A 115,343-nucleotide genomic window follows, 5' to 3' on the forward strand; every position below is an offset into this window, starting at 1 on the left:
TTCTACAAATATTCCATCTCATGTTCACTTAGCTGCTGGTACTGTTACATTGCCGGCTTATTCTGATGAAGGAGATAAAAATACACCAGCCGGTAACACTTTGGCTGCGAAAGCAACTATGTACACAGCTGAAGCAGGTGATAGTAATTTGAAACCAGCAATATTTACCGGAAATCTTGGACCATCGGGAACAAATGTAACACCTCTAAGTCTTAGCCAGCCTACACTTGGTATGAATTATATTATCTGTCTGACTGGAATTTTTCCTGCTCGCAATTAACCAAAACTAACTATTAAATTAATTTTTAACATATCAATATTATGGAAGGAACTATTGGCGAAATCCGCATTTTTGCGGGAAATTTTCCACCAAGAAGCTGGATGTTTTGTAATGGAAGTTCATTGAGTATCGCAAATTATGAAGCTCTTTATGTTTTAATAGGTACTACATACGGAGGAGATGGCGTGCAAACGTTTAATCTTCCGGATACAAGAAGCCGTGTGCCAATTGGTACAGGACAAGGACCAGGACTCTCTAATATAGTTTTAGGACAGATGGGTGGTACAGAACAAGTAACAATGTCTGTAGGTCAAATGCCTGCACACGTCCATCCTGCTACAGCTAATCCACTAGCTATACCAGCTTATTCTGGCACTGTAACTTCAGGATCAGCAAGTAACGGGGTTCTGGCAGGTTTAGCAGGTGCATATTCATCAGAAACACCAGATGGCTTTTTAGCTACTCAATCAGCATCAGTAACTGTTGCTCCAACAGGTGGGAATGTTCCTTTTGACATAATACAGCCTTCTATGGCAATAAATTATATTATCTGTGTAGAAGGTATTTTTCCAAGTAGAAACTAATTAAAAAACAAATCATGGACGGAACAATGTCAGAAATCCGCTTGTTTGCACCAAACTTTGCACCAAAATACTGGGCAATTTGTGCAGGACAGATTTTAGCAATAAGTACAAATCAAGCTCTATTCAGCCTTTTAGGCACAACCTATGGTGGCAATGGTATAACAACTTTTGCATTACCAGACTTTAGAGGACGTGCTCCTATGGGAACAGGACAACCAGCAGATGGTGTTACCCCATATGTGTTAGGCATGGTAACAGGGTCAAATAATATTACCGCATTAAATCAAAATTTACCGCCTCACACGCATACTGCAACAGGAAATTATTCTATTTCTGCTTATTCAGATGCGGGAGATAAAGGGTCTCCGGCAGGTAATATTTTAGCTGCCTTAGCAGGTCTTTATACCGATCAGACAGCAGATGTTGCTTTAAAACCTGTTACCCCTGTACTAACCGATCAGTCGGCAGGAAACAATCTGCCAATACCGGTGCAGCAGCCTTATTTAGGGCTAAATTATATAATATGTCTTCAGGGAATTTACCCATCACGAAATTAATACCATTTACCCATTAGGAGTTTCTTAATGGGTATTTGTTTTGCTAAAAATATCTTTTAACTGCTTATGAAAATAGCTTTACTCTTAACACGCTCTGTAATTTATCCCAGTATGTCTTTTGATATAATGGATGGTTTTAAATCCTGTTTGAAAAATTTAGGGATAGACGGAGAACATGAAATTACTTCTTCTAATATTGGAGTTGCTGGTAAAAATGAAGAAATTTATATCTGCTGCGAACAATTGTTATTGAATGATACTGATATCATTGCAGCGTATATAAATCCTCTTACGGCAGAATTTATTCAGCCTCTTTTTGAAAGTGCCGGTAAATTATTATTGGTATTAGACAGTGGTTATCATTTTCCAAACTTTCAGGAAAAATTGTCAAATGTCTATTTTATTTCATTAGAAGGAAATCTATGTTCGCGTGCTATTGTAAATAAAGCCATACAAGAAGGTCAAAATAACTTTGCTTTTATCTGTTCGTTTTATGACGCAGGATATCGACCGCCTTATACTTTTGCCACAGCAGCCGAAGATAAAGGAGCCGTAATCAGCTATAATTACGTTACACCTTTGCAACGTGCTGATTTTAGTCTGACACCATTGTCTGAATATCTGGAACAAAATAAAGAAGTATCTCTATTAACTTCTTTTTGTGGTGATATGGCTGATGATTTTTTTAGAGGTGCTGCAAAAGAAAACAGCATCGTTTCAACAAAAACATACGGAAGCGGTTTTACTGCCGAAGAATTTTGGATGAGCAAAATACCTTATCCGGGATATGACTGGAGTTGTGCAATTCCGTGGTCATCAACCTCAGCCATAGAAGAGAACCAAGAGTTTATTACTGTAATGCAGAACATTAAAAAAAAGAAAGCCAATGTTTTTTCTCTTTTAGGATGGGAAGCTGCTTTGTTTGTTGATGCTGCAACAAAAGGATCTTTAGACAATATTTCAGTTAATTCTCCTCGAGGAAAAGTATATATGAATGCTGCTACAGGTTTTTCTGAAGCGCCACTTTATTATGCTACAGTTACAAAAGATGAAGAAACAGGAAACTGTATTTTAGAAAATGTCACTGAGGTAGAAAATCTAAACGAAGAACGTAAACGTTTACACGAACATATTCTTGCCGTACAGCAGGAACCAACATATAATTCATGGTTTAACTCTTATGCCTGTTTAGAATCATGAGCAATACAAAAAACATAGTCGTTTTATGTAATAATCGTATGGCTTTTCCGGCTATACAAACACTTCATGGGATTCATAAATTGCATACTATCGGAGTGGTGGCGGGCAATGAAGATGTGTTTTCTTTTTGCTCTCTTTTTGCAGCTCAGACTGGAATTAATTTAATACTAATTGAAAAAGGAAAACTAAATTCTCAATTAGAAGAATTATTCGAAAATAATACAATCAAATATGTTTTCACGATGACTTTTCCTTGGAAATTGTCTGAAAAATTGATTGAAAAGTATCCTAACCGGTTTTATAATTTTCATTATGGCCTTTTACCGGAAATGCGAGGCTGTGATCCCGTTTTTGAATCGGTACGTCGGCAGCAAAAAGAAACTGGAATTACTGTTCATGCTATTGAAAAAGAAATAGACAAAGGTGCCGTAATACTAAAACGTCTTTTACCTCTGGATGCAACAATAACACACGGAATACTCTGCACTAAATTATCTTATTTGGGTCAGCATATTATTCCTGAATTATTGACTTTACTGGAAAGCAATTCTAAAGCAGTTCTTCAAGATGAAGCAACTGCAAATTATTATAAAAAACCAACTGCTTCTGATGTATGCATCAGCTGGCAGCATCAGGATGCAAATGCTATTGAAGCCTTAATCAGAGCTTGCAATCCTTGGAATAAAGGAGCTTATATCCAATGGAAAGGCTGGAACATTCGCGTTCTGGAAGCTTCAAAAACAAATCACAGTTCTGAAATAAAAGAAATTCCGGGAACAATCTTAAAAATAGATGAAGATATCGGATTGGTTGTACAATGCTATAATGATACTCAGCTTCGTATAAATATTGTTTATACCGATGAAGGGTTTATGAGTGGGCACAAATTGCTCGCTTATGGTTTACAAAAGGGCGAGCAATTTGCCAACTTATAATTTAATTAATTTTTATTATGAAACATTTTTACTCACAAATCAAAAATTTTCTAAATATCGCCTTATTTCTGGGGATATTTTTGCAGGGTTATTTAGGGAATGCGCAAACTACTCTAGTGGCTGGAGATATCCTTTTTACAGGATATGATTCTAATTTTGCTCCGGCTGTTGGTGATGAATATTCGTTTGTATTGCTTAAAGCTATTTCTGCCAACACTGTAATTAGTTTTAGCGACAGAGGCTACACCGGAAGCGGCTGGCAGGCCGCTGGAGGAACAGAAGGAACAGTTACCTGGACTTCAGGAAGTGCTCTCGGCATAGGAACTGAAGTATTAATAAAAGGGGTCTCTGCTTCTGTTTACAATGTTACAACATCGTCTTTAACACCAAACGGAACTGTTACCTTAACGGAAGGATCATCTGCAAACGGATTGTCTCTTTCTACGGTTGGAGATCAAATTATTGCTTTTCAGGGCGGGTCTGGTTCTATTAGTGCCGGTGGTGTAACTTTTATTACCGGTCTTCATTATTTTTATTGTAATGCAAGTACTACATCTGCAACATGGGATTCTGGAGCTTGTGTAGCGAGTGTAAATTCTTCTCGTATTCCCGTAGGTCTTACTGGAGGTACAAATGCTTTTTATACCGGGACATTATCAGGAAACGTTTTGGCTACTTCAGCCAGATTTAATGGTACTGGACCATTCGCGGATGCTGCGGCCATTAAAGCTGCAGTTATAAATCAGTCAAACTGGACACTTTCTACAACACCATTAACAATGCCTTCTACTGCTCCTTTTACAGGTGTGCCGGCAACTATTAATACAAGCCCTACAAGTCTTACAAGATGTGTTGGCGGTTCTGCAACATTTACTGTTGCTGCTTCTAATGCTACAGGTTTTCAATGGCAGGTAAATACAGGAAGTGGTTATAATAATGTTCCTAATGCTGCACCTTATTCTGGAGGTACTACAGCTTCATTGACAGTATCACCGACAACTGCTTCAATGAATGGTTATTTGTACCAATGTGTGGTTACTGGAACTGGTGGTAACGCAACAAGTGGTGCTGCGACATTAACAGTACCAACAATTACCGGAACTACATCAGCACAAATTAATGTGTCTTGCAATGGAGGAACTAACGGTTCTGCTACTATAACACCTGCGGGAGGAACTGGTCCATATACCTATTCTTGGTCTCCTTCTGGAGGATCTGCTGCTGCTGCAACAGGGCTTGGAGCTGGAACCTATACTGTAACTATAACTGATGCTAATTCATGTACAGGAACACAAACTGTAAATATAACGCAGCCAACTGTATTAGTTGCATCAGTTGGCGGACAAACTAATGTATCTTGTTTGGGAGGATCTAACGGAACAGCTACAGTAATTGCAACCGGAGGAACTACCGGATATACTTATTCTTGGGCACCATCTGGAGGAACTGCTGCAACAGCTACTGGATTGGCACAGGGTACTTACACAGTAACTGTAACAGATGCTAACTCTTGTACAGCTACACAAAGCTTTACTATTACGCAGCCAGCGACTGCTGTAAGTGCTGCTGCTAACGGACAAACCAATGTTTCTTGTAATGGTGGCAATAATGGTACTGCAACTGTACTTGCAGCAGGTGGAACTGGTGCCTATACCTATTCTTGGGCTCCTTCTGGGGGAACTGCTGCAACAGCTACTGGACTTAGTGTAGGAGTTTATGTTGTAACAGTAAGAGATGCCAACTTATGCCAGGCAACACAAAGTTTTACAATTACACAACCTCCTGCTTTAACAGCTGCACCTGTATCACAAACTAATATTGCCTGCAATGGAGGCACTACAGGAGCTGCTACTGTAAGTGCAAGTGGAGGAACTGGTACATATACTTATTCTTGGTCACCATCCGGTGGAACTGCTGCTTCTGCAACAGGACTTGGTGCTGGAACTTACACGGTAACTGTAACAGATGCTAATTCTTGTACAGCTACGCAAAACTTTACTATTACTGAACCTGCAGCTTTAACAGCTTCAGCAGCTTCACAAACAAATGTTTCATGTAATAGTGGTACTAACGGATCTGCTACAGTAAGTGCAACTGGAGGAACTGGAGCTTATACGTATTCTTGGGCGCCATCTGGAGGAACTGCTGATACAGCAACTGGACTTTCTGCCGGAACTTACACGGTAACAGTAACTGATGCTAACTTATGTACAGCAACACAAAGTTTTACGATTACTGAACCAGCTGTATTAACTGCAACAGCAGGTGCACAAACTAATGTGTCTTGTAATAGCGGCGCTAATGGAACAGCTACTGTAAGCGTAACTGGGGGAACTCCTGGATATACTTATTCTTGGGCTCCATCTGGAGGAACTGCTGTAACTGCAACGGGACTTTCTGCCGGAACTTACACTGTAACGGTAACAGATGCTAATTCTTGTACAGCAACTCAAAGCTTTACTATTACTGAGCCAACTGCTCTAACAGCATCCGCGAGTGCTCAAACTAATACATCATGCAATGGCGGTGCTAATGGTTCTGCAACTGTAAGCGCAACTGGTGGAACTCCTGGATATACTTATTCTTGGGCTCCCTCTGGAGGAACTGCTGCAACTGCAACAGGCCTTACTGCAGGAACTTATACTGTAACAGTAACTGATGCCAATTCATGTTCAGCAACACAAAGTTTCACAATTACTGAACCTGCAGCATTAATAGCTGTACCAGTAGCACAAACTAATATTGCCTGCAATGGAGCTACTACAGGAGCTGCAACTGTAAGTGCAAGTGGAGGAACAGGAAGTTATACTTATTCTTGGGCTCCATCTGGAGGAACTGCTGCAACTGCAACAGGACTTTCTGCCGGAACTTATACTGTAACTGTAACAGATGCTAACTCTTGTACTGCTACTCAAAGTTTTACTATCACAGAACCTTCAGTACTTACTGCTTCAGCAGGAGCACAAACTAATACATCTTGTAATAGTGGCGCTAACGGAACTGCAACAGTAATTGCAGCTGGAGGAACTCCTGGATATACCTATTCTTGGGCTCCTTCTGGAGGAACTGGTGCAACTGCAACAGGACTTTCTGCCGGAACTTACACTGTAACCGTAACAGACGCTAACTCATGTACGGCAACACAAAGTTTTACTATCACAGAACCAACTATATTAACTGCAACTGCAGGTACACAAACTAACGTATCTTGTAATAGCGGTGCTAACGGAACAGCTACTGTAAGCGTAACTGGAGGAACTCCTGGATACACCTATTCTTGGGCTCCTTCTGGAGGAACTGCCGCAACAGCTTCTGGTCTATCTGCCGGAACTTACACAGTAACGGTAACAGATGCGAACTCTTGTTCAGCTACACAAAGTTTTACAATTACAGAACCAACTGTATTAACTGCAACAGCCGCTGCACAAACAAATGTATCATGCAATAGTGGTACCAATGGTTCTGCTACAGTAAGTGTAACTGGAGGAACTGGGTCTTATACCTATTCTTGGTCTCCGTCTGGAGGAACTGCTGCAACTGCAACAGGACTAAGCGCTGGAACTTATACAGTAACAGTAACAGATGCGAACTCTTGTTCAGCTACACAAAGCTTTACTATTACGCAGCCAGCCACATTAGTAGCTGCGCCTGTATCACAAACTAATATTGCCTGCAATGGCGGTACTACAGGAGCTGCTACTGTAACTGCATCTGGAGGAACTGGAAGCTATACCTATTCTTGGGCTCCATCTGGAGGAACTGCTGCATCAGCTACTGGATTGGCAGCTGGAACTTACACTGTAACTGTCACAGATGCTAACTTATGTACAGCAACACAAAGTTTTACAATTACACAGCCTAGCGTATTAACAGCATCAGCAAGTGCTCAAACCAATACATCTTGCAATGGTGGCGCTAACGGAAGTGCAACAGTAATTGCAGCTGGAGGAACTCCTGGATATACGTATTCTTGGGCTCCTTCTGGAGGAACTGGTGCAACCGCAACAGGACTATCTGCAGGAACTTATATTGTAACTGTAACAGATGCTAACGCCTGTACTACAACACAAAGTTTTACGATTACAGAACCTACAGTATTAAATGCAACAGCTGCATCACAAACAAATGTATCTTGTAACTCAGGTTCAAACGGAAGTGCAACTGTAAGCGTAATTGGAGGAACTCCTGGATACACCTATTCTTGGGCTCCTACAGGTGGAACTGCTGCAACAGCTTCTGGACTATCTGCCGGAACTTATACAGTAACTGTAACAGATGCTAACGCTTGTACAGCTACACAAAGTTTTACGATTACAGAACCAGCTGCATTAATTGCAACTGCAGGTCCTAAAACAAATGTACTTTGTAATGGCGGTGCTACAGGTTCGGCTACAGTGAATGTTACTGGAGGAACTGCTGGATATACCTATTCATGGGCACCATCTGGAGGAACTGCCGTAACTGCAACTGGACTTAGTATCGGATCATACACAGTAACGGTAACAGATGCAAACGGATGTACTGCAACACAAAGCTTTACTATTTTACAGCCTCCCGTTCTTGCTGCAACAACTTCTCAAATAGATGCAACTTGTTCTGTTGGAGGTCAAGCTAGTGTAACTCCATCTGGAGGAACTGCACCTTATACTTATTTATGGACTCCAACTGGTGATACAACAGCAGCTGTTACTGATTTAGTAGCAGGAAATCATAGCGTTGTAATTACAGATGCTAATGGATGTTCAATAACTAAAAATTTCACTATCGGAACTACAAATACATTAGTTGCAACTCAATCTAAAATAGATGTTTTATGTAATGGAGGAAATACAGGTAGTGCTACAGTAGTACCATCAGGAGCTCCAGGGCCATTTACTTATGTATGGTCACCTTCTGGAGGAACTGCTGCTACTGCAACAGGTCTTACTGCTGGAAATTATTCAGTAATAATAACATCTGCTAATGGGTGTTCTACAGTGAAAAATTTTACTATAACAGAGCCTACAGCTTTAACAGCATCAGCAGCATCACAAACCAATATTGTATGTAATTCTGCGGCAACTGGTTCTGCTACAGTAAATGCAACTGGAGGAACTGGAGCATATACTTATTCTTGGACTCCTTCTGGAGGAACGGCTACAACTGCAACAGGGCTTACAGCTGGAACTTACACAGTAACTGTAACAGATGCTAATTTATGTACAGCAACACAAAGCTTTACTATTACAGAACCGGCTGCAATTGTTGCAACAGCTTCACAAACAAACGTTTCTTGTAACTCAGGTACAAATGGTTCTGCAACTGTAAATGTAACTGGAGGAACTGGTGCTTATACTTATGCTTGGGCTCCTTCTGGAGGAACTGCTGCAACTGCAACAGGATTAGCAGCCGGGACTTACACCGTAACGATAACAGATGCTAATTTATGTACTGCAACACAAAGTTTTACAATTACACAACCAGCTGCATTAACAGCAACGGCAGGTGCACAAACCAATGTACTTTGTAATGGTGGTGCTACAGGTTCTGCTACAGTAAATGTTACTGGAGGAACTACAGCTTATACGTATTCTTGGGCTCCATCTGGAGGAACTGCTGCAACTGCAACTGGACTTACAGCAGGAACTTATACCGTAACGGTAACAGATGCTAACGCATGTACAGCAACACAAACTTTTACTATTACACAGCCAGCTGCATTAATTGCAACTGCAGGTCCAAAAACAAATGTATCTTGTAATTCAGGATCAAACGGTTCTGCAACTGTAAATGTAACAGGAGGAACTGCTGCTTATACGTATTCTTGGGCTCCATCTGGAGGAACGGCTGCAACTGCAACTGGACTTACCGCTGGAACTTACACAGCAACAGTAACTGATGCGAATGGATGTACAGCAACACAAAGTTTTACTATCACACAGCCAACTGCATTAATTGCGACGGCAGGTACTCAAACTAATGTATCTTGTAATTCAGGTTCAAACGGATCTGCAACTGTAAATGTAACTGGAGGAACTGGTGCTTACACTTATTCTTGGTCACCATCTGGTGGAACTACTGCAACTGCAACAGGATTAACTGCTGGAACTTATACCGTAACAGTAACAGATGCTAACTTATGTACAGCTACACAAACTTTTACAATTACACAACCAGCAGCTCTTACTGCAACAACATCACAAATTGATGTGGTTTGTATTGGACAAACTAACGGATCGGCTACTGTAGTTGTATCTGGTGGAACTGGTGCCTACACTTATGCTTGGTCTCCATCTGGAGGAACGGCTGCAACAGCTACTGGATTAGCAGCAGGAAATTACACGGTATTAATTACAGATGCTAACGCATGTACACTGACTAAATCTTTCAGTATCATCACTATTCCTGATGTAACAAAACCAGTACCTAATGTAACCAACCTGCCAGATATCACTAATTACTGTTCAATTTTAGCAGCAGAAATTGCTATTCCAACTGCAACAGATAATTGTGCTGGAACTATTACAGGTACAACAACTTCTCCTTTAAATTATACTTCAGAAGGAACGTATGTAATTACTTGGAGTTATGATGATGGGCATGGAAATATTTCTACTCAAAATCAAACACTTAAAGTAATCGCTACACCTTTAGCAGCCGTAACTTTTACTAATGCTGCATATACTTATAACGGAAGTCTTCGTACCATTCAGGTTCAAAACCTTCCTGTTGGCGCAAGTGTTGCATATGCTATAACACCAGCATCAAGCACTTTAAATGGTGCAACCAATGCAGGAGTTTATACCATTACAGCAACAGTATCACCAGCTGCAAGTATGCCAAACTGTTCACCAATTGTATTAACAGCAACACTTACCATCAACAAAGCTCCACAAGTAATTACTTTCGGTGCTATTCCGGTAAAAACTATTGGAGGTACAAACACTTTTAATTTAGACGCAACATCAAATTCAGCTTTAGCAGTACGTTATTCTTACACCTATACTTCTGCCCTGCCTGCTGCGACTGTTTCTAATACTGGTGTGGTAAATCTTTTAAGAGCTGGACAAGTTTTAATTACAGCTCATCAAGATGGAGATAGCAACTATCTTCCTGCTGCAGATGTTTCACAAGTATTGATAATCAAAAACAACAATGCTGTGATTCCTAAAATTACTCTAGGAACTATGGTTTATCTAAATCCTCCAAAAGATATTACTTATGTAATGGCATGCGGAGAACCTAATCTAAATGTTACTATTGTAAATGATATGAATGCGACTATTACTCCTTCTACTAATTTTACAATTAATTCTCCTAAACCTGGAATTTACAAACAAATTGTTACAGTAACTTCAGAAGATGGATCGGTTGTAAACACGTACAACATTACGGTAGAAAAACCATTTGGATTCTATGACATTGTTCATCAAAAATTCAACAATGTATTGCTTGTAAACAATAATCCACAGACAAATGGCGGTTATAGTTTTGCTTCTTATCAATGGTTTAAAAATGGTCAATTAATAGGAACAGGTCAATATTATTCTGCTGGAAATGGCGTTGGAGATGCATTAGATCCAACTGCAGATTACAAAGTAGTATTGACAACTACAGATGGAAAAGTACTTCAGACTTGTGCTTCAAAAATCACAGTTCAAAACAATACTTTGCAGGCTAAACTATATCCAAACCCAATTGAGACAGGAAAAGTTGTTACTGTAGAAGCTGATTTCCCTGAAGAAGAATTAAAAAACATGCAGATAAGTCTGTATTCTGTTTCAGGTCAATTGATAAAAACAGTACAATCATCAACGGTAAAAACCGAAATACAATTACCAGAAACATCAGATGGAAACATGTATTTAGTTGTTATTGAAAGTGCCAATATCAAAAAATCACTAAAAGTAATTGTAAAATAAATAAAATCTGCCAGTGCTGTTATTAGTACAGCACTGGCATAAAATAATTTAAGATGAAAAAATATACAATAAACTATATAGCATCAATAACATTGATTACTATACTTTTAGGATCATGTTTGAGCACGTACGCGCAGGATAAAAATTATGAGCTTTCAGTTTCAGTAGGTGGTCCATTTTCTTATATAAAAGCTGGCGGTTCAGCAGAAGTTGTAAACGGAAATGGATTTAACGCCGGTCTAAGATATTCTTATTATTTAAACGAAGGTTTAAGTTTAGGAATTGGCGTAGAATACCAAACTTACAATTCTGATTTAAAATACCAGCAATTCTCAGGAGCATACATGACAACCGATGCCGAAGATGAAAATTTTCAGTTTAGATACAGAGCAACAAATTTAAGAGAAGAGCAAAAATTAGGATATGTAAATGTTCCGATCGGGATTCAATTTGAAACTCCGGGTACAACAAAATTATATCTTGCAGGAGGCGTTAAAATAGGATTTGCAGTAAGCGGTAATTTCGAAACCAAAATGCAAAATCTTACTACAAGCGGTTATTTTCCTCAATACAATGTCGAATTATTTTCTCCTGCATTTGCCGGTTTTGCCAGTACAGACAATGTAACAGTTGGTAAACAAGATTTGGATACAAAAGTTTCTTATTCGGCTACTGTTGAAACTGGTGTAAAACAACAAATTGGAACTAAAAATGCCATTTACATCGGAGTTTATTTAGACTACGGATTGAATAATATCTATGATAAAGACGGAAGTAAAAACGTAGTGCAATACAATCCTGAACTTCCTGTAAAATTCAATTACAACAGTGTATTAGATTCTCCATATACAACTGATAAGGTAAGACTAGTTTCTTACGGACTAAAATTAAGGTTTGCAATTCGTTAATTACAATTATCTAGACCAAGCTAAAAAGGCATACTTAATTGTATGCCTTTTTCATTTATATCAATTTAGAAGCATTATTTAAAATTCTTCAAATCATCAACAGAATAAAACTTAAGTTTGTTTTCTACAGCAAACGCGCAGAGTTGTTTCAATAATCCAATCGGAGTTTCTAGTCTTTCATCGGCATCGTTTACCGTTTTGTGACCGTAAAAAATGACAATTTTATTATGTTTTTTTGCGTAAACCAACAGACTTTTATAATATTCGAGGTTAAACTGTTCGTAGTCATCGTCAATACCAAGGCCGTAAATAACGCGATTGCCTTCATAATAACAATATTGCTTTCTAGGAATTAATTCTCCATAAGTTGTACCTCTAATAATATCAAAATACTTCAGTAACCTTTTATCAAGCGCTGCAGTTCTTGCGCCGTCAGGATAAGCAAAAGAAGTGAGCTTAAATCCATCTTTTGCCATTTCTTCTTTAAGCGGCAAAATCTCATTCTTTATATAATTATCAATTCTATATTTTACAGCATATTTTACCGCGTTTTCATGATTGTAACCATGTCCGGCTATATCATGTCCCATATCCTGCAGATAATGCAATTTATCTTTCTGCTCTTTTGTAAAGTCTTTGTACTTACAGATAAAAAAAGTCGCTTTCCAATTGTATTGACGAAGTTCTTTTTCTGCATTGTACCAAGTATCTACATAATCATCATCAAAAGTTAAAACAATACCAGGCTCGGGTATTATTGGTTCGGCTTTTTTAGGCGCAGTCGGAATGTCATTGCTTACATCAACAGCAACAAAAAGTAGTACAATAAAACTAATAAACAAAAGCAGATAGACAAGTTTTGGTCTTTTCATTTATATCAAATTATTAAACCAAATATAATAATAAATTGAGAAGAACAATCTTATGAAAATAAATTATGTAAGAACTTATCTTCATCACTTTTGCAAAAGCCACAGCCAGCATTAATCCAATTGAAATCTTGTTACCATTTCCTGATAATACACATCTTCTACAATTTTCCTATGCTCTATTAAATTCCCATTATCATCGTATTTATATACCTCCAGAATTGTTTGTCCAACTGTTAAGCAAGAATTGACAAGCTGACCATTTATATTATATCGGTTTTCCCAACCTGCACGACTTCCGTTTTTATATTCAATCTCAATTTCTACATTCCCATTTTTATGTCTATCATAAACAACATATCCTGAGAATAGATTGCCATTAAATAATACTTGACGTGAGCCACCGTAATCCAGATCACCAAACTGAATGTTTTGAAAATCTATTCTATTTTTATTTGACTGTTTTAAACTCATTTTCTTTTTTTAGTTTTAATGCTTTCTAACGCTGGCGTGAGCGTCCCGCTCGTACACACGCAAACTGATTCAATTTTAAACTTAAAAAATCAAACTTATTTACCAGTAATCACTTTTCTGTGATTTGCTCCCCATTTTGCCAAAGAATCTATTACTTCCTTCAAAGTATGTCCATATTCTGTCAGCTTATACTCTACCGTAATGGGCTGCGTATTTAAAACAGTTCGTGTAAGCAATTGATTATCTTCAAGATTTTTTAATTCCCGGCTCAGGACTTTTCCAGAAATTCCTTCTACTTCTTTTAATAAATCGGTAAATCTTAAAGTGTTAAAACACAAAGAAGCAATAATCGAAATTTTCCATTTTCCATTCAACACATACATAGCATCATGCACTGCCATTATTGATTTTGCACAAGATTTATGATCTTGTTTTGGTTCTTTTATCATAGTATATCTTAGGTTACCTTAATGTCACAGTTACTTTTTGTCATCTAATGACAAAAATACACTTTTAGTACTTACTTTTGAACAAAATTTTTAAAGTATTAAAACAATATGAAATTAATAGAAGCACTAAAATGGCGTTACGCTGCCAAAAAAATGAATGGCGAAGTGGTACCGCAGGAAAAAATCGATTATATCCTTGAAGCAGCTAGATTAGCACCGTCTTCATCTGGTTTACAGCCTTATAAAATATTCGTAATTACAAATAAAGAATTAAAGGAAAAGATAAAAACAGTTGGTTTTGAACAAAGCCAGATCGTTGATGCTTCTCACGTATTGGTTTTTGCTGCTTGGGATGGATATTCAATCGAAAAAATTTCTTCTGTTTTTGAAAGAACAACGGAAGAAAGAGGAATTCCTTCTAGTGCGATGGATGAATATAAAGAAAGACTTTGGGGAATGTACAAAGATCTTGGTCAGGAATGGCATGCAAACCATGCGGCAAAACAAGCTTATATTTCTTTTGCAATGGCAATTGCCGCTGCTGCAGAACAACAAGTAGATGCAACTCCTATGGAAGGTTTTATTCCTGCTGAAGTAGATAAATTATTAGGTTTGAATGAACTTGGTCTTAAAAGTGTTTTAGTATTACCTTTAGGTTACAGAGATGCTTCTAATGACTGGTTGGTAAACTTGAAAAAAGTAAGAACACCAGAACAAGAATTTATCACAGAACTTAACTAATTCTTATTTCAATAAAACTAAAATGCTTTTGAAACCGCTGTATCAGCCAATTTCAAAAGCATTTTTATTTTAAATTATTTTCTTAAAAAGAAATAGTATTTCTAAGCTTTTACTTTTTTTGGTTTACTTGATTTTTTGCCTTTCTTCCACCAAATAATAAATCCGGTTATAGGCAGAGATGCACCAATTAAGCTTACAAAACTCCAAATTATTTTTCCGGCAAGACCAAAGAAAGTTCCGGTGTGTAAATCATGATTGCTCGCTTCGTAAACGTCTGCAGCATTATTATCTTTGTACAATTTGGTTCTCAATAATTGTCCTGTTTTTCCATCATAAAAAATCGTATTCTGATTTCTTGCACTTGCCCAATTATTAGGATAAACCATTCTTACCCTAAGTTCTCCTGTTTTTCTAATAGAAAAAGAAAGCGAAGTCGCTCCCGGATATTTTGAATTTACATCTTGATAAATGTTATTGTAACGTACCGGAATTGTAGTCGAATCGACGTGTGCTGCGCTTTTTACTTCCTCGCCTTTACTAAGTTTACTTGCTGTAACCAGACTTACTGTTTTTTTGACTGTATCAAATTTGAAATAAGTTCCGGAAAAAGCAATAAGAAGTAAAAATATCGAAGCATAAAACCCTAAAACCTGATGCAGATCGTAATTTACCCTTTTAAAAGAACCGCTCCATTTTATTTTCAACGATTGTTTTAATAAACGCTTCTGATTCGGAAACCATAATATAAGTCCTGTAATAAGCATTATTAAAAAAATCACTACAGACCAGCCTTGAATAAATTCTCCAACGTCTCCTAATAACAAAGTTCTATGAATTTCCAAAACCGTATTGAGCCAATCTGAACCTTTTTGATTGACCAGACTTGCATCATACGGATTAAAATAATAGGTCTTTTTCTTTTTTGTAGAAAGCTGAACCGTTGCATTGGGTTCATTCGTCGTAATTTTTATTGCCGTTATTTTCTGCTTTGGTTCCAGATGTTCGTAATTCTCAATTATAGTTTTAAGTCCTATAAAAGTTTTTTGTTGTACCGGAACATGCAGGTATTCCTGTTCTGTAAAATCACGAATTTCTTCTTCAAAAACATAAAGAAATCCCGTGATACTTATTATAAAAACAATGAGGCCCGATGCTAAACCGAGCCACAAATGTATTTGACGTATTGCTTTTTTAAATCCTTTGGTCATAATTTATTAGAAAGTCCAAATGTAAATAATATGGCTTGAAATGACTAGCTTAAAATATTAGAATTTCAATGTAATATTACCTGTAACTCTTGTTGGATTTTGTGCTGCTAAACGATAAGACCAATATTGTTCGTTGGTAAGATTATCAACTTTTAAACCTAACCTAAATTTTGGTCTGTCATAAAATAACGAAGCATCCAAGACAGTATAAGAAGGAATACTAAATTTAAAAGTAGTCGTATTAGTTTGGTAATATTCACTTCCGTAAATACCTCCAAAACCAACTCCTAATCCTGATAACGAACCTTCAACCAAACGATAACTCGCCCAAAGATTTGCCGTTCTTGGAGATCCCGCCGTTGTTGGGCGCAATCCGTTAATAGTTGCATTTGCTTTGGTATATTTACTATCATTATACGTATAACCTGCCACGATATTTAAACCACGAATTGGGTTTGCAATAAGTTCCGCTTCAAATCCTTTACTCAACTGCGTTCCGTCCTGAAGCTGAAAATTAACGTGATCCGGATCGTCACGCGTTACATTCGTTACTTTGATATCGTAATAACTTAAAGTAGCACTGATTTTATTAAAGTCAAATTTAAATCCTCCTTCTAATTGATTTGCCTGATTTGGTTTAAAAGTATTTCCGTTAAAATCAGAACCTCCAACATTATTAAAACCATTCATGTAATTTCCAAAAACAGAAACTTTTTGTTTGATAATCTGATAAACCGCTCCAAATCTAGGAGAAAAAGCAGTCTGATTATAGTTTCCAGCAATAGAATCACGACTTGGGTAATATACTCCTTTATTAATATATCGATCTACCCTTACACCCGTCATAACAATCAATTTATCTGTAACATTCAATACATCAGAAACATACGCACTAAATGTTCTTTCGTTATTAGATACAAAATTGGTGTATTTTGCTGTCGCGAACAATGGTTCGATTCTTTCTTTAGTAAAGTTATTGTAAGCGTCTCCCGGTTTTTTAAAGTTAATTGCCGGCATATTTATCGTAGCATCATTACGCGTTGCACGAAGACTGTAATAATCTAAACCTGCAACTACTCTATTACGTAATTTTCCTATTTTAAAATCTCCATTAAAGTTTTGTTGAATATCTGTTCCATAATAAGGATAATCCTGATTAGTAACCGATTGTCTCAAAGTTTCATTGCTCAAAACTGTCATAGCCACAGTATATCCTTCTGAAGATGATCTTGTACGCGAAACGATAGTCTGAGAAGTCCATGCATCTGATATTTTATACTTTAACTGTGCAAAAATATTGTATTGCTGTCCTGTATAATTGATAGTATTATTAGCAAAAGAAAGATTGTATGGAATTCCTAATTCTGTAATACTATGCGCTGTACCGCCTGCCCAAGGTGCCAATCTTGTTGGTGATGTTCCTTTTGATGCACTAAACTCAGCATCAATAAGTAAAGTCAATCTTTCGTTTACAGCATAAGAAAAACTTGGCGCTATAAAAAAGCTTTTGTTAAATCCGGCATCCTGAAAACTTCTTTCGCTGTGCAAAGAAGTATTAATTCTAAAAAGAGCCGTTTTTTCTTCATTAATAGGCGTATTAATATCTGCTGTAAAGCGATTTAAATCCCAATCGCCGGCAGAGTACGAAACCTCACCTTTAAAATAATCAAAAGGTTTTTTGGTAACTCTATTAAATAAACCTCCAAAAGAAGAAATAGTACTTCCAAATAAAGTTGCCGATGGCCCTTTAATAACCTCAATACGCTCTAAGTTGGCCGGATCAATTGAATTGTAAGTAAAACTTCCAACCCCGTTTCTTACCAATTGAGGCGTTGCAAAACCTCTCGAAATATTAGTCGTTCTTCCTTGGTTTCTTACCTCTGCGATACCTGCACCCGGAACGTTTTTAAAAGCACTGTTATAATCTGTTATAACTTGTTCTTTCATAAGTTCCTTACTTACAATAGTATAAACCTGAGGATTTTCCATATTTTGCAGTTTCATTTTAGAAACTTCTTCGCTTTCTTTTCTAGCAAATCGGTTTCCTCCAGAACTAACAATAACTTCTTCTAATTTTTGTGAAGTATAAGTAATTTCAAAATCCAAATTTGGTGTTAGATTGTTTTGATCAATTACTACAGAAGCTGGCGAAGAATCGTAACCGTTCAAAACAGCATCAACAACATACGTTCCAAAAGGAACATTTTTTAATTCATAACTTCCGTCAGAATCTGTTGTTGTCGTTTTATTTAATTCTGCAATTTTTATTTTTACACCTTGTACAGAATTTCCGTCTTTTAAAATTACTTTACCCGAAATTGTACCTAGATTTGACTGAGAAAAAGCGGTTCCTGAGCAAAAAAAGATTGTCAGACACGTTAGAAACACCTTTCTTAAACTATTGTTTTTAAGTGTTTTAATGATTGTTTTCATATGAATTATACTGGTTTATTCTTATTTAGACTGATTACAAATATATAAAATAACGTTAATTTTCATAATTCCTAATCAATTAAATATTTTTTTTAATTCACATTTCTAAATCTGGCAAGTATAGATTGTGTGCGCAAACGGCACATATTAGTACGAACATCCAAGATGCTAGCGCGAGTGTCCCGCTCGTGCCCGTAAAGTAATTTGTAAAGTTATTTTAGGATGCTATATAGTTTGCCACGAATTACACTAATTTCAACGGCTAGCGCGAGCGTCCCGCTCGTGCACGCAAAGTAATTTGTAAACTTATTTTAGGAAGAGACAATCTTTACGGGCACGAGCGGGACACTCGCGCTAGCTGACAATTGTAGGCGCAAACGGCACACGCTGACGCGAGCGTTCCGCTCGTGCACTCAAAGTAATTTGCAAACCTATTTTAGGAAAAGACAAACTTTACGGGCACGAGCGGGACGCTCGCGCTAGCTGACAATTGTAGGCGCAAACAAAGGTAATTTCAAAATCAAAAAAAAGCTCTCAAAATTGAGAGCTTTATAAATTTAAGCTGGAATAAGATTCGTTGAAATTCCAATTCTGTTCCAGGCATTAATTGTTATGATCGCTAAGATTACCTGCGCCAGATATTTTTCGTCTAAGAGTTTTGCCGCTTGTTCGTATGTTTCGTCTTTTACATGATTACTTATTAATGTAACTTCTTCTGTAAGCGCCAAAATTGCTCTTTCTTCTTCTGTAAAAAACGGAGTGTCACGCCAAGCGTTTAGTGCATAAATACGTTGTTCTGTTTCGCCCGCTTTTCTGGCTTCTTTTGTATGCATATCAATGCAAAATGCACAGCCGTTTATTTGTGACGCTCTTATTTTAATCAGGTCTTTATGCGTTTTGGTCAGCGGTGTGCTTTCTATAAATTTTTCTAGGCCAAGAATTGCGTTGTATCCTGCTGGTTCTGATTTGTCAATATGAATTCGTGTTTTCATTTTTTATATAATTATTGTTTCTATTAAAATTTAAAGCGAAAAAGTTCTTAATTAATGTATTTCATTAAAAGAACATTCAAAGTTTCAAGTTCGTTTAACGTCATATTGTTGACAAACTTTTCTTCTATGGTATGAAGTTTTGGTTGTATTTCTTCAATAAGTTTTATTCCTTTTTCTGTAATAAACACTTCTATTTTTCTTCGGTTTTCGCTGCAGACTTCTCTCGTTACCAATCTTTTCAGAAGTAATTTATCAACCAAACGAGTTGTATTACTTGTCTTTGCCGTCATTTTTTCCTGAATCATGCACATATTTGCCGGTTTACCTTTTAGATCATTTAAAATTTCTAAAACATTAAATTGTTCCGAAGACAAATCGTAAGGTTTTAGAACATCATTAAAGCTTTCATGAAGGCTGTTCTGCGTGAAAATAACCTTCTGAAGAATCTTTTTATTTATAGATAATGCTATTGCTGAATGTGTTACTTCTTCTATTTTCATAACTGCATTTTTAAAATATCGATTTTAATAAGGCATGACACAGATTCATCTGCGGAAACACTGATTTACACGATTGAATTTGCATTGAAAAAAGCAGCGTTCATCGATAGAAATCTGCCTAATCTGTGTTCAAAAATTGCGCACGCAAAATAAAAACCGATTTATTTTTAAGCAAAATTAAGGCAGTGATTGGGATGTAAAATATACCAATTATAAAATAAGAGATAGCCCAGTAATTTAGGAGATTACTTGTTTTAAAATAGCAAGTGCCTGAATCAGTTCTTTTTCGTCTAGCGACGCAAAACCTAATCTCATAGCATTTGGAGCCAAAGATTCATTCTTGTAGAAATTCCCATTATCAATATAAAGTCCTTTTTTTGAAGCTTCTTCGGACATTTTAGACAAGTCTATTTTTCCATTAAAGGCAGACCAAACGGCAAGTCCGCCTTCTGGCATTGTAAAAGTGATTGTATCTTTAAAATCAGATTCTAATAGCTCGCAAAAAAGATTCCTGCGTTGTTTGTATATTTTTAATGATTTACGAAAATGCCTTTCCATTTCACCATTATTATACATAACTGCAAATGCATCTTCTAACAAAGTGTCGCCTTGTTTATCAATCAGTTCTCTTAAAGAAGCTGCCGCATTTATAAAAGCCAATGGCCCAGTCATAAAACCAATTCGCAAGGCGGGCGCAAAAGTCTTCGAAATCGAACCTATATATATTACGTTATGATTATGATCTATACTTGCTAAAGGAAGATATGGCTTATTATCATAGTGAAAATCAAAATCATAGTCGTCTTCAATAATGGCAAAACGGTATTCTTTGGCAAGATTTAAAAGTTTTAATCTTCGCTCCATACTCAAAGTTACCGTAGTGGGGAAATGATGGTGCGGAATTACATAAACCGCTTTTATTTTTTGTTGAAGTAAAATATTTTCCAGATAATCAATATCCAAACCGTTGGAATCTACAGGAATTCGCAGGAGTTTTGCGTCGGAATATTTGAAAGTTTCATCCGCGAAAGCGTAATTTGAGATTCCCACCACAACCGTATCACCCGAATTTAAAAGCAATTGCGAAGCCAGGTAAATTCCCATTTGGCTTCCTTTTGTAATCAGTATATTATCCGAAGAAACGGTTAATCCTCTCGTATTAGAAAGATAATTGGAAAGCGAAATACGAAGGTGTTCCGATCCTTTTGAACTGCCGTATTTCAGGAAGTTCTTTCCGTAGAATTTTCTGGAAAGACTTCTGTATTCGCGCATTAACTGATCGACCGGAGCCAGACGCACATCCGGAAAACCGTCGTCTATTGCCAAAACCGTTTTTTGAAGATTTCTATTCGGAATTGCATTTTCAAATTTATTGGTCCAGATAAAAGACTGTTCTTCATTACTACTTTTAGTGGTTTGCAGAACTTTATTTTTTGAAATAACAGGAAGTTTAGACAATACAAAAATTCCTTTACGTTCTACAGATTCTGCCCAGCCCTGACTGATTAATTCTTCATAAGCCAATTTTACGGTATTTCTGTTAATGCCAATTAGTTCTGCTAAAACACGGGAACTTGGCAGCATATCAGAAGGCTGTAATGTACCATTGGTAATCAGGGAAATAAAATTATTACAAACCTGAATATAAATGGTTACAGATGCATTTCGATCAATTTGAATTAAAGATTTATAAGGTAACATCTGGGCTGTAGTTTTAATGAAAATTGGTATACAAATTTAATCCAAAACCACGGTACTTTTGACAAAATCATTTTAAATAATCATAATAAACTTCATTAAACAATAACAATTCAATGAAAAATAACGTACTCAAAGGAAGTCTCTTTATTGCACTGGGGGCTTCTAGTTTTGGCATGCTTGCTACTTTCGTAAAAATGGCTTATCAGGAAGGATTTACAACAGCAGAAGTAACACTATCACAATTTGGCTTAGGTTTTTTAGGCCTTTTAATTTTGAATTTATTCCGAAAAAGAAATCCAGTTCAGGAAACAAAACCATCAGGAATAAAAAGCAATTTAAGATTAATGCTTGCCGGAACATCAATGGGCTTAACCAGCGTTTTTTATTATATGTCGGTTAAATTTATTCCGGTAAGCGTTGCCATTGTATTGTTAATGCAAACGGTTTGGATTGGTGTACTTGTAGAAATGATCGTGCATAAAAAAATGCCGGAAATGCGTAAAATTTTATCTGTTTTAATCATTTTGGTGGGAACAATTCTGGCAACCAATCTGCTAAAAGAAACGATAACTATAAATTGGGAAGGTTTTGGATGGGGAATTTTAGCCGCGATTTCGTATACCGCAACGATGTATTCTTCTAATAATATTGAGATAAATCTGCCACCGCAAAAAAGAAGTCTTTATATGATTTTGGGTGGTTTGATTGTGATTGCTCTAATTTTTAATGCTTCGCTGCGAGAAGGATTTTCGTATTCAATTTTGCTGCGCTGGGGAATTTTAATTTCTTTATTCGGAACGATACTTCCCCCCTTGCTTTTTACCCGCGGAATGCCTCTTACCGGCATTGGACTCGGCGCTATTATTGCTGCAATCGAAATTCCGGTTACGATATTAATGGCGTACATCTGGCTGAAAGAACCCGTTAATTTCCTGCAATGGACAGGAGTTATTCTAATTTTATCTGCGATTATTGTAATGAATCTGGAACAAAAAAAGAATTAATATTAGTTTGCCACGAATTGCACTAATTCCACTAATTTTTTCTTTAAAAATCAATTTAGTTCGTGGAAATTAGTGCATCCCGATAGCTATCGGGAGTGGCAAAAAATAATTCTTATTTTCTGACAGCCTCTAAAGCTAAATTTTTTACTCTATAATTGTTGAAAATCATAAAAACGACTGTAACAATCAAAAGCAAAGAAAGATCTGCCGCGCCAAGTAACATCTGGCTTTTTACCTCGAATAAATTAGCAAATCCGTAGCTGAAAACAGAACTAATCATGTACATAACACCGCCTGTAAGTCCGCTTGCGACACCTGCATTTTTAGAAAAACGAGTTAGACAATAACCGTAAACAATATTAAAAATAAAGCCTCCGGCGATATGAATTCCGATAATAAAACCGATCAAAGTATAAAGGTTACTGGTCCAGGAAGCCGTAAAAATCATCAATAGAACCAATATAATTTGGATTCCAAATGCCGTTCCTACTTTTTGAGCCAAAGGTTTTTTGATTAATAATTTTGCGATAATTCCGCCCGTCATTAAAGAAAAACCAGACAACAAAGAACTGTATCCTGTAGTAATGGCAGAATGTCCTAAAACGCGTTCTATAATAAAAGGACTAGATAAACTATACACAATTACGATTCCAAAACAAATCCCGATAATAACAAGACCCAATGTAAAATCGGCTGTTTTAAGCATTCCAGAATAGGTTTCTACGATTGATTTAAGTTTAAAAGGCTGATAATGTTTTAAAGATTCACCGCTGTAAATCAATTCTAAAATCAGGAAAGCCAATGATAAACCGCCTAGAAAATAAAAGTTAGATCTCCAGCCAAAACTGCTTTGCAGATAACCTCCTAAAAACGGAGCCATAATAGGCGCAGTTGCCCAGATAATAGAAAATAAACTGATATAACCTTTTAGTTTTTCGCCCGAAAAAAGATCAACAAAATAAGCACGTTTTCCGACTACAATAAGCGCAATCGTAATTCCCTGAATAATTCGCATGGCGTAAATCACATAAATATTCGGCACTAGCGCAATTACAAAACTGGTTAAAGAAAAAAGTGCAAGCGACGCAAGACTAATTTTATAACGTCCGAAACTGTCTAAAATACTCCCGATAAAAAATTGGCTCACACCAACGCTAAACATAAATAACACCAGCGAAAGCTGCACCGCTGCCGCCGAAACATGCAGATCGTTTGCCATTGCAGGCAGTGACGGTAAATAAATATCTGTTGCAAATCCCGATAACGGAATCAATGCTAAGGCTAATATGGTACTAAAGCCTTTGTGGTTTTCTTGCAAAGTTCTCATTTTTTTTAATTCTTCTTTTTGTTTATTATTAAAATAGACCGTACGGTCTAAAATTAGGCAAAAAAAATACGTTAGATTACATATTTTTTAAATTCTTCTTTAATACTTTCTGTAATAACAAGCATTTGTTTGTTATCACTCATCATTTTTCTACATAAAATAGCACCTTCAATCATCGCAAAAATCTTAATACCAAATTTTTCTGCATCTAGTTCCGGCGATAGTTCTTTATTATTGATACCATTATTTATAATGGTAAAAAATCTGTTGTGAGCAGAATTAATAGCGCTTTTCACCTGCTCTTTCATCATAGGATTGGTGTCGTCTGCTTCAATTCCAAAATTTAAAATCGGACAGCCGTCTGCCATGTTTTCCTCTTTTTCGTAAATCGCCAGCAAATTAAAAAGTTTTTCCTGAGCCGATTTTCCCTGAGAAACTGCAGTATCTAATTTATTTCTTAATTGTGCTCTTAGATATAGAAAAGATTCCATGCAAATCTCTTCTTTGTTTTCAAAATTGCCGTAGATTCCTCCTTTAGCCAATTTTGTAGCTTCCATGATATCACTAAGTGAAGTTCCGGCCATTCCTTTTTTACTAATAATAGGTGCCGATGTTTCTATAATAAATTGTCGTGTTCTTTCTGCTTTGCTCATGATCTTTTTCTTTTTGACTCTGCAAAGATAAGACCGTTCGGTCTAAAACGCAAAATATTTTAACTTTTAATTTTAAAATCACGATCAAAATTTTCTTTAAAATCAAAATATAAATTCAAAAAAACTCCTATTTAACAAGCTTTAATAAAGCAAATTATGTGTTTCTATAATTTTAGAATGTACCATTAAAAAATTAACAAAATACTGCAATTGTAGCTTTTAAGAAGATTATGAGAACGTTTTCTAATTATCTTTGTAAAACAATTTCAACTATTAATTATGCTTGCCTTATCTAATTTAGCTGCCGAAAAAGAGATAAAAAATTCATTCTCGATTCATTTTTTTGAATATAAAGAATATGAGCAGGCGTCTGCTTACAGGCTTACTTACAATAGAATATTGCTGCTTAATTCTGGAATTGGAGAAGTCACAATTGATGATGAAGTTTTTGAAATTACTGCGAATACACTGTTTTTAATTGCAAAAGGACAATTGGTTCGTTTTAAACCGAAATCAAAATTTACAGGCTACGAGCTTAGTTTTGGGGATTGTTTCTGGGAAAGAACGCCATCGAGTGCCAATAATTGCAAAGCAGTTTTGTTTAATGATGCCTCTGCAAACCAGACTATTCCGCTTAATAAAGAAGATCAGGATGAGCTGAGCGCCCTTTTTAAATCTTTATTGTATGAATTTAAAAAGGAAGAATATATCAACCAACTCGATGCAATGGCGGCGTATCTTAAAATTATCATGATTAAAATTGCCAATGTAAACCATTCGCTGGCAAAAGGTTTTGATAGTTTTGAAAATCAGCTTTATGCGCAGTTTTTGGGTTTAATCAGCAAGAACTATAAAACCTCGCGTGAAGTCGCAGATTATGCACGTCTTTTAGGCATTTCTGCCCGAAAACTGACGGATTTATCAAAACGCTGCAGTGACCGTGGCGCAAAAGAATTAATAAACGGACAAATTATTGCTGAGGCAAAACGCTCTTTACAATTTACTTCTAACCCAATAAAAGAAATCGCTTTTCAGCTCAATTTTGCTAGTCCGGATCAATTCAGTCATTTCTTCAAAAAAAATGCTCAGGTTTCGCCTCTTGATTATCGAGCACTTTTCTTAAACATTGGAATATAATACTTTACAAATACAATTGTAGTTTTTAACATGCGCTTGACGGAATTTGGCATTTCAGGAATTGTTTGATCACAATACCTTTGAAAAAAACAAATATATGTCAGTAAATAAATTAAAAACAGTTGCAGGAATCACTATTCCTGACAGTTCTATCGCACACCAGGCTACAGAACTTTTATTAGAACACGGAACAGAATTTATTTACAATCACTCGCTTCGTGTATTTCTTTTCTCCTCTTTAAACGGAAAAAGAAAACAGCTAAAATACGATGAAGAGTTATTGTACGTAGCTTCCGTATTTCATGACTTAGGTTTAACCAAACATTACAGCAGTGCAGATCTTCGTTTTGAAGTGGACGGCGCCAATGCCGCACGCGATTTCTTAAAAAGCCACGGATTGCCAAAAGAATCTCTTCAATTGGTTTGGGACACGATTGCACTGCACACTACAATTGGTATTGCAGAACATAAGGAACCAGAAGTGGCGCTTATGTATTCTGGTGTAGGTTTGGATGTTATGGGTGAAGGTTATGAACATCTTAGCGACGAAAACCGAATTCAGATTCTGGATGCTTTTCCTCGTAATGATTTCAAGAAAAACATAATTCCAACTTTTTTTAGTGGTTTTGAACACAAAACAGAAACTACTTTTGGAAACATTAAAGCTGATGTTTGTGCTTATATGATTCCGAATTTTCATCGTAAGAATTTCTGTGACTGCATTTTGCATTCTCCTTGGAAAGAATAAGTCTTATATTGATATAATTAATGAAACCGAAGTTTACTCCACTTCGGTTTTTTTGTTTTTAAAATTTACTGGGCTGTATATTTTATAAAAACTGGAATATAATTATAGTCCAGAATGCAATTAATTTTGCCCTGTAAAACTTTAAAAATAAATATCATGAAAAATTCATTTAAAACACCACAACTGCTTTTACGTCTGGCTTTAGGAATCGGATTTCTTTCTACAGTTTCAGACAGATTGGGTCTTCTTGGTCCATTGGGAGGAAATATCGAATGGGGAAATTGGCACAACTTCATCAATTATACAGGTACATTAATGCCTTTTCTGGACAGACCGGCTGTAGAAGTTATGGGAACAATTGCCACGATTGCCGAAGCTGTAATTGGAATCTTGCTTATTATTGGATTTAAAACCAGACAAGCCGCAATTGCAAGTTGTTTATTGACTTTGATTTTTGCGCTGGCAATGACTGCATTTTTAGGAATAAAAGCGCCGCTTAATTTTGCTGTATTCTCAACCTGTTCAGGCAGTCTTTTATTGTTAACAATTCCTTTTTATAACTGGAGTCTGGATCATCTATTTACCAAAGATGCAGCATAAATTACACCTTATTTTACTGCTTATAACTCCGTTTTTTACACAAGCACAATTAGAATCCTACGTTCGATATACTGCAGACGGCAATTTAGAACCTAATTTTAATTACAACGGATCAAGAAAAATTACAGAAAAAATTGCCTTTACTTATTTTGGACTTGTTGAACAAAAATGGAGCGAAGCTTTGGTTGGTCTTAAATATTCTCCATCATCTTCATTCAGCGTGAGCGCAAGCGCCGGAATTGAACAAGGTACAAACAGCCCAAGATACAGCGCCAGTATTTGGACAGTAAAAGGCAGTACTTCGCTTCTTGTTTTGGGAGAATTAGGAAGCGGAAAAGACAATTATTTGTATAAAATCAATTTGTTTCATCAATATTCTGATCTCTTTACTTTGGGTATTACGGCGTGGCGATTTCACGGAATTGGCCCGAACTTTAGATTTACAATTCCAAAAATTCCTTTAACCCTATGGTCAATGCCAGCTTATGATTTTGAAAGTAATACGTTTAAAATCATGATTGGTGTTACTACAAAACTTTAAATTTAAAAGAAAGCTCATCAGGTTTTGATGGGCTTTTGGTAATCGTTTTATTTTTTAATACTTCATAATTGATAATTCATAACTCTAAAATGTATTATTTTTACATCGTATTAAAACTTCAATAATGGATGCCAAAACAATCTTAAAAGAACATGTATCAAAAATTGCTACGCTGACAGACGAACAATTTGATTATTTCTTTTCGCATTTTAAAACCGAAACTTTTAAGAAAGGCCAGGCTATTATTTCTGAAGGTCAGGAAGTTGATAAAGAATACTTTGTCCTATCCGGATGTCTGAAAGCTTTTTATGTAAATGATGAAGTAAAAATGTACATTCTTCAGTTTGCTATGCCAACCTGGTGGGCGTCTGATTATGCGGCACTTTACAACAAAACCAATGCAACTATAAATGTAGATTGTGTTTCTGATGTAGAAATACTATCGTTATCGAACGCTGACCGCGAGAAAATCTGCAGTGAAATACACCAGATCGAGCATTTTTTTAGATGGAGAACCAATAGAGGTTATGTTGCGTCTCAAAAAAGACTGCTTTCTTTTATGAATAATGACACCAAAACGAGATACGAAGAACTGCTTAAACTCTACCCTGCCCTTTATAACATTGTTCCCAAACATTTAATCGCAGCATATCTGGGCGTTTCCAGAGAAACTTTAAGTAGATTATACAACGCTTCAAAATAGCCTTTTTACGAATGTGATCTACATCACGTAACCAATCCCCCATATCGCCATTCCTTTGTACTATAAATTAATAACAATTTAAAAATACAATATTATGGAAACTCAAAATTTTAAAATCGCAAATGCTCAAAGCAGCGTAAACTGGACTGGTAGAAAAGTAACTGGTGCTCACAATGGAACAATTGATATCGAAGAAGGCAACTTCACTTTTACAAACGGTGATCTTACTGGCGGAAAAGTAGTTATTGATACTACTTCTATCAAAATCCTTGACGTTACAGATGCTCCAACAAACCAACAATTTGCCGGACATTTAGCTTCTGATGATTTCTTTTCTACAGAAAAATTTCAAACTGCATTTTTAGACATTACTTCTGCAACAAAACAAGCAGATTCAATTTATTATGTTGAAGGTAAACTAACTATCAAAGCAATCACTCACCCAATTGGTTTTACTTTATCTGTAAATACAACCGAAGACACATTAAAAGCTTCTGGTAAAATCATTATTGACCGTACCAAATATGAAATGAAATTCCGTTCTGGAAATTTCTTTGTAAATCTTGGAGACACACTTATCTACAACGAATTTGAACTTGATGTTGATTTAACAGCAAGACTTTCATAATCTATTTTTTGATAATCTATAATTCAAAAAGTCATGCCATACGTAAAAATAGAAGTAACCCGTGAAGGCGTTACAAGAGAGCAAAAACAACAGCTTATTGCTGGAATTACAGAACTTATTACTACTGTATTAAACAAAGATCCAAATCTTACTCATGTTGTAATTCAGGAAATTGAATTAGACGATTGGGGATTTGCAGGCGAACAAGTTTCGGTTTTACGAGAAAAAGGTATTACCGCTCAAAAAAAATAATTAACATCTTTTAGAAGTACTAAACTTTGTCAAAGTTTGAAACTTTGACAAAGTTACAGCTCTAAAAAACTATCAAATAAAAAATATAAAAATGAAAACAATAATAGTAACCGGTGCTTCTACCGGAATAGGAAAATCAATAACTGAGTTATTTTTAGAAAAAGGGTATAATGTAGTAATCAATTCTGCCAATTTAAGCAACCTTGAAAATACATATAACGAATTGGGACACCATAACCAATTAGCAATGGTACATGGCGATATCAGTTTAATTTCAACAGGAAAAAAATTAATAGAAACTGCTGTAGAACGTTTTGGAAGTGCAGATGTATTGGTAAACAATGCCGGAATTTTTGAACCAAAATCTTTCTTAGATGTAGAAGAAAAAGATTTAGACCTGTTTTTAAACATCAACCTAAAAGGAACTTTTTTTACAAGTCAGGCCGCTATAAAACAAATGCTTAAACAAGGCGAAGGATCAATCATCAATATTGGAACTGTATTAGTAGATCACGCGATTGACGGGTTTCCTGCAACTGCTCCAATTTCTAGTAAAGGTGGTATTCACGCACTTACAAGACAATTGGCAACTGAATTCGGAAAAAATAACATTCGCGTAAATGCAATTGCTCCTGGTATTATCAGAAGTCCGCTTCAAGCAAAAACCGGAGTTGATAACGCCGATAGTTTAGCAGGTTTACATTTGCTAAAACGTATTGGAGAAACCAGCGATGTAGCGCAATTGGCTTTATATCTTGCTGAAAGTAACTTTGTAACCGGAGAAATCATTAATTTAGATGGTGGACACGTTGCTGGTCATAGTATTTAATAAGTTTAAGAGTTAAGCTCATCTATAAAATCTCTCGCAAAGACGCAAAGTCGCAAAGTTCTTTATTATCATATTAATAAACCTATAGTCTATTTACAATATACTTAAAGTATAATTAAACGATATTTATACTTAAAAAACTTTGCGACTTCGCGTCTTTGCGAGATTAAAAACCATCAGCGTATTTAATAAAAACTCAACATCTCTGCAATCTAAAATCTAAAATCAACAATCTAAAATAAAAAAAAGCGTCATGGAAAATTTCACAACAAATGCAGCCCTGATTACCGCCGTTCTTATGAATTACTTCAACGGAATTTATAATGGCGACGTGACGACCCTGAAAACCGTTTTTCATCCGCAGGCGATAGTTGCCGGCGATATCAACGGACAACCTTATTTTAAAACCGTAGATCAATATCTGGATGGTGTAAAAAATCGTAAAAGTCCGCATGAACTTGGTGATGAATTTAGAATGAAAATTATATCTTTAGAAATTATCAATAATACGGCAATTGCAAAAGTGCAGGTTCCGATTTTTGAATATAATTATTACGATCAGTTAAGCCTCGTTATTGTTGATGGCAAATGGGTTGTAGTGAATAAATTACTAACAAACGTAAAACAATAAAGTGATGTGGAATTCAACTAAAATAACACAATTACTTGGCATAGAATATCCAATTTTACAAGGTCCGATGGGCGTTGGATTTTCTACTCCAGAACTATTGGCAACCGTAAGCAACGCCGGCGGATTGGGTAGTTTTGGCGCCTATACGCTGACTCCCGAAGAAATTCTGGAAACAGACAAAGCCATAAAACTGGCCACTTCTAAACCTTATAATATTAATTTATGGGTTAATGATGTTGATAAAAGCCTGATAAACTATTCTCCGGAAAAACTAGAGAAAATCAAGCTGCTTTTTAAACCTTATTTTGATGAATTAGGGATTCCGTTACCAGAACTTTCTACTGATATTCCTTCTAAATTTGAGAAACAAGTTGAAGTTTTATTTGAAGTTAAACCCGCTGTTTTCAGCTTTATTTTCGGAATTCCGTCTAAAGAAATTTTAGCAGAAAGCCGAAGATTAGGTATTAAAACTGTTGGTGCAGCTACAACTTTAGATGAAGCACTTGCACTTGAAGAAGCTCAGGTTGATGCTATTGTTGCTTCTGGATTTGAAGCTGGCGGACACAGAGCGTCGTTTTTAAAACCTGCACAAGATTCTTTTACAGGATTATTTACACTGATACAACAGATAAAAGCCAAAACAAAAACGCCGATTATTGCAGCCGGAGGTATTACCGATGCAAAAGGAATTGGTGCAGCAATGATTTTAGGCGCCGAAGCCGTACAAATAGGAACTGCATTTATGGTTACTAACGAATCTGGAGCAACACCAACACACAAGCAAATGATTTTTTCTGATGCTTCTAACACTACTACAATCTCTAAATCGCTTACAGGAAGAATGGGCAGAATGGTAAGCAACAAAATTTCTGATGCTGTACCTTTTGAGACTGAAGTCCTGCCTTTTCCGTTGCAGACGAGATTAATTGCACCGCTAAAAGTAGCCGCTCTTGCGCAAGGAAGAACGGATATGATAAGCTTTTGGTCTGGTCAAAACAATGCCAACCTAAAACATCACAGTGCAGCTGAGCTGATGCAGGAATTGATTCTAGAAACAGGGAAGTTAATTCGATAAATTAATTTCAAAGTATTTTTTAACCGCAAAGTTCGCAAAGCAATTATTGATATCGCTTTGCGAACTTTGCGTTTAAAAAAAATCCAACGCAGTAACTGTCCAGTTCAAAATTCAATTTGTCCGGTTCAACATTATTCTGATTTGTTATTTAGCGCTTAAAACGCAGATTTGTACCGTTAAATAACTTAAAATCATATAATCATGAACACTAGAACAACAAAAATTATTTATTGGACAGGAATCGTATTAACTTCTTTATGGTTCGGAGCGAGCGGTTTTTTCGAATTGACTACAAATCCATTAGTTTGGGCAATCACACAACAATTGGGTTATCCTGCACATTTTATTTACATTCTTGGCGTATTTAAATTAGCCGGAGTAATTACTTTATTAATTCCGAACAAATTGCTTCGCTTAAAAGAATGGGTATTTGCAGGTGTATTTTTTGATATCACTTTTGCTTTCTTTTCTAAACTTGCCGTGCTCAATTTTGCGGCGACAATAGATGCCATTATTGCATTTATTATGGTAAGCGTTACCTATGCAATGTTTAGAAAATTATATACTGCAACTTACAGCCCGACAACAGCAAACTAATACTTTAATAAAACAAAATTGCCTAAGGTTTTATCTTAGGCAATTTGTTTACTTTAAACTTTAATTAAAATGAAAAAAATAATCTTAATTATCTGCTTTATATTATCAGCTCTTTTCTTTTTGAGTTGTTTTATGTTTCCAGGAGTTGATTTGTGGCTCTAAAACAAAACTTTATTTTACCGCAACTTTGATGCGTTAAGTATTTATCGGTTTTCTAACCAGCTTAAAAAAGCTGTTGTTTTTTCTTTTCCGATTAATAATTTCTCTTCAGTCGGAACGGTTAGTTTAACTAATATTTTACGCGAAAAATAATGCTCGGCTTCTCTTACAGCCGAAAAATTCACTAAATGCTGTCTGTTAATTCTAAAGAACTGAATAGGCGACAAAAGCTTATGAACCTCATCTAATGACTGCGTAATCTGATATTCAATCTTATCAAAAGTCATAATAGTTGGGGTTTCATTTTTAATAAAAAAATAAGCAATATTTTCCGTTAATACCGTTTGATATTTATTGTTTTTAAAAACTAAAAAACTGCTCTTGCCTTTATTTTCGCCAGTTCTGGTCAATAAATAATCAAAATCCGGCATTGGTTTTTTATTTCTTTGAAAGAAGTTTTTTAGTTCTCCAGCCTTCTTAATAGCGTTTGAAATGCTTTCTCTTGAGAATGGTTTTAGCACATAATCAATTCCGTTAGATTTAAAAGCTTCAATAGCATAATCGTCAAAAGCGGTACAAAATATTACGGGAGAAAGAACCTCAACATTTTTAAAAATTTCAAAGCTCTGGCCGTCTGCAAGCTGAATATCCATAAATATAAGATCGGGCTGATCGTTTTCTAAAAGATAACTCACAGCGCCGTCTATACTCTGGATATACGATAAGATTTGAGCATCAGGTCTTATACTTAAAATAAGCTGTCCCAATGCTTTAGCGGTTTTTATTTCGTCCTCAATTATTATGATAGTCATAAATCAGTGGTATTTTTACTTTAAAAATGGTTTCGTCTTTTTCAATTTCTATTTCTTTGTGAATCAAATGCATAAATCGCTGATTGATATTATCCAAACCAACGCCGGTTGATAATACACCTCTTTTAAGCTGGATTTTATTTTCAATTACTAAGAAATCATTTTCGGTATAAAGGTTAATTTTCAACGGTTTGTCTAAAGAAACAACATTGTGTTTAATGCAGTTTTCGATCAACAATTGCAGGGTAAACGGCGGAATTGCAGACTCATACTGTTTGGTATCAATTTCGTTTATCAATACAAAACCATCTTCAAAACGCGCTTTAAGCAGATAAACATACGAATCTAAAATCTGCAGTTCTTCTTTAAGCGAAATTAAATCCATTTTTCTGCTTTCTAATGTAAAACGATAAAAATCAGATAGTTTTAAGATAAAATCAGAACTCTGCGGATCATTAATATCGACCATTGATTTTAGCGTATTCAAACTATTAAACAAAAAATGCGGATTTACCTGTTGCTTTAATAATTCGTACTGCGCGCCAAGGTTTACGGCATGTGTACGCTCTAGTTCTACACTCATTTGCTGTGTCTGGTAATTTTGAAAAAGCAAATGCAGAAACATATAGACAATCAAATTGATTAAAATTCCACGCAATTCGAACATTATTGGCGCATCCATATGCGCGATTTCAAAAACTTCCTGGTGTGCAATTACGAGAATTACCATTATAGCAATTCCCAAAATAACACTCAAAAGAAGCTTTCCGTTAAAGAGACTTCTACCGGTGCGCTGTGATGAAAATTTTGGTAAACTATAGATATTATAATACCAGATAAAAATCGAAAAAAGGAGTGTAATCGACGAGTTTATTATAATGTCAAAAGGTGTAGAATTGGCATCAAATAATTTGGGAATTGAGGCAAGAATTGCGAGTGAAATTGAGCTTCCCCAAATGACTTTTTGAGAAACCTGAAAGCGCTGAAATTTTTCCATAATGTGGTATATTTTTTAATCTTGCTTTGCCAAAGATAGCATATTTTAACACTATTTCAGTTCTAAAAAGCAGATTATTACTTCATTAGAAATAAAAATATCAATATTAAATAAAGACTTTATATATTATTTTTAAAATTACTGGTTATTAATTAATTAAATATTACAACAAACATAAAACTGACATACTGTCACGCCCTAAAATCTGCCTAAAACAAGAAATTTTTCTCAATTTTACCCAATTGACTTTGTAAAATTAAAAGTAAAAATCATGGCATTAAAACTTAAAAATAGGAATTCGAAATGGATTGAAAAATTTCACTTTCCTCCTTCTATTTTTAATAAAATACCAGAAAGATTTTCAGTTCAAATACCAATCGGTTTTAAACACAAAACAGCCTCAATTTTTGAGACTTTTTTTTGTGTTTTATTTTGACTGAAAAATTATTGTAAAATTGCTTTTTCGGCTCCAAGAATTACTCCGTTATTTTGATTTTGAACAAAACCAATAACTTCAAAATCCTGCAAATTAAAATTCTTCGGTAACGAAATTGTATTCGATCCTTTTGCGCTTTTTAAATCGATAGTCAGTAAATTGTGTACGATTTGATAATGTGATAAAATGCGGTGCGCGTTCTCTCCTCTTTTCACATTGCTTTTTGCTGCTTTCTGAACAACGGCAATTAGCAGACGGCTGTTTTTAAAATTTCCGTCGATATTGTAATTTAGCGAAAGCTTATTTCCAACTTGTTTTGCATCCAGACTCAAATCTAAAGCTGCAGGTTTAGCAAGCGCATTTTTAATTCCGTTTCGAACACTTGTTTCCTGCGACGCGATATAATCGATTTTACCGTTGATAATTAGCTGCGGGGTATAAATGGGTTCTTTTCCTAAAAAAGTGGCATAATCGTATTGTCTTTGCGTAAATTCGGGTTTGCTGAATATATCTTTCCAACCTTGTTTGTCCCAATAGTCTACATGGTACGCCAAAACGTATACAGAACCGTTTTTGTATTCACTTTGAATTTTCCCCATCAATTCATCTGCCGGCGGACAACTCGAACAGCCTTCTGAAGTATATAATTCTAAAAGGGCAAAACCTTTCAAGTCTTTTTTATTGGCATTATTTTGTCCGAAAGTATTCATTACGGCTAAAAAAAGCAGTGCAATGAAAATGCGTATTTTTTTATTCTGTTTCATGATTTCTGAATTTAATGAAAAGCCTCCTCTTTCGAAGAGGCTTTCGGTAAAAATTTAGATAATATTAATTTCAACATTAATATTTCCTTTTGTTGCTTTAGAATACGGACAAGTATTGTGTGCTTCTGCAGTAATTGCTTTTGCAGTTTCTACATCCAAACCTGGAAGACTCACGTTTAATCTCGCCTGAAGCGAATATTCTCCGTTAGTTACCGCCAAATCAACTTCTGCATCTACGGCAGTTTCAGCAGGCAATTTAATGTTCATTTTTCCGGCAGCGATTCCCATTGCGCCAATAAAACATGCAGACCACCCAGCTGCAAACAATTGTTCTGGATTTGTTCCCGGTCTTGTAGATCCCGGCATAGTTAGTTTTACATTTAAGTTATCATCAGAACTTACTGAAGCTCCTTCGCGTCCACCTGTTGTGTGTGTTTTTCCTGTGTATAAGATTTTTGTTTCCATGTTTTTAAAATTTTAGATTGTTGTAATTAATTTTAGATTGTTGATTTTAGATTTTAGATTATTTGAAAATTGTGATTGAAATTGATATTGATTTTTGATATTGATTTTTGATATTGATTTTTGATATTGATATTGCTATTGCAATTGGAATTTGGAATTTGGAATTTGGAATTTATTTCAAGTTAGTCACATCAATTATCGCTTGCGCAAATGCTTTCGGATCTTCTTGCGGAACGTTATGTCCGATGTCTTTTAAAATTCTGTGTTCGTATTTTCCTGTAAATTTGTTTGCATATGCTTTTCCATCCGCGAAAGCGCCGTCAAAATCACTTGCAATTGTTATAGTTGGAACAGCAATTGAAGGTCTTGCATCTAATTTTTTCTCCAAAGCATCGTATTTAGTTTCTCCTTTTTCAAGAGACAAACGCCATCTGTAATTGTGAATCACAATCGCTACTTGATCTGGATTTTCAAAAGATTGCGCAGTTTGATCGTAAGTTGCTTTATCGAAATTCCATTTTGGAGAAGCCAGTTTCCAGATTAATTTGTTGAACTCGTATGTATTTTGCGCATATCCAGCTTTTCCACGCTCTGTAGCAAAGTAATATTGGTACCACCATCCGTTTTCTGCAAGTGGAGACAATGGTTTTTGGTTTCCTTCAAGATTTACAACTAGATAACCGCTTACAGAAACCAATCCGTTTAGACGTTCTGGCCAAAGTGCTGCCATAACCACTGCTGTTCTTGCGCCCCAGTCAAAACCACCAATTGTAGCTTTTTTGATTTTAAGTGCATCCATCAAATCGATAATATCACTTGCAATCGCTGCTTGTTGTCCGTTTCTAAAAGTTTTGTCTGATAAGAAACGAGTTGTTCCAAAACCTCTTAAATAAGGCGTAATTACTCTGTAACCTTTTGCTACTAAAATTGGCACTACTTCATTGTAACTGTGAATGTCGTAAGGCCATCCGTGAAGTAAAATCACCGGACTTCCGTTTGCCGGACCTGCTTCTGTATAACCTACGTTTAGCAAACCAGCGTTGATTTGTTTTAATGTTCCAAGCGGACTTTCTGATTGTGCGCTGCTAAAGTTCACGCTTAATAAAAGAACTGCAATTAAAGCGAATTTAGTTAAAATACTGTTTTTAAAATTTTGTATCGTTTTCATAATTTTTGTTTTTATAGTTATTGGATTGGTTAATTTCTTTGTCAAAGGTATTCTGAGAGTCATCGTTTTACAATCAGAAAATAGCTCAAATGGACAAAGTAGAGGTTGAACTGGACAGAAGTTAAAGTGTGTTTTTTTGCTACAGATTAACGGATTTGTTTTCACGCAGATTCAAAAAGATTTCGGCAGATTCAGCAGATAAGTTTTAAAAGTAAAATCTATATAATCTGCTTAATCTTTTTAAATCTGCGTGAAACCAAAACTTATTTTCTCAATCCTTTAAAAGCTGTACGAAGTTCGATAATGCACTGATTAAATGATTTGTTTTTCACGCAGATTTAAAGAGATTTCGGCAGATTTAGCAGATAAGTTTTAAAAGTAAAATATATAATCTGCTTAAATCATTTTAAATCTGCGTGAAACCAAAACTTATTTTCTCAGTCCTTTAAAAGCTGCACGAAGTTCGATTGTAAAAATTTGTGGTTCTTCCCAAGAAGCAAAATGCCCGCCTTTGCTTACTTCATTAAAATAACTGAGGTTTTTGTATGCTCTTTCTGCCCAGCTTTTTGGCGCTTGGTAAATTTCTCCCGGAAATACGGTTACCGCAACCGGAACTTTAATTTCTCTTGTTCTTTGTTCTACCACATTAAAATTGTTGGTGTTGTTTTCCCAATACAATTCAGCAGAAGAATTTGCTGTGTTGGTAAACCAATACAAAGAGATATCATCCAACATTTCGTCTTTGGTAAGTGATTTTTCTGCGTTTCCGCCGCTGTAGGTCCATTCATTGAATTTATCCAAGAAAAAGGAAGCCAAACCAACTGGAGAATCTGTAAGTCCGTAACCTAAAGTCTGAGGGCGTGTAACCATCATTCCGGCATAACCACCGCCTTTTGTGTATAATTTGTTTAGCGAATTAAACGCTGCGTTTTCTTTAACTGATAATCCCGCTGGTGCCGGTTCTCCGTTTTTTAAAGCTGTCGCAACATCTGCCGGAACTGTTGCTGGCATATTTACGTGAATTCCTAACAATCCTTCCGGAGCTTGGCGTCCCATTGCATCTGCAATTACAGAACCCCAATCGCCTCCTTGCGAAACATATTGTTTGTATCCCAGACGTTTCATTAAAACATCCCAGGCTGTACCGATTTTTTCTGGCCCCCAGCCTGTTGTTGTTGGTTTTTCTGAAAATCCATAACCTGGCATTGACGGAATTACAAGATCAAAAGCGTCTTCTGCTTTTCCTCCGTAAGCGGTAGGATCTGTAAGCGGGCCAATAACTTTTAGCAATTCAAAGAAAGATCCCGGCCATCCGTGAGTGATGATTAAAGGTAAAGCGTTTTTATGTTTAGATTTAATGTGAATGAACTGAATATCTAATCCGTCTATTGTAGTTACAAATTGTGGCAGTGCGTTTAGTTTTGCTTCTGTTTTATGCCAGTCGTAATCGGTTCCCCAATATTTTACCAGATTCTGAATTTGTGCCAATTTCACTCCTTGAGATTGATCGGTAACGGTTTCTTTTTCTGGCCATCTTGTAGCGTTTACACGATTGCGAAGTTCCGTAATAGCATCTTCTGAAATACTAATGTGATACGGACGAATTGAGGTATCTGCATTGTCTTTAATTTGATTTTTTTGTGAAAATCCCAAAGCTGAAATCATCATAAAAGCTCCTGCTACAATTGTATTTACAAGGCTTTTTTTGTTTTTGATATTTGTTTCCATTGTTTTTGACTTTTAATTAATTGTTTAATTTCTTGGGTCAAAAGTATCTCGACAATGGTTCTTACGAAATCAGAAAATAGCCGAAGTGGACAGATTTTGGGTTGAAGTGGACTGGGGGTTTTGGGTAGTAAAAAAAAGCTTTCTTTGGTATTTTGAAAAAACAAAAAACTTTTGATCATATAAAATCAAAAGATGTATTTTGCAAAAAACCGTATAAATACTTGTTATTTGTTTTTTTATTATTGCTACACTTGTTTTCAATATAAAATTTATGGATTACGGATTTCCATAAAAACAATGAATATTAAATACTAATATTTGTTCTAAATTAAATTTTAAATCAAATTAAATAAATGAATAATATTTTAAAAATTAAACTATTAAATTTTAAAAGGTTTAATAATTTTGAAGTTTACTTTGATCCAAAATTGAATATAATAGTTGGTGACAATGAATCAGGTAAAAGCTCTTTATTAGAAGCAATAGATATAACCTTAAGTGGAAGCAGGCATAAAGTCGAAACAAAAGGCTTAGAAAATTTATTTAATGCAACAATTATCTCTGACTTTCTTAATTCAGATAGAAAGTATGAAAATTTACCTAAGCTATTTGTTGAATTATATTTAAGCGACCAATTTGAACCTGACTTAAATGGTAAAAACAACTCCGATATTAAAACTTGTGATGGCCTTAAATTTGAATGTTATCCAAATGATAAATTAGGTAAAGAAATAAAGGAAATTCTAAAAGACCCTGAAGCAATATTCCCTTTTGAATTCTACTCAATTAATTTTAATACTTTCTCTGGTGACGCTTATTCGTCATATAAAAAATATTTAAAGCATTTAGTAATTGACAATTCGCAAATGAATAGCGAATATGCAATTAGAGAATATGTTAAAGATATTTACAGTAGTATTTCAAGTCCATTAGAAAAAAACAAGCATCACAATAATTACAGAAAACATAAAGATGACTTTAGAAAAAACACATTAGTCGATATGAATTCAAAATTAGATGGATATGAATTTCTAATACGAAATAATTCAAAATCTAATTTAGAAACTGATTTAGCTTTATCTGAAAACAAAATAAATATTGAAAATAAGGGAAAAGGAATTCAATGCTTTATAAAAACAAAATTCGCGTTAAATAGAGGAAGTAATGCGATTGAATTAGTTTTGCTTGAAGAACCAGAAAATCATCTCAGTCATTTAAACATGAAAAAAATGATTGAACTCATTAGTTCCGCAGATAACAAACAAATTTTTATTTCTACTCATAGTAACTCTATAAGTGCTAGATTAGATTTAAGAAAATCTATACTTTTAAATAGTAATAGCACTTCTCCAATTTTACTAAAGGATATTGATGAATCAACAGCCAAATTTTTTATAAAGGCACCTGATAAAAATCTACTTGATTTTGTACTTTCAAAAAAAGTGATACTTGTGGAAGGTGACGCTGAATTTATATTGATGGAAGCGCTATATAAAAATTGTTGTAAAGATGAGCTACACAACTCTGATATAACTATTTTATCTGTAGATGGTACAAGTTTTAAAAGATATTTAGAAATAGCAAAAAAACTTAATATAAAAACTGCCGTTATAAGAGATAATGATGGAAAATATCAAGAAAATTGTGTTGATAACTATTCAGAATTTACAAAATTTCAGAATATTTCCATTTTCTCAGATTTAAATAACGCTAATTCCACTTTTGAAATTTGTCTATATAATTTAAATAAAAATCTATGCGATAATTTATTTAAAACTCCAAAGCGAAAACTTGAAATATTGGATTATATGCTTAATAACAAGGCAGAAGTTGCCTACGAATTATTAGATAAAAAGGCATCTGATATAGTTGTTCCAACTTACATTAAAGATGCAATAGCATGGATAAGAAAGTAGTATTTGCAGTTGCAGGATCTGGTAAAACAAAATTAATAATTGATGAACTCAATGAAAAAAACAATTCTATTGTAGTTACATATACAACGAGCAATTTTGAAAATTTAAAAGACAGAATAATTAGAAAATTCGGCTATTTTCCAACTAATATTAAACTATATACTTATTTTTCTTTTTTATATACGTTTTGTTACAAACCCTTTTGCCATGATATATTCAAAACAAATGGAATTAATTATAATCAACAACTTAGTCAATATACAAAAAAGGGTACAAGAGATCATTACATAGATAAATCAAATAGATTGTTTTTTTCTAGAATTTCCAAATTATTAATTGATTTCAATGTAATAGATGATATTGTAGAACGAATTAATAAATATATAGATAATATCTTCATTGATGAAATTCAAGATTTTGCAAGTAATGATTTTAATTTTATTCTTTCAATAGCAAAAACAAGAGCTAAATTAATTTATGTTGGTGATTTTTATCAGCATACTTTTGACACTAGTCGTGACGGTTCAACAAAAAAAAATCTATATACTGATTATTTAAAATATCAAACAGAATTTAATTTATCAGGTATAAATGTTGATACTTTAACTCTAATAAAGAGTTGGAGATGTAATGTTACTATTTGCCAATACATTTCCGATAATTTGAAAATCCCAATTGAATCTAATAGAAATGATTCTAGCGTAATAATAAATCTTACTGATAATTCTGAAATAAAATCCATTTTCAATAACAACAAAATAGTAAAACTATTCTATCAAAAACATTATGATTATAATTGTTTTTCAAAAAATTGGGGCGATTGTAAAGGTGAAGATCGTTATTATGATGTTTGTGTTGTTTTAAATAATAACACTTATGAGAAATACATATCAAATGATTTGCAAAATTTGGCTCCGGCTACAAAAAATAAACTTTATGTCGCAATATCAAGAACAAAAAACAATCTTTATTTTGTATCAGAAAAGTTGCTTAAAATAGTCGTTAAACCTTGATTTTCTATAAACAATTATATAGATAATAAAATATTAAAAGCTTAATATGGAAGTAGAACTAAGTCTAGTCGAAAATACAATGATTATTTCCGATTTAAAATTAAATTTCGATAAACTTTTAAAAACTACTGAAGAAATATGGTTCTCAGTAGCTTTGGTTAAAGAAAGTACTTATGATTATATTCAAGAAACGATTAATAAAAATTGCAAACAAAATTATTTAATTGGAATTGATCTTCCTACTCATCCTCAAGTATTGCGTAAAATGCATGAAAAACTTGAAAAAGATTTATTTGAATCGGCAATCTATAAAACAAAGTACAATTTCCATCCAAAAGTTTATCTATTTAAAAAAAATGATAATTACACAGCTTTCATAGGATCTTCAAATCTAACTGATGGAGGGCTTGAGGACAATATTGAACTAAATTATAAAATAACTAATAAAGAAGATTGTCTTTCTATTTTAAATTGGTTCAATACTTTGTATAAAGAATCTTTTCCATTAACAGAAGATAACATTTTAGCATATGAAGAACAATTTTATTCAATTTCAGAACTTGAAAAAGAACTAAAGAAAAAAAAGAAAGGCCTTAAGTTAAAAAGACCCGTCTCTGCAAATAATCCATTAGAGCAAATTAATTTCTCTGACAGATATTTTAAAAAAGAACATCATTGGGCTTTTAGAAGTGAATTATGGTTCAACGATACAAAAGAAGCGATCTTTGAAAGAGAGTTAGCAAAAAATCGATGTATTACCTTGCACAATTCAATTTTTCCCTCTTTTAAAGATTACGGTATTCAAATTTTACAACCTAATCCAATGGCAGATCATTTGATTTCTATGACAAGGCAAATAGATCCAACTAAGCCACGAAAAATCAATGCAATGTGGTTAAGTTATGGTAAGAGCAATAACGAAATCAAAGAATATCAAAAGCTAGTTGGTCAAGATCAAAAAGCAAAACAAACCTTTATACATCATTCAAGAATACAATTAAAAATTGATTTAAATAATATTGGAATTTATTTATTGTTTGCTAAAGAAAATGAAGGCGGTATATTTGATCGTCATTTTTTCAAAACCAGCATGCGAAATAAGGTTTATAGAGATAAATTTCATGAAATGATAAATTCATTACCCGATCAATATTTCATTTCAGTAGGTGGAAATGATGAATTTTGCAATAAATTTAATTCTCCTGAAGAACTTCATGAATTTTGCAAAAACGATGACATCCAAAAATATTTTATAATTGGAAGAGACTTTCAAATAACAGATGATAGAATGTCCGAAAATAATTTACCACAGGAAACACTTAAAATCTTTAAACTACTTTTCCCATTATATGAAATGATGCGCCATAAATTTTAAAATATTTTCTCTTTCTTTATCACATTTAAAAGATTAAAATCAAAAGGGCTTACAAATGTAAGCCCTTTTGATTTTAACCAACAACTATTCTAAAATAATCAAGCCAAAACCATCCCACCATCCATAATAAAATCAGCACCAGTAATAAAACCTGCATTTTCACTAGATAAATAAGAAACCATTTTTGCCACATCTTCTGCCCTTCCCATTTGTTTTAGCGGTACTTTTTCGACTACAACATCCATAATGGTTTTAACGGTTTCGGAGTCAAGACCTACTTTGTTCATTACTTCGGTTTGTGTTGGGCCTGGGCTTACGGAGTTTACTCTGATTTTTCTTGGTGCTAATTCTAAAGCTGCCGATTTCATAACCGAATTCAAAGCGGTTTTACTTGAAGAATAAACCGAAGATCCCGGACCCGGTATACTCGCCGTATTCGAAGATAGAAATACTACAGAAGCATTGTCTTTAAGAATCGGGATAAATTTACTTAAAGTAAAATACGCGCCTTTGAAATTGACATTCATAATATTGTCAAATAATTCTTCTGAGGTTTCTTCGATTGTTCCTAAACCGGCAATTCCTGCATTGATGAAAAGAATATCTACTTTTCCGAAATCGGTTTTTACTTTTAAAGCCAAATCCTGAATGTCAGCTATTTTAGATTGATCCGAAACAATTCCGGTTACGCCCAATTCTAAAGCCGCTTTTTCTATTGCTTCTTTTCTTCTTCCAGTAATAATTACGGTTGCGCCCTGTTCTTTTAATTCTTTTGCTGTTGCGAAACCTATTCCGCTGTTTCCGCCAGTGATTACGGCAACTTTATCTTTTAAATTTTCCATTTTTTAAATATTTTTAAATTATTGGACAAATTTAAAACCAAATTGGTATAACTTTGTAACCAGTATCATGGAGTATACCAAAATTAATAATTGGAAAGATGGAAAGAAATCAAAAAGAAGAAGTTCAGGCGCTTCAGGACACTTTGCATGTTTTGGGCGGTAAATGGAAATTACCCATAATAAATTCTATTTGCAACGGAAATCATCGCTTTAGAGAAATCGAACGCAGTATTCCGGGCATTACAACGCGTATGCTTTCGAGAGAACTCAAAGAAATGGAACTGAATATGATGGTAAAAAGAACGGAAGACCGAGACGCCGAAATTCAGGTAAAATACGAATCTACGCCGTATTGCAAATCATTCGCTCCTGTAATCGAGGAAATGATTAAATGGGGAAAAGCGCACAGACAAGAGATTATTAGAAAGAATTGATATAGTAAAGGTTGTATTCCTGCAAGGTTGACGCAAGAAACTCCGTAATCTTGTCATTTCGACCGGAGGGAGAAATCGCACTAGTTTGTCCTCAAAGATTGTCGAGTTTCTAGTGTGATTTCTCCCTTCGGTCGAAATGACAAACTGTGTGTTTTTACTTTGTGTCAATGCTTTGCGTGGGCTTCGACTCCGCTCAGCCTGACAACGTGAAACCTGAAACTTAAAACCTTAAACAAAAAAACCTTAAATATATCTTAGTCTCTCCTCTTCCAAATCTAAATACTGCAATTGCTTGCGGATGATTTCTTCATTCAGTAAAGTATCTTCTTTATTTCTGTTGATGAGCCAGGTTCTTTGTTCGCTTAAAATTTCGAGATACACTGCTTTACATTCTTCTGCCATATTGGTATCAGTTGCCATTTGCTTATTGTCTTCCCATTTTCGGGCCAATTGTTGCAGAGCGGGCTGTTTTTGAAGCAATTCACTGTAATTATTATGTAAATGATCTAAAGCTGTTTCTGCTAATTCTCTGCGGATCAAGATTTCTAATTCTTCTTGGGGAATCAATTGATCCGGATCTTTCATGTTAATTTTATTGATTAAATACGGAAGTGTTATTCCCTGAATCAATAATGTCAGCAGAATAACGACGAAGGTTATAAAGAGAATTAAATTTCGCTGTGGAAAAGGATTTCCGTTATCCAAATGCAGTGGAATAGATAATGCAGCCGCCAGCGAAACTACGCCTCGCATTCCCGACCAACCTATTAATAAAGGAACTTTGTAACCAGGATGTCTTCTGTCGGCTACTTTTATGAAATTACGGGCAATCAGCGTCACTACAACTGCGCCGTAGGCTGAAATAATTCGCGCAACTATTAAAACTCCTGTAATCAAAACGCCGTAACCTATTGCAGACGAAATACTCACGCCTTCTAAACCTTCTGTAATTTCAGGTAAATCCAATCCGATTAAGAGAAATACGATTCCATTTAAAACAAAACACAGGCTTTCCCAAACGTTTAGGCTTCGTAAACGCGAACGACTATCGAGAAAACTATGTCTTTTATAGGATAAAAATAAACCACCGCTTACAACTGCTAAAACTCCAGAACTGTGTACTTCTTCTGCCCCGATATACATTAAATAAGGCGCTACAAGCGTTAAAACAATATCGATATTAGAATCTGTCGGCAGATATTTATGCGCTTTCATGAAAACTAATCCAATCAATAAACCAATTCCGACACCGCCAATTAACATCCAGCTGAAACTTAGTGCGGCTTTGTACCAAATAAATTGTCCCGTTGCAACGGCGATCATTGCAAAACGGAAAATAATTAAAGATGAAGCATCATTTAGCAAACTCTCGCCTTCTAAAATAGAGGAAAGTCTTTTGGGAACTTTTACAAATTTTAAAATCGCACCGGCACTTACAGCATCTGGAGGCGAAATAATACCGCCCAATAAAAATCCTAATGCCAATGAAAATCCAGGAATAAAATAATTCGCAGCGAAAGCTACTGACATCGCGGTAAGAAACACCACTACAAAGGCAAAACTACCAATAATGCGTCGCCAGCGCCAAAGTTCTTTCCACGAAATCGTCCATGAAGCTTCGTACAATAATGGCGGCAAAAATATAATGAAAAGCATTTCGGGTTCGATATGCAAAATGGGAACTCCGGGAATAAAACTAATCCCTAATCCGGCTAAAACTAATAATACAGGATAGGCTACTTTTATTTTGTTGGCCAGCATTATTAGAAACAAAATGACTACGATGAGTGCTAAATAAAATGGGAAATTTTCAATCATTGGGTTGGGTTGGTTAATTGAAATATAAAGATATTAAGTCTATTTATTTTGACCGCAAAGTTCACAAAGAAAAAATGAAAAGGTTCTCAAAGTGATTTGTTTTCCTGCCACTCCCGATAGTTATCGGGATCACAGATTAAAAGATTTTTTTTTCTTCTGTTTGTTTTTTTTTTGCCACGAATTACACAAATTAACACAAATTAAATTAGTGCAATTCGTGTAATTCGTGGCAAAAAAACATTTTTAATCCTTTAAATCTGTGGCCTTTTAAATTAAAGTATATTAAAACTTACTTACAGCATCTACAAAATAAGGAGAATCATTCCATCTGATTTTTCTGTAACTGAAATTTTCTTTCAAAGAATCAGGAAGACAATCCCAAATAGCCTGATTCATTTTTTCTAACAATAATTTCTTCGAAAAAGTATCAGAAACCACAAAACTAATTTCGCGGACAGGTTTTGGATCTTTAAAAGGTTTAAAAAGTTCAGTTTCTTTTTCATTTAAAATAGAAAGCTGCGGAATAATCGCAAATCCTAATTCGGCACGAACGAGGTTTTTTAAGGTTTCTATAGAACTTATATCGTACGCAAACTGATCTTTTATCGGTCCGGGCGCTTTTAATCCGCAGATGTCTAAAAGCTGTGCATTATAACAATATTCGTTTTGAAGCAATAATAACATTGGCTTGTCTCCGGGCTGAATTTCGTATACATCTTCCTTTGCCATTGGATGTTCTTTATTAAGATAGGCCACAAAAGGTTCTTGAAAAATCGGATGTTCGATCAGATTTTTACTTCCTGTAGGTGTCGACATTATGGCAACATCAATCGCTCCTGACTCTACATCGTGCATTAATTGTCCTGTATTGGCTTCTTTTATTATAAAATGAACATCTGGTGTCATCTTTTTCATTACTTTTATAAACAACGGAATCAGATACGGAGATAAGGTCGAAATTACACCAACTTTCAATTCGCCTTTTAACGCATTTTTTTCATTCACGACAAAATCCCGTATTTCGTTGGTTTCGCGCAGAATCTTTTTTGCCCTGCTGATGATCTCTTTTCCAAGATGAGTTGGCGTTAAAGGCACTTTTGTTCTGTCAAAAATTTTAATTCCGATTTCTTCCTCCAAATTTTTTAGTTGAATAGTCAGTCCCGGCTGTGAAACCATACAAACCTCTGCAGCCTTTGCAAAATGGCGTTCTTCGTCTAATGCAACGATATATTTTAGTTGTTGAATTGTCATGATTATAAATTTATTTTATAAAGGTACAAAATTATTAATTTGATTTATGAAGATGTCCGCCATAAATTTGCCTCATCAAATCAGAACAACGGTTTGAGAAACTTTAAAAAATAATAGTAAGTAACAAATAAAAAATTAAGATCATGAAATTTACAAGAACAGCAAACGCAAATTGGAAAGGTACAGGAATGGAAGGAACTGGAACTATCTCTACTCAAAGTACAACATTAAACAACGCTCAATTATCTTTTAAAACAAGATTTGCAGAAGGTGTTGGAACTAACCCGGAAGAATTAATCGCTGCGGCACATTCAGGATGTTTTACCATGCAGTTAAGCTTTTTATTGTCTGAAGCAGGTTTTGTACCAGAAAATTTAGACACAAAAGCAAAAGTGAGTTTTGAAGACGGAACAATCAATTTAATCCAATTAGAATTGGAAGGAACAGTTCCTGGAATCTCAGAAGAACAATTTCAAGAATTGGCTCAAAAAGCAAAAGCAATTTGTCCTATTTCTAAATTATTGAATACAGAAATTACATTATCAATTGTTTTGCAATAACAATATCAAAAATCAATTGCAATTACAATTTTAAAAATCAATATCAATTACAATATCAAATAATCACATTATCAAATAATCTCAATTAATAAATTAAAAACATTATGAAAACAATCGTTATTAAAGAACAATTGAATAAATATTTCATGTTCGCTGTATTATTTTTCTCTTTATTAGTATCAACAACAATTGCAACTGCGCAAACTGCTCCGGCAGTAAAAAATGTAGTTTTAGTTCATGGCGCTTTCGCGGATGGTTCTGGCTACAAAGGTTTGTATGATATTTTGTCTAAAAAAGGGTATCATGTGACTGTGGTTCAAAATCCGCTTTCTTCTCTTGCAGACGATGTTAGAGCAACTAATTTAGCTCTTGACAAACAAGACGGACCAACAATTTTGGTTGGACATTCTTGGGGTGGAACTGTAATTACAGAAGCCGGAAATCACCCAAAAGTTGTGGCTTTGGTTTATGTAGCGGCTTTACAGCCTGATAACGGAGAAAACTCTGTACAATGGTTACAAACTGCTCCTCCTGCTCCGGAAAATGGTGTTTTAACCCCAGACGATAAAGGAATCGCATATTACGATCAAGCTAAATTCCATGCGGGTTTTGCGGGAGATCTTCCAAAAGATTTATCTGATTTTATGTTTGCCTCTCAAGGTGCATTTTATGCTCAGGGTTTTGGAACTCCAATTACAAAAGCAGCATGGAGAGATAAACCTTCTTACGGAATTGTTGCTACAGAAGATAAAAGCATCAACCCAAGTATAGAACGCGCTATGTACAAACGTTCTAACACAAAAATCACTGAAATAAAAGGAAGTCACGTGGTATTTATTTCTCAGCCAAAAGCAGTTGCTGATGTAATTATTACTGCTTCTAAAGAAGTTGCAGTTAAAAAATAATAAGATACTATATTGACAATATTGTCATTTCGACGAAAAGAGAAATCGCACTAGTTATTCCACAAAGCAGGAGTTTCTAGTGCGATTTCTCGTTTCTAGAAATGATTAACTTTGTGTCATGCTTTGCGGGCTTCGACTCCGCTCAGCCTGACAACCTGAATTGCTTTATTTCTTTATTTCTTATAATGACCCGTCAAATAATAATTCTAAAATCTATATTCTATGCTCTATATTCTATGCTCTATATTCTAAAATCTACATTCTAAAATCTACATTCTAAACTCTAAACTCTAAAATAATCCTCCCCGCATCTTTAGCCAATGTTGCAACTTCTACACTTCTGATTACTTTACTCCTAACGATTGCGCCTTCAAAAAGCATCATAATCTGAAGCGTTAAGTCTTTATAGTTTGGCAAATTACTTTCTTTTAAAGTATCTTCTAAAAGCTGTTGAATTCCTAACGTATAATTATCGCAGCTCGTTTCAATATCTTGTGCTTTGCCTACATATTCCGTTTTGGCATTCATCACAAAACAGCCTTTTGTATTGCCTTTTTCTATGGTTTCTTTTAAGAAATCAAAAATACGAAGCACTTTATCTACTGGTTTGGCGTTTGGATCGCTATTGACAAAACTTGAAATTAAGTCTCCCATAAACGTTTTATAATAATCGATCGTAGCGAGAATTAATCCTTCTTTAGAACCAAAATGTTTGTATAAAGTACGTTTAGAAATTCCTGTCCCTTCCATAACCGTATCTACACCCGTTGCATGAAAGCCGTTTTTGTAAAAAGTATCAAAAGCGTATTTCACCATTTCCTCCCGTTTTAGGGACTTCGCAGAGGTTTCTAAATTATTTTTCATTTTTTTCTTCATTTTATATTGCAAATGTAAACAGTTCTGTATACATTTGCAAGTGTAAACAGATTAGTTTACATTTTGAATTAAAAATAAAGCGTTCAAAATAAATAACTTAAAAACGTATATCATGAAAACAAACAACAAATTAGGTACAGCAGTTGTAACTGGAGCATCATCTGGATTAGGAAAAGTATTTGCTGAAAGATTAGCAAAAAAAGGGTACGATTTGAAATTGGTAGCAAGACGAGAAGAAAAATTAGTAGAACTTGCTGAACAGCTTACCTCAAAATATGGTGTTACCGTTACAAATCTTGTAGCAGATTTAGGTGCTCCGGCAGATTTAGAAAGAGTTGCAACAAATATTCAGAATGATGAAAACATTACCATATTAATTAATAATGCAGGAACTTCTACCCTTGCACCTTCTACACAAACTTCTGTTGCGAAACAAAAAGAAATGATCGATGTAAATATCACTTCTTTAATGTTATTGTCAAACGCGGTTTTACCAGGATTTATCGCTCGTAATGAGGGAACTTTAATCAATATTGGTTCAGTTCTTGGAGCTTTTACTTTGCCAATTAGCAGTGTTTACAGCGGTACAAAAGGTTTTGTTGTTCAATACACAAGAGGATTACAGGAAGAAGTAAAAGGAACTAACATTAAAGTACAATTGGTAAATCCGTCGATTACAGCTACTGAAATCTGGGAAGTTGGCGGTGTTCCGTTATCAGCTTTAGATCAGGCTGCAATTATGACTACCGAAGATTGTGTTGATGCTGCACTTGCTGGATTAGCTGCCGGCGAATTGGCTACTTTCCCTTCTGTACACAATCAGGAATTGATTGATGCTTATGAAGATGCGCGTATTAAATTGTTTACAGGTTCTCAAACCGGAAAACCTGCAGAGCGTTATTTACAAAATTAATTCTTTCCTTTTTCTATTATATCTCAAACCAGAAGTTTATCGCTTCTGGTTTTTTATTTTTGAACTTTCCAGCAAAGCAAAATTGGACTTTACAGCAAAGTATCTAATTGACTTTATATAGAAATTTGCCTTATATAAATAGAGATATGAAAAATCAAAATAATGAAATTCAGGTTCTTGTAACCGGAGGAACTGGATTTGTCGGTATACATTGTATATTACAGCTTTTAGAACAAGGTTATAAAGTAAAAACTACACTGCGTTCTCTGAAGAATCAAAAAGATGTTATTCAGATGCTAAAAAATGGAGGGATTTCTTCTTTCGAAAATTTATCCTTTGTTGAAACCAATCTATCTTCTGATTTAAATTGGGATGAAGCGGTAAAAGATTGTGATTATGTATTGCACGTTGCCTCTCCGATTTCGCTGGCGGTTCCAAAAACGGATGATGAAACTATAAAACCCGCTGTAGAAGGAACTTTGAGAGTTTTAAAAGTAGCAAAAAATGCAGGTGTAAAAAGAGTTGTGCTTACTTCTTCTTTTGCAGCTGTCGGCTACAGTCATAACGATAATGAGCGATTGATTACAGAAGAAGACTGGACAAATCCGGATGATAAACACCTTTCGGCTTATTTAAAGTCTAAAGTTCTGGCAGAAAAAGCAGCCTGGGATTTTATTCAAAATGAAGGAAAGGGTTTAGAACTTTCTGTAATTAATCCGATGGCCATTTTTGGACCTTTATTAAGTGATAAATTATCCAGCGGTCATGATCTTTTAAAACGTTTGTTTGATGGTTCTCTAAAAGCGATTCCGCAAATAGCTTTAGGCATTACAGATGTGAGAGATGTAGCCGATTTACACATTCGTGCTATGCTAAATCCAAAAGCAAATGGACAGCGATTTTTGGCATTGTCAGGCGGAATTCTTACTTTTCCGGAAGTTGCCATGTTGTTAAAACAAAATTTAGGCGCTCAAGGCGAAAAAGTTACCACTAAAATTGCTCCAAACTGGTTAATACGTTTTTTTGCCTTATTTAATGCTGGCGCAAAAAACATTGTACCACAATTGGGCAGAAGAAAAAATGCAAGTAACGAAAAAGCAATATCAGTACTAAACTGGAAACCAAGAACCAACGAAGAAGCAATAATTGCGGCAGGAAAAAGTATGATTCTATATAATATTGTAAAATAAAAAACATGAAAGTAATTATTACAGGTGCAACTGGTATGGTTGGCGAAGGCGTTTTATTAGAATGTCTGGACAATTATGCGGTGAAAAAAGTATTGATGATAAACCGTAAACCTTCGGCAATAAAACATCCAAAACTGGAAGAATTAATTGTTCTGGATTTTATGCAATTAGATCGTTATGCGGATGTTCTTCGCGATTATGATGCTTGCTTTTACTGTGCCGGCGTAAGTTCTGTTGGAATGAATGAGATAAAATATACCTATGTTACTTACGATACGACTTTGGCTTTTGCCAGAACTTTATCTGAAATTAACCCCAATATGGTTTTTAATTTCGTTACCGGAAGCCATACCGATACTTCTGAAAACGGAAAAGTAATGTGGGCGCGCGTAAAAGGTAAAACCGAAAACGATTTGATGAAACTGCCTTTTAGGGGACAATACAATTTTCGTCCCGGATTTATGAAACCCTTTAAAGGACAGCAGAATGTAAAAACCTTTTTTAAGATTATAGTACCGCTTTTTCCTGTTTTATTTCCGAAGAAATCATTGACACTTAAAGATGTCGGACAAGCGATGATTAATACGGTTAAAGAAGGTTATCCAAAACAAATCTTAGAAATAGAAGATATTAAAATTTTAGCTGCGCTTTAATTAAATCTCATGAAAGTATCGCAAATCACCTCTTGTTATATTGGTCCAGAAATTTCTCCGGAACAGTTTATTGCCGAGCATTTCTTCCTGTATTTAATTTCGGGAACAATGATGGTTTATGATGGAAATAAAGAATTTCAAATAAAACCGGGTGATTATGGTCTTGCAAGAAGAAATTATCTGGCTAAATACAATAAACAGAAAATTGGCAATCAATTTGAAAAAGTTATTATTGCTTTTGATCAGGAATTTCTAAAAAACTTTAGCAAAAAATATAATTATACTGCTGTTGAGGAAAAGAAAAGCAACGCTATTCATGTTTTGAAAAAAGATAATCTTATTCAGAATTTTGTAGAATCGCTATCGCCTTATTACGATGAAGACGGGAAAATCAACGAAACTTTCTCTACAGTAAAACGCGAAGAGTTATTATTGATATTACTTAAAACGGAACCGGAATTGGCCAACATTTTTTTTGATTTTGGAATTCCTGAAAAAATAGATCTGGAAGAGTTTATGAATCGAAACTTTAGATTTAATATCAGTTTAGAACGCTTTGCATATTTAACAGGCCGAAGTTTATCTACTTTTAAAAGAGATTTTAATAAAACATTTCATAATACGCCAAGCAATTGGCTCATTCAGAAAAGACTAAATGAAGCTTATTTTCTGATTGAAAAGAAAAACAAAAAACCTTCTGAAATATATTTAGACTTAGGTTTTGAGGATTTATCTCATTTTTCATTCGCCTTCAAAAAACTATTCGGACAGTCACCATCTGCCTTGAGCGAAATTTAAGATTCAGCTTAAATTATATATTTTAAATTCTAAACTACTTTAAATCAATATTTAATTTGATTCAAAGTAGTTTTTTGTTTTATCAAAATCATACTTTCCTCCTATCTATTTGATTCTCAAATTACCGCGATAAAGGAGAAATTAAACACGAATCGTCCATCTTTTTTGTAATTTTATAGTTAAATAAGCGAATCGTCCACCATAAACCGTAATTAGTTAGACAAAACTACTTATTTATGCGCGAAATTTGCACCATACAAATAGAGGTAATCATGAAAGCAGCGGTTCCAATAATAAAATTAAACGAATCTATTTTAGGCGTAAAAATAGAACGTATAAACGATGAGTATATTAATTCGAGAAGAAAAGATGTTGCGAGATCACACCGAAACGAATTTTATATCTGCATTTTATTAGATAAAGGAAAAGTCAATTTTGTAATCGATTTTAAAGAAGTTACCCTTAACGCCAACGGATTGGTAATTTTTGCACCCGGCCAAGTGCTAAGAGTTGTTGAACCTTATAATATTGAAGGCTGGGTTCTTTATTTTGACAGCAAATTGGTTGATGATTTTTCGAGATCAATTTTAGAAGAATCTTTGTATCAGGGACCATTATTAAATCTTTCGCAGGAACAAAAAAAATGGTTTTTTCAATTGATGGAATTATTGTACGATACCTCAGAACTAAACGATATGTCTGCTTTTTACAAACCAACCATGCGCGCTATTGTAATTCCTTTTATTTACAGAATAACTGCTATGTATCAAGCAAGTATAGAACAAAATAAAGAACAGCATTCGCTAAGAAGCAACGCTATTGTAACCTCTTTTAGAAAATTATTACGCCAAAACTACAAAGAGATCAAAAGTCCTCAGGAATACGCCAATATGATGAACCTTTCTTTAGGATATCTTAACGATACGCTAAAACACTTAACCGGAAATACAGTTTCTCATTCTATTCAGGAAGAAGCCATGCGCGAAGCACAGCGTTTATTGTGGTATTCTGAACTGAGCATCAAAGAAATAGCCAGCGCTATTGGCTTTGAAGATCCAAAATATTTCAGCCGGATCTTTAGCAAACTGACTAATAAATCTCCTGCACAATTTAGAAACAGTTATCAAGGCGATCAATAGCAAAATTCGGCTTTAAGTCCTTAAAAATTTACTGATAAAAAAAGACTCCTTTTCTGGGAGCAGGTATTCTCATGCCTTATTTCAACACAATTAAAAACAAAAATAATGAAACCTTTCACTCCTTTTAAATTAATTAGTTTATTGATTTTGTTAGGCTTAAGCATCCCTGCAACAGCACAGCAAGTTGAAAAACAGCAGTATATTTCGCTAAAAGAAGCGATTACAATTGCAAAACAAAATAACAAAACCGTTCAGATTTCGGGCATAGAAGAAAAAGCTTCGCTGGACGATTATAACGATGCCAAAAATTCGATTTTACCCAATATCAATGTTGGCGGTTCTTATCAACGATATTCTAAAATCACTTTGTACGATCACGGTTTAAACGATGCCACACAAATAAGTCGTAAACCAACTCCAGACGCTGCCAATTTAGGACTTGATGTTGCTTTTAATGTTTATTCTGGCGGAAAAAGCAAATCTATTATTGAAGAAAGCGCTTTTAGAAAAGAATTATCTGCCATAAATACCAAAGATCAAACGGGAAATATTGGTTTACAAACTGCGGTGCAATACTTGGATTTGGTTCGTTTACATCATTTTAAAAACCTAATTGAAGACCAGCAAAAAAGAGCCGAAACCAGATTGAAAAACATTACTTCTTTTTACAAAAACCAACGTGTTACCAAAAGTGATTTACTGCGCGCCGAATTGACTTTATCAAATGTTTTGCTAAACAAAACCCAAAACGATAATGATATAGAAATCGTAAACAAAAGACTTTCACTTTTATTAAATACTACAGAACCTGTAACTTTTTTTCCGAGCGATTCTCTGCTTACCAGTAGTTTAAAAGAAATTGTACTTTCTAATAATAAAAACGATGCGGGCAATTCTTATTTGTTTCAAAAAACGGTAATGAATTCTAAAATTCAATCGGCCAGAATCAAAAATATACAATCTAATTATTATCCAACTTTAAGTTTGGTTTCGGGTTATGGCTTCAATTATCCAAACAACTTATTTGTACCGCCTGTCGATCAGATTTATAGCGTTGGTTTTGTGGGTGTTCGATTAAATTATAACATATCGTCTGTCTATCAAAATTCAAATAAAGTAAAAGCGGCAAAAGAAAGATTAAGCGGTATCGAACTTCAAAAAAGCTGGGTAAAAGACAATGTAAACGAAGACATAAACGCTTTGAACATCAAATACGGAGAAGCTTTAAACCGAATTGACGTTACCGATAAATCGATCGAACAAGCAAAAGTCAATTTTGAAATTATCAATACAAAATACCTAAATCAGCTGTCATTATTAACCGATTTATTAGACGCCGATAATTTGTATCAGGAATCAAGATACACTTACGTGAATGCCCAAATCAATGCCTTAATTATTTACTACAGATTGCAATATACTACAGGTAATTTATAACCAATTTAAAACAAAATAAAATGAAAAATTCAACACATAAAAACAGTTTCATCAACAGATTATTATCTGTTATTGCCATAATCATTATCCTTTCCGGAATTATCTATTTCGGGGTTTATTTGGTATCATCGTCAAATAGCGAGGAAACCAATGATGCTCAGGTAGAATCGTACATTAATCCCGTTTCTGCAAGAGCCAGCGGTTACATTACAAAAGTGCTTTTTGAGGAGCATCAGGAAGTAAAAAAAGGCGACACACTCGTTATTCTGGACAACAGAGAATATACGTTTAAAGTGCAGGAAGCCGAGGCAATTCTGGAAGATGCTTATGCGCAGATTCAGGTTTTAGATGCTTCTATAAATGTAGCACAAACCGGAGTTTTAGTAAGCAAAAATCAGATCGCTTCCGCGAAAGCGAGACTTTGGCAGCAAAAACAAGATAATGCAAGATTTCAGAAATTATTAAAAGACGAAGCCGTAACAGGTCAGGAATACGAACAGGTAAAAACCAGATATGACGTTGCCGAAAGTGATTTTAATGCTACAGAAAATGCTTTGCTTGGAAATATTTCTAAAATTAAAGAACTGCAAACCCGTAAAGCTTTATTAAACGCCGACATTAAACGCAAACAAGCCGTTTTGGATTTAGCCAAAGTAAACTTAGGATATACGATAATTACTTCGCCTTATTCTGGAAAAACAGGCCGTAAAAACATCTTAGAAGGACAACAAGTACAATTAGGACAACCTTTGGTTTCTATTGTAAACGAAAACCAAAAATGGATTACAGCTAATTTTAAAGAAACCCAAATGAGCCAGATGCATGTTGGTTCTGCTGTAAAAATCTCGGTTGATGCTTTTTCGGGAAAAACCTACGATGGGAAAATTGAAGCCATTGCAGCTTCAACCGGATCTCGATTTTCACTTTTACCTGCAGATAATTCAACTGGAAATTTTGTAAAAATCATTCAGAGAATCCCTGTGAAAATTGCATTTGTAAACGAAAAAGATATCGAAGAAGTAAAATCTGGAATGAATGTAACGGTAACTGTTCAAAATAAATAATCATGAACTCACATCCTTTTCTTAACGCAAAAGCACTACAATACAAAACGATAACTGTTTTAGTATTAGTCTTAATGTTATTGATTTCCTTATCGCAGTTTGCCCCTTTTGCACTCATCCAAAATCATGTAATGAGTTTTTACGGAGCACAATCTGAAGACATTTCTATGGCGGTTTTGGCCATGTATGCCGGAATTGTAACCATGCTTCCGATTCACTTTCGTTTGTTTCGTTATTTTTCTGCCAGAAACTATTTATTGACTGCTTTTTCTTTAGGAATTGCGCTTAGCATTGCGAGTTATGTAACACAGGATGTGATGGTTTTTATTTTGCTACGATTTTTTCAGGGTACAATTGCGGCGGTTTGTGCCGGAAGTTTGTTGATTATCATTTTCTCTACACAGCCCGAAGCTAAAAAATCGGTTATAGGATCGGCTATTTTCTTTGGTTCAATTTCGGCTATTGCAGTAATTATCGGAGTTTTATCATCTTGGATTACAGTAAATATGAACTGGAATTATATTTATTTTGTTTTGATAGGTTTGCAGATTTTAGCTTTGTTTTTTTCTTTGTTCATTTTTCAATCTAAATTAATACAGCGCCAATATCCGCTCCATCAAATGGATTGGACTGGAACTTTATTTTTTGCCGTTTTTACTACTTCCCTGGCCTACGTTATGATTTACGGCCCAAAACAATATTGGTTTGCCGACGCTAAAATCAGAATCGTTGCTGCAACTAGTTTTATAATGCTTTTATTATTTCTGTACAAACAGTTTACGCTCAAAAGACCATCTATACATTTAAGCGTTTTTAAATACGGAAAATTTCTTTTGGGACTGTTTTTATTGCTTTTGTTTTACGGAATAAAAGATACGATTACTTTAATTTATTCTTACGCGGGCAGTATTTTGGGCTGGAGTGCAACAGATATTGTCGAACTCGGAATTTATAATATCGCAGGAGTTATTCTTGCGATCTGGTTTACAGCCAAAATGATCCTTAAAAACAAACAAAATCTGCCGAAATTACTCATGAGCGGTTTTGTTTTAATGATCCTTTACAATTTATGGATGTATTATTTCCTGACACCAAACTTAGATTTTTCAGATTTGATTCTGCCCGTATTGGTACAGGGAATTGCTTCAGGAAGTATCTTTTTATCGATCATGCTTTTTACACTTTCTGCTGTGCCTCCAACTACCGGAATGACGGGGATTATTGTTTGTGCGTACGCCAGATTTATAGCTTCTTTAAACTCTGTTTCCGGTTTTTATACTTTGCAGCTTAATTATATTCAGCAATATAAAGAAAGTTTTTTGAGTCACTTAACTACGCAGGAATCAACGTTTACAGAACGCAGTACACAATATCAAAGTTTGTTTGTTTCTAAAGGATATACCGCAGAACAAGCCAATCAGTTATCGGTTACTTTAATCAATAAAGCGATGGGAATACAAGGACAGTTATTGACCAACAGAGCAATATTTTTTATTGGCGCGGCTTTAATGCTTTTGGGTTTGGTGGTATTTATTGGTTTTGTTATTTCAAGCAAAGCTATCGCTTACAAAAAACAAAATATTCTCGCTGTTTAATCTTATTTAAAGTAAAATGAACACGCTAAAAAAGCAAAATCAGATTATGGATATTGCAGAAGCTTTATTTTGCAAACACGGATCTAAAGAAACCACCGTAAGACTTATTACTCAGCAAGCCGGAATAAACACGGCAATGCTTAATTATTATTTTAAGTCGAAAGAGAATTTGTTTCTGATGGTTATCGAAAGACGGATTAAACAATTTAAAACCCTCAAAAAAAGTTTACGTCCAAAAGACAAAAGCATTCTGGAAGAGTTTTTAGCTTATACCCAATTCTATATTGATTTAATTGCCAACAATTTACCTTTCTACAGACTAATGATGGCAGAAAAATTACTAAATGAAAACAAAAATGTCGTTAACGCAATCAATCTATTCTTCTACTCCAACATCAAAACGCTAAAAACCATTATCGAAAAAGGCATTCAGGAAAACAAAATCGAAGTCACCGAAATCGAAACTATTCTAATGAATGTTGCCGGAGTTTTGGTTTATGCAATCCTGAAATCTGATGATGTTACTTTTCCTTTGAATGATTTGAATAAATTGAAGTTGCAAGGGCATATTAGGGCGGTTTTGGTGGGGTTTGTTGCGTACAATTTAGAACGCGGATGACAGGGGTTCGCGTTGCGAAGACGCGGATTTACACTGATTTTTTTGTTTCCCGCAGATTTTGCAGATTAAGCGGATTTAATTTTAAATTCATTTCTAATCTGCTTAATCTGCAAAATCTGCGGGAAACAAAATGTACATTTCAAAATAAAAAATCCGCGTAAACCTGCGTTTTTGCGATAGCAAACCCGTGTCATCCGCGTTCTAAATTGTACGCAACAACAAGAATTAAATCTTTTTTATTTGTATATATGTAGTTAACTACGTAGTTTTGTACATATAATTTAATTCCACATAAAAATGCAGATTCAACCCATACAAAACGAATACGAAACAGAAATAGTAGATTTGATTTTAAACATTCAGCAGAAAGAATTTAATGTTCCGATTACGTTAGAAGATCAGCCGGATTTGTTGAACATCAAAAACTTTTATTACCAATCTGGCGGTTGTTTTCTTGGAGCTTTTATCGACGGAAAATTGGTTGGAACTATTGCTTTGGTAAAATTCAGTCCCGAAGCTGGAGCGATCAGAAAAATGTTTGTGAGAAAAGAATTTCGAGGCAAAGAATTCGGAATTGCAAAACAACTTCTGGAACAGTTAATTGCTTTCTGCAACCAAAACGGAATCAAAAACCTATATTTGGGAACGGTTGCCATACTGGAAGCTGCGCTGCGCTTTTACGAAAAGAACGATTTTAACCGAATAGCAAAAGAAGCGCTTCCGGAAAATTTTCCGTTAATGAAACCCGATAATGTATTCTGTCATTTAGCACTAAAATAAAATGAATATAATTGACGAAATTGGCATTCTCGCCATCTCAACAAGATTACAACGCCTGAGCGAACAACTTCGCAAAGACGGCGCGCTGATTTATAAATCTTTTGATATTGATTTTGAACCCAAATGGTTTCCTGTAATTTACACCCTGCATATCAAAGAAATGCTGAGCGTGGTAGAAATTGCCACCGAAATTGGCTACAGTCATCCTTCGACGATTAGTTTACTTAAAGAATTGGAAAAGCAAAAAATCATCAGTTCTAAAAAAGACAAACTCGACGAAAGAAAACGCCTGATTGTCTTAACCGCAAAAGGCAAAGAACTGGTCTCGAAAATGCAACCCGTTTGGAGCATCATGAAAGACACTTTAAACGAAATCACCGATAATCAAAACAATCTTCTAAAAGCGATTGAAGAAACGGAATTGAAATTGGCGAGGCAGGGATTTTTTCAGCGGGTTGAGGGGTTGAAGGGGTAATTTTTTCTCTGTTAGTAATCCTTTTTCTTGTTATCTCCATTAGTCAAATTAATTAAAAAATTCTTTCTTTTTAAAAGATTCTATAAATTCAGACACTTTTGAATCATCTCCAAATATTTTAAGATATGAAATTCCAATAATTACCAGCTGTTTGCGGACAAAAGGAATTTCAACATTTTTAGGGTAGTCTTTTGAATATTTATCAAGTATCAATTTAAGTACGTTTTTATGAGACAAAAACAAATCTTTATTCGATTCCTCACTAATCCATACGGCAATGTAATTCAAAATAGCCTCTAATGCTACTCCATTTTGAAAAAGCAATCTATTTAAGAGCAATTGCAGATTTTCATTTACTTCGGTTGGTGATATTTTATCTTCAATCAAGTTTGATAACTCTGATAAAGCATTAATAATATTCGTTTTATCATCAGATATAAAAGCATTACCAATTGTATTATAGTCTTCTTTTAAATTTAAATAGCTATGTATTTTTTCTTTCGTTTTCTTATAACCTCTAATTTCATTTAATAGATTGCTCTCAACTTCTAAAAATGATAACATTTCTTTAAACATAAACTCGAAATCTGTATCGGTGTCTCTTAGCTTCCATTTATCGATTTTATCAAGTTCTAATAACATTTTTTTATAAATTAATTTCGCTTCGGATTTAGTCCAAATTTTATCATTATTAAAAATCGACAAACTTAAAAAGTTATATCCTAAACTTAACGATTTAGGTGAATTAAACCCTGTGTTAAAAACAAGATCACTATCTAAAAGTCCTTTTTTGAATTGATTAATTAAATCTTCCTTGCAGAAATAGTATAAAATTCTCCATGCTCCTGGATCTTTTATCTCTTTAAATTTAATTTTTTTTAATTGTTCTTTTACTTGTAATTGTTGTAAAGGTGTTAGCTTTGAATTTAAATTTCCAAAAACAAATATCAGATTTTCATTTTTTTCTATTTGAAATATTAGTTCATTAATTCTTTTTGAAATGGCTTTATTCTGAATATTTATATTTTTAAAAGAATCATTATGAACAATATTGTATAAAAAATTGATTGAGTTACTTTTTTCAAAATTATTAAGACAGCTTAATATAATACTGTTAAACGTTATTTTATTTTTAATAATCTTTATAGCCTCTATAACAAAAATATACTCTTCATTACGACGATCATCAAAAGAAAATTTTTGAAATTCAGATTTTTTCCAAATTAAAAGAAATTTAGACTCCCAAATTTTAGGATGCACAGCAACGAATAGCTCAGAACAGAAATAAAGTATGGATTTTTTAAATTTCCACGGAAGTTCATCTTTTAAATAAATAACTAATAAGTCTCTTAAAATTTGTTTTTTGTAGTCGCCTAATTCATCAGAATAAGCATAATCTTGGCCTATCCTTCTTATTACTTTTTCAGTTGAATATTGAAGGCTATAAAATAAACATGGAATCGGAAATTCTTCAAAAATAATTTTACACACCTCATACCATTCTTCAGCAGATTTTAAAGCATAATAGCCCGTTAAAGGAAGACCTAGTTCTAGTAATAATTGAATAAACTGTATTGATTTTGCCCTTTTACTAATATCATTAGACAATATTGTTTCATTAAACAATGAAAACCTTCCTGCTCCATAACGATCAATCTTTTGTGGCTTTATTTTTAAATCATCAACAATACTTTTAAATTGCTTATCAATTCCTTTAAATCCTTTACTTTCTAAAATGGTAATATATGAGTTTATCTTATTTCTTTTAACAGAATTTAAATTCTGATCATAATAAATTATAGCCTGAAAATAAAATAATAGTTCTTCTGCACTACTTTTTTCAAAAACTGTTTTATTTGAACTTAAATACTCTGCAGCACTTTTAAGATCTAGTAAAGCTATTAAACCAGATTTTTTTAATATATATTCTGCTTTACTAGGAGACCATGAATCTAATTCTAATTTCATGCTTTTAAAATCAAATGAAAAAGCATAAAATAAAGCTTTTTCATATTTTAAAATATCATTATTATTCAGTTTTTTTGCTAAAGATAAAAATTGAGTTTTATCATAATAAAGAAGTAATCCTCTTAACTTCAAAAAACTAAATCTGCTCTTCTCATCTTCTGTTAACAGGAAACTTTCTAAAAATAAAACCTCTTCAGAATTCCAGAAACCTTCTATAGGCAACATTAAATCTTCAATAGCAATTAAGATTAAATCAAAAATCTTTTTTTGTTTTATAATATCACTTTTTGAATCATTCAAAAGTTTAACCGAAAATTGGAGTAGACTAACTTTGCTACGTGAAAAGATAAAATTATTTGACTTTATACGTGAACAATTTCTGTTTTCTACAATAACATTATAATGTTGAAGTATCTCATCTATTAATATTTTAATTTCATCTGGAGCCTTTGAAATTATTTTAGATGTACTTATAGAACTCCACTCATTTGCATATCTTGAAGAATTATATTGTTGAATAAATAAATCTGGAGTTTCAAAATTTTCTTCCTTCAAATAAGAAAATAATAAATTGAGAAGTGCTTTTTTTCTATCTATTTTTTTATTTAACTTTAATCCAGTTTCATCTTCCATAAACTGAATTATCAAATCATCATCTAATGCAATTTTACATATTCTGAAATTCTCATAAAAAAGCTCCTTTTCATCTTCACCTTTATTTTTACTTACTTCAATTAAATAAATTTTATAATTTTTTTTGCTTTCTCCATTTCTTTCAAGAACATCGCGAACCCATTTTATCCATTCTAAAAAATTTGGGTCAACACCAGAAAAACCAATTAAACAATAAGATTCCTGCAAAAGTGAGATTCTCATTAATTGAGTAAATGCTTCATGCTTTTGAGGATATAAATCATAATCTTCCTTAGATATAACATAATGACTTCTTATATCATTATCAAAACCATAAGGATCTTTATCCTTCCTTATGGATCCATGCAGTTTAATGATATTTCTATTTCGCTTAATTGCTAAATCTGAAGAGTGAACAACAGTCTTTAGGCATTTTTCTATTTCCTTTTGAATTTTAAGTAATTCAATATTGTTTTGTTTTATAGAGCTTTCAATTCTAATCAATTCATATTCTGCTTGTTTTATTTCATTTTTTTTTGCATTAATTTCAGAATTAGACGATTGTATTGGCGTTGTTAATGTACTTACTGTATTACTAACTACATTATTTAAACTTTCGTTTTCCTCCATCAAATTAAGTATATCTTCTTGTTCTATTTTAAATGTACTAAAATGGATTAAATCATTAAATAATTTTTCATTTTTCTCTTCAATTGTTTTTTTAATAAGAAGGAGCTTCTCTTCATTTGTTTTGTCATTAGACAATTCAAGCATTTCATCATAATTCGTAGTGTAAATATTATTCCAAGGAAGATTGATTAAAGATGAATGAAGATCAAGCATTGAATCTGTTAACTCAACTTCATTATTTTTACCTTGACATCTATTTACAATATATCGTTTACTGTCTTTTTCGATGACTTTCGGAGTTTTATCTTCAATGTATGTTGATATTGCCTCTTGAAATCCTTTACGATTAATATATTGGGTCACCAAATCTAAATAACCTACACTATCTATAAAATCACCTATTGCATCATCGATAAATTTTTTCTTAGGACTACGTTTTTTGACTGGTATATTTAAATAAGCTTTCTCGATCTCTTTACCATTCAAAAAGTAAGCCATGTCAAATAATAATTCCCACCATGATGGAAACATGTTATGAATATTTTTCCCAAAACCAGCCCCCACTAACACAGACATTTGTTTGCTTTCAAGTTTAGATTTTAGATTCTTTAAATTTTCAGTTGCAAAAGAAGGCTTATGATTCATAATGAGTATAATTGTATGAATTTTATAGTAAGTAATTTAATTAATAAAGTTATTTTGTGAATTCAAATTTAAAATCGTCCTTAATGAAACTTTTAAAATCCAATTTTACATTTTTCTGATACTGTTTATCCTTTGGGTCTAAATTTTTCCAGAATATTACATTCTTTTTGATATCTCCATATTTATGGAAAGTGAGAGCAAACTGCCCGCTTTCTTCATCATAACTTTGCAGTTCAACAATGTAAAATCTTTTTACCCTCATATGATTATCTACGAAATTTGGATTAATTGCAAAATTAACTCCTTGCATTAAAGTTTGAACACTTGGGTACATTAAAATATCCGTACACAAATTATGATTTCCATATATTCTTCTATGAGCAAAAGAAGCTGAAAGAGAATATCCTTTATCATTTATAAACTGACTATCAATATATTTTAAAAATTCTGTGATACCTTCTTTCTGTTCTATTGGTAATAAATCATCAAACGGCTCACTAACTTTTTCTATTAACGCTTTTGCTAATAAATCAAAAGTATTTTTTGGATGTAAAGGGGATTGAAGAAAATTTTCAAAAACAAATGTCTGTCGAGAATTTATTTCCCAAGATGAAATACAAAATCTTTTCCCTTTATAATCTGATTCCCTTACAACTTCTGCAAGTGCTGTAACAGGATTATTAGAACCGTAAAAGACAGGATGTTTAGGAAAATTGCATCTTCCAAGTTTTGTAAAAGCTGCTGGTGGATATGAGTGTTCTGTAAACAAATTAAAATTAGCAGACTCCGTAACTTCTCTTACTCTAAATATTCCAAAAGGAAAATCTCTAGGTTTTAGTAACATCAAAAAATTAGGAAACTTTCCTAATTCACTAGTAATTTGCGTTGAAATAGTTTGAATGAATTTTTCAATATCATCATTCTCTTTAAATTCTGGCCACCCAAGTTTTTGAAATTTTTTAATTGCTATTTTTACTGTTTCAATATCAGCAAAATTTTCACTTTCTTTACTATTATTCTCCATGAAATCTACATTTATAGCAAATAAAATTATAAACATTATTATTTTTTTATAACTCTATACTGTCAAAATTTTTATTATTTAATTCTACATTTCTTTGGCAATATAAATTAATTTTATAACATTAAGCAAACGTAATTATACTTGTTTTTTATTTCAATTCTACTATATCTATATAATCTCATTATCTATATAATCTCATTCTGTGGAACATTCATCACTAAAATTTGAAATTACTATACTCGAAAATTGATACAAAATTCAAAGTGGTTATTCGGAATTCCCGAACAACCACTTTTCTTTTTAAAAATACCTAATCCACTAACTCAACCCACGCAACTCATCCAACAACTCCATCTCAGACTCCGGCAAAAGTTGCAAAGCCATCTCTAACAAAATCAAAACATTCGTTCCGCTTTCAGATAAATTAGAAGCATCATATTGAAGTGTAGAAATACACGTTTTAAGCAATGAAAAAACCATTTGATATAATTCATGATAGGATGATATTTTTATTGGGGTTTCAAACGAGTTTTCATTATCTAGTTTAAGTTTTGTAAAATAGTTTCTTTCTTCAATTAATTTCAAAACTGCTTCTCTTTGTTGTATTTTCATAAGTTTAAATCTGATTTCTAAAATGTTTATATCAATTTAAATTACCTTTTTCGGCATTTCAAATTTTGCATTTTATTTATTCAAAACGGTTATCACATATGATAACTGTTCATAAATCCTTCTTAAAACTTCTAAAAACAATATTTTCCTAAAAAAATCTTAAAACCCCAATCTCTTTTCTGTACATTTGCACCCGCAATGGTTCAGCTCCGTTTTTCGGCGTAGTTGATTAAAAGGGAATCAGGTGCAAATCCTGAACAAGCCCGTTACTGTAAGTTCCATGCAACATTTTGACAGACTTTTTGCTTTATGCTCAGGTCTTATCTTTTGCCACTGCATTTTTTTCTAAAATGTGGGAAGGCGGTTCAAAATGGGAATAAGTCAGGAGACCTGCCTATGCATTACATTTTAAGCTTTCGCGGATCAGAGCTTTAAAAACACAATGATCAAATAAGATTTGATTTCGATTTTTATCGTAAAAACTATTTATTAAAATAGAATGTTTTTTTATGCACTTATGTAAACATAGGCGGTTATGCCTTATACATGGTGGATTATGCCTGTTGGTATGGATTTTATTTTCGAATCCCGTACTGGCGCAGGAAAATCCTGTGGCTAAAAAAGAGTCTGACTCTCTAAAAGCCCATCCATTAAAAGAAGTTGTTCTTACAGCAAGCAAACGCGAATTTAAACTAGAATCGCCAATGCCTGTGCAGATCTTGTCTGGAAAACAGCTCGAGAAACTCAACAGTTTATCGGTTGCAGATGCAGTGCGTTATTTTTCGGGTGTTCAGCTGAAAGATTACGGTGGCATCGGCGGACTCAAAACCATCAACGTTAGAAGTTTGGGAAGCGCGCACACAGCGGTTTTCTACGACGGAATGAGTGTACGAAATGCCCAAAACGGACAAGTTGATTTAGGTCGTTTTTCACTGGATAATATAGAAGCAATCGAACTTTACAACGGTCAGAAATCTACCATTTTTCAGCCCGCGCGTGGTTTCTTTGCATCCAATACACTTTATCTAAAAACCAAAGCGCCGGAATTTTCGGCAGGAAAAAATTATAAGATAAAAACCGCCATCAAAACCGGATCGTTTGGACTTTTTAATCCTTCGGTTTTGTATCAGCAGAAATTGTCGAATGCCGTTTCACTTATTGCCAGCACAGAATGGATAAAAGCCGATGGAAAATACAAATACCGTTATCAGAAAACGAATGGTTACGATACAACTGCCGTTCGCCAAAATGGAGATATTGAGGCACTTCACAGCGAATTGACATTTCACGCAAAAGTCGGTCAAAACGGACAAGCATCGCTAAAAGGGTATTATTACGATTCAGAACGCGGACTTCCGGGCGCTATTGTCGCCAACAATTACGATCACGTACAGCGACAATGGGATCGCAATTATTTTGTACACGCTTCGTTTCAAAATTCGTATCAGGATAAGTACGAACTTCTTGCCAATGTAAAATTCAGCAGAGATTACAGCCGTTATATCGATCCCGATTTTAAAACCCTCGAAGGCGCGTTAGACAATAAATACTATCAAAACGAAATTTACGCTTCGGTTGTCAATCAATATAAAATAAAGAAATGGTGGAAGGTTTCGCTGGCGACAGATTTATCGATCAATACGCTCGACGCCAATTTGTACCGTTTCCCCTATCCTACCCGATACACCTATTTGGGCGCACTTTCTACCGAAATGAATTGGGAACGTCTTGACATTCAAGCCAATTTACTGGGCGCTTTTGTAGACGAACAAGTTAAATATTATCAGCAGGGTGATAATCAGAATGTTTTTTGTCCTGTGGTTTCGGCTTCTTATCAGCCTTTTGATATTAAAAGCTTCAGAGTTAGGGCATTTTACAAAGAGTCTTTTAGAATGCCGACTTTCAATGATTTGTATTACACTTTTATCGGAAATAGCAATTTAAAACCCGAATTTACAACGCAATACAATTTCGGAACAACTTATATTATTGAACCAAAAAAAGTCATGCAGTCGGCTTCTTTTCAGGTCGATATTTATTACAATCGTGTAAAAGACAAAATTATAGCCATGCCCTCAGCCAATCTTTTTAGATGGACGATGATGAATCTGGGCGAAGTTGATATTAGAGGTTTAGAACTCAATTCGAATTTTATTTTCAGACTTCCCGAAGAAATTTTCCTGGATTTAGGCATTAGTTATACCTATCAAAAAGCAATCGACATTACGCCAAAAGGCACAACTTACGGAGATCAAATTCCGTACACGCCAGAAAACAGCGGTACACTAACTTCATCTATCAACTGGAAAAACTGGCAGTTCAATTACAGTTTTATATATACGGGTGAAAGATACAGTCAGAAAGCCAATATTCCTGTCAATTATGTAAAGCCTTGGTACACCAGCGATTTAGCTTTAATCTGGGACGGAAAACTGGCTAAACTTCCAGTTAAATTAAGCGGTGAAGTCAATAATGTTTTTAATCAATATTATGATGTGATTCTCAATTTTCCGATGCCGGGACGCAATTATCGTATTAATCTGGCTGTGACTTTTTAAAATATAGAATTATGGATAAACGGCACCTCATTTTTGACGCGGATGACACGGATTTGCTATCGCAAAGACGCGGATAAAAACTGATTTTAAATATATAAAAGTGAAAAAAAATCCGCGATAATCCGCGTCTTCGCAACGCGAATCCGTGTCATCCGCGTTCAAATTAACCGCATCAAAAAAATATTAATAATTAAGTAAATATCTAACTATGAAAACAACATACAAATTTTGGCTGATTTTGTCTTTCGCCATTCTTGGGCTTCAAAGCTGTCAAAAAGACGACGACATTATTCCCGAAGAAGAAGTGGTACTTCCACCGGAAACGGTTACGACTGTCGAAGGCTTTTATCTTCTTAACGAAGGAAATATGAACATGAACAAGGCTTCGCTCGATTATTACGATTATGCAACCGGAACCTACAGACGTAATGTTTACGGACAGGCAAATCCGGAAGCGACTTTGGGCTTGGGTGATGTTGGAAACGACATTGGCGTTTACGGTTCTAAAGTTTATGCCGTAATCAACAACTCGAACAAAGTCGAAGTTATGGACGCCAAAACATCAAAACGTCTTAAAGTAATTGATGTAAAAAACTGCCGAAGCGTAATTTTTGCCAACGGAAAAGCTTTTGTAAGCGCTTATGATGGCGAAGTAGAATTGGGTGATAATTCTCCGAATGGTTTTGTGGCCGAGATTGACACAACGTCACTTGCGATTACAAGAAGCGTAAAAGTCGGTCGTCAGCCGGAGGAAATGGCAGTTGTGGGCAGTAAATTATATGTTGCCAATTCAGGAGGTTATAGTCCGCCGAATTATGAAAAAACGGTTTCTGTTATCGATTTGCAGACTTTCACCAAAACAAAAGATATTGAAGTTGCTATAAATCTTCACCGACTAAAAGCTGATACCGACGGAGATTTGTATGTGAGTTCACGTGGCGATTATTATGACATTCCATCCAAACTATATGTGATCAATACTAAAACCGATGCCGTAAAAAAAGTATTCGATATTGCCTGCGCTAACATTACTATTGCTGGCGATCGTGCGTATGTTATTGGCTCTGAGTTTAGTTATACCACTTTTGAGAACGTCATTACGTATTCGATGATTGATGTTAAAAACGAAATCCTGCTTTCGGATACTTTTCTTCCAAAATCCGTTAGCGACGAAATTAAAACGCCTTACGGTTTGGCTGTTGATCCCGTTTCTAAAAATGTATATGTAACCGATGCCGGAGATTATGTTTCGCCAGGAAAATTGTATTGCATCGATAAAGACAAAAATGTAAAGTTTACAGTAACGACGGGAGATATTCCGGCACATTTTGGCTTTAAAACCAAAACCACTATCAAGAATTAATTAACCTTTTTAAATATTTTACAATGAAGAAAATTTTACTTGCCTTATCTGTTATCCTGCTTCTTTCAGGTTGCTATAAAGATGATATTAACGATCTAAAAAACGACGTTAATGGTCTAAAAGAGAGAATGGCACAATACGAAAATCTATTAGATGTCTTAAATAAACGCCTTTACGTAACAAGTTATGAAACCAAAGACGGCAGCTACGTAATTACCATGAGTGACGGTACTAAACTAGCAGTTCGAAATACTTCTTCTTTCATCAAAATTGGAGAAAACGGCAATTGGTGGATTGATGGGGTTGATACCGGAAATGCTGCCAAAGGAGCAACGGGCGCAACAGGAGAAGCACCAAAAATTGCTATTGGGAAAAATGGAAACTGGATCATCAATGACGTTGATACTGGAGTTTCGGCATCGGGACAAAAAGGAAAAGATGCAGCTGATATTATTTCGGTATCATTAACAGAAGGAATCATGACGTTTACTTTTGCCGATGGAAGAACGATTAGCATTGTGGCAAGTCCACCGGATATTGCTTTAACAGTTCCATCTGGTGGTTTTTCCGTAGATAAAATGCAGTGGTTCAGCTTACAGCCAAAACTTACTAATGCTTCTGGTGCGACTTACAAATGGTTGGTAAACAATGAAGAAGTATCTGCTACAATCGATTTATTTTCTGTTTTTGCAACTGCAGGAACATATAACGTTGAATTTAAAGCTAAAAATGGTGTTGGAGAAAACACGAAAGCTTTTACGGTAACGGTAAATGAAAAAACGTATGTAAACGGGATTAAACAAATTTTTGACTTTTTCCCTGCACCGGGACAATTTACAAACGAATTGCCTGCAGCGACTGCAACAGATACCGATGAAACGATGCTCCAAAAAGCAGAGAAAAACTTAACTACTGGAAGTATGGTAAGTCTTGGAGGCTTTGGAGGTTATGTTGTTATGGGCTTCGATCATACCATTATCAATAAAGAAGGAAACGATTTTGTGGTTTTAGGAAATGCCTTTGCCAATTGGGCAGAACCGGGAATTGTAATGGTTTCTTATGATGCCAATAACAACGGAAAAGCGGATGACGAATGGTACGAAATCGCAGGTTCTGAACACAATAAAGAAACGACTATTAAGAACTACGAAATCACATATTACAAACCAGAAACTGAACCTGCAAATCCGAGTGAGCCGAATTATATCAAATGGACGGACAATCAGGGACAAACCGGATTTGTGTCTAAAAATGCTTTCCACAAACACACTTTTTATCCATTGTGGAAAGGAACTACGGTTACTTTTAAAGGTACTTTCTTAAAATCTAATATTTATGATAAATCGACTAACGGTACCAATTGGGCAAATCCTGCTTACGACTGGGGTTATGTTGACAATTGGGCAAATACTGATGTAAAAGGTCAAATCGATATTAGCTGGGCGGTAAATTCTAAAGGAGAATCTGTAAAACTAAAAGGTATCAACTTTATTAAAGTGTACAACTCAAACCGTGCTGAAGGCGGATGGTTAGGAGAAGTTTCTACAGAAGTTTCTGGATTTAAGGATTTGAATTTGTAATAATTTAAACCTTAAGAATTGTTTATTGGAACAAAAAGCTTCAGAGAAATCTGGGGCTTTTTTGGTTTTCGCCAATCTTGTCATTGCGAGGAACGAAGCAATCTCATTTGCAAAATCAAACTATGCGCAATTGTAGTGAGATTGCTTCGTTCCTCGCAATGATAAAATGAACGCCATTACGACTAACAAATGCGACATTTCATCCTTAAATTTCAACAGTAATATGCGGAACTTTGTATGGTTTAGTAACACTTATAAATAAAAAAATCATGTCAAAAGTTGCACAATTTGTAGTTATTCTGGATGCCAATTCCAGATGGATGGAAAGTCAGGCACTTCACTTTTATTCTAATTTATTTTCATCTGATGATTTAGGCGAAAAATATGTTGCCGAAAATCTTTCTGTTTCAAAATTTATCAAAATTCAAAATAATTTTTCGGTCGAAGTATTAATGGTCAATGATGATGAAACGCCGTTGTCTTTTATGCAGTTGAATTCTTCGAGACTTTCAAATCAAAATCTCGGAACTAATAAACCAATCGGGATCGATCATATTGTTTATTTTAATGCCGAAGAAATAATATTGCTTTTTAATCGTGCCGAAGTTATTGCAAAACAAAGAAAACACGATTTAATCTGGGTAAAAATCTTTGAAGCCGATATTATTTTAAAAGAAACCCTGCAATCTCTTGATTACACACCATTTGATTATGAAGGTGATATTCCGAATAATGTAGATCAGAAACAAATCTATTTTAGAAAAGAAATACAATAAAAAAAGGATGTGCGGACAAATTGCTGCTTACTATTTCTCCGCACATCTAATATTTACATTATAAAGTTAAAACTGAGATTTGCATATCGTGATACAAAAGAATCTTCCAGTTTTCTTCTTTGGCTTGTTTTTCCCAAAGCTGACGAAGTTCCATTGCCTTTCTTCCGTCAAAATCACTTTTATAGGCAATATGCAGTTTTAGATAACCGCGCTGCGGAAGATTATCGGCTCCGTAAAAAATGATTTCACCATCTTCTTTTATCCAGAAAACCTGATGAAAAGGCGTATGTCCGCCCGTAACTTCAAAAGAAATCGCTGGGGTAATATTCCCGTTGTCTTCCTCCATCCAATTTATATTGGCAGTTTGTTTTAATCGCTCTAAAACATCCAGATCAAAAGAAGGATTTCCGGTTTGTGTTAAAGCATAATCAAATTCTCTTTTCTGAATGTAAATTACAGCATTCGGGAAAGTAAGTTCATTTGTATTGATATCCAGGAACAATCCGTCAACATGGTCTTTGTGTACATGCGATAAAAGTACTTTTGTAATATCAGTTCGATTGATATTTTCCTGATTTAGTAATTGTTCTACAACCAATTTACCACCTTCTTTCCAGCCATTTCCACCATCGAGCATAACATAATCTTCATTCGTTATGATCAAAAAAGGCTGAATTGCCATTTTTAAACTAAGTGAGTTGTCGACTTCGCTAAGCAATGCAAATTCTTTGTTTTTATTGACTAAAAAATTGCCTTCTTTTAATGGTATAATTCTCAAAATGTAATTTGTTTTTTTATTTCACTCAAAGATACAGAACTAATTTTGGTTGTAATTTTTTCAGTCTAATTTTTTGAATTGCCTCTAGCTTTATCTGGAGGAAAAAAAATATCGAATATTAAAAAGGCTTTAGCCGAATATAAGTTTTGGCTAAAGCCTTTTTCTGACTTTTCTTAAACCTCCAGCTGAAGCAGGAGGCTATTAAAAAAAAAATTCGACTTTTAAAACTTTATCGCAATCTTACCAATTGTAGTTCCGGATTCTAACTGTTGATGTGCTTTTTTGAAATTTTCAACAATAAAACCGTTTAAGGTTTCTTTTAAAGTATGTTTTAAAATTCCCTGATCTAATAAATCGGCAACTTTATTCAAAATAACATGTTGTTCCTGAATATCATCGGTTTGATACATTGATCTTGTGTACATTAATTCCCAAGAAAAAGAAACACTTTTACTTTTTAGTTTATTCAAAATAACCGGTTCTGCACTTCCTGTAATCGATGCGATGTGTCCTTGAGGTTTGATCAATTCCACTACACTGTCCCAATAACTATTGATATCTACAAAATCGAGTATAAAATCTACATATTCAAAACCGCTTTGTCTTACATTTTCGACTAAGTTTTTATGATCCACCACAAAATCAGCACCTTGTTCTTTGCACCAAGCCACAGTTTCTGGTCTTGATGCCGTTGCAATTACGGTTAAGCCTGCAACCTTTTTAGCCAGCTGAATCGCGATCGAGCCTACTCCGCCTGCGCCGCCAATAATCAAAACCGATTTTCCTTTGTCTTTTTCTGCGCTGATTCTGATTCGGTCAAACAAAATTTCCCATGCTGTTAAAGCCGTTAATGGTATTGCAGCAGCAGCTTCAATGCTTAACGATTTTGGTTTTCTGCCCACAATTCTTTCGTCGATAATCTGATATTCGGCATTAGAACCTTGTTTGGTAAGATCGCCTGCATAATACACTTCGTCGCCAACTTTAAATAATTTTACATTTTCGCCAACAGCTTCTACAATTCCTACGGCATCCCAGCCAATAATTTTCGGGGTTTCCAGAACTGTATCTTTTGCAGCGCTTTGTCGTATTTTAAAATCAACCGGATTTACAGATACAGCACTTATTTTTACTAATAAATCCTGTGCTCCCGGCGTTGGTTTTGAAGTTTCAAATTCGATAAAACTTTCTTGTTCTTCTATTTTTAATGATGTTTTAAATCCTATTGCTTTCATTTTTATAACTTTTAAGTTTAAAATTCTATTACAAAGATAAGTAGTGTAAAAATCTTAAAATTGGTATAACTTCATTGTATATTTGTATAAGTTCGGCATTTTTTTGATTTTAGATTTTAGAATGTAGATTTTAGATTTTTGCATACTTAACTAACACAAAGCTTGTCCTTCTGAGCGGAGTCGAAGGACACGCACTGTATGGATTCAGCATGAGATCCTTCGACTCCGCTTAGGAGGACAAATGAGAGTCTCTAGTAAAATTGAATTTTTGATTGAAATTGATTTTTTTCTAACACATAGAAACATAGTTTTTTTTTAGAAAAAAAATAAAAAAGAGTATAAAAAGAAACTAGTTTCTCAAACATAGCTATGTGTTTTCAGATAAAATGAAATACCTTTTTAAAGACAAACAAAGCTATGTCTCTATGTGTTAAAAATTATATGATATTGGATTTTAAATTATTTTTTGACAGAACGGAAACTTGAAACCTGAAACATCAAACCTGAAACAAATTATAAAATGAAAATAAGAAAAGCAACTTTACAAGATTCATCTCCTGTCTCAGTCCTTTTACTTTCTGCTATGGAAGAAATTATTTATTCCTTTTTGGGTGCTAAAGATTATGCGCTTGCTTTGGACTTTTTATATCATTTTGTTTCAAAAGAAAACAATCAATATTCGTATCAAAATTGTTTTGTTGTAGAGGAAAATGATACCATTATTGGAGCGGTAAATATCTATAACGGAGAACGATTGCATGATTTAAGAGCGCCAATTGTGGCTTATTTTAAAGCAAATTTTAATCCCGATTTTACTTCGGAAGATGAAACACAAAGCGGCGAATTTTACATCGATTCTCTGGGTGTTGATCCCAATTATCAGGGAAAAGGAATTGGCTCAAAAATGCTGCAATTTTTGATTGATGAATATGTCATTAAAAACAAACAAACTTTAGGTTTATTGGTAGAAGAAGCGAACCCGAATGCGAAGCGATTGTATTTGCGATTGGGTTTTGAAGCTGTCGGTCATAAAACTCTGGGAGGAAAAAGTCTGGAACATTTACAGCTAAAAGCCTGATTGTTATTTTCTTTAAAGTAAACCGAAAATATATCCTCAACAGAAAACATATTCAGGAAATTGTAAAACATTCAAGCCAGAAAATAGAAATCCTTTTAAATGTTTCACTTCCTGATTCTGAGCCAATTATTTTGAGTAAAAAGGAGATTAATAATTTTAAGAATTGGTTGGATTCTTAGTCTGTGCTAAAAATGTAACATCTATAAATTAGAACACTGATAAAACGGATTCGCTACCTCGAAGACGAGGCTTTTTATTTCATGCAGATTTTGCAGATTAAAATGGATTTTTAATTAAATCCGCTCAATCTGCAAAATCTGCGTGAAACTAAATAACAAGTAACAGAATAAAAAATTTACTAACGTTTTCGTGTTTTTAAGGATTTTTTAAGCTCCTAATTTCCCCCCAAACAAATATCAATTCGTAAATTAGCCAAAACAAAATTTATTCGCATGACTATACTTACGTTTACTTTGATTATGATTCTTGGTGCTTTTTTAGCAGGTTTTATTGGTTCATTATCAGGTTTAGGCGGCGGTATTATAATTATTCCACTTCTTACTATTATTCTTGGGGTTGATATACATTATGCAATTGGAGCTGCTTTGGTTTCTGTTATTGCAACCTCATCGGGTTCGGCTGCAGCGTATGTCCGCGAAGGAATCACAAATATGCGATTGGGAATCTTCCTTGAAATTGCCACCACAATCGGAGCCGTTTGCGGGGCTTTACTTTCTACAATCGCTCCTACTTCATTCATTGCCGTTTTATTCGGACTTACTTTGATATTTTCTGCTATAAATTCACTTCGAAAAAAGGAAGAACATATTGTTTTAGAGTCAAGTCCGCTTGCTAAAAAACTAAAATTGGAAGGAACTTACCCAACACACGACGGCGAAGTAGTTCATTACGGAACCAAAAATGTTCTTGGCGGTTTTACCATGATGGGGGTTGCTGGAATGATGTCGGGATTACTCGGAATTGGTTCTGGTGCATTTAAAGTTATTGCAATGGATAATATTATGCGAATTCCGTTTAAGGTTTCTACCACAACCAGTAACTTTATGATGGGCGTTACCGCAATGGCGAGTTCTGTAATTTACATTCAAAAAGGATATATCGAACCCGGAATTTGTATGCCGGTTGTAATCGGAGTTTTATTTGGCGCGATGGCCGGAGCAAAAATATTAGTAAAAACAAACCCTAAAAAATTAAGAATCTTTTTTGCCTGCCTGATTTTTGTACTTGCAGTAAATATGATTTATAACGGACTTAATGGAAAAATCTAAAGTTATGCAAAACGAAAAATTTGGAGAAAAAGATTTTCAAACCATTATTGGAAATTTATTACGCTATGGCGTTTGGACATCATTAAGTGTCGCTTTTATTGGCGGAATCGTATATTTAATTCACAACGGATCTCAAATCGAAGATTATTCGGTTTTTAAGGAAAACGATCGCAATATATTCGAAGTAATTTCAACAGTTTACAACGGAGTAATTCAGGGAAATGGAGAATATCTTATCTTTTTTGGAATTATTTTATTGTTTCTTACTCCTGTTTTCAGGGTTTTACTTTCGTTATTTTCTTTTTTATTAGAGAAAGATTATTTGTACGTTGTGATAACTACAATTGTAATCTTGATTATTATAACTAGTATTTCATTTGGGTTCTCTCATTAATTTTAGAGTTTAGAGTTTAGATTGTAGAGTTTAGATTGAAATTGATTTTTGGTATTGATTTTTGATATTGATTTTGAGATTTGATATTGATATTGATATTGAAAAATTTGGAATTTGGAATTTCAAAAATTGGAATTTAAAATAAAAATGTATGGAAATAGGAATAGACAGCTTTGCCTCTGCACTTTACGGAGATAACAATACGCTGAGCAGTGTTGACGCAATGGAACAATTGCTCCAGAGAATTGAGTTTGCCGATCAAGTGGGACTTGATGTTTTTGGAATTGGCGAACACCATAAAAAAGAATTTCTGGATTCTGCAACTGCTGTGATTTTAAGCGCCGCAGCAGCGAGAACAAAAAATATACGATTGGCGAGCGCGGTTTCTGTTTTAAGCGCTGCAGATCCGGTAAGAGTTTATCAGAGTTTTTCGACTTTGGATTTAATCTCAAAAGGAAGAGCTGAAATCGTAGCCGGACGTGGTTCTGCAATAGAAGCGTATCCGCTTTTTGGTTTTGATCTGAAAGATTATGATGCGCTTTTCAGCGAAAAATTAGATTTACTATTGCAGATTCGTGATAATGAATTTATTACTTGGGAAGGAAAATTTCGTCCCGCTTTGCACAATCAGCCGGTTTATCCTAGAGCCATACAGGAAAAATTGCCAATTTGGTTAGGCGTTGGCGGCACTCCTGAAAGTTTTGTGAGAGCAGGTTCACTTGGTCTGCCTTTGATGGTGGCTATTATTGGCGGACAAACACATCGTTTCCGTCCATTAATTGATTTGTATCGCGAAGCCGGAAAAGCTGCCGGATACAAACCAGAAGAACTTAAAGTTGGAGTACATTCTCCTGGATATGTTGGAAGTACTACCGAAAAAGCAATCGAAGATTATTATCCCGGATATGCAGAACTTTGGACAAAATTAGGAAGAGAACGCGGATGGCCACCAGTAACCAAAGATAAATTTGATGGTCTTATTGATGATCTTGGTGTTTTAATAGTGGGAAGTCCGGAAAGAGCTGCAGAGAAAATTTTACGTCACAGCGAAGCGCTTGGCGGTATTTCGAGATTCACATTCCAAATGGATAACGCAGGTCTTACACATACGCAATTAATGAATGCTATCGAATTAATTGGAACTAAACTGATTCCTTTAATTAGAAAAGGATAAGTTTTCGCCAATCCCGATAGTTATCGGGATCACAGATTAAAAGGATTTCTTTTTTATTCAAGAAAAATATCTGCTTAAATCTTTTTAGATCTGCGTGAAAATATTTGCCACAGATTAAACGGATTTTTTTAGATTTTAAATAAAATCAATCTTCATAAAAACAAAAAAGCATACGAACTAAATCGTATGCTTTTTTTATGAATTGTAATTTTTCAACTAAAACAATTCTTAGAATTTATAAGTTACTCCAACTCTAAAGTTTCTTGGCTGTTCTGTCTGCCAGTAATAAGCATTTAGGTAAGAGTAATAAGAACCGCTGTAAAGGTATTTGTCAAGAATATTAAATACGTTTGCAGTAAATTTCATTTTTCCTATTTCGTATGATAAACCTCCGTCTAGTTTGAAATAAGTTGGAAGTCTTTCGATACCAACACTCCACGTATCTGTCTGACGTCCTGCAAGGAAAGTTCCTCCAATAGAAGCGCCTAATCCTTTTAGTTTACCATTTTGAAGACTATAATTTAACCATGCATTTGCAACATGTTTAGAATATCCAGGAACAATATCTCCTTTCATGATTCCCGTTGCAGCAGAAACTGCAGGATCAACTTTGTTTACTATAGATTCTGTAAAAGCGTAGTTCGCAATTACATTAAAACCATCAATAATTTTTCCTCTTACGTCAAATTCAAAACCTTGAGCTCTTTTTTCTCCTAAAACTACACTATATTGTTCTCCCGGACTGTTTGCAGGATCAGAAGTAAGTTCATTTTTCTTTAAGATACTGTAAGCAGCAAGTGTAGTACTCCATGATCCGTCAAACCAATCTTTTTTAATACCAACTTCCATATTGTTACCTGTAAGCGCTTTTACATCATCACCATTTTTAATAATACCAGATTGCGGTGTAAAAGCCTGATCGTATAAGCCGTAAACAGCTAAATTATCTGTTAATGAAACACTAAGACCAATACGCGGTGTAATATGAGAATCTGCAATTGGAGCACCGCCCCAACTTGCCTGACTAATCCAAGTATATCTTCCTGCTATTGTCAATCTTACTTTATTTTGGAAAAAACCAACTTCTTCCTGCATATAAGCTGCGGCATATTCAGAACTCATAAGACCGCCAGCAGCTGCAGCTCTAACACTTAAAGGCGTGTCGCGGTCAAAGTTTGGTAATCCATTTGCTGGTATACCATAGTATGGATTATTTACATTAAACGGATTAGCTGGTGTATCTAAATCATGAGATTGTCCCCAATCTGCCATGTAATCTTTGCTTCCTAAATCTACACCCCCTAAAAGTTTATGAGTTATAGAACCAGTATTAAATTTTCCGTTAAAAAATATTTGTCCTAAGTACATATTACTTTCAGAATCCCAGATGCCCACATTTCTAATGATTTCTCCGGTACCAATTGTACCAGTTGGAGTTGTTGCAGGTCCAACAGCACTTGGCCAAGAGCTGTATCCTTCTTGCAAATATTTAAAATATGTTGTTTGTGCAGTAAGTTTCCAGTTATCATCAAACCTATGTTCAAAAACAAGGTAACCACTGTGATCGTTTATTTTTGTATCAGGAAGACCTGGCTGCGTCATTGTAAAATCTACAGGAGTAGTTGCATATCCGCCTCCATCAGCTCCAAAAACATAATAAGAACCAACCTCTGTCATATTAGCCATTTGGTAATTGTATTCTAAAGTAACTTTAGTTTTATCATCAATCTGATAAGACAATACCGGAGCGATTACATAACGGTCATTGTGCTCAAACGGTCTGTGAGATCCTTTCTTTTGGATTGCACCATTAAAACGGTATAAAAATTTACCTTTTTTATCAAATTTACCGTCAAGATCAATGCTTGCTCTGTAAAAATCATAGCTTCCTGCCATTACAGTAGCTTCACCTTTTGTAATTCCGGTTGGTTTTTTCGTCACCACATTGTAAAGTCCGCTTGGGTCACCGCTCGAAAGCATAAATCCAGCTGGTCCTTTTACAAACTCAATATGATCTACAAAACTCATGTCTTCTGTAAGCGGACCCCAGAAAGAAGATACTACGTTAAATCCGTTACGGAAAGCCTGAATCTGAGAACCACGCATTGTAATATTAGTGTACATATCTCCCCAGTGCTCTAAACGAACAGCACCACTCACGTTACGAATTACTCCGTCGCTCATGCTGATAATCTGCTGATCTTTTAAAGTCTGACCGCTCACAATCTGAATATTTTGCGGAATCTCTAAAACTGGAGTCTGCAAACGTAAAGACAATGATGGCTTATCTTGTTTGTATTTATTTTTGGTAATAACAACCTCATCAAGATCTTCCTGATTTTCAGAAAGTGCGAAGTTTTTTGTAGTAGTTTGTTTTGCAGTAACCACAATATTGTCCTGCATTGGCTGAATACCTACTGCGCTTATGGCGATTACATAGCTTGCAGGTTTTACATTTCTAATTTCATAGTGTCCATCTTCATTTGTAACGGCACTATATTTTGTTCCTTTTAGCGCTACAGAAACTCCTTCTGCAGGAGTATTACCGCTCAAAGTTACTTTTCCAGTTACTTTACCTGTATTTTGATTTTGTCCAAACATCATTATTGATGTCAAAAAAAGTACAAAAAAGCAGATTTTTTTAATGGTTTTTATATTCATTTTGGTAAGGGTTTTGAATTTCTGGGGCAAAAGTAATCTCAAATACCTTGTTAACCTAATTATTTTTAACCATTCTAAATAAAAATAAAATATTATGAGAAATTCTCTGAAAAAAAATCGGGTATTCTAAAAATTAGGCTTGTTTACTGATAATAATTATACGTTTTAAAGCGATATTTTCTTTTATGAAGTCGAAAAATGTGTAATTATCACACTAAAAAGCATAAAAAAAGATGCCGAAGCATCTTTTTAACAAATATACCATACTCTTTCGGCTAACTTTATTGGGAATAAATTAGTCAGACTTATTAAGTTGATAAATTTGGGGTTTCTTATGAATAAAATATTGCTACGATTTCATATTAATGGTTTAATGCATGTCCAGCACCTAAACCACCGTCTACATGAATAATTGCACCAGTCGTAAACTGACTTTTAGCTACCGTAAAAACCATAGCTGCGATATCTTCTACTTCTCCTATTCGGTTCAATAGATGTACCGATGCGTTTTGATCTGCATTTCCGTCATGCATCGGCGTACGAATTACGCCCGGCGCGATAGTATTAACACGAATATTGTTTTTTCCAAATTCTGCTGCAAGGTGAAAAGTCAATCCATTTATTGCCGCCTTACTTACCAATTGTGCGGCGTGAGCCATTTCTGTAATTCCGTGGTTTACTAATGCAGAACCAATATTGATCACAACACCTTCATTTTGTTTGACCATCTGTGCAATTGCAGACTGTGTTGTAAAAAAAGTTCCTTTGAGATTAATATCCAGAAAACGGTCTAGATACGCTTCATCTACTTCTAGAAACGGCTTGGTTTCAAAAATTCCTGCACTGTTTACCAATACGTCAACCGATCCGAATTTTTCAAGAGCCACTTTTACCATTTGATCTCCGGTAGTTTTGGAACTGATTTCACCTACAACCATCGCTATATTTTCACCTGCACCCAATTCATCAAACGCTTTTTGCAATTTTGCTTCGGTTGCAGAACTAATCACCACATTATCTCCTCTTTCTAAAAAATATTTCGCTACTCCTTTTCCAATACCAGAAGAGGCTCCGGTTATTAATACAGTTTGTTTTTTCATTTTATTTAATTAATGTATTTAAATTCTTTCTCTAATTCGTATAAATCATTGTCCCATTTTGCTGCGCCTGCGCCCAGTTGATAACAGCTTCTTAAAAAATCTAGTACCATTTCTTCTGGATTTTCCGACTGCTGTACGGCAGAATACGGCAAAATAAACTGACCTATGTCTTTATTATAATAAGCCTGTTTGGGCATAATTTTTCCGGTTTGAAATGCTGGCGGTTCCGGATAAATGTAGCAATAGAATGACGCATCGGGAACCGTTTCTGTTCCTGTCCAGAATCCAAAATCCATGAGCTCATGGCTAAATGCATCCTGCAATACCCAATTGGGTAATCCCGGAACTTTTCCCGGATGTTTTGGTGCTTTTCTGCCAGAGAAAAAAGCCATGGCTAAATCAAATCCGCCCCAGAAAAAGTGAATCGGGCTCGCTTTTCCTGTAAAATCCTTTCTAAAAGTCATAAAAACAGACTGAATATTAAGCAAGGCATTGTGCATACTGCTGGCATGAATTGGATGATATGTTGCATGTATCCTATCGGTTTCAAAAGGAATCGGGTTTGCCACTTCTGACGGAATCGTCATGATATTCAAATCAATATTTAATTCATAAAGGAATTCGAAAATCTGTGCATAAAAATCGGCTACAGCCAAATTATAAAGTGCAAAGTGTTTTGACCTCCCTCTGCTTGTAGTAATCCTTAATTCGTGTTCGACCAGATCAATATCAATCTGAAAATCAAAATCTTTATAAGGCATTGGTTGTGTTGTAAGTCCAAAAGCCGTAACATGCAATGTAATATTCCATGAATGGTTTGCCCATGCAAGCGTTGCTAGTTTTATTTTTCCTAAAATCTGAGTATACATCTGAAGCGTTTCATACGTCGCTTTTTCGTCTGCGTATGAAAGTTTTGGCCATTTCTGTTTCATAATATTTTTATTGAAAGTTTACAGTAATCAATCCTATAGTATTGTAGTTCTATTTTCATTTTCAAGAGCTATTACAGCTTTTGTAAGTAGTCCGTCTTCTGTCATAAATTCACGAAGAATACTAAAATGATTTGCTTCTGAAATTATGAGTGCATTACCTTTATTTCCGGCATTTTTCCAAGCTTCTAAATAATCAGAAGATTGGGTTATGAAAGCTTCTGTTTCCTGTGCGCCCCAAGCTGCAATTAATGGTATTTTGCTTGAAACAATTAACCGAATGGGACTTGAAGAAAGAATTTGATCTGCTGTAATACGAATTGCGGGCTGAACAAAAGTGCGTGAAACAGGTTCTAAATCAAAAAGACCGCTTACTGCCAGTATTCCTTTAACTGTATTTTTAGGTAGTCCATAATCTGACCAATTTGTCGTTGCTGTCATTGCTGCGAGATGTCCGCCGGCTGAGTGTCCTCCAACAAAAATTCGTTCCGGATCGCCGTTAAATTTTGAAATATTCTGGCTTGTCCATCCAATTGAGGATCGAATCTGCCTTACCATTTCAGGAATATTTACTTTTGGAGCAAGCTCATAATTTACTATAACTACAGTAAAATTAGCATTGGATGCGCCCATTGCCACAAAATCGTAATCATCACCAAGTCCAATTTTCCAGTAACCTCCGTGTATAAAAATAAAAACCGGAGCTCCTGATTCTTTTGCAGGATAAACTGTAAGTCTTTCCATTAATGTTGGGCCGTAAGCAATTACAGTTTTGTTTTTAAGAATTCTTCGCGCCTCTTCACTATTTCTAGTATATTCTTTAATATAATCGGGAAAATCTGAAACTGCTTTTTCAACATCATAATCAGCATCAAGCTGTTCTTGAGTGACATACTTACCATAAAAATTATTGTTTGGAAAATTAATTCCCTTTGAAACTTGGTGATACTTTTCCATAACTATATAGATTTATTATTGGTGTTTTTACTGATTTTAAAGTGCAGACGAAAATTCAGAAGTTCTTTTATAAAATAATATCGTGCTGTGGTTTTCGTAATTCTGGCAATTTTATTTCTCCTAACATTTCCCTTAAGTCGATTTCTATAATCTTGCATATTTTAGAAATCGGAACATCATTAGGACTTCCTTCAAATGGATTTTCTGTGCTTTCTCCAACTTGTCCTAAAGAAGTGTACATCCAGGAAATTATCACACTAAACGGAATGACGAGCCAAACCATGTTTCCGTGCATAAAACCGCTGATGCTTTCGTTGAGTTTATCAAATTCTTTTAATAATCCAAAAGGCAGCAGGAAACAAAATAACTGCACTAATAGTGTATTAATTATGGCATATTGCCTCGGATATGGAGAATCTTTTAGTTGTTCGCTTCTTCCTTGCTGTGTATACAAATCTTTGATTGTTCTCTGAAAATCTACAAACTGAAGTACAACAATTTCCTGATTATCATAAAGTTCTTTCAAGGTTTTGCTTTGAAGTGCTAATAACTGAGAAGCTTTATTTTTGGTCTTTAAAATGTATTCTAATTCCTCTGAAGAAAGCAGTTTTGACAACTCATTTTCCAGACTACTTTCTTTTTCGGGAATGGTATAATATTGCTGATATTCTGCATTTTGCTTACGATATGTCGTTTCCCATATTCTAAAAGAACGCATTTCATAACGCAAAGCCATAAGCCATGCAATATGACGATAAACAAGCAATTTTGTTTTTTCTGGATTGTTGAGAAAATCCCGGCTCATAATTCCCCATGATCGGCTTATATTTAAAATAGAAGTCCATGTTTGCTGCGCTTCGAGCGTTCTGTTATAAGTTTGTGTATTTTTAAAACCTACAATAAAAGCCGTTGCCGTTCCTAATAAAGCTACAACTGTCCAGGAAATACCAATCCATTTTAAATCAAAAATTTGATATAAAAAAACGGGAATTACACTCATTATCAATAACAAGTAAATACTTTTTCTTGTCCAGATAATAAATTCCAAAAGCTTATATGATTTACCTGTATACATTGTATTCTTGTTTTAATTGTAATCTAAAATTTAGGCTGCATTTTAAAACCTACGCCAATTCTGTTCCAGGTATTAATCACTGTAGCAGCCATAATGATTTTTACGGTATCTGTATCTCCAAATACACTAATGCATTTTGAATAAAGTTCATCACTTAATCCATCTTCATGAATTAGTGTAATGGCTTCTGTAACTTGCAGAATCAATTGTTCTTCTTCTGTAAAATGATCTGTAGCTTCTTTCCAGACTGCGACCAAATTTATTTTTCTGGCATCAATTCCCAACAAAAGCGCATCCTGTGTGTGTTTATCAAGACAAAAAGCACAGCCGTTTATATGCGAAGCTCTGATTTTGATCAATTCCTGATACCATTTATCAATCCCGGATTCTTTAATAACTTTATCTAGTTCGTTTAATGCTTTAAAGCCTTCAGGGTATGATTTTCCTATAAATAATCTTGAACTCATGCTATATAATTTAAAAGTTAATTTTAATTCATTCAATAAAAAATAAGCATGCCTTTATAAAGCCAAGACATGCTTATTAAAAGTCTTAAGCCAGAGGAACAGACATACGAACCTCTACAATTGCTCCGTATTGAATAATCGGGCAAGCTTCTGCAATTTTTACTGCTTCATCATAATCATTTGATCGAATAAGGAATAAACCTCCTATAGATTCTTTTCCTTCAGCAAAAGGCCCAGAACTTACCGTGTTTTTCATTTTTCCGTGTTTGATAACTCTTCCGTCTAAATCCCAACGCTTTGGCGGTGCAACTAGTTTATCTTGTGCCGCAATACCGGCAATCCATTCCTGATAAGGTTTAATTGCTTCTTTCATTTGTTCTGGTGTTGGAACTGGTTTTTCGCTTGTTAGATCTCTGTGGATCACTACTAAAAATTCTTGCATAATAATTGTATTTAAATGTTTATAAAAAATTGATTTGTTTAAAATATAGACGAATAATCTTCATCCTCTTTCTCTTCAAAAGGCTGTTCATGCATGTTTGTTTCATCCAGTGATTCACATCCGTCTGTCGTATCATGATGGTGATAATCTATTTCGCCTTCAGCTTCATTACTATAACCTGCTGGTTTTGAAATACCCAGCAATCTAAAAAAATGGATCAGTTTCATAATTCAGGTTTTATTATTAATAAATTTGTTTAATGAACCGGCTTGATTACTTTTCTGGTTTCGCCTGCCACTTCTATAAAGCCCATTTTTCCGTTTGTATAATCTTCTTCGGCTTTTAATAAGGCGTCTTTTGAATTCATCACCATTGCTCCTTTAGAAAATAATGCTTCGTGCAACGGTTTTCCGGAAATAAAGATCAATTCGCAGTTTGTAATGGCGATAAACTTTAAAGGTTCGGCAGAATTAGAATTCGCTGCCGCCATGATCATTCCTTCCTCAAGTTGTGTAGTCTCCTGATTTGTTGCAAAATCAAAAAGTCCCGAAATAGCAAAAACAGTTCCCGACCATTGTGCCGGCAATTGATGCGAAAATTCTTTTCCTGCTTCTAAGAAAATATGCAGCAGCGTAAGCGAATCTGGCGTAGCGGTTTTATTCACCATATTTCCAGATTCCCCAGTTACAACTCTCACACGCACACCTTCTTCTTTTATTTCTGGTATTTTAGAATTTTCGATGAAAATGCTTTTTGGATCATCTTGTTTATTTGCTGCCGGAATATTGACAAACAATTGTAAACCTTCTACAGTGGCTCCTTCGGGAACAGGAAATTCTGAATGTACAACGCCTTTTCCAGCCCAGGTCCAGAGTAAACTTCCCGGAGTAATCATAATATTATTTCCTCTTGAGTCTACACTGTGATAAGCTGCAGAATCTTCAAAAACATAACTTATTGCAGACATTCCGGCGTGAGGATGCGGGCCAAAAATGTCATGCGTCAATTCAAAATGATCAAAACCGATAATAGGATCCATAAGTCCGCCCACATCTTTTGATCTTGCTTTTCTGGCAAAAAACTGCTCATCTCCCTGTACATCAGGCATGATAACTTCTGATAGTATTAAATTGCTCATAATTATTTTGATTAAGGTTAAAAAAATTGCGCCGTGCCCGCTGTTTTGCCGTGTTGTTGATCAGATTTCGCTTTGCGCTGACGTAGGGATTTTATATGAACGAACGGGTGGAAAGTGCATGCCCATTACAACCGCCTCGACAAACTGCCTACCCGTCATCTTCGTTTCAACGGGCATCGAAGCCATTTAAGATTTTAATTATGCTCTTTGCGGACGGTTTGGAAACCATTCCTCAAAAGTAATAGCACCAAGTTTTGCTGTTTCTGCCGGAACCAAAGTAAGTTCGTCCAGATGTGCTCCAAAGTATAAAGCATTTTCATCTGAAATAACTTTAAGCGGATTATCCGTTTTAGTTAAATAGGTTTGCAAAAGAGCTGAAAGTTTGAAACGTTCCGGTCCTCCAATTTCTACAATTCCGTTTGAAGGATTACCCAAAGCAAGATCAACAACCATAGAAGCCACATCTTCTGAAGCGATTGGCTGAATTTTGGCCGGAGAAATTGTTACGCTTTCGCCTTCGTGTGCAGAAGCAACGATACCGCCAAGAAATTCCATAAATTGTGTAGAATGAATAATGGTAAAAGGAACTCCCGATTTTTTGATTAAATTTTCCTGAGCTTGTTTGGCTCTAAAATAACCGCTTCCCTGCAAACGATCTGTTCCTACTACAGAAAGTGCAATGTGGTGTTTTACATTGGCGTTGATTTCTGCTGCCAATAAATTTCTGCCCGAAGTTTCAAAAAATTCCAAAACCTCTTTATCTGCAAAAGATGGTGAATTTGCCAAATCAATTACAATATCAGTATTGGTCACTGCTTCTGCAAGTCCTTCGCCTGTAATAGTGTTTATTCCTGTTGATGGCGCTGCCGATATTACGTTGTGCCCAAGATCACGAAGTTTGTTTACTACTTTTGATCCAATTAATCCTGTTCCTCCAATTACTAAAATTTTCATGTTTTCTAATGTTTAAATGATTATTATTTGACTTCATGTTGTAATAGCCAATTGTCGTGCCATTCATTTAATTAACTAAAAATCAATTAGTTACATTAAAAAACGCATTTAGAATTTCATTTCATAAAGTGAAATCATTTTGGCTTTCACTATATATAGTGAAAGAATCGAATTTTTGATTTTTTACTATTGATGAAACAATCAGAAAAGCAAAATGCCCAACATTTTTTTCAAATCGTTGGGCATTTTTATATTTTAATGATGAATTGCCTCCTGCTTTAGCTGGAGAGGTACTATTTGATATCTTAAGATAAGGCTTTAGCCAAACTATCGAGAATTAGGCTAAAGCCAACTCAATATTAATTCATATTAACCTCTAGCTAAACCTAGAGGCAATTCAATTCTCTGCATTATCTTATTGAACTTAATAGACTATAATATTAGAAATAATCTGATTTCGTAATTAAAAGTTTTTTCATTTTTGAATGAAGTGTATTTCCCGGAATATCCAAAACTTCTGCAGCACCGCCAGCTCCGGAAATTTTTCCGTTGCATCTTTTTAAAGCGCTGATAATAAAAGTACGTTCCATTTCTTCCAACGTTTTACTAAAGATATTTTCTTCCTCATTATTTTTTTCTGCTTTTTTCGGAAGATATACTTCACGCAAAACATTGTCTGAAGCCATAAGAACGCTTCGTTCAATAAGATGTTCCAATTCTCTCACATTTCCCGGCCATAAATAGCTGTGCAGCTGCTGGATCGCTTTTGGCGCAATTCTGCTTATGTTTTTACCGTTATTTTTACTGTATTTCGTAAGAAAAAAATTAGCCAATGCTTCTACATCTTCCATTCTTTCGCGCAATGAAGGCAGGTAAATCGGGAAAACATTTAGCCTGTAAAAAAGATCCGAACGAAAACGGCCTGCTTCTACTTCTTCTTCCAGATTACGATTTGTAGCTGCAATAATTCGTACATCTACTTTCACCGTGTCCTTTCCTCCTACGCGTTCCAGTTCGCGCTCCTGAATAACACGCAGCAGTTTAACTTGTGCTTCTAGTGGCATTTCTCCAATTTCGTCGAGAAATAAAGTACTGTTATTTGCGAGTTCAAATTTTCCTATACGTCTTTCTGTGGCTCCGGTAAAGGCACCTTTTTCGTGTCCGAATAATTCGCTTTCGATCAAATTGGCCGGCATTGCAGCACAGTTTACTTTGATCATCAATTTATCTTTTCTCTGCGAAGCATTATGAATCGCACGCGCAATCAATTCCTTACCCGTTCCCGTTTCTCCAAGAATCAAAACCGTTGAATTAGAATCGGCAACCAGCGACATTAAATGATATACTTTCTGCATTTGTACACCACTGCCGATAATTTCACTAAAATTATAAATGTTTTTAATCTGCTCTTTCAGATAGACATTTTCATGTTCTAATTGTTGTTTGTAAAGCAACAATTTTTCATTGGCCTGAATATTAGCAATTGCAACAGAAATCTGCGAACAGATTCCTTTTAATATCGAAGGATCTAATTTATCTGCCAATAACCACATTGTGCCAACATTAGCATTTCCTACTTTTAATAAAGCGCCATAAGCATTTTCAAAACCAACTTTTTTCCAAAGCTGTGCAAAACCAGAATTGTTACGCTGTAATTCTTCCTCGGCATTAAAAACCAAAGCACTATTGCTTTTAATAACCTGAGCCGTATAAGGTTCGTGAATATCCAATTTAATTGATTTCATTTTATCAAAATCAATTTCTGCCTTTATAAACAGCGATTTATCATACATAAAAGGAGTAAGTCCAATGCCATCATCATCAAAAATATTAAGCATCGCCAGCTTAGTGTCCAAAAGATCACGAAGAACGTTTATAATGGCAATTTCTAAATCATCTTTGGTTCGTACGCCTGCAATTTCATTACTAAACTGCAATAAAACCGATTGCTCATTATTTTTATTTAATAAAGATTCGTTGGCCATAATATTGGATAATGCCGTCGAAATCTGCGAACAAATTCCCTGTAGCAACGAAATATTGATTTCCTCAATCGCCAGCCATAAAATCCCCAAAGAAACGTCGCCATTACGAAGCGCAATCCCGACCATTCTTTTAAAACCTAATTTTTTCCAAAAGAAAAGATATTTAGACGTTATGCCGCGATCTATTTCTATATCTACATTAAACAGTAATGGAATATAACTATCTAAAACCCGATTCTGCAATCCGTCATTAATAGGAAATTTAGATTCAGACACTTCATGCAGCACAGGATCGTCTGCGGTTGTTGCACTGGTATCATGAATGTACGAACTCATTGTAAGGCCGTCATCGTTTATTTTACGAATAACGTATCCTCTTAATGGATTTATTTGTGTTAATGCCGTTTTTACTGCAAGTGCAAGATCTTTTTTGTTTCTAACTTCTGAAATATCATTACTAAAATCAAGCAGAAACGATTTTTCGGCTTCTTTCTTTAATAGTTCTTCATTTTTGATAATATTAGAAACTGCAATAGAAAGCTGTGGTGCGATACCATCTATAACACTGCGAAGTTCCTGCGTAAAACTATCTTTTTTAGTGGCATAAATATGTACAAAACCAAATGGTTTATCTTCGTTCCATAAAGTTTTCATTAATGTTTCCTTTATACCGCCGCGATCATTAACTCTTAAATATTCAGGACTTTTAGGCGTGTCTTTTACCTCTTTAAGAACAAAAGAAATCGCCGTTTCAGATTCCAGCACCCTTTTTATAAAAGGTTCATCCAGAGTAAAATGAGCTTTTTGTAATTGAGAATAAGTCTCTCGATCTAAAATGGCATCTGCATTTGAATCCAGCAAAAAACCAGCATAGGTTTTATCTTTTTGATCGATAAGTGTAATTGTAATATGAGAAAAATTATAAAGGCTTTTAAGTCTTTTGGCAAAAAGAAAAATCAGGTCTTTTTTCTCCCTTACTTTGGTTATATCCTTCCCTAATTCCAACAAGATTGTTTCTTCCTCTTTAAGGAAAACCTTTTCAGCATTGGCTGAATTCTCTGTTGTTTTGGCTTTTTTCATTTAGTGAAGTTCTTTTCCGGATTTTTTGTTGGCATAAATATAATCAAACTCGCGCTAGTGCTAAACTTTATGTAATATCAAATTGTATTTTTTTGTATTTAAGGTATATTCTTGTAAGCAAAAGAGACCATCAAAAACAATTTTGATGATCTCTTTTATTTATAAAAAACCAATTCTATTTTTCGAATAAAGAAAAACTTTTACTGTCGGCTTTTATCGCATTTCCTTCAAAACTAATATCGATAATTCCTGCTTTTCTTGGCGAAACTGCCGAATTATTAAAATGAGTATGCAAAACATAATGCATTTTATTGTCTTTATCCCAGAAAACATCGCCATGACCAATTCCGTTTTGATTGGTATTTTTTCTGCTGATAATCGGACTGTCTTTTGATTTTTCCCAAGGTCCTAACGGACTTTTACTCGTAGCGTAACCAACCGCATAATCTGGATTTCTAAAATCGTTTGCCGAATAAATTAAATAGTATAAACCGTTGTGTTTTAAAACCGTCGGACCTTCTGTAACAGGCCAATCTGTATTTTGAGTATTTTCCCATTGCAACGTTCCGGAAATACATTCGGTTAAAGTTTCTGATTTTATGGTTTGAAGATCATCGTTTATTTCAGCCACAAAAATTCGGTTCCCCTTCGTTAAACGTACATGATACAAGTATTTTTTTCCATCTTCATCTATAAAAATAAACGGATCAATTTGGTTTCCGGTTTCAATAATCGGTTTTTTAGATTCGTTTTTAAACGGCCCATGCGGACTGTCGCCAACAGCAATTGCAATATTTTCATTTGCTGTATAAATCATATAAAACTTCTTATTGTATTCTAAAACCTGTGGCGCCCAAAAACCTTTGTCTCCAAAAGAATCTCCTTTTTTTAAAGCCAAACCATTTTGTGCGCCCGCAGGTTCGCTCCATTTTTTTAAATCCGAAGAAGTGTACACCAAAAATCCATTTCCGTTTTGAGGAACATCTCCTGTTGTGGTTCCATACAAATAATAAGTTCCTTTGTTGTAAAAAATAGTTGGATCTGCTAAAAATATGTTTTGTTTTTGTGGTTGATTATTGACTTTCGAATCTTTTTCCTGCGAACAACAGACAAAAAGACAAAAGAAACTTATTGTGGTTAGGTATTTTTTCATTTTGTACATGGTTTTAGAATTAATTTAATGTAGTTTTTGTCTTTTCGACGGAGGAGAAATCGCATTAGAAACTCCACAAAGATGAGCCAAACTCCACGGAATTACGAATGCGATTTCTCCTCCGTCGAAATGACAAAAATGATGGCAAAAAATGCGTCGAATAACTTATAAATCATAATTAATTAGAGAACTGATACAAAGAAACCGTATGATACTTCTCCCCTTTCTTCAAAACAATCGGTGCAAATTTCGGCTGGTTTGGAGCATCTGGAAAATGTTGTGTTTCTAAAGCAAATGCTGTTCTAAAATCATCTTTTGCACCCGATTTAAAAGTATTTTTAGACTGCATAAAATTCCCGCTGTAAAATTGCAATCCTGGTTCTTGCGTATAAATATCTAACGTAATTCCCGATTTATCGCCGGAAATAGTTGCTGCGTGATTCAGTCCGTTTTCTTTTGTTCCGTTTAAAACATAATTATGATCGTAGCCTTTTCCGAATTTCAATTGCTCGTCTTTCGTTTCAATTCGTTCGCCAATGGTATGTTTTGAAGTAAAATCAAAAGGTGTATTTTTTACTGATTTTAATTCTCCTGATGGAATCAAACCTTCATCAACCGGAGTAAATTCATTTCCATAAATCTGTAATTTGTGATTTAAAATCGTCCCGCTTCCTTCTCCATTCAAATTAAAAAAGGCGTGATTCGTTAAATTTACAACCGTAGTTTTATCCGTTGTCGCTTCATATTCCATTTTAATAGTTTGATTGTCTGTCAAAGTATAGGTTACTTTTACATTCAATTTTCCCGGAAAACTTTGCTCACCGTCAGGCGAAACGTAGGTCAAAACCAAAGTGTGTTCATCGGTTTTAGAAGCGTCCCAAACTACACTCTGAAAACCTTTTACGCCTCCGTGCAAAGCATTTTTTCCGTTATTTAATGGCACTTGATATTGTTTTCCTTCCAAAGTAAACTGCCCTTTTGCAATACGATTTCCAACTCTTCCAATTGTTGCGCCAAAATAAGGTTCTGTCGAATTAATGAAACCTTTTGCGCTGTTCATCCCGACAACAACATCGGTTTGTTTTCCGTTTTTATCCGCAACCCAAAGTCCGACCAATCTTGCGCCGTAATTGGTGAAAGCGGCTTTTATACCTTTATTTTCAATCCAATATAAATTGACTTTTTTACCGTCGACGATTGTATCAAAATTTTTGGTTTCTAAAACAGTCTTCACTGAATCTGTTTTTATTTCTTTTGAAGTTTCTGTTGAAACAACTTTTTCAGTTTTATTATCTTTACAATTAAATTGAAAAAGTGATAAAAGTAAAACTCCTGCTATTTGAATATTTTTCATTTTTATGTCATTGCGAGGAACGAAGCAATCTTCCTCTAGTTAGTATATTATTTTGAAGGAATGACAAGCTTAGTGGTTTCGCTTACTGGTTCTCCCAAAACCGGAAATCCGTTAGCATCCCAGCTTATTTTTTGCATTCTTGGCGATCTTTTATTGCCACAGCCTTCTCCCGGATTTGAATTGGCATGATACAAAATCCAGTCTTCTTTTCCGTCCGGCGATTTAAAGAATGAATTATGTCCTGGCGCATAAACTTTATTTTCAGCCGATTGTTTAAAAATAGGTTCAGCTGATTTTTGCCACGCTTTAGCGCCTAATAAATTATCATAGCCATTAAACGATAATAAACCTAAAGCATAGAAATCTGTCCAGCATCCGCTTGCCGAGAAAACAATGAAAATTTTACCGTTATGTTCCAGAAACTGCGGGCCTTCGTTTACATTTACCTGCGCAGGATTTACATCGTCGTGCAAAGCGCCGTGTGTTTCCCAATCGTTTGTTGGCGAAGAAATCAGAATACGATCGCCTTCAATTTCCAGCGGATTTTTCATTTTGGCAATGTAAATGTTTTGCTGTCCGTTGGTATCGCCTTCCCAGCCCGCCCAAATCATGTACAATTGTTTTTTGTATTCAAAGACATTTCCGTCAATTGCCCATTTATCAGTTTTGGCAGCAATTTTTCCTTTAAAATCCCATTTACCTTTAAACGGATCTGAAGTTTTATTTTCTAAAACATACATTCTGTGGTTGTTGTTATCGCCATTGTCTGCAGCAAAATAGCAATACCATTTTCCGTTAATAATATGAAATTCCGGCGCCCAGATTTCAGCCGAATATGCGGTGTTTTTTGGTGCTTGCCAAATCACTTTACTTTCTGCATTTTTAAGATCAGAAAGGTCTTTGGTTTTCCATAAAACCAATCGATTTCCTAAAGTATTGGTGTAGTAATAATAGCCTTTGTAATACGTAGAATACGGATCTGCGCCCGAAGCCAAAATTGGATTGGAGAATGTTTTTTGCTGTGCGAAACTTATTGTTGTTAACAGTAAAAGAATTAGGTATTTTTTCATTTTGTATTTTTTATTGTTGGGCATTTTTTTTTAACACATAGAGACATAGTTTTTCTTTTGTCAATAAAAGGCATTTCATTTGTTTGAAAACACATAGCTGTGCGGTAAGCTTTGTCAAAGTTTAAAACTTTGACAAAGCTGCTTAACTCTAAAAACGCACAGCTATGTGTTAGAAACTAGTTTCTTTTGCATTCTTTTTATGCAATCCAAAAACCTATGTGTTTAATTTTCCCGCTGATTTTGCAGATCAAGCAGATAAATTCGATTAAAAAAATCTGCTAAATCTGCTAAATCTGCGAGAGAAAAAAAAATATTTATTTTGAATTCAAAGCATCAATAACTTCTCTATTCATCTTACTCACTTTCTTAAAATCCATTTTATCCGCTTTTCTATCGTACGTCATAAAACCATTTACTTCGCCTTCAACATCTGTGGTCTGTGTGTAAACCGCTGCCGAAAATCCAGATTTTACAAAACCTTTTAAAACATTCGCATACTTGATATATTCGTTGGTAACTTCATTTTCATTTTTGAATTTAATGTAGCCCCAATTATTATCAGTTCTCCACAAATGTCCTTCGAGCGGTAAACCAATGCCTCCGTATTCGCCTAAAACCGTAACTCTTCTGGCATCATATAAATACATCTCTGGCCCTGGATAATTGTGTAAATCTAAAATATCTCCGGTTTGGAAATGATTTCCGCCGCTTGAAGAATTCGTCAATCGGCTTGGATCGTGATTTTTGGTCCATTCTGTAATTTCGACCGTTTTAAATTGTCCCCAGGCTTCGTTAAACGGAACCCAAACTACAATACTTGGATACGAATACAAATGATCCATAATTTCTCTCCATTCTTTTCTGTAGATTTCTTCTGATTTTGCAGAACGCTGTAATTCTGTTCCGTCAAAGTATTTTTTGTTTTGCCAAATCGGCTGATCGTCACCACTTGGCATATCCTGCCAAACCAAAATTCCCAATTGATCGCAATGCGTGTACCAGCGTTCCGGTTCGACTTTTACGTGTTTACGAATCATATTAAAACCTAATTCTTTGGTTTTGATAATGTCATATTTCAAAGCTTCATCAGTTGGCGCTGTGTATAATCCGTCTGGCCACCAGCCTTGGTCTAAAGGACCGTACTGAAAATAATCTTTGTTGTTCAACTGCATTCTCATAATGCCATTTTGGTCTCTTTTAGATGAAATCTTTCGCATGGCAAAATAACTTTTTACCTCATCAACTACTTTTCCGTTACTGATCAAACTAATTTTTGTCTGATATAAAAACGGACTTTCCGGCGACCACAATTTTGGATTATTCAGAATAATGTCTGCGCTTTCGCTGATAACAGTTTTTTCTTTTGCAATTTCTTTTCCGTTTTCTAAAACTGAAACTTCGATTATATCGCCTATTTCTGCTCCGGCAACTTCACTTTTTATGCTAATTGTATTTTGATCAATATTGGGAGTTGTTCTTAAATTTTGAATGCTTTTTGCGTTTACCGGTTCTAACCAAACGGTCTGCCAGATTCCTGTTACGGGCGTGTACCAGATTCCTTCTGGATTTTTAACTTGTTTTCCTCTTGGCTGTGGACCATCGTTAGACGGATCCCAAACTTTTACAACTAGTTTTTGAGTATTTCCTTTTTTGATGAAAGGCGTAATATCAAATGAAAACGGCGTGTAGCCACCTGTATGCGAACCGACTTTTATATCATTTACATAAATTTCTGTTTTCCAATCTACCGCACCAAAATGCAATAGGATATTTTTTCCGTCCCAATTGGCATCTAGATTAAAATTGGTTTCGTACCAAAGTTCGTTTGCTGCGCCTACATTTTTCATTACGCCAGACAAACTAGATTCTACGGCAAACGGAACCAAAATTTCTCCATCGTATTTGGAAGGTGCCGTTTTTCCTGCTTCCTGAATGGCGTATTTCCACAAACCATTCAGGTTTTTCCATTCGCTTCTTTCCATTATCGGGCGCGGATATTCTGGCAGAACTTTGGCTGGATTTACTTCCGAAGCCCATTTTGTTTTTATCTTATCACCCTGAGGTTTCCATTGCGCATGAGAAATACATACTGCAAAAAGCGCTAAAAATATTATTCCGTTTTTCTTCATTCTATATGTTTTATGCGTGTTTAAAAAACATTGCAATTATTTTCTTCGACTTTAATAAATTACCAGACTGTCTTACCACAGAACAGTCTGGCAATTGCAAACTAACTTAACTAACCAATCTTCATGAGTATTTAAACTCGTAAGCTTTCTTTTTTTTAAACCATATAAGTGATATAAGTTCATTTTAGTTTACGTACTATATCAAACCCCGCTTAATATGAACTTATATCACTTATATGATAAAAAATTTCATGTTTTTATTTTTTTACGGTCAAGCCGAATTTACTCACCAGCTTGTCGTATTCATTTTTAGAAATTGTAATCATACAGCCGTGGCGTACTTTTTCCGGGAAACTGTATTTGTCCCAGTCTGAGAAAAAAGTGTAACCTGAAGCTTGGAACCAAGGGCCGTTTAGATTATCAGCAATTGATAATCCGTAGGAAACTCCCGGATATTGTTCGTAATACAGGTACCAAATTTTATCGTCTGGCGACGGAATCAGCATTGGTGCTTCTCTAAAATTTGGACTTATCGATTGTTGGGGCAAAGAATAAGGCCCTAAAAGGGATTTTGATTTGGCAATTCGAATCGTTTTTCCGGTTGTCCAATACAAAGTTGGATAGGTTTCGTCTTTAATTACAGCGTAGTAGGAATCGCCGACTTTACGAATAAAAACATCAATTGTTCCCATATCCCAATCAAACAAACGTTTTGGATTTCCTTCGAAAGTTTTTAAATCTTTAGACAAAACATACAAAGTTCGCTGACTTGCCCAATAACGTTCGCCATCTTCTTTTGTTCCTTCTAGATGCGGCGTGTGCCATGTCATGATGAACTTTCCTGATGGTTCGTCGTAATACAATTTTGGCGCGCCAATTCGCTGTAAAGCATTTGAATAATCCGGTGTACTTTTTAAATCCGGGATATAATCGGAATGCTTTTTCCAGGTAATCAAATCATCCGAAACCCAAATATTGATTGTTTTGGCGTCGTCTCCTGTATTTCCTGCGATGTAATATTTTCCGTCTGGACCTTTGCAGATATCGGGATGTCCTTTATAATCTTCAAAAACTCTTTTTCCATTGTTTAGATTTTCCCAATGCAAGCCGTCAAGACTTACAGAATAATATAATCTTCCGTAATCTGTGTGAGTCATGTGCGCAAAAAGATAGGCTTGGTTTTTAGGTTTTTCATTTCCTTTTACCTGCCCCGGTGGGTCGGGTTGCTGCGCTTTCGCAGAAAATGCAAACAATATTGTTATTGCTAAAAGTTGTTTTATTTTTTTCATTTTATAAAAGATTAAAATGTTTTTTTGCCACGAATTACACTAATTTTTTGCCACTCCCGATTGCTATCGGGATTCACAGATTAAAAAGATTTTTTTATTCTCTGTGCCTGTGTTGCTCACTGATGGGACAGATTAAACGGATTTCCGCAGATTGCATTTATAAATTAAAATGGTAAATCAAATTCATCAGTGAAAAATCAGTTTAATCTGTGAATCCCGATAGCAATCGGGAGTGGCAAAAAAATTATCTAATTATCAAATTGACTCATTCTCTAATTCTTTTTATTCGCCTCAGCAGTCATTTTTGTAATCAAATCAGTTTCAGCTTTTATGTACGGTGTTCCGTCTGTGTGGAAAACTTCGTGAAACCATAATTTTGGTTCTGCTGTGTACGTTTTTGTCCAGCTGTCCCATGCGTATTTAGTCTGCGTTTTTCCGTCAACCAGTCCCCAGTTAATCATTCCGATATTGTATTTTCTGGCAACCGGAAGGAAACCTTCAAACGTACTTCCGTTTGGTCTTGCCATGTATTCGGTACAAATCATTGGTTTTCCGTAACGCTGCAATTGTTTGATTACTTTTTCGAAATCCTGTGGCGTGTTGTAATTATGAAATGAAATAACATCAGATTGCTCTAACTGCATTTTGTGCATTGGCTGCATTTTGGCTTCATCGCTCCAATCTCCAACCCAAACTCCAGAAGTTAAAGGCTGCGAAGGATTGCTTTCTCTTGCCCAGATAAAAACATTTTTTAGAAGCGGTAAAACCAAATCTACTTTGTTTTTTATTTCTACTTTTTCGTAAGATGGTCCCGTCATATTATCCGGTTCATTCCAAACGTCCCAGCCTAAAATTCTTTTATCATCTTTAAAATGCGAAACGGTTTCTTTTACATATTTTTCTAAGCGAGGATATTCTGTGGAATCCTGCAAAACTTTCTGCCCCGGACTTTGTACCCAGCCTGAATTGTGGGTGTGAGGTTTTGGCGCACGCTGTTTTCCTAATGCCGGAAACGGGTCCCAACAAGAATCAAATAATACAAATAATGTTTTTATATGATGCTTATCGGCAATTCCTAAATAGGTGTCCATTCTCTTGTAAAGTCCTTCTGCGTCTTGTTTGTGCAGTAAATCGTGCAAGTAAACGCGCATAACATTCATGCCGATACCTTCTGCCCAGCCCAATTCCTGATCTATTCTTTTTGGATCAAAAGTATCTTCCTGCCACATTTCTAATTGGTTAATGGCTGTACTTGGGTAATAATTGGCGCCGACTAACCACGGTTGTTCTCCGTACCATTTATTGGCTTGTTCTTTGGTCCAGATTTCTCTTTTTTCTATTACAGCTGTTTCGCTTTTAGTTTCTTCTGTATTGCTTTTTTTCTGGTTACAGCTTTGCAATACAAGCCCTGCTAACACAAGTGTCAGATATAATTTTACTTTCTTCATTATAGGTTATATTGATTTAGAACAAATGTTCTTTGGTGATTAAAGGAATCGGAATTGTCTTCCGATTCCTTAACAAATATTTTTTACCCATTGAGTTTATTTTGTAACACATAGAATCATAGCTTTTCTTTGTCTATAAAAAGACGTTTCACTCAGAATGTGACACATAGCATACTATGTGTGAAAAGTGAGCTTTTTTCTAATCTCTCAAAACGAAACAAAAAAATCTATGTTTCTATGTGTTCAATTTAATTTTACACTCAAAGTGTATTTTTCTAATATCCTGAGTTTTGCTCCAGATTTGGATTATTATCTACATCAACTTGCGGAATTGGCATTCTCTGATTTTTCCCCACTTTGAAATTTTTAAAATCCGGATCACGTAACGAAATTTTATCAACAGATGCCTGAGAATCTAAATCTCCCCAACGTTTCAAATCTTCCCAGCGAACACTTTCTCCGGCCAATTCTAAAACTCTTTCTGTTTTTAAACGCTCTAAAAATTTATCGTGATCGTTTCCAATTTCAGGATGCGCAACGGCCAATGTATTCATGTTAACACGGGCTCTCACTAAATCAACATATTGGTACGCAGCAGCTGTATTTCCTGTTTCGTTTAAAACTTCGGCGTAGCGTAATAAAATATCTCCGTAACGAACCAATCTGTAGTTTACCTGATTGTAATAATCTTCGTTATTTCTGTAATAATCACGGCTTCCTTTTCTAAACCAAGCATCGTCGTTGTTCCATTCCCAGTTTCTATCGTAAGTTTTGTCTCCAAAATCGGCCAATAGTTGTGGATAAAATAAAGTCCATCTTAAACGTGTATCCAGATTTCCGTCTTTATTTTTTTCTTGTTTAAAGGCATTTACCAACCAGATACGTGCTTGTCCGTCAGACCATCCAATTCCTCTTGGTGCAAAAAACTGACTGCGGTTGCTGGAAACTGCTGCATTTTGTGCTTCGTCTGTTCCGCCTTTTCTTTGATCTCCAAATTGAATTTCAAAAACAGATTCGCTGTTGTTTTCATTTACATCTGTAAAGTTGTCTCTGTAATTAGCAACCAAAGAATATTTAGCTCCTGCTCCGGAAATTAAATATTCAAGAGCTGTTTTTGCTTCTGGCCATTTGTGTTGCTGCATGTAGGTTTTGGCAAGAAAAGCTTTTGCGGCACCTTTGTCTGGTCGCCCAGTCTCAGAAGATGGCCAGCTGCTTGGTAAATCTTCGTACGCTTCATTTAAATCTTTTTCGATTTGAGCCCAGATTTCTGTTACCTTTTTTTGCTGTGGTAAATCTGCTGGTGTAGAAGGATCTAAAACCAACGGAATATCTTCCCAAATTACAGCTGCATAATAATAGTTTAAAGCTCTTAAAAACTTCGCCTGCGCGATGATTTGCTTTTTAGTTTGTTCATTTTGAAATGTAATAGTCGGAACATTTGCTAAAACCTGATTACATCTAAAAATAGCTTTGTAAGTATCTCTCCACGTTACGGCATTTCCTTCCCAGAAATTATAATTGATGTAATTAAATCTGGTCCAGTCTGCCAATTCTGTCCACGGGCTTACGCTGTATCCTTCATCAGAAGTTAAATCTAAACGGAAATACATCCATCTTGCCCATAAACCATCTTTATAAAACATGGCATAAATAGAATTTACACCGGCTTGTGCATCACTTTCTGTTTTCCAATATTGATCTACTGTTATATCATTTGGGCTGTCCAGGTCTAATTCGCTTTCACAAGCTGTAAAAACCAAGCCTAGAAAAGCTGCTGTTATTATGATTATTTTTTTCATTATGCTGTTTTTTTAATTAAAAGCTAAATTCTACACCAAAAGAATACGTCTTAAGATTCGGGAAAGAACCATTATCAACACCTCGTTCAAAAATTCTATTATCGCCGGTATTGCTAAACTCAGGATCTAAACCTTGGTATTTAGTAATGGTAATAATATTTTGTGCCGATAAGCTTAATCTTGCTCTCGAAATACCTGAATTTTTTAATACGCTGTCTGGAAGATTATATCCAAAACCAATGTATTTTAGGCGGATAAAATCACCGTTTTCTAAGAAACGATCGCTGTCTCCTCTTGAGTTTAATGTTGAACCTTTTGTAATTCTAGGAAAATCGGTATTTGGATTTTCTGGTGTCCAAGGCTGAATTCCTGTTCTGTAGTTACTGTTGTCATCAAAACGATCCACAACACTTCTAAATCCGTCATAAACAGTCGCACCATGAGAAGCAATCCAGTTCATAGAAAAATCAAAACCTTTGTATTCTGCTCCGGCGTTTAATCCCATTTCAAATTCTGGCCACGGACTTCCAACAACAGCTTTGTCTGCATTAGTAATTTGTCCGTCTCCGTTATTATCTTTAAAACGAATATCTCCAGGAACTGCATTTGGCATAATAACTTGTCCGTTTGCATTTTTGTAGTTGTTAATTTCCTGTTGGTTTTGGAATAATCCATCCGTTTCTAAAACATACCACATTCCTACCGGGTTGCCGCTGCGGGTGATGGTGTTTCCAATAATACTTTCATTTTGGCCGTTACCTAAAGAAACCAACTTGTTGTTTACTTTAGTAAAGTTTACAGAAGCATTAAAAGAGAAATCATTGATTTTTTTGCTGTAAGCCAATTCCAATTCAAAACCTTTATTTTCTACAGTTGCAGCGTTAGAAATCGGATTTCCGCCATCGTTTCCTGTCGTTAATAAAATTGGGAAACCAAATAATACATCTTCTGTACGGGCAATAAAATAATCTGCCGTAAGACGCAAATCATTATTTAAAACTCCTAAATCTAAACCTAGATTGGTTTGTTTTAATTTCTCCCAACGCAATTGTGAATTTGACAATTTTACCTGAGAGGCAGAAGGATATAAAGTTTGATCTTTACCTAATACGATTTGTCCAAAATTATTCACGAAACTTCTGGATTCATATTCTCTGATGTTTCCAGAACCTAATTCTCCGTAACTCGCTCTTAATTTTAAATCTTTAATAAATTCTGATTTAAAAAACGATTCGTTGCTTATTCTCCATCCCACAGAAAGTGATGGGAAATTTCCCCATTGATTCCCTTCGCTGAATCTTGATGAACCATCACGTCTGATTACTGCATTAAACAAATAACGATTATCATAATTGTACTCTAATCTTCCTAAATAAGACGCTAAAGCTGCTTCGTTTATAAAACCGCCAACAACTGGCGAATCTCCTTGATTTAAAACCTCATAATACTGCCCAGTTCCAGAATTCATCGGAAGATTTCTCTTTGTTCCATAAATTTGGTTGTAAGTATCTTTCTGGAAAGTCTGACCTACTAAAACGGTTAAATCATGTTTGCCAAATTGTTTTTTGAAAGTCAGTGTATTTTCAAATAATGTTGTTTCTGATCTTCCTTTATTTTGATCCGTTTGAGATGGATCAATCGGTTGGTTTAATGACCAGTTTCCAACCTTTCTCATGAATTTATAAGAATCAAAACTAGTTTCATATCCAAAATTGAAACGGTATTTCAACCAAGGCGCAAATTTTAATTCCGACCAGATATTTCCTCTAATTCTAAAGTTTTCGTTTGTTACGTTAGAAAAATCAGCCAAAGCCAAAGGGTTTGTTCCAAAAGTATCTGCAACACCTTGTTTTCCGTAACCGTATCCGCCCGGATTAGAAGGATCGTAAAGCGGAATTGTAGGTGTCATTCTGTAAACATCAATAATTGGATTTCCAGACATTTCATCTGTTTTAGAATTACTGATTGCTAAGTTTTCTCCAATACTAAAAATTCCTTTTGAACCGCTTGAATTTACACGAAACGAAATTCTGTCAAAATCAGTTCCGATAACGGTACCTTCATTTCCAAAATAATTTCCAGACATAAAGAAAGATGAATTATCTCCTCCTCCCGAAACACTGGCGTTATAATCCTGAATCATTCCTGTTTTAAAAACAGCATCCTGCCAGTCTGTATCAACCGCCATATTCAGGTTTTGTCTTGTAAATCCGGCATTGTCGTACGCCATATTATTCAATTTGGCAAACTCTTCGGTTCCCATCAAATCATAACGAGGCATAACCGTAAAACTGCTTTTTGCAGAAACTTCAACCTTAAGCGGGCCTTTTTTACCTTTTTTGGTTGTAATGATAATTACTCCGTTCGCCGCTCTGGATCCGTAAATTGCTGCTGCAGATGCATCTTTTAAAACCTGAATCGATTCGATATCATTTGGGTTAAAATCCCTGTTTCCAGAAGTAACCAATCCGTCTATAACATAAAGCGGATTTGTGTTTTGAAGATTCTTAAGACCACGAATCTCGATATTAGCTTCTTGTCCCGGACGTCCGCCTCCACGAACTTTTACACCCGTAACAAGACCCTGAAGTCCGTCGGCAACAGTCGTAACTTGTCTTTTCTGGATTTCGTCTGCTTTTACTAAAGAAACAGCTCCCGTTAAATCTTTTTTCTGTTGCGATCCGTAACCAACAACTACGATTTCGTCTAATTTCATTGCATCTTCTGCTAATGAAACATTTATAGAAGTTCGATTGTTGATTGCAATTTCCGTCGTTTTATAGCCCTGCGAGCTAAAAACTAACGTTTGATTTCCATTGGCGGCAATAGTATATTTTCCGTCAAAATCGGTTGCAACACCTTGCTGTGTATTTTTAATAAGAACATTTGCAAACGGAATTGGTTCTCCCGTTGCGCCGGTTACGGTTCCGGTAACCGTGATTTGCTGCTGGGCAAATGAGGTCTGCAGTAATAAACTAAAGAAAAACAAGAGGTAATATCTCTTTGTAATTTGATTGAACTTTGTTTTCATTGATTTTGCATTTTAGATAGTTATTTCTTTTGTGGTTTGGTTTAATAAATAGTACCTTTTTAATCGTCCGGTTTTCGAACAAAAAAGATAGTAGTACTATTCTTTTTTAATAAATTGTTCATTTTGTTTCAAAATTAGTAATGGTTTAGTTTTTCAATCTTAATTTTATTGATAGTATATTTTTAACCTTAAAAAATTATCAATATCATTTATTTGAAAATTCAAAGTAGGCGCTTTTTATTCAAAATAAAATGCTTCATTTGTGTCAATATCTCTCTCAAATGATTCAAATTGTATTAAAAACAGCCCAATTTCATTCTTCTGCAACATTTTGTAGAACATTGACACGATTTGCAGAAACAGCTATTTAAGCCTAAAAAACATAACAATGCGTAAATTCTTTCTTTTTTTATATACCGCTCTTTTTTCGACTTTTTTTTCGAATGCACAAGAATATTATTTCAAACATTTTCAGGTCGAAGACGGACTTTCAAACAATACCGTAATTACATCATTGCAGGACGAAGACGGTTTTATGTGGTTTGGTACAAAAGACGGCTTAAACCGATTCGATGGTTATCGATTTAAAACTTACAGAAGCCAATCTGACCCGATTCACAGTCTGGGAAGCAACTACATACAAACGATGCACGAATATAAAGGTGTAATTTGGGTAGGAACAGACAAAGGTTTGTATCAATACGATAAAAAAACAGATCGATTTACGGTTTTAAACGAAGCCATAAACGACAGAATCAATGATATTAACCACGATAATAAAGGCAATATCTGGTTTGTATCAGGAAATATACTGTATAAATATTCGACCGTAAAAAAGGAAACTAAAACCTTTAATCCCAATAAATATTTTGCCACAACATCAATAACCAGAGATTACAAAGGCGAAATCTGGGCTTCATCTTTAAATAAAATTTATCATTATTCTGAAGAAAATCTGTCTTTTGAAAGTATAACATTAAATCCGCCAGCCAGTAAAGCTAATTTTAGAATTACTATAATTTATGCTTTAGACAAAGAAAATATTTTGATAGGCACACAAGATCAGGGCGTTTTGGTTTACAACCGAAAAAACAAAACCACAACCGAATTAAAGTTTGATACCAAAGAGCCTGTTTTTGTTCGTCAGTTTAAAAAAAGAGGAAATAATGAATTGTGGATTGCCTGCGAATCTGGGGTTTATGTTTATAATCTACAAACTAAAACAGCCGTAAATCTCAAAAAAAATTACAACGATCCGTATGCGATTTCAGACAACGCAGCCTACTCTATTACCATTGATAAGGAAAACGGAATCTGGATTGGAACTTATTTTGGCGGAATCAATTACCACCAAAAACAATACACCCAATTTAAGAAATACTTTCCGCAGAAAAATCAGAATTCTATCAGCGGAAGCGCTGTAAGAGAAATACATAAAGACGATCAAGGCGATTTATGGATTGGTACAGAAGATGCCGGCGTAAACCGTTTTAACCCTAAAACCCAAAAATTTACTTCTTATCCGGTTTCCTATTATAACATTCATGCTTTGCTGCCGCGAAAAGACAAAATCTGGGTGGGAACTTTTGAGCATGGTTTGGATGTTTTAGATCGAAATTCGGGTCGCGTTCTCAAGCATTACAGCGCCAACGATCCGGCGACAGGTTTGCACAGTAATTTTATTTTTTCTTTTTATGAAATGAAAAACAAAAGCCTGGTTGTAATTACAACTTTTGGCTTGTACCATTATAATGAAGAAAAAGACAATTTTGAAATCCTGAAAATGTTTCCGGAAACGGCACATTTCACTTATTTTAAAGAAGATTACAGCGGTAATTACTGGGCAGGAAGTTACAGAGACGGTTTGTTTTTTTACAATCCGAAAACTAGGAAACGCGAAGTTTTTACGTATGACTATAAAAACCCAAACGGAATCAGCAATAATTCTATCAATTCTTTATTTGAAGACAGTCGAAAAAATCTTTGGATTGCCACAGAAAACGGACTGAATTTATTCAACCCAAAAAACAGGACTTTTACTAAATTCACCACCAAAAATGGATTGCCGAGCAATGTTGTGTATTCCATTTTAGAAGATGATTCCCAGAATTTATGGATGACAACTTCTAAGGGTTTGGTAAAATTTAGTCCGGATCATAAAACCATTAAAATTTTTACAACTGCAAACGGACTTTTGAGCGATCAGTTTAATTATAGTTCGGCGTTTAAAGATGCCAACGGCGATATGTATTTTGGAAATCTAAACGGAATGATTAGTTTTAATCCGAAGCATTTTACGAAGAATAAATACACGCCTTCTATTTTTATTACCAATCTTCAGATTAACAATAAAGATATTGTTGCAGACGAAAATAATTCTCCAATAAAACAGTCCATTTCGCATATTTCAGAATTAGAATTAAACAATAATCAATCTTCTTTTAATCTTGAGTTTGCTTCTTTAAACTTTACCGCGCCCGAACTTACAGAATATTGGTACAAGCTCGAAGACGTAAACAAAGACTGGGTTTATCTGGAACGCAACAACAAAGTTTTCTTTACAGAACTGGCGCCTGGCGATTATGTTTTTAAAGTAAAAGCCTTGAACAGTTTTGGCGTTTGGAGTAAAGAAGTAAAACTGAAAATCAAAATATTACCGCCATTTTATGCGAGTTCTTACGCGTACTTTTTGTATTTTCTATTAATCTGCGGCGGTTTTTATTATGTAATTCGTTATTCTCAAAATCTAACTCAGATTAAAAATAACCGCAAAATAAAACACCTGAACGACGAAAAAGAAAAAGAAATCTATCAGGCTAAAATTGATTTTTTTACGAATGTAGCACACGAAATCAGAACACCATTGACGTTGATAAAAGGGCCTTTGGAAAAACTTTTGGTTATGGAACATCCAGCGCCGGAAGTACCTCAGAATCTTTCTATAATGAAGAAAAATACGTCGCGATTATTAAAATTGGTGAATGAATTATTAGATTTTAGAAAATCTGAAATCGGCGGTTTGAAATTGACTTTCGTCGAAGCCAATATTTCGTCTCAGGTTCGAAATTTACATCTAAGATTCAGCCAGCTTATTGAAGAAAGAGGTATTGAATTTGAACTGGAACTGGGCGAAAAAGACATTTTTGCTTTTGTGGATAAAGAAGCTTTCAAGAAAATCCTGAGTAATTTGATCGGAAACGCCATAAAATACTCCAAGGACAAAGTTTCGATTTCTTTGTTTAGAGATGAAAAAAAGCTGACGATTATCGTGAAAAATGATGGAAATCTGATTCCGTTTCATTTGAAAGATAAAATTTTTGAGCCGTTTTTTAGAGTGGATATGAATACAACTTCCGGAACCGGAATCGGACTTTCGCTGGCGCATTCGCTTACACAACTGCATAACGGAAGTTTGCAATTGGTTTCTGATGCTGCTTTTAATGTTTTTGAATTGACTGTTCCGCTGCATCAGGAAGAAGAATTTATGTTTTATAATGAATCTGAAAAAGAACAAACCGAAAAAGAAATTGAAAAAGCTTCAATTGAAATTAAAAATGAAAAAGCACAGATTTTAGTCGTAGAAGATAATGAAGATCTTTTGAGTTTTATTATTTCGGAACTGGCTTCTAACTATATTGTTTTAAAAGCCGAAAATGGCGAAAGTGCTTTAAAAATCATTCATAACGAAAATATTCAGCTTGTAATAAGTGATATTCAAATGCCCGTTATGGATGGGATTACACTTTGCAAAACCATTAAAACCAACTTAGAAACCAGTCATATTCCGGTGATTTTATTAACGGCAAAAAGCTCATTGAAATCCCAAATTGACGGCCTGGAAGTTGGCGCAGATGCGTATGTAGCAAAACCTTTCTCTATGGATTATCTTAAAGTTCAGGCCAATAATCTAATCGAAAACAGAAAACAGATTATGAATTATTATGCGAGTTCGCCTTTGTCTCACATTAAAAGCATAGCACACAACAAAACCGACGAAAAGTTCCTGAAAAAGCTGGACGATGAAATTCTTAAAAACATTACAGATCAGGATTTAAGCGTAGAATCACTGGCCGAAATCATGAACATGAGCCGATCGACTTTATATAGAAAAATTAAAGACATTACGAATTTAAGTCCGAACGAATTGATAAATATTGTCCGCCTAAAACGCGCCGCAGAATTATTATTAAACGAAAATTATAAAATGTACGAAATCGCAGAAATGGTGGGTTATAAATCTCAGACGAGTTTTGGACGTAATTTCCAGAAGCATTTTAGTATGTCGCCTTCTGATTATGTTAGTGCTAATCGTTAAAATTTAAATTCCAAATTTTTAAAATCCAAATTCCAATGTTGAGATTTTTTGCCACGAATTTCACGAATCAACACGAATTGTTTTGTTCGTTTTTGTCATTCTGAGCGATCCCGAGGCTGCGGGAGAAGAACACGCAAGAAACTCCATAACAATATCCGCTTCCTGCAAGGTTTCCAAAACCTTGTAGGTATAAATAAGTTTGGTTAAGAAAAAGAGTAGATATTAGAAACCTACAAGGTTTTGGAAACCTTGCAGGAACGTGTCTAAAAAACGTTACAAAAATTTAATTTTTAATTCTCAATTTTTAATTAATTTTATAGAAACAAATCCCAAAAAAGTATGAACACAACAAATACCACCAGAAAAGTCGCGATCGTTGGCTATAACCGAATTCCGTTTGCGAGGGCAAACACCGCATATTCTGATGTAGGAAACCAGCAAATGATGACGGCTGCACTAAATGGTCTTGTTGAAAAATACAAATTGCAAGGAAAACTTCTTGGCGAAGTTGCCGGAGGTGCAGTTATCAAACATACTTACGACAATAACCTGATTAGAGAATGCGTAATGAAAACTGCTCTTGATCCCGCAACTCCCGCCTGCGATTTACAGCAAGCCTGCGATACCGGAATTGAAAGTGCTGTTTATATTGCCAACAAAATTGCACTCGGACAAATAGATTGCGGCATTGCAGGCGGTGTAGATTCTATAAGCGATATGCCGATTGCAGTAAGCGAAAATTTGAGAAAAATTTTATTAGGCGCCAGAAAAGCAAAGTCTTTTGGCGAAAAATTGAAGTTGTTTCTAAAAATTAGACCAAAAGACCTTTCGCCGCTTGTTCCTCGTAATGAAGAATCGCAAACCGGACTTTCGATGGGCGGACATACCGAAATCACAGCAAAATATTATAAAATATCAAGAGAAGAACAAGATCAATTGGCATTAAGAAGTCATTTAAATATGGCAAAAGCCTACGATGAAGGCTTTTTTGACGATATGATTACACCTTTTAACGGACTTGAAAAAGATAATAATCTACGTAAAGACAGCACGATAGAAAAATTAGCGACTCTTAAACCTGCATTCGATAAAACAAACGGAACTTTAACAGCAGGAAATTCTACACCTCTTACAGATGGCGCTTCGTGCATACTTTTAGCGAGCGAAGAATGGGCAAAAGAACAAGGTTTACCTATTTTAGCGTACATCACTTTTGCAGAAATTGCTGCTATAGAGTATGTCAAAAAGCAGCAGAATTTATTATTAGCGCCATTATTTGCTGCTTCGCGAATGCTGGAAAAAGCAGGATTAAATCTTCAGGATTTTGATTATTATGAAATTCACGAAGCTTTTGCTGCACAGGTTTTAACCACTTTAAAAATTTGGGAAAGTCCTGAACTTAGCGCAGAAATAGGTCTTAAAAAGCCACTTGGCGCAATAGATCGCAATAAACTAAACGTAAAAGGAAGCAGTTTGGCGGCAGCGCATCCATTTGCTGCAACCGGAGGAAGAATTATTGGCGTTATGGCCAAATTACTAAACGAAAAAGGATCCGGAAGAGGTTTTGTCTCGATATGTGCGGCTGGCGGACAAGGCGTTACAATGATTATTGAGAAATAAGATAATTTAAAATCCCAGCTTTTTAGACTGGGATTTTTTTATTCCATTAAAATGCAAATTCTTCAACGGAAGACAATGCTTTTGGCAATGCATTTTCTGCTAAATCAGGAATTGCAGTTCCTTCTACTCTAAAAGTCGTAACATCTGTCATACCCATAAATCCTAATACAGTTCGTAAATACGATTCAGAGAAATCATAACTTTTGTACGGACCTTCAGAAAATACAGCTCCAGAGGCAATAGCTAAATATACTTTTTTATCGGTAACCAAACCTTTTGGCGATCCGTCTGCATAAGAAAAAGTCTTTCCTGCTCTGGCAATCTGATCGATCCATCCTTTTAATACTGCCGGAATTCCGAAGTTGTATAAAGGAACTCCAATCACAATTACATCAGCTTCTAATAAGTTTTCTATTGCTTCGTCTGAATATTTTACGGCTGCAGTTTGTTCTGCTGTATGCGCTTCTTCAGGAGTATATACGGCACTTATATGCAAATCAGTCAAATAAGGTAAAGGTGTTTTAGAAAGATCCAAGATCTGTACTTGACTTTCTGGCTGTGCTGTTTTTAGTTTTTCGATAACAGCATTCGATAATTGATTGCTAAACGAGGTTTCTCCTTTTAGACTTGTTATTATTTGTAGAATCTTTTGGCTCATAATTTTAGGATTATTTGTTTTACAATACAAACTTATATACATTTACTATCTAATTTATAGTACTATCCTCAAGGATAGCGCTACCCTTGAGGATAGTAAAGGAATTGATATGGAAACAACCACAGAAAATATATTTGATAAAGCAAAAAGATTAGGCCATCAGCCACAAGAATGCATGGGAGCTTTACTTCCTGTAAGAGATGCATTGGAAATTTTAAGCGGTAGATGGAAACTCCCTATTTTAATCGCTCTTGCTGAAGGCCCGCAAAGATTTAAGGAGATTTCTAAAACCATTAACGGAATTACCGACAAAATGCTTTCGAAAGAATTGAAAGATCTTGAAATTAACAAGCTGGTTATTAGAACTGTTTACGATACTTTTCCGCCAACGGTAGAATATGCAAGAACAAAACACAGCGAATCGCTTTCTCCTGTTATTATTGCTTTAAAGGATTGGGGAACTTTGCACAGAAAAGAGATTATTGGGAAATAGAAAGACCTTTTTTCATAAACATTGCGATTACACAACGTAACCACAACGATTGTCACCTTGATCTAAGTCGAAGGGCATCCCAATTAGCACGGGGCTTCGACTCCACTCCGTCTGACAAAGATTACGGATTATTGTTTGTGTAATTTTGATTTCTCTTTCATCGAAATCACAAAATGATACTGAACTTAATATTGGATCAAGCTTTGTCAAAGTTTAAAACTTTGACAAAGCTTTTTTCGAAGTCTTGTTGATTAATAAATTTAGATTTCTATATTTGCAACACTGTTGCGTTTTTACCACTAAAAAAGCAATGCAAAAACAGGAATGAAGAAGAAAATTATAATTGTCAATTTCTTGATGTCTCTAATAGTATTGTCTGCAATGCTGTTTCAGACCCTTCACTCCTACGAACACGTTTACAGGCAATTAACCGAAAAACACTGTGAACACCATACAAGTGCCAATCAAAAGCAAATAACACATAGTCACTCTGTTGATACGCAGTGTCATATTTGTCATTTTTCTTTCAGTACTTTCATTCCTAACTCATTTCAGACTTTATTTTTTCAAAAAATACAATTTGAAACCGTTGCTGTATTTGAATATACCAAATCGGTTTCTACATTCTTTAAAGGCAGTCTTTTTGCCCTTAGAGCACCTCCCGCTTTAGTTTAATTTTCATTTTATTCTTTTAATTGAAAGATAACATTTGCCAGTTCATAAAAATTGGCAGACAAATTTATTTATTCTTGACGCTGATTTATTTCTGCTAAAGATCAAATACTGATGTTATTTTCAATATTAAAATAAAATTTTACAGCCGTTATCTTATCGGCAAATTCCTTATTCAGATATATCTAAGATTCTAAGTTAATAAGATTCTAAGTTAATAAGATTCTAAGCTGCTAAGCTTTTAAGCTTTTAAAAACTTAGAACCTTAGTCGCTTAGAATCTTAGCAACTTTTTTAAACTAAATACACAACCATGCTAATTGCTGAAAATCTTACCAAAAAATACGGTGACAACATTGCCTTAAACGCTTTAAACTTGACGATCAAGGAAGGCGAAATCTTTGCTCTTTTAGGGCAGAACGGCGCAGGAAAAACGACTACAATCAACCTTTTTTTAGGTTTTATAGCACCAACCGAAGGAACTTTAGAAATAAACAATATTCCCGTTACTCAAAACGCGGTAACTACTAAGCAATATGTCGCGTACATTCCGGAAACAGTAATGCTGTACCCAAATCTTACGGGTTTAGAGAATCTTAAATTCTTTTCTTCTCTGGCGGGATTTAAATATTCACTTGGAGAATTGACTTATTTTCTATCAAAAGCAGGTTTACAAATCAAAGCACACGATCAGGATTTGGGCGGTTATTCTAAAGGAATGCGTCAGAAAGTGGGCATTGCGATTGCGATTGCCAAAAAGGCAAAAGTGCTTTTACTCGACGAACCTACAAGCGGTTTAGACCCAAAAGCTTCTAATGAATTTTCGCAGATCTTAAAAGAGCTTTCAGCAGACGGAACCGCGATTTTAATGGCGACACACGACATTTTTAGAGCCAGAGAAGTTGCTACACATATCGGAATCATGAAACAAGGAAACTTGGTTACTGTTATAGAAGCTTCTAAAATCTCGGCAAACGAACTCGAAGATTTGTATTTACAAACGGTTTAAAAGGAAACAGAGATTTCCATCTACATAAAAATGAAACACTTATATAGCTTACTTTTTTTAGTGAGCACTTTACCTATGCTCCATGCGCAAACCGTTAACCAAAAAGTTCGGGACAGCATTGCAAAAGATTCTGTCGAAATGGAATCTAAACGAAATGAATTACAAACTGTTGAAATCGTTGGTCGTTCGACCAAAAAATACAATAGCGATTATTCTTTTTCGGCCACAAAAACAGCGTCATTAAACAAAGATATTCCGCAATCTATTGCTACAATTACCAAAGAATTGATTGCAGATAAAGGCGCTATTTATCTTGCTGATGCCGTAAAAATGTCGAGCGGTGTGATTCCGGCGAGTTATTACAACCAATACACCATTCGAGGCATTAGCCAAAATGAAGAAGGCCAGATTATCAACGGAATGCGTACGCGTCAATATTATTTTTTGCAGCCACTTACCAGCAATATCGAACGTGTAGAAGTGATAAAAGGACCTTCGAGTGCTACATTTTCGTCTGTAGATCCGGGCGGAAGTATTAATATGGTAACGAAAAAACCTTTGGCAATTGACCGAAAAGAAGTCAGTTTTACGGTTGGAAGTTTTAGTACTTTACGCGGAACGCTTGATTTTACGGGACCATTAAACGAATCAAAAACACTTTTGTACCGCGTAAATGGCGCGTATCAGGAAGCAAAATCTTTTCGTGATTTAGTTCATAATAAGTCGTTTTTGATCTCTCCATCATTCAGTTATATTCCGAATGAAAAAACGGCTATTAATACCGAGTTGATTTTAAGCGACATGACAGGAGTTTTAGATCGAGGACAGCCTATTTTTGGCGCGACAGCCGGCGTTACCAATTTAAATAAAACGCCAATAAGCCTGAATTTAGGCGCATCTGGAGATTATTTTAAATCTAAAGAAATGATTTTGATGACAAATTTTGCTCATAAATTCAATTCAAAAATTGGTTTTAATGCGTCGTACATGAAACAAACCTGGACAGAAAACCTTCAGGAACACCGTACTACAAATGCTTTTGCTGTTGATATCAACAATCAGCTGGTAACAAGTCTGGCGATGATGCAGTTTGTGCAGCGCCAGCAATATTGGGATATTGATAACTTAAGCACTTATTTTAATTTTGATTTTAAAACCGGAAAACTTCATCATAAATTATTAACTGGTTACGATTTAAGCAGCTGGAATAAAAACAAAGGCGGTGGACAAAATACGGCGCGCGGTTATGTATTAAAAGACGGAACTGTTGCTAGTTCTTTTGTTCCGGCAAATGCATCAAACTACCAAACCGTTACCGTTAATGGTGTTGTACTGCCAAAACCAAATGTAAATTTCTTTGATTTAAATAATCCGTCGTACGCGCTCAGAAGTCCGGAAGATTATATATTAAATGTTAGAACGGCGCTTCCTTCGGCATTAACAACTACAAATGCGATTTATGTTCAGGATCAGATTCAGTGGGAAAAGTTTCGTTTTTTATTGGGTTTACGAAACGAGTGGTTTGAAGATATTACGAATTATGAAACCAATAATGAACTGACGGTTAAAAAGTCGGCGCTGTTACCGCGAATTGGAATTACATACGCTGTAAATCAAGCTATAAACATTTACACAACATATTTAGAAGGTTATCAGCCACAATCGAATACGACAACTTTGATGCCCCAAACAGGAAGTCTGCCGGCTGGAAGTCTTTTTAAACCGCTTGAAAGTGATTTGAAAGAATTTGGTATGAAAGCCACTTTCCTAAACAATACAATGAGTTTTAATGCTGCTGTTTACGAAATCAATCAGCGTAATATTTTGATGAATGCCAATGATCCTGTAAACCCAGATTTGTTGATAACAAGAGGAAGTGAAAGAAGCCGTGGTTTTGAGTGTGATTTGGCGGGATATATTACTCCAGATTGGCAGATAAACGCCTCTTACAGTTATATTGATGCAGAAATTACCAACGATGCAAATCCGGATTTAATTGGTGCGCGAAAGCAAAACACGCCTAAGAATAGTGCCAATTTATGGACTCGTTACAACTTTACTTCAGATTCGGCTTTACGAGATTTAGGAATTGGATTTGGGATGCAGTACCAAAGCAGTAAAGTGCCTTGGTTTACCCGTG

The 115,343-nt window shown here is 34.8% G+C and carries 98 protein-coding genes, 1 pseudogene and 1 riboswitch (2 of these 100 cut by a window edge); of the genes and pseudogenes, 53 read left to right on the top strand and 46 right to left on the bottom strand.

All coding sequences use genetic code 11. The annotated features are described in order from the left end of the window. From EV144_RS02235 to EV144_RS02265, 7 genes are all read left to right on the top strand, one after another. Window positions 1-280, top strand: the 3' portion of a protein-coding gene (locus EV144_RS02235; protein ID WP_208326831.1) for a phage tail protein. 263 nt of this gene lie to the left of the window's left edge; the window shows 280 of its 543 coding nt (coding positions 264-543); its start codon lies off the left edge, out of view; it ends in the stop codon at window positions 278-280. A gap of 41 nt (window positions 281-321) precedes the next feature. Then, window positions 322-864 carry a phage tail protein gene (locus EV144_RS02240; RefSeq protein WP_134145759.1) on the top strand — a complete coding sequence of 181 codons (543 nt, stop codon included), beginning with the start codon at window positions 322-324 and terminating at the stop codon, window positions 862-864. 14 nt (window positions 865-878) lie between these two features. Next, complete coding sequence (locus EV144_RS02245) at window positions 879-1,421, top strand: phage tail protein (RefSeq protein WP_134145761.1); 543 nt, start codon at window positions 879-881, stop codon at window positions 1,419-1,421. Window positions 1,422-1,487: 66 nt separating this feature from the next. Then, a complete protein-coding gene (locus tag EV144_RS02250) occupies window positions 1,488-2,621 on the top strand; it encodes a hypothetical protein (RefSeq protein ID WP_134145763.1) in 1,134 nt (377 codons plus the stop codon). Then, window positions 2,618-3,556 carry a formyltransferase family protein gene (locus EV144_RS02255; protein WP_134145765.1) on the top strand — a complete coding sequence of 313 codons (939 nt, stop codon included), beginning with the start codon at window positions 2,618-2,620 and terminating at the stop codon, window positions 3,554-3,556. Before EV144_RS02250 ends, EV144_RS02255 begins: the two co-directional genes overlap by 4 nt. Window positions 3,557-3,573: 17 nt before the next feature. Beyond that, window positions 3,574-11,457: a T9SS type A sorting domain-containing protein gene (locus EV144_RS02260; protein ID WP_134145767.1), complete on the top strand. Its 7,884-nt coding sequence runs from the start codon at window positions 3,574-3,576 to the stop codon at window positions 11,455-11,457. A 53-nt stretch (window positions 11,458-11,510) separates the two neighbouring features. Continuing rightward, complete coding sequence (locus EV144_RS02265; protein ID WP_134145769.1) at window positions 11,511-12,365, top strand: outer membrane beta-barrel protein; 855 nt, start codon at window positions 11,511-11,513, stop codon at window positions 12,363-12,365. A 74-nt stretch (window positions 12,366-12,439) separates the two neighbouring features. Here the strand turns inward: EV144_RS02265 and EV144_RS02270 are convergent, their stop codons facing one another. The 3 genes from EV144_RS02270 to EV144_RS02280 form a co-directional block, all read right to left on the bottom strand. Next, window positions 12,440-13,237, bottom strand: coding sequence for a polysaccharide deacetylase family protein (locus EV144_RS02270; protein ID WP_134145771.1), 798 nt, complete (start codon window positions 13,235-13,237; stop codon window positions 12,440-12,442). 111 nt (window positions 13,238-13,348) lie between these two features. After that, a complete protein-coding gene (locus EV144_RS02275) occupies window positions 13,349-13,708 on the bottom strand; it encodes a hypothetical protein (protein WP_134145772.1) in 360 nt (119 codons plus the stop codon). Between the two features lie 95 nt (window positions 13,709-13,803). Beyond that, complete coding sequence (locus tag EV144_RS02280) at window positions 13,804-14,157, bottom strand: winged helix-turn-helix transcriptional regulator (protein WP_243854599.1); 354 nt, start codon at window positions 14,155-14,157, stop codon at window positions 13,804-13,806. A gap of 108 nt (window positions 14,158-14,265) precedes the next feature. Between EV144_RS02280 and EV144_RS02285 the strand changes: the two genes are divergently transcribed. Then, window positions 14,266-14,898, top strand: coding sequence for a nitroreductase family protein (locus EV144_RS02285; RefSeq protein WP_134145774.1), 633 nt, complete (start codon window positions 14,266-14,268; stop codon window positions 14,896-14,898). A 101-nt stretch (window positions 14,899-14,999) separates the two neighbouring features. Here EV144_RS02285 and EV144_RS02290 read toward each other — a convergent pair whose 3' ends face one another. The 5 genes from EV144_RS02290 to EV144_RS02310 all read right to left on the bottom strand — a co-directional run bounded on the left by EV144_RS02290 (window position 15,000) and on the right by EV144_RS02310 (window position 21,732). After that, window positions 15,000-16,106, bottom strand: coding sequence for a PepSY-associated TM helix domain-containing protein (locus tag EV144_RS02290; RefSeq protein ID WP_243854600.1), 1,107 nt, complete (start codon window positions 16,104-16,106; stop codon window positions 15,000-15,002). Between the two features lie 57 nt (window positions 16,107-16,163). After that, complete coding sequence (locus EV144_RS02295) at window positions 16,164-18,539, bottom strand: TonB-dependent siderophore receptor (RefSeq protein WP_134145776.1); 2,376 nt, start codon at window positions 18,537-18,539, stop codon at window positions 16,164-16,166. A 557-nt stretch (window positions 18,540-19,096) separates the two neighbouring features. After that, complete coding sequence (locus EV144_RS02300; protein WP_134145778.1) at window positions 19,097-19,531, bottom strand: carboxymuconolactone decarboxylase family protein; 435 nt, start codon at window positions 19,529-19,531, stop codon at window positions 19,097-19,099. 47 nt (window positions 19,532-19,578) lie between these two features. Continuing rightward, the gene (locus EV144_RS02305; protein ID WP_134145780.1) at window positions 19,579-20,031 is read right to left on the bottom strand and encodes a MarR family winged helix-turn-helix transcriptional regulator; all 453 of its coding nucleotides are present in this window, start codon (window positions 20,029-20,031) and stop codon (window positions 19,579-19,581) included. 237 nt (window positions 20,032-20,268) lie between these two features. Further along, the gene (locus tag EV144_RS02310) at window positions 20,269-21,732 is read right to left on the bottom strand and encodes a PLP-dependent aminotransferase family protein (protein WP_134145782.1); all 1,464 of its coding nucleotides are present in this window, start codon (window positions 21,730-21,732) and stop codon (window positions 20,269-20,271) included. A 113-nt stretch (window positions 21,733-21,845) separates the two neighbouring features. Here EV144_RS02310 and EV144_RS02315 point away from each other — a divergent pair, with 113 nt between their 5' ends. Beyond that, window positions 21,846-22,736 (top strand): DMT family transporter, encoded by an 891-nt coding sequence (locus EV144_RS02315; protein WP_134145784.1) that lies wholly within the window; start codon window positions 21,846-21,848, stop codon window positions 22,734-22,736. Window positions 22,737-22,848: 112 nt separating this feature from the next. Here the strand turns inward: EV144_RS02315 and EV144_RS02320 are convergent, their stop codons facing one another. Next, window positions 22,849-24,063, bottom strand: coding sequence for an MFS transporter (locus EV144_RS02320; protein ID WP_134145786.1), 1,215 nt, complete (start codon window positions 24,061-24,063; stop codon window positions 22,849-22,851). A 71-nt stretch (window positions 24,064-24,134) separates the two neighbouring features. Continuing rightward, window positions 24,135-24,716 carry a TetR/AcrR family transcriptional regulator gene (locus tag EV144_RS02325; RefSeq protein ID WP_134145788.1) on the bottom strand — a complete coding sequence of 194 codons (582 nt, stop codon included), beginning with the start codon at window positions 24,714-24,716 and terminating at the stop codon, window positions 24,135-24,137. Window positions 24,717-24,995: 279 nt separating this feature from the next. On the opposite strand from EV144_RS02325, the gene EV144_RS02330 reads away from it, so the two are divergent. From EV144_RS02330 to EV144_RS02380, 11 genes are all read left to right on the top strand, one after another. Beyond that, window positions 24,996-25,853, top strand: coding sequence for a helix-turn-helix domain-containing protein (locus EV144_RS02330; RefSeq protein ID WP_134145790.1), 858 nt, complete (start codon window positions 24,996-24,998; stop codon window positions 25,851-25,853). Window positions 25,854-25,950: 97 nt separating this feature from the next. Then, the gene (locus EV144_RS02335; protein WP_134145792.1) at window positions 25,951-26,601 is read left to right on the top strand and encodes an HD domain-containing protein; all 651 of its coding nucleotides are present in this window, start codon (window positions 25,951-25,953) and stop codon (window positions 26,599-26,601) included. A gap of 156 nt (window positions 26,602-26,757) precedes the next feature. Beyond that, a complete protein-coding gene (locus tag EV144_RS02340; RefSeq protein ID WP_134145794.1) occupies window positions 26,758-27,201 on the top strand; it encodes a DoxX family protein in 444 nt (147 codons plus the stop codon). Beyond that, entirely contained in the window at window positions 27,191-27,742 is a 552-nt protein-coding gene (locus EV144_RS02345; RefSeq protein ID WP_134145796.1) for a hypothetical protein, read from the top strand. The genes EV144_RS02340 and EV144_RS02345 overlap by 11 nt, the downstream gene beginning before the upstream one ends. Window positions 27,743-27,866: 124 nt before the next feature. Beyond that, window positions 27,867-28,445, top strand: a complete 579-nt coding sequence (locus EV144_RS02350; protein WP_134145798.1) for a Crp/Fnr family transcriptional regulator — start codon at window positions 27,867-27,869, stop codon at window positions 28,443-28,445. 94 nt (window positions 28,446-28,539) lie between these two features. After that, the gene (locus EV144_RS02355; protein WP_134145800.1) at window positions 28,540-29,073 is read left to right on the top strand and encodes a YceI family protein; all 534 of its coding nucleotides are present in this window, start codon (window positions 28,540-28,542) and stop codon (window positions 29,071-29,073) included. Window positions 29,074-29,106: 33 nt separating this feature from the next. After that, a complete protein-coding gene (locus tag EV144_RS02360) occupies window positions 29,107-29,325 on the top strand; it encodes a tautomerase family protein (RefSeq protein WP_134145802.1) in 219 nt (72 codons plus the stop codon). Window positions 29,326-29,416: 91 nt separating this feature from the next. Continuing rightward, entirely contained in the window at window positions 29,417-30,154 is a 738-nt protein-coding gene (locus tag EV144_RS02365; protein WP_134145804.1) for an SDR family NAD(P)-dependent oxidoreductase, read from the top strand. Window positions 30,155-30,407: 253 nt separating this feature from the next. Continuing rightward, a complete protein-coding gene (locus EV144_RS02370; protein WP_134145806.1) occupies window positions 30,408-30,785 on the top strand; it encodes a nuclear transport factor 2 family protein in 378 nt (125 codons plus the stop codon). A gap of 4 nt (window positions 30,786-30,789) precedes the next feature. Continuing rightward, window positions 30,790-31,860 (top strand): NAD(P)H-dependent flavin oxidoreductase, encoded by a 1,071-nt coding sequence (locus tag EV144_RS02375; protein ID WP_134145808.1) that lies wholly within the window; start codon window positions 30,790-30,792, stop codon window positions 31,858-31,860. Between the two features lie 201 nt (window positions 31,861-32,061). Beyond that, window positions 32,062-32,457, top strand: a complete 396-nt coding sequence (locus EV144_RS02380) for a DoxX family protein (RefSeq protein ID WP_134145810.1) — start codon at window positions 32,062-32,064, stop codon at window positions 32,455-32,457. A 203-nt stretch (window positions 32,458-32,660) separates the two neighbouring features. Here the strand turns inward: EV144_RS02380 and EV144_RS02385 are convergent, their stop codons facing one another. From EV144_RS02385 to EV144_RS02410, 6 genes are all read right to left on the bottom strand, one after another. Beyond that, window positions 32,661-33,428 carry a LytR/AlgR family response regulator transcription factor gene (locus EV144_RS02385; RefSeq protein ID WP_134145812.1) on the bottom strand — a complete coding sequence of 256 codons (768 nt, stop codon included), beginning with the start codon at window positions 33,426-33,428 and terminating at the stop codon, window positions 32,661-32,663. Then, window positions 33,409-34,425: a sensor histidine kinase gene (locus tag EV144_RS02390; RefSeq protein ID WP_134145814.1), complete on the bottom strand. Its 1,017-nt coding sequence runs from the start codon at window positions 34,423-34,425 to the stop codon at window positions 33,409-33,411. Before EV144_RS02390 ends, EV144_RS02385 begins: the two co-directional genes overlap by 20 nt. 444 nt (window positions 34,426-34,869) lie before the next feature. After that, a complete protein-coding gene (locus EV144_RS02395) occupies window positions 34,870-35,625 on the bottom strand; it encodes a DUF1223 domain-containing protein (RefSeq protein ID WP_134145816.1) in 756 nt (251 codons plus the stop codon). Window positions 35,626-35,679: 54 nt separating this feature from the next. After that, entirely contained in the window at window positions 35,680-36,090 is a 411-nt protein-coding gene (locus EV144_RS02400) for an organic hydroperoxide resistance protein (protein WP_134145818.1), read from the bottom strand. A gap of 172 nt (window positions 36,091-36,262) precedes the next feature. Beyond that, window positions 36,263-37,258: an alpha/beta fold hydrolase gene (locus EV144_RS02405; protein ID WP_134145820.1), complete on the bottom strand. Its 996-nt coding sequence runs from the start codon at window positions 37,256-37,258 to the stop codon at window positions 36,263-36,265. 429 nt (window positions 37,259-37,687) lie between these two features. Continuing rightward, complete coding sequence (locus EV144_RS02410) at window positions 37,688-38,986, bottom strand: epoxide hydrolase family protein (RefSeq protein ID WP_134145821.1); 1,299 nt, start codon at window positions 38,984-38,986, stop codon at window positions 37,688-37,690. 353 nt (window positions 38,987-39,339) lie between these two features. Between EV144_RS02410 and EV144_RS02415 the strand changes: the two genes are divergently transcribed. From EV144_RS02415 to EV144_RS02425, 3 genes are read left to right on the top strand one after another with little or no spacing between them, the layout of a single operon-like run. Next, window positions 39,340-40,902, top strand: a complete 1,563-nt coding sequence (locus EV144_RS02415; protein ID WP_134145823.1) for an ATP-dependent nuclease — start codon at window positions 39,340-39,342, stop codon at window positions 40,900-40,902. After that, on the top strand, window positions 40,887-41,915 hold the full coding sequence (locus EV144_RS02420) for an AAA family ATPase (protein ID WP_134145825.1): 1,029 nt from the start codon (window positions 40,887-40,889) through the stop codon (window positions 41,913-41,915). Before EV144_RS02415 ends, EV144_RS02420 begins: the two co-directional genes overlap by 16 nt. 46 nt (window positions 41,916-41,961) lie before the next feature. Next, window positions 41,962-43,290: a phospholipase D-like domain-containing protein gene (locus tag EV144_RS02425; RefSeq protein ID WP_134145827.1), complete on the top strand. Its 1,329-nt coding sequence runs from the start codon at window positions 41,962-41,964 to the stop codon at window positions 43,288-43,290. A gap of 98 nt (window positions 43,291-43,388) precedes the next feature. Here EV144_RS02425 and EV144_RS02430 read toward each other — a convergent pair whose 3' ends face one another. Then, window positions 43,389-44,132 (bottom strand): SDR family oxidoreductase, encoded by a 744-nt coding sequence (locus EV144_RS02430; RefSeq protein ID WP_134145829.1) that lies wholly within the window; start codon window positions 44,130-44,132, stop codon window positions 43,389-43,391. A 98-nt stretch (window positions 44,133-44,230) separates the two neighbouring features. Here EV144_RS02430 and EV144_RS02435 point away from each other — a divergent pair, with 98 nt between their 5' ends. Further along, window positions 44,231-44,566: a winged helix-turn-helix transcriptional regulator gene (locus tag EV144_RS02435; RefSeq protein WP_134145831.1), complete on the top strand. Its 336-nt coding sequence runs from the start codon at window positions 44,231-44,233 to the stop codon at window positions 44,564-44,566. A 243-nt stretch (window positions 44,567-44,809) separates the two neighbouring features. On the opposite strand, the gene EV144_RS02440 is transcribed toward EV144_RS02435, so the two are convergent. Then, window positions 44,810-46,384 (bottom strand): Na+/H+ antiporter, encoded by a 1,575-nt coding sequence (locus tag EV144_RS02440; protein ID WP_134145833.1) that lies wholly within the window; start codon window positions 46,382-46,384, stop codon window positions 44,810-44,812. 282 nt (window positions 46,385-46,666) lie between these two features. Then, window positions 46,667-47,635 (bottom strand): hydrogen peroxide-inducible genes activator, encoded by a 969-nt coding sequence (locus EV144_RS02445; protein ID WP_134145835.1) that lies wholly within the window; start codon window positions 47,633-47,635, stop codon window positions 46,667-46,669. A gap of 143 nt (window positions 47,636-47,778) precedes the next feature. On the opposite strand from EV144_RS02445, the gene EV144_RS02450 reads away from it, so the two are divergent. Together EV144_RS02450 and EV144_RS02455 are read left to right on the top strand one after the other, a co-directional pair. Then, window positions 47,779-48,195, top strand: a complete 417-nt coding sequence (locus EV144_RS02450) for an OsmC family protein (protein ID WP_134145837.1) — start codon at window positions 47,779-47,781, stop codon at window positions 48,193-48,195. A 104-nt stretch (window positions 48,196-48,299) separates the two neighbouring features. Next, window positions 48,300-49,100, top strand: coding sequence for an alpha/beta hydrolase (locus EV144_RS02455; RefSeq protein WP_134145839.1), 801 nt, complete (start codon window positions 48,300-48,302; stop codon window positions 49,098-49,100). 276 nt (window positions 49,101-49,376) lie between these two features. Here EV144_RS02455 and EV144_RS02460 read toward each other — a convergent pair whose 3' ends face one another. Next, window positions 49,377-49,964, bottom strand: a complete 588-nt coding sequence (locus tag EV144_RS02460; RefSeq protein ID WP_166670529.1) for a TetR/AcrR family transcriptional regulator — start codon at window positions 49,962-49,964, stop codon at window positions 49,377-49,379. A gap of 124 nt (window positions 49,965-50,088) precedes the next feature. Between EV144_RS02460 and EV144_RS02465 the strand changes: the two genes are divergently transcribed. The 11 genes from EV144_RS02465 to EV144_RS02515 all read left to right on the top strand — a co-directional run bounded on the left by EV144_RS02465 (window position 50,089) and on the right by EV144_RS02515 (window position 60,639). Beyond that, a complete protein-coding gene (locus EV144_RS02465) occupies window positions 50,089-50,889 on the top strand; it encodes an SDR family NAD(P)-dependent oxidoreductase (protein WP_134145843.1) in 801 nt (266 codons plus the stop codon). Window positions 50,890-51,035: 146 nt separating this feature from the next. Further along, entirely contained in the window at window positions 51,036-52,079 is a 1,044-nt protein-coding gene (locus tag EV144_RS02470) for an SDR family oxidoreductase (protein ID WP_134145845.1), read from the top strand. A 5-nt stretch (window positions 52,080-52,084) separates the two neighbouring features. After that, a complete protein-coding gene (locus EV144_RS02475) occupies window positions 52,085-52,732 on the top strand; it encodes an NAD-dependent epimerase/dehydratase family protein (RefSeq protein ID WP_134145847.1) in 648 nt (215 codons plus the stop codon). A gap of 9 nt (window positions 52,733-52,741) precedes the next feature. After that, window positions 52,742-53,530, top strand: coding sequence for a helix-turn-helix domain-containing protein (locus EV144_RS02480; RefSeq protein ID WP_134145849.1), 789 nt, complete (start codon window positions 52,742-52,744; stop codon window positions 53,528-53,530). A 236-nt stretch (window positions 53,531-53,766) separates the two neighbouring features. Beyond that, window positions 53,767-54,669: an AraC family transcriptional regulator gene (locus tag EV144_RS02485; protein ID WP_134145851.1), complete on the top strand. Its 903-nt coding sequence runs from the start codon at window positions 53,767-53,769 to the stop codon at window positions 54,667-54,669. 105 nt (window positions 54,670-54,774) lie between these two features. Next, window positions 54,775-56,106, top strand: a complete 1,332-nt coding sequence (locus EV144_RS02490) for a TolC family protein (protein ID WP_134145853.1) — start codon at window positions 54,775-54,777, stop codon at window positions 56,104-56,106. 20 nt (window positions 56,107-56,126) lie between these two features. Continuing rightward, entirely contained in the window at window positions 56,127-57,170 is a 1,044-nt protein-coding gene (locus tag EV144_RS02495; RefSeq protein WP_134145854.1) for an HlyD family secretion protein, read from the top strand. 2 nt (window positions 57,171-57,172) lie between these two features. Further along, the gene (locus EV144_RS02500) at window positions 57,173-58,765 is read left to right on the top strand and encodes an MFS transporter (RefSeq protein ID WP_134145856.1); all 1,593 of its coding nucleotides are present in this window, start codon (window positions 57,173-57,175) and stop codon (window positions 58,763-58,765) included. Window positions 58,766-58,781: 16 nt separating this feature from the next. Then, complete coding sequence (locus tag EV144_RS02505; protein WP_134145858.1) at window positions 58,782-59,384, top strand: TetR/AcrR family transcriptional regulator; 603 nt, start codon at window positions 58,782-58,784, stop codon at window positions 59,382-59,384. A gap of 297 nt (window positions 59,385-59,681) precedes the next feature. Further along, the gene (locus EV144_RS02510) at window positions 59,682-60,164 is read left to right on the top strand and encodes a GNAT family N-acetyltransferase (RefSeq protein ID WP_134145860.1); all 483 of its coding nucleotides are present in this window, start codon (window positions 59,682-59,684) and stop codon (window positions 60,162-60,164) included. Between the two features lies 1 nt (window position 60,165). Then, on the top strand, window positions 60,166-60,639 hold the full coding sequence (locus EV144_RS02515) for a MarR family winged helix-turn-helix transcriptional regulator (RefSeq protein WP_134145862.1): 474 nt from the start codon (window positions 60,166-60,168) through the stop codon (window positions 60,637-60,639). 48 nt (window positions 60,640-60,687) lie between these two features. On the opposite strand, the gene EV144_RS02520 is transcribed toward EV144_RS02515, so the two are convergent. The 3 genes from EV144_RS02520 to EV144_RS02530 all read right to left on the bottom strand — a co-directional run bounded on the left by EV144_RS02520 (window position 60,688) and on the right by EV144_RS02530 (window position 66,151). After that, window positions 60,688-64,515, bottom strand: coding sequence for an SIR2 family protein (locus tag EV144_RS02520; RefSeq protein WP_134145864.1), 3,828 nt, complete (start codon window positions 64,513-64,515; stop codon window positions 60,688-60,690). A 49-nt stretch (window positions 64,516-64,564) separates the two neighbouring features. After that, window positions 64,565-65,539, bottom strand: coding sequence for an RES domain-containing protein (locus EV144_RS02525; protein WP_166670530.1), 975 nt, complete (start codon window positions 65,537-65,539; stop codon window positions 64,565-64,567). 318 nt (window positions 65,540-65,857) lie between these two features. Continuing rightward, on the bottom strand, window positions 65,858-66,151 hold the full coding sequence (locus EV144_RS02530) for a hypothetical protein (protein ID WP_134145868.1): 294 nt from the start codon (window positions 66,149-66,151) through the stop codon (window positions 65,858-65,860). A gap of 182 nt (window positions 66,152-66,333) precedes the next feature. Then, a riboswitch (cobalamin riboswitch) is annotated at window positions 66,334-66,564 on the top strand. Window positions 66,565-66,660: 96 nt separating this feature from the next. Between EV144_RS02530 and EV144_RS02535 the strand changes: the two genes are divergently transcribed. From EV144_RS02535 to EV144_RS02550, 4 genes are all read left to right on the top strand, one after another. Next, complete coding sequence (locus EV144_RS02535; RefSeq protein ID WP_134145870.1) at window positions 66,661-68,709, top strand: TonB-dependent receptor plug domain-containing protein; 2,049 nt, start codon at window positions 66,661-66,663, stop codon at window positions 68,707-68,709. Between the two features lie 208 nt (window positions 68,710-68,917). Next, window positions 68,918-70,072 carry a DUF5074 domain-containing protein gene (locus tag EV144_RS02540; RefSeq protein ID WP_134145872.1) on the top strand — a complete coding sequence of 385 codons (1,155 nt, stop codon included), beginning with the start codon at window positions 68,918-68,920 and terminating at the stop codon, window positions 70,070-70,072. A gap of 23 nt (window positions 70,073-70,095) precedes the next feature. Beyond that, the gene (locus tag EV144_RS02545; protein WP_134145874.1) at window positions 70,096-71,652 is read left to right on the top strand and encodes a PL29 family lyase N-terminal domain-containing protein; all 1,557 of its coding nucleotides are present in this window, start codon (window positions 70,096-70,098) and stop codon (window positions 71,650-71,652) included. 269 nt (window positions 71,653-71,921) lie between these two features. After that, complete coding sequence (locus EV144_RS02550; protein WP_134145876.1) at window positions 71,922-72,428, top strand: hypothetical protein; 507 nt, start codon at window positions 71,922-71,924, stop codon at window positions 72,426-72,428. A 58-nt stretch (window positions 72,429-72,486) separates the two neighbouring features. Here EV144_RS02550 and EV144_RS02555 read toward each other — a convergent pair whose 3' ends face one another. Together EV144_RS02555 and EV144_RS02560 are read right to left on the bottom strand one after the other, a co-directional pair. Beyond that, window positions 72,487-73,206 (bottom strand): MBL fold metallo-hydrolase, encoded by a 720-nt coding sequence (locus tag EV144_RS02555; RefSeq protein WP_134145878.1) that lies wholly within the window; start codon window positions 73,204-73,206, stop codon window positions 72,487-72,489. Window positions 73,207-73,427: 221 nt separating this feature from the next. Then, window positions 73,428-74,441, bottom strand: coding sequence for a zinc-binding alcohol dehydrogenase family protein (locus EV144_RS02560; RefSeq protein WP_134145880.1), 1,014 nt, complete (start codon window positions 74,439-74,441; stop codon window positions 73,428-73,430). Between the two features lie 520 nt (window positions 74,442-74,961). Between EV144_RS02560 and EV144_RS02565 the strand changes: the two genes are divergently transcribed. From EV144_RS02565 to EV144_RS02585, 5 genes are all read left to right on the top strand, one after another. Next, window positions 74,962-75,519 (top strand): GNAT family N-acetyltransferase, encoded by a 558-nt coding sequence (locus EV144_RS02565; RefSeq protein WP_134145882.1) that lies wholly within the window; start codon window positions 74,962-74,964, stop codon window positions 75,517-75,519. A 5-nt stretch (window positions 75,520-75,524) separates the two neighbouring features. Beyond that, on the top strand, window positions 75,525-75,698 hold the full coding sequence (locus EV144_RS02570) for a LytTR family transcriptional regulator DNA-binding domain-containing protein (protein ID WP_262712218.1): 174 nt from the start codon (window positions 75,525-75,527) through the stop codon (window positions 75,696-75,698). 273 nt (window positions 75,699-75,971) lie between these two features. Beyond that, the gene (locus tag EV144_RS02575) at window positions 75,972-76,808 is read left to right on the top strand and encodes a sulfite exporter TauE/SafE family protein (protein ID WP_134145884.1); all 837 of its coding nucleotides are present in this window, start codon (window positions 75,972-75,974) and stop codon (window positions 76,806-76,808) included. Window positions 76,809-76,812: 4 nt separating this feature from the next. Continuing rightward, window positions 76,813-77,202 carry a DUF1634 domain-containing protein gene (locus tag EV144_RS02580; protein WP_243854601.1) on the top strand — a complete coding sequence of 130 codons (390 nt, stop codon included), beginning with the start codon at window positions 76,813-76,815 and terminating at the stop codon, window positions 77,200-77,202. A gap of 151 nt (window positions 77,203-77,353) precedes the next feature. Then, on the top strand, window positions 77,354-78,376 hold the full coding sequence (locus tag EV144_RS02585) for an LLM class flavin-dependent oxidoreductase (RefSeq protein ID WP_134145888.1): 1,023 nt from the start codon (window positions 77,354-77,356) through the stop codon (window positions 78,374-78,376). 228 nt (window positions 78,377-78,604) lie between these two features. Here EV144_RS02585 and EV144_RS02590 read toward each other — a convergent pair whose 3' ends face one another. The 11 genes from EV144_RS02590 to EV144_RS24440 all read right to left on the bottom strand — a co-directional run bounded on the left by EV144_RS02590 (window position 78,605) and on the right by EV144_RS24440 (window position 88,785). Beyond that, window positions 78,605-81,037: a TonB-dependent receptor gene (locus tag EV144_RS02590; protein ID WP_134145890.1), complete on the bottom strand. Its 2,433-nt coding sequence runs from the start codon at window positions 81,035-81,037 to the stop codon at window positions 78,605-78,607. A gap of 362 nt (window positions 81,038-81,399) precedes the next feature. Then, entirely contained in the window at window positions 81,400-82,137 is a 738-nt protein-coding gene (locus tag EV144_RS02595; RefSeq protein WP_134145892.1) for an SDR family NAD(P)-dependent oxidoreductase, read from the bottom strand. A 5-nt stretch (window positions 82,138-82,142) separates the two neighbouring features. Next, on the bottom strand, window positions 82,143-83,069 hold the full coding sequence (locus EV144_RS02600; RefSeq protein ID WP_134145894.1) for a DUF5996 family protein: 927 nt from the start codon (window positions 83,067-83,069) through the stop codon (window positions 82,143-82,145). A 33-nt stretch (window positions 83,070-83,102) separates the two neighbouring features. Beyond that, window positions 83,103-84,023, bottom strand: a complete 921-nt coding sequence (locus tag EV144_RS02605) for an alpha/beta hydrolase (RefSeq protein ID WP_134145896.1) — start codon at window positions 84,021-84,023, stop codon at window positions 83,103-83,105. A 67-nt stretch (window positions 84,024-84,090) separates the two neighbouring features. Further along, a complete protein-coding gene (locus EV144_RS02610; RefSeq protein WP_134145898.1) occupies window positions 84,091-85,098 on the bottom strand; it encodes a bestrophin family protein in 1,008 nt (335 codons plus the stop codon). Between the two features lie 23 nt (window positions 85,099-85,121). Beyond that, window positions 85,122-85,565, bottom strand: coding sequence for a carboxymuconolactone decarboxylase family protein (locus tag EV144_RS02615; RefSeq protein ID WP_134145900.1), 444 nt, complete (start codon window positions 85,563-85,565; stop codon window positions 85,122-85,124). Between the two features lie 85 nt (window positions 85,566-85,650). Next, on the bottom strand, window positions 85,651-86,007 hold the full coding sequence (locus EV144_RS02620; protein WP_134145902.1) for a YciI family protein: 357 nt from the start codon (window positions 86,005-86,007) through the stop codon (window positions 85,651-85,653). A gap of 38 nt (window positions 86,008-86,045) precedes the next feature. Then, a complete protein-coding gene (locus EV144_RS02625; protein ID WP_134145904.1) occupies window positions 86,046-86,234 on the bottom strand; it encodes a hypothetical protein in 189 nt (62 codons plus the stop codon). A gap of 29 nt (window positions 86,235-86,263) precedes the next feature. After that, a complete protein-coding gene (locus tag EV144_RS02630; protein ID WP_134145906.1) occupies window positions 86,264-87,145 on the bottom strand; it encodes a pirin family protein in 882 nt (293 codons plus the stop codon). A 198-nt stretch (window positions 87,146-87,343) separates the two neighbouring features. Continuing rightward, the gene (locus EV144_RS02635) at window positions 87,344-88,099 is read right to left on the bottom strand and encodes an SDR family oxidoreductase (RefSeq protein ID WP_134145908.1); all 756 of its coding nucleotides are present in this window, start codon (window positions 88,097-88,099) and stop codon (window positions 87,344-87,346) included. Between the two features lie 440 nt (window positions 88,100-88,539). After that, window positions 88,540-88,785, bottom strand: a complete 246-nt coding sequence (locus tag EV144_RS24440) for a helix-turn-helix domain-containing protein (protein WP_410501172.1) — start codon at window positions 88,783-88,785, stop codon at window positions 88,540-88,542. A gap of 97 nt (window positions 88,786-88,882) precedes the next feature. Here EV144_RS24440 and EV144_RS24445 point away from each other — a divergent pair, with 97 nt between their 5' ends. After that, window positions 88,883-88,975: a hypothetical protein gene (locus tag EV144_RS24445; RefSeq protein ID WP_410501173.1), complete on the top strand. Its 93-nt coding sequence runs from the start codon at window positions 88,883-88,885 to the stop codon at window positions 88,973-88,975. On the opposite strand, the pseudogene EV144_RS24315 reads toward EV144_RS24445, so the two are convergent. The 9 genes and pseudogenes from EV144_RS24315 to EV144_RS02680 form a co-directional block, all read right to left on the bottom strand. Next, a pseudogene (locus EV144_RS24315) lies at window positions 88,972-91,164 on the bottom strand (sigma 54-interacting transcriptional regulator); the annotation flags it as partial. The gene EV144_RS24445 and the pseudogene EV144_RS24315 sit on opposite strands and share 4 nt — an antisense overlap. Window positions 91,165-91,339: 175 nt before the next feature. Then, on the bottom strand, window positions 91,340-92,317 hold the full coding sequence (locus EV144_RS02645; protein WP_134145911.1) for a glycoside hydrolase family 43 protein: 978 nt from the start codon (window positions 92,315-92,317) through the stop codon (window positions 91,340-91,342). A gap of 178 nt (window positions 92,318-92,495) precedes the next feature. Then, window positions 92,496-93,671 (bottom strand): aldose epimerase family protein, encoded by a 1,176-nt coding sequence (locus EV144_RS02650; protein WP_134145913.1) that lies wholly within the window; start codon window positions 93,669-93,671, stop codon window positions 92,496-92,498. 47 nt (window positions 93,672-93,718) lie between these two features. After that, window positions 93,719-94,741, bottom strand: a complete 1,023-nt coding sequence (locus EV144_RS02655) for a family 43 glycosylhydrolase (protein ID WP_134145915.1) — start codon at window positions 94,739-94,741, stop codon at window positions 93,719-93,721. A 314-nt stretch (window positions 94,742-95,055) separates the two neighbouring features. Beyond that, window positions 95,056-96,870 carry a glycoside hydrolase family 2 protein gene (locus EV144_RS02660; protein WP_134145917.1) on the bottom strand — a complete coding sequence of 605 codons (1,815 nt, stop codon included), beginning with the start codon at window positions 96,868-96,870 and terminating at the stop codon, window positions 95,056-95,058. A gap of 257 nt (window positions 96,871-97,127) precedes the next feature. Then, window positions 97,128-98,159 (bottom strand): glycoside hydrolase family 43 protein, encoded by a 1,032-nt coding sequence (locus EV144_RS02665; RefSeq protein WP_134145919.1) that lies wholly within the window; start codon window positions 98,157-98,159, stop codon window positions 97,128-97,130. 272 nt (window positions 98,160-98,431) lie between these two features. Further along, window positions 98,432-99,607 (bottom strand): cellulase family glycosylhydrolase, encoded by a 1,176-nt coding sequence (locus EV144_RS02670; protein ID WP_134145920.1) that lies wholly within the window; start codon window positions 99,605-99,607, stop codon window positions 98,432-98,434. A 275-nt stretch (window positions 99,608-99,882) separates the two neighbouring features. Further along, window positions 99,883-101,406, bottom strand: a complete 1,524-nt coding sequence (locus EV144_RS02675; RefSeq protein ID WP_134145922.1) for a RagB/SusD family nutrient uptake outer membrane protein — start codon at window positions 101,404-101,406, stop codon at window positions 99,883-99,885. 16 nt (window positions 101,407-101,422) lie between these two features. Continuing rightward, complete coding sequence (locus EV144_RS02680; RefSeq protein WP_134145924.1) at window positions 101,423-104,437, bottom strand: SusC/RagA family TonB-linked outer membrane protein; 3,015 nt, start codon at window positions 104,435-104,437, stop codon at window positions 101,423-101,425. A 388-nt stretch (window positions 104,438-104,825) separates the two neighbouring features. Here EV144_RS02680 and EV144_RS02685 point away from each other — a divergent pair, with 388 nt between their 5' ends. Next, complete coding sequence (locus tag EV144_RS02685; RefSeq protein ID WP_134145926.1) at window positions 104,826-108,752, top strand: hybrid sensor histidine kinase/response regulator transcription factor; 3,927 nt, start codon at window positions 104,826-104,828, stop codon at window positions 108,750-108,752. A gap of 339 nt (window positions 108,753-109,091) precedes the next feature. Next, window positions 109,092-110,372, top strand: a complete 1,281-nt coding sequence (locus EV144_RS02690) for an acetyl-CoA C-acetyltransferase (RefSeq protein WP_134145928.1) — start codon at window positions 109,092-109,094, stop codon at window positions 110,370-110,372. A 46-nt stretch (window positions 110,373-110,418) separates the two neighbouring features. Here the strand turns inward: EV144_RS02690 and EV144_RS02695 are convergent, their stop codons facing one another. Then, on the bottom strand, window positions 110,419-111,030 hold the full coding sequence (locus tag EV144_RS02695; RefSeq protein WP_134145930.1) for an FMN-dependent NADH-azoreductase: 612 nt from the start codon (window positions 111,028-111,030) through the stop codon (window positions 110,419-110,421). A gap of 109 nt (window positions 111,031-111,139) precedes the next feature. On the opposite strand from EV144_RS02695, the gene EV144_RS02700 reads away from it, so the two are divergent. The 4 genes from EV144_RS02700 to EV144_RS02715 all read left to right on the top strand — a co-directional run. After that, window positions 111,140-111,523, top strand: coding sequence for a winged helix-turn-helix transcriptional regulator (locus EV144_RS02700; RefSeq protein ID WP_134145932.1), 384 nt, complete (start codon window positions 111,140-111,142; stop codon window positions 111,521-111,523). A 324-nt stretch (window positions 111,524-111,847) separates the two neighbouring features. Continuing rightward, window positions 111,848-112,198 carry a hypothetical protein gene (locus EV144_RS02705; RefSeq protein ID WP_134145933.1) on the top strand — a complete coding sequence of 117 codons (351 nt, stop codon included), beginning with the start codon at window positions 111,848-111,850 and terminating at the stop codon, window positions 112,196-112,198. A 309-nt stretch (window positions 112,199-112,507) separates the two neighbouring features. Continuing rightward, a complete protein-coding gene (locus EV144_RS02710) occupies window positions 112,508-113,203 on the top strand; it encodes an ABC transporter ATP-binding protein (RefSeq protein ID WP_134145935.1) in 696 nt (231 codons plus the stop codon). Window positions 113,204-113,233: 30 nt separating this feature from the next. Beyond that, on the top strand, window positions 113,234-115,343 hold the 5' portion of the coding sequence (locus EV144_RS02715) for a TonB-dependent siderophore receptor (protein WP_134145937.1). 188 nt of this gene lie beyond the right edge of the window; 2,110 of the gene's 2,298 nt are visible here — the first part of the coding sequence; the start codon lies at window positions 113,234-113,236; its stop codon lies beyond the right edge, outside the window.

It is taken from the genome of Flavobacterium sp. 270 (assembly GCF_004368785.1).
Taxonomy (GTDB): domain Bacteria; phylum Bacteroidota; class Bacteroidia; order Flavobacteriales; family Flavobacteriaceae; genus Flavobacterium.

Bases quoted from the DNA above. Each gene is read 5' to 3' on its own strand.
- EV144_RS02410 (WP_134145821.1), bottom strand. From the start codon at position 38,986: ATGGAAACAAATATCAAAAACAAAAAAAGCCTTGTAAATACAATTGTA.
- EV144_RS02475 (WP_134145847.1), top strand. From the start codon at position 52,085: ATGAAAGTAATTATTACAGGTGCAACTGGTATGGTTGGCGAAGGCGTT.
- EV144_RS02340 (WP_134145794.1), top strand. From the start codon at position 26,758: ATGAAAAATTCATTTAAAACACCACAACTGCTTTTACGTCTGGCTTTA.
- EV144_RS02245 (WP_134145761.1), top strand. From the start codon at position 879: ATGGACGGAACAATGTCAGAAATCCGCTTGTTTGCACCAAACTTTGCA.
- EV144_RS02580 (WP_243854601.1), top strand. From the start codon at position 76,813: ATGCAAAACGAAAAATTTGGAGAAAAAGATTTTCAAACCATTATTGGA.
- EV144_RS02270 (WP_134145771.1), bottom strand. From the start codon at position 13,237: ATGAAAAGACCAAAACTTGTCTATCTGCTTTTGTTTATTAGTTTTATT.
- EV144_RS02390 (WP_134145814.1), bottom strand. From the start codon at position 34,425: ATGGAAAAATTTCAGCGCTTTCAGGTTTCTCAAAAAGTCATTTGGGGA.
- EV144_RS02320 (WP_134145786.1), bottom strand. From the start codon at position 24,063: ATGAGAACTTTGCAAGAAAACCACAAAGGCTTTAGTACCATATTAGCC.
- EV144_RS02375 (WP_134145808.1), top strand. From the start codon at position 30,790: ATGTGGAATTCAACTAAAATAACACAATTACTTGGCATAGAATATCCA.
- EV144_RS02650 (WP_134145913.1), bottom strand. From the start codon at position 93,671: ATGAAAAATATTCAAATAGCAGGAGTTTTACTTTTATCACTTTTTCAA.
- EV144_RS02300 (WP_134145778.1), bottom strand. From the start codon at position 19,531: ATGAAAACACGAATTCATATTGACAAATCAGAACCAGCAGGATACAAC.
- EV144_RS02395 (WP_134145816.1), bottom strand. From the start codon at position 35,625: ATGAAACAGAATAAAAAAATACGCATTTTCATTGCACTGCTTTTTTTA.
- EV144_RS02665 (WP_134145919.1), bottom strand. From the start codon at position 98,159: ATGAAAAAAATAAAACAACTTTTAGCAATAACAATATTGTTTGCATTT.
- EV144_RS02450 (WP_134145837.1), top strand. From the start codon at position 47,779: ATGAAATTTACAAGAACAGCAAACGCAAATTGGAAAGGTACAGGAATG.
- EV144_RS02480 (WP_134145849.1), top strand. From the start codon at position 52,742: ATGAAAGTATCGCAAATCACCTCTTGTTATATTGGTCCAGAAATTTCT.
- EV144_RS02670 (WP_134145920.1), bottom strand. From the start codon at position 99,607: ATGAAGAAAGTAAAATTATATCTGACACTTGTGTTAGCAGGGCTTGTA.
- EV144_RS02305 (WP_134145780.1), bottom strand. From the start codon at position 20,031: ATGAAAATAGAAGAAGTAACACATTCAGCAATAGCATTATCTATAAAT.
- EV144_RS02325 (WP_134145788.1), bottom strand. From the start codon at position 24,716: ATGAGCAAAGCAGAAAGAACACGACAATTTATTATAGAAACATCGGCA.
- EV144_RS02655 (WP_134145915.1), bottom strand. From the start codon at position 94,741: ATGAAAAAATACCTAATTCTTTTACTGTTAACAACAATAAGTTTCGCA.
- EV144_RS02400 (WP_134145818.1), bottom strand. From the start codon at position 36,090: ATGGAAACAAAAATCTTATACACAGGAAAAACACACACAACAGGTGGA.
- EV144_RS02550 (WP_134145876.1), top strand. From the start codon at position 71,922: ATGTCAAAAGTTGCACAATTTGTAGTTATTCTGGATGCCAATTCCAGA.
- EV144_RS02435 (WP_134145831.1), top strand. From the start codon at position 44,231: ATGGAAAGAAATCAAAAAGAAGAAGTTCAGGCGCTTCAGGACACTTTG.
- EV144_RS02525 (WP_166670530.1), bottom strand. From the start codon at position 65,539: ATGGAGAATAATAGTAAAGAAAGTGAAAATTTTGCTGATATTGAAACA.
- EV144_RS02490 (WP_134145853.1), top strand. From the start codon at position 54,775: ATGAAACCTTTCACTCCTTTTAAATTAATTAGTTTATTGATTTTGTTA.
- EV144_RS02685 (WP_134145926.1), top strand. From the start codon at position 104,826: ATGCGTAAATTCTTTCTTTTTTTATATACCGCTCTTTTTTCGACTTTT.
- EV144_RS02315 (WP_134145784.1), top strand. From the start codon at position 21,846: ATGAAAAATAACGTACTCAAAGGAAGTCTCTTTATTGCACTGGGGGCT.
- EV144_RS02535 (WP_134145870.1), top strand. From the start codon at position 66,661: ATGCACTTATGTAAACATAGGCGGTTATGCCTTATACATGGTGGATTA.
- EV144_RS02690 (WP_134145928.1), top strand. From the start codon at position 109,092: ATGAACACAACAAATACCACCAGAAAAGTCGCGATCGTTGGCTATAAC.
- EV144_RS02240 (WP_134145759.1), top strand. From the start codon at position 322: ATGGAAGGAACTATTGGCGAAATCCGCATTTTTGCGGGAAATTTTCCA.
- EV144_RS02560 (WP_134145880.1), bottom strand. From the start codon at position 74,441: ATGAAAGCAATAGGATTTAAAACATCATTAAAAATAGAAGAACAAGAA.
- EV144_RS02360 (WP_134145802.1), top strand. From the start codon at position 29,107: ATGCCATACGTAAAAATAGAAGTAACCCGTGAAGGCGTTACAAGAGAG.
- EV144_RS02615 (WP_134145900.1), bottom strand. From the start codon at position 85,565: ATGAGTTCAAGATTATTTATAGGAAAATCATACCCTGAAGGCTTTAAA.
- EV144_RS02370 (WP_134145806.1), top strand. From the start codon at position 30,408: ATGGAAAATTTCACAACAAATGCAGCCCTGATTACCGCCGTTCTTATG.
- EV144_RS02695 (WP_134145930.1), bottom strand. From the start codon at position 111,030: ATGAGCCAAAAGATTCTACAAATAATAACAAGTCTAAAAGGAGAAACC.
- EV144_RS02415 (WP_134145823.1), top strand. From the start codon at position 39,340: ATGAATAATATTTTAAAAATTAAACTATTAAATTTTAAAAGGTTTAAT.
- EV144_RS02575 (WP_134145884.1), top strand. From the start codon at position 75,972: ATGACTATACTTACGTTTACTTTGATTATGATTCTTGGTGCTTTTTTA.
- EV144_RS02335 (WP_134145792.1), top strand. From the start codon at position 25,951: ATGTCAGTAAATAAATTAAAAACAGTTGCAGGAATCACTATTCCTGAC.
- EV144_RS02680 (WP_134145924.1), bottom strand. From the start codon at position 104,437: ATGAAAACAAAGTTCAATCAAATTACAAAGAGATATTACCTCTTGTTT.
- EV144_RS02660 (WP_134145917.1), bottom strand. From the start codon at position 96,870: ATGAAGAAAAACGGAATAATATTTTTAGCGCTTTTTGCAGTATGTATT.
- EV144_RS02355 (WP_134145800.1), top strand. From the start codon at position 28,540: ATGGAAACTCAAAATTTTAAAATCGCAAATGCTCAAAGCAGCGTAAAC.
- EV144_RS02545 (WP_134145874.1), top strand. From the start codon at position 70,096: ATGAAGAAAATTTTACTTGCCTTATCTGTTATCCTGCTTCTTTCAGGT.
- EV144_RS02290 (WP_243854600.1), bottom strand. From the start codon at position 16,106: ATGACCAAAGGATTTAAAAAAGCAATACGTCAAATACATTTGTGGCTC.
- EV144_RS02420 (WP_134145825.1), top strand. From the start codon at position 40,887: ATGGATAAGAAAGTAGTATTTGCAGTTGCAGGATCTGGTAAAACAAAA.
- EV144_RS02500 (WP_134145856.1), top strand. From the start codon at position 57,173: ATGAACTCACATCCTTTTCTTAACGCAAAAGCACTACAATACAAAACG.
- EV144_RS02255 (WP_134145765.1), top strand. From the start codon at position 2,618: ATGAGCAATACAAAAAACATAGTCGTTTTATGTAATAATCGTATGGCT.
- EV144_RS02610 (WP_134145898.1), bottom strand. From the start codon at position 85,098: ATGTATACAGGTAAATCATATAAGCTTTTGGAATTTATTATCTGGACA.
- EV144_RS02645 (WP_134145911.1), bottom strand. From the start codon at position 92,317: ATGAAAAAATACCTAACCACAATAAGTTTCTTTTGTCTTTTTGTCTGT.
- EV144_RS02600 (WP_134145894.1), bottom strand. From the start codon at position 83,069: ATGAAACAGAAATGGCCAAAACTTTCATACGCAGACGAAAAAGCGACG.
- EV144_RS02565 (WP_134145882.1), top strand. From the start codon at position 74,962: ATGAAAATAAGAAAAGCAACTTTACAAGATTCATCTCCTGTCTCAGTC.
- EV144_RS02470 (WP_134145845.1), top strand. From the start codon at position 51,036: ATGAAAAATCAAAATAATGAAATTCAGGTTCTTGTAACCGGAGGAACT.
- EV144_RS02440 (WP_134145833.1), bottom strand. From the start codon at position 46,384: ATGATTGAAAATTTCCCATTTTATTTAGCACTCATCGTAGTCATTTTG.
- EV144_RS02485 (WP_134145851.1), top strand. From the start codon at position 53,767: ATGCGCGAAATTTGCACCATACAAATAGAGGTAATCATGAAAGCAGCG.
- EV144_RS02700 (WP_134145932.1), top strand. From the start codon at position 111,140: ATGGAAACAACCACAGAAAATATATTTGATAAAGCAAAAAGATTAGGC.
- EV144_RS02365 (WP_134145804.1), top strand. From the start codon at position 29,417: ATGAAAACAATAATAGTAACCGGTGCTTCTACCGGAATAGGAAAATCA.
- EV144_RS02705 (WP_134145933.1), top strand. From the start codon at position 111,848: ATGAAGAAGAAAATTATAATTGTCAATTTCTTGATGTCTCTAATAGTA.
- EV144_RS02510 (WP_134145860.1), top strand. From the start codon at position 59,682: ATGCAGATTCAACCCATACAAAACGAATACGAAACAGAAATAGTAGAT.
- EV144_RS02350 (WP_134145798.1), top strand. From the start codon at position 27,867: ATGGATGCCAAAACAATCTTAAAAGAACATGTATCAAAAATTGCTACG.
- EV144_RS02405 (WP_134145820.1), bottom strand. From the start codon at position 37,258: ATGAAAACGATACAAAATTTTAAAAACAGTATTTTAACTAAATTCGCT.
- EV144_RS02515 (WP_134145862.1), top strand. From the start codon at position 60,166: ATGAATATAATTGACGAAATTGGCATTCTCGCCATCTCAACAAGATTA.
- EV144_RS02605 (WP_134145896.1), bottom strand. From the start codon at position 84,023: ATGGAAAAGTATCACCAAGTTTCAAAGGGAATTAATTTTCCAAACAAT.
- EV144_RS02260 (WP_134145767.1), top strand. From the start codon at position 3,574: ATGAAACATTTTTACTCACAAATCAAAAATTTTCTAAATATCGCCTTA.
- EV144_RS02710 (WP_134145935.1), top strand. From the start codon at position 112,508: ATGCTAATTGCTGAAAATCTTACCAAAAAATACGGTGACAACATTGCC.
- EV144_RS02495 (WP_134145854.1), top strand. From the start codon at position 56,127: ATGAAAAATTCAACACATAAAAACAGTTTCATCAACAGATTATTATCT.
- EV144_RS24440 (WP_410501172.1), bottom strand. From the start codon at position 88,785: ATGGCTTCAGACAATGTTTTGCGTGAAGTATATCTTCCGAAAAAAGCA.
- EV144_RS02540 (WP_134145872.1), top strand. From the start codon at position 68,918: ATGAAAACAACATACAAATTTTGGCTGATTTTGTCTTTCGCCATTCTT.
- EV144_RS02630 (WP_134145906.1), bottom strand. From the start codon at position 87,145: ATGAGCAATTTAATACTATCAGAAGTTATCATGCCTGATGTACAGGGA.
- EV144_RS02520 (WP_134145864.1), bottom strand. From the start codon at position 64,515: ATGAATCATAAGCCTTCTTTTGCAACTGAAAATTTAAAGAATCTAAAA.
- EV144_RS02385 (WP_134145812.1), bottom strand. From the start codon at position 33,428: ATGACTATCATAATAATTGAGGACGAAATAAAAACCGCTAAAGCATTG.
- EV144_RS02285 (WP_134145774.1), top strand. From the start codon at position 14,266: ATGAAATTAATAGAAGCACTAAAATGGCGTTACGCTGCCAAAAAAATG.
- EV144_RS02620 (WP_134145902.1), bottom strand. From the start codon at position 86,007: ATGCAAGAATTTTTAGTAGTGATCCACAGAGATCTAACAAGCGAAAAA.
- EV144_RS02310 (WP_134145782.1), bottom strand. From the start codon at position 21,732: ATGTTACCTTATAAATCTTTAATTCAAATTGATCGAAATGCATCTGTA.
- EV144_RS02460 (WP_166670529.1), bottom strand. From the start codon at position 49,964: ATGAAAAATAATTTAGAAACCTCTGCGAAGTCCCTAAAACGGGAGGAA.
- EV144_RS02635 (WP_134145908.1), bottom strand. From the start codon at position 88,099: ATGAAAATTTTAGTAATTGGAGGAACAGGATTAATTGGATCAAAAGTA.
- EV144_RS02250 (WP_134145763.1), top strand. From the start codon at position 1,488: ATGAAAATAGCTTTACTCTTAACACGCTCTGTAATTTATCCCAGTATG.
- EV144_RS02625 (WP_134145904.1), bottom strand. From the start codon at position 86,234: ATGAAACTGATCCATTTTTTTAGATTGCTGGGTATTTCAAAACCAGCA.
- EV144_RS02430 (WP_134145829.1), bottom strand. From the start codon at position 44,132: ATGGAAAATTTAAAAGATAAAGTTGCCGTAATCACTGGCGGAAACAGC.
- EV144_RS02465 (WP_134145843.1), top strand. From the start codon at position 50,089: ATGAAAACAAACAACAAATTAGGTACAGCAGTTGTAACTGGAGCATCA.
- EV144_RS02505 (WP_134145858.1), top strand. From the start codon at position 58,782: ATGAACACGCTAAAAAAGCAAAATCAGATTATGGATATTGCAGAAGCT.
- EV144_RS02280 (WP_243854599.1), bottom strand. From the start codon at position 14,157: ATGATAAAAGAACCAAAACAAGATCATAAATCTTGTGCAAAATCAATA.
- EV144_RS02425 (WP_134145827.1), top strand. From the start codon at position 41,962: ATGGAAGTAGAACTAAGTCTAGTCGAAAATACAATGATTATTTCCGAT.
- EV144_RS24445 (WP_410501173.1), top strand. From the start codon at position 88,883: ATGTTTTTACCGTTATTTTTACTGTATTTCGTAAGAAAAAAATTAGCC.
- EV144_RS02675 (WP_134145922.1), bottom strand. From the start codon at position 101,406: ATGAAAAAAATAATCATAATAACAGCAGCTTTTCTAGGCTTGGTTTTT.
- EV144_RS02330 (WP_134145790.1), top strand. From the start codon at position 24,996: ATGCTTGCCTTATCTAATTTAGCTGCCGAAAAAGAGATAAAAAATTCA.
- EV144_RS02445 (WP_134145835.1), bottom strand. From the start codon at position 47,635: ATGACAATTCAACAACTAAAATATATCGTTGCATTAGACGAAGAACGC.
- EV144_RS02345 (WP_134145796.1), top strand. From the start codon at position 27,191: ATGCAGCATAAATTACACCTTATTTTACTGCTTATAACTCCGTTTTTT.
- EV144_RS02595 (WP_134145892.1), bottom strand. From the start codon at position 82,137: ATGAAAAAACAAACTGTATTAATAACCGGAGCCTCTTCTGGTATTGGA.
- EV144_RS02275 (WP_134145772.1), bottom strand. From the start codon at position 13,708: ATGAGTTTAAAACAGTCAAATAAAAATAGAATAGATTTTCAAAACATT.
- EV144_RS02590 (WP_134145890.1), bottom strand. From the start codon at position 81,037: ATGAATATAAAAACCATTAAAAAAATCTGCTTTTTTGTACTTTTTTTG.
- EV144_RS02295 (WP_134145776.1), bottom strand. From the start codon at position 18,539: ATGAAAACAATCATTAAAACACTTAAAAACAATAGTTTAAGAAAGGTG.
- EV144_RS02265 (WP_134145769.1), top strand. From the start codon at position 11,511: ATGAAAAAATATACAATAAACTATATAGCATCAATAACATTGATTACT.
- EV144_RS02585 (WP_134145888.1), top strand. From the start codon at position 77,354: ATGGAAATAGGAATAGACAGCTTTGCCTCTGCACTTTACGGAGATAAC.
- EV144_RS02380 (WP_134145810.1), top strand. From the start codon at position 32,062: ATGAACACTAGAACAACAAAAATTATTTATTGGACAGGAATCGTATTA.
- EV144_RS02530 (WP_134145868.1), bottom strand. From the start codon at position 66,151: ATGAAAATACAACAAAGAGAAGCAGTTTTGAAATTAATTGAAGAAAGA.
- EV144_RS02455 (WP_134145839.1), top strand. From the start codon at position 48,300: ATGAAAACAATCGTTATTAAAGAACAATTGAATAAATATTTCATGTTC.